Genomic DNA, 115,343 nt, shown 5'->3' with positions numbered 1-115,343 from the left:
AGATTCGTCACCTGCTGCGCGCCGACGACCTGGCTGGACGCTACGGCGGCGACGAGTTCTGTCTGATCCTGCCCGATACCGACCAGCATCAGGCCGGCCTGGCCATGGAGCGTCTGCGCCAGCAAGTCAGTGCCTATCGCAACCCGCAGCTACCGGAACTGCGTATCAGTCTGAGCATCGGCCTCTCGGTCTATCACGAAAGCTTGAAAACGCCGGAGCAGTGGCTGGAGGACGCCGACAAGGCACTTTATGCAGCCAAGCACCAAGGCCGCAATCAGGTGAACTTCGCCCACCGCGAGGTGGTGCCGCTCAGGCTGGCCTGACGCGCCCCTTACTGCGCCAGGCTGCGCTCAGCGACGATTTCCGGTAGGTCGGTGCGACGCAGGTAAACACGCAATGGCTCGCCGATGTTCAATCGATCGTCCACATGCTGCGCCAACAGCAGCGCCAGACGCTCTCGACACAGTGCCATGCGCTGACCCGATGCCGGTTGCCAGACGAATTCGGCGCACGGGACGATACTGTCGTCGGCGACGTCCATCCCAAAGGCATCTTCGCTGAAACGCACGATATACGCCCCTCGCTTGCGGTGAAAGCCGACAAAACCCTTGAGTTGATCAGCAGCGCTGCAAACATCTTGTGAAGTGATGGCCATGACGTTACCTCGCAAAGGAATTGGAAGGAACGCACGCAGGCAGACGGTTGCCTCTGACGGGCAACGCGCAGGTGTTTTCCTGCGCAGCCTACCGCAACCCGCGCTACCCGTGCCAAGGTTTTACATCGCGCCCCCAAAGGCGCGCTAGACTGATGATCGCCAGCTTGCAAGACCACTCCCGAGGACATCAGCAAAGCACTATGACCGACGTGAATTCCGACCTTGCCACTATTGCGCGGATCAATGCTGTGCCCGCGATTCTTCAGGTGATCTGCGAGACCAGTGGGCTGCGATTCGCGGCTGTGGCACGGGTAACGGACGACAGCTGGACGGCCTGCGCCGTCCTCGATAACCTGGGCTTCGGCCTCAAGGTCGGAGGTGAGTTGGACGTCGCCAGCACCCTCTGCCATGAAATCCATAACACCCGGCAGACCATCGTCATCGACAAGGCCAGCGAAGACTCCGTTTACTGCAACCATCCGACCCGACGCAAATACCGTTTTGAAAGCTACATTTCGGTACCGGTCATTCGGGCCGATGGCAGCTTCTTCGGCACCATCTGTGCACTCGACCCCAAGCCGGCACGTCTGAAGGGCACGGCCATAGAACCGATGATGGCGTCTTTCGCACGCCTGTTGTCAATACAGATCGAAAGCGAGGAAAGCGTTCAGCGCACCGAACTTGCCTTGCGTGAGGAGCGCGCCATGGCCGAGGTGCGCGAGCAGTTCATTGCCGTGCTCGGGCATGACCTGCGCAATCCGCTGTTTGCCATCACCGCAGGCGCCGAACTGCTCGCCCAGCGCCTGAACGATGAGAAAAGCCGGGCCATTGCCCGGCACATTCTGACCTGCGGCCGACGGGCCGCGCACTTGGTGCGCGATGTGCTGGACTTCGCCCGCGGACGCCTCGGCGCTGGCATACCCTTGAATCTGCAATCTTGCCCAGACCTTGCTCAAGCCCTGAGTCATGTAGCGTCTGAACTGCAGCGAGTGCATCCGCAGCGCCGGATCCTCCTGGATATCGGACCGATCGAAGGCCTGCGCTGCGACCGCGAACGGGTGACCCAGCTACTCTCCAACCTGATCGCCAATGCCCTGGAGCATGGCGACCCCGACGGGCCGGTGTGGGTCTGCGCCAGCCTTCAGCCCGATGCCTTCGTGCTGAGCGTGCGCAACACTGGAGAGCCCATCGCGCCGCAGGCCATGGGACAACTGTTCCAGCCCTTCACCCGTCAGGTCAGTACGGCCCCTCAGCAAGGACTCGGTCTAGGCCTGTACATCGCCAACCAGATCGCCCTGGCCCATGGGGGTTCCATGGAAGTGTCGTCCAGTGCCGAGCACGGCACGCTATTCAGCTTCCGCCTGCCACTGGCCCCCACGTAAGCCAACCCTTCCTGAAGCACAGACGTCGGCACGCTGCCTAGGCGGTTCAGCGCTGGATCTCGTCCTCACGCACCTGCACGCTTGCGGTCATGCCTGCGCTGAGGGTCACACCTGCCGGCAACTCGTCCAGAACGATGCGTACCGGGATACGCTGGGCCAATCTCACCCAGTTGAACGTAGGTTCCACCTCCGGCAGCAGTTGGCCGTCTGGCGTCGAGTTGCGGTCCGTGATGCCTCGACTGATGCTCTGCACATGGCCGCGCATAGCCTCCCCTGCTCCCATCAGCCAGACCTTCACCGGATCACCGACCTTGATCCGCGGCAGTTTGGTTTCTTCGAAATACGCCTGTATGTAGAACGTCGAGTCGTCGACCAAAGCCATCACCGATTGACCGGCATTGACGTAGTTGCCTTGGGCCAGGCGCAAATTGGTGATATGGCCGCTGCGCGGTGCGCGGACTTCGCTGCGGGCCAGATTGATTCTCGCCACCTGCAGTTGTGCCTGAGCTTCGTGCAACTCGCCGCGGGCGATGGCGGCATTGATCTGGGCATTCTCGCGCAGCTCGGCGCTGATCGCTTCTGGCCCCAGCGCCACGCGCCGCGCTGCCTCACGCTCGCGCAGGCGCAATTGCTGGGCACGGGTGTCGGTGACCGCGCTGGCCTGGTCGAACGCGGCCTGGAAACGTTCGCGGTCGATGGACATCAGCAGCTCACCGGCCTCGACCGGCTGGTTGTCCCTTACCTTCAACTCGCGCACCCAACCGGAGACATCCGGGGCAATCACCACGACGTCGGCTCTGACCCGCGCATCGCGGGTCCAGGGTGTGAGCATGTAGTACTGCCAGAGCCGATAACCGGCGAACACCGCGATGGCCACCACGCACAGGGTGACCAAGGTACGTACCGCTGCACGCATGGATTGACTCCTTACAAAGGTCCTAACAGATGTACCAGCAACGACAGCACGCAGACGAACAGTGCCGCATCGAACAATGCTTCATGCCAGATCCAACGCCCCAGCGAGGTGACCTGAACCAGCAGGCGTAGTGCGCCGGTAAGCGCCAGCGCCAGCAACACGTAGATCAGAAACGGACTGAGCAGCACGCCACCCAACGCCCATTCACGCAAGCCCATGAATCTCCTCCTGCCAGCGGCACCACTGGTGCCAGCTCTTCTGCAATTGCGCCACTGCCCCGATAGCCAGGCGCAAGGGATCACTCGACGGTTGGCCACGCAAGGCTTCGATGAAGACTTCGCTAGGCGCATCCAGGCGCTGCCCACGACCCGGTGCCGGACCACTGGCCAGCACCGCCTCCAACTGCTGCAAATACTGGCGCTCGGCGCCGGCCAAGGGTGCCTGGGCCACCGCCAGGCACATGCGCAGGTGCACCAGCTCATCGCCGATATCCAGCCCCAGCAGGCCATCGTCCCAGCGCTTGCGCTCGACCTCCGGCAGCTCACTGGCATGACGCGCCAGTTGCATCAGACGATCGGCCATGCGTCCGCCGAACCAACTGTCGGCGCCGCGCAGGTCACGGTGGGTCAAGCGCACCAGATCGCTCTGGGTAGCAGAACGCAACCGCCGCCCCAACCACCTCGGATGACGCAACACCACCAGACGAAAGGCCAGCACCGCCGCCGACACACCGACCAGCATGGCCAGGGCACTGTTGAGCAACGTCGCCACGTCGTAGTGCATGACGTTGGCAGGCCCGACCAGCACGATGAAATGCAGGCAGAACGCGGTGGCCGTGGGTCCGGTGCGCGGATGTGCCATACCCAGCGCAGCGAAGAACAGCGGCACGCCCATGGCCAGGGCCAGCAGGGCAAAACTGCTCCATTGCGGCAACAGGATCTGCCCGACGAAAAATGCTGTGGGAATCGCCAGCAGAATGCCGCGCAGGAAACTCAGGCCAATCTGGGCCCCGTTCTCACGACTGGCGAACAAGCTGCAGACCACACAGGTCAGCACCAGACCACCCGGCGCCGAAGGCCAGGCCGTTGCCAGCCAGAAGCTGCTCATCACCAGAAAGGCCAGCGCACTGCGTGAGCCAAAAAGCAGCGCCAGGGTCAGGTCACGGTGAGCGGCGAGCCCCTGGGAGACATCCTTGGGCGTGCGCCCTTGTTCCATATCCAGCAAGGCTTGGGTGGCAGCCATGGCGAAGTCCAGCAGCAGGGCCAGGCGCGCCAGGCAGAAGTGTTCCGCCGAGCTGATCGCCTCGTCCTGGGCCGCATCCCAAATGCGCTGGCGCAACAGCAGCAGACTGGCCAGCTCCGGACTCGCCAGCTGCCTGCGCACCTCCTCTAGCCAGGGCGCCAATCGTGCAGCCTGCGGCGAATCGAGCTGGCGCCACTGGCGGCGGACCGAACGCGAGAGGCGAAGCAACACCATCAGTTTCTGGCTCAAGCCACGGATCGCCCTGGCGCGCTGCCGTCCTCGTGCGCCTTCGAACCATGCATGCTCGCGCTGCGCATCGATGGCCACCACCCGACCAAGGATGTCCAGCAAGCCTTTGCGTGCTTCATCCTCGCCGCCCAACATCACGCTGGCGGTCTGCAGTCCACTGCGCCACGCCTGCCGTGCCTGGTCGCCCAACTGCTGTTCGACACGCAGCGGCCAGACCAGCGCACTGCTGAGTGTGGCGCAGACGATGCCCAGGCAGATCTCGGTGCAGCGCGCCACGGCCTGGTCGAACACCTGGAGGGGATGATCGATCGCTGGGAGGGCAATGATCGCCACGGTGTATCCGGCCAGCACGAATGCATACGCCCAGGCGCTGCGCAGTTGGGTCGAGGCGGCGGTGCACAACGCCAGCCACAGGGCCAAGGCCAACAGGAATAGCCATGGCGTCTGAGCGAACAGCCCTATGAACACCACTGACATGAAGGTACCGACCAGCGTGCCAGCCAGTCGCGCCAGACCCTTCTGCACCACCATGCCCGACAGCGGCTGGGCGACGATGAATGCCGTCATCAACGCCCACGCGGGTTGCTCGAGCCCCCAGCGCAGCGCCAGCCACAGCGCCAGCCCTCCTCCCAGGAGGGTCTTGACGGCAAACTTCAGCGCCAGGCCGGTGGGCGCGAACAGGGCCTGAAAGGTGATGGGCACGAAGCGGACCTTGCACAGACTGTTGAGTGAACGATAGACAACAGCGGCAAGAGTAAAGTGTAACCAAACAATTAGCTAGCTAAGCATCTAAGCAATGGATAAAAAAATGGGCGACCGAAGTCGCCCTAAATGCCTTGCGTGCTCGTAGATCGGGAAGGATCAGCGCTACTTGCGCTTGTTCGCATCCTTCCAGATGAAAATCCCTAGACCGGCAAAGAACACCACCATCAATCCGACCGTCACCACACCGGCGATCACCACGTTGTCGAAAAACATGTCGGCCTCCCTGCCCGTTGCCGTTGTCCGATGTGGCCAAGGTAACCAAAGCGACGGCAGGGAAAATTGATCGGGGTCAATGCTGCCCGGGACCGGGCACAGGAGGGGGTGCAGGGTTGACCTGCATCAGTTTTCAGCGCTTCTTGGGCTTGCCTTTGCTCTTCTTCTTTTTGGCCGGAGCCAGGGGCATGGCCTGCTCGAAGGCCTGGCGCATGTCGTCGAGGCGCTTGTCCTTGATGTCGTGAATGCGTTTGGCGCGCTCGGCGCCGAAGTCGATGAGGTTGTCTTGGCTCATGGGCAGGCTCGGATGACAGCGGATGTGTCCATGATGGGGGCTGGAAGCAGCGGGTTTCAAGACAGACACTGCACGCAGGTGTCTTCAGATCTCGATATCAACCAGCAGGCCTTGCCGGGGGCGCTCACCCAGCGGCGCGACCGGCACGGTATTGTCGGCGTTGAGTTCATCGCCTGGCATGGCACTGTAGAGATCGGTCTGGTCGTCCTGGCGGCGCTGCTCACGACGCTGCTGCTGACGGCGCTGTTCTTCGCGCAGCAGGTAGGCCTGCTCCTCGGGATCGCGCTGATGCCGCAGGTCGATGGTGCCATCACTGGAGGCAGGCTGAGCCGGCACCACCGGAGGAATGTCCGGCGTCGGCTTGACCGGGTCGTGTTGCGAGGTCACGGGGGCAGCACTGAGCGGTACGATAGGCAGCAGCATGGGTCGGTTCTCCTGTAGCCCCTTTATCGGCCAACTGGCAATCGCCTTGAGCGCAGCTACACAGGTTTGTGCGGCCTGTCACAGGTCGCGTGTGGAGTGTAGACCGCGCTTACTCGCTTTCGTCATCGGAATCATCGTCGACCGGGCCGCTAGCGTCGCTCCAGGGACGTTTATAGACCTGCTGCCAGACCGCATCCAGGTGCTCACGCAGCACGGGCGGCGCATCCTTGAGCGAGGCACTGTCTTCGCGCTCGCCGCCGATCGGCTCTTCGCCTGCGGGGCTGATCAGCGACTGACCGTGGATACCGTAGACCGCCTGGCCCTGATGCATCTCGATGGTGATGTCGTGCGGGTCGATGCCACCGCCGCAGAACGCGTGGCTGGCCACGGTGACTTCGGCGACACCGTTATTGTCCAGGTCCGTGACATCGCTGACATCGGTGTAGAAGTCGACGTCCAGGTCGAGCCCCGGACAGGTGGTCTGCTGATCGATCTGCCAACGCGGCTTGAACGCCTCACGGTCGTTGTCACGGCCATACAGCGTGGCCTTGAGCACCACCTTGTCCACTTCTTGCTCGCTGCCCGGCTCGACGGCCTGGCCGTCCAGCCGACTCAGTACCAGCAGCCCCTCGCCCTCACGGTCGCGGAAATGAACGCTCTTGAGTGGCGACTGCACGTCCAGCGCCTGGATCTGGTCGACCGGCAACGGGGCCAGGATTTCGAAACTCTTCTTCTGCTCGCAGGCAGCGACCAGGGCCAGGCTGCCCAAGGCCAGGGAAAGATTCAACCAGCGGTGGGTGACAGGCATGTTGGCGCACGGCCCTCGTCGGCAAGACAGGATTCGTCGATGAAGTGGCTGAACGCTTTGGTCCGCCCGGGCGATCCGTTAAGATGGGCCGTTTTTTTCATCGCGGGAGTTCGGCAGTATGGCGCAGCAGTATCAACCGGGGCAACGCTGGATCAGCGACAGCGAAGCGGAGCTCGGCCTGGGAACCATCCTGGCGCAGGATGGCCGCCTGCTGACCGTGCTTTATCCGGCCACGGGCGATACCCGTCAGTACGCCCTGCGCAACGCACCGCTGACCCGCGTGCGCTTTTCGCCCGGTGACCAGATCACCCATTTCGACGGCTGGAAGCTCACCGTGCAAGAGGTCGATGATGTCGATGGCCTGCTGGTGTATCACGGTCTGGACGGGCAGAACCAGCCCCGTACCTTGCCGGAAACGCAACTGTCGAACTTCATTCAGTTCCGTCTGGCCAGCGACCGCTTGTTCGCCGGCCAGATCGACCCGCTGTCGTGGTTCTCGCTGCGTTACAACACTCTGCAGCACAACAGCAAGCAGTTGCTCTCCCCGCTCTGGGGCCTGGGCGGCTGCCGCGCCCAGCCGATCGCCCACCAATTGCATATCGCCCGCGAAGTGGCCGACCGTATCGCACCGCGTGTGTTGCTGGCCGACGAAGTCGGCCTGGGCAAGACCATCGAAGCCGGCCTGGTGATCCATCGCCAACTGCTGTCCGGCCGAGCCAGCCGCGTGCTGATCCTGGTGCCGGAGAACCTGCAGCACCAGTGGCTGGTGGAAATGCGCCGACGCTTCAACTTGCAGGTGGCGCTGTTCGATGCCGAGCGTTTCATCGAAAGCGATGCCAGCAACCCGTTCGAAGACGCCCAGCTTGCGCTGGTGGCACTGGAGTGGCTGGTCGACGACGAGAAGGCTCAGGATGCGCTGTTCGCGGCGGGCTGGGACCTGATGGTGGTCGACGAAGCCCACCACCTGGTGTGGCATGAGGAGCAGGCCAGCGCCGAGTATGCGCTGGTCGAGCAACTGGCCGAAGTCATTCCCGGCGTATTGTTACTCACCGCCACTCCCGAGCAACTGGGTCAGGACAGCCACTTCGCGCGTCTGCGCCTGCTCGACCCCAACCGCTTCCACGACTTGGCCGCGTTCCGCGCCGAGAGCGAACATTATCGTCCGGTGGCCGAGGCGGTTCAGGAACTGCTCGACGAAGGCCGCCTGTCGCCCAAGGCCCATGCCACCATCCACAATTTCCTCGGCGCCGAAGGCGAAGCCCTGCTGGCAGCCGTGGCCGATGGCGACACCCAGGCCAGCGCGCGGCTGATCCGCGAACTGCTCGACCGTCACGGCACCGGTCGCGTGTTGTTCCGCAACACTCGCGCGGCGATCCAAGGCTTCCCTGAGCGTCAACTGCACCCCTACCCGCTGGCCAATCCCCTACAGTACAGCGAGCTGCCGGCCGGCGAGCGCGCCGAGCTGTACCCGGAAGTGGCGTTCCAGGCCCAGGGCGAGGGGGGTGAGGACGAGCGCTGGTGGCGTTTCGATCCGCGAGTCGACTGGTTGATCGACACCCTGAAAATGCTCAAGCGCACCAAGGTGCTGGTGATCTGCGCCCATGCCGAAACCGCCATGGACCTGGAAGACGCCCTGCGCGTGCGCTCCGGTATTCCGGCCACGGTGTTCCACGAAGGCATGAGCATTCTCGAGCGCGACCGCGCAGCGGCCTATTTCGCCGACGAGGAATTCGGTGCCCAAGTCTTGATCTGCTCGGAAATCGGCAGTGAGGGCCGCAACTTCCAGTTCGCTCACCACCTGGTGATGTTCGACCTGCCAGCCCACCCGGACCTGCTCGAACAACGCATCGGTCGCCTGGACCGGATCGGTCAACTGCATACCATCCAATTGCACATCCCGTACCTGCAGGACAGTCCTCAGGAACGCCTGTTCCAGTGGTACCAGGAAGGCCTGAACGCCTTCCTCAATACCTGTCCGACCGGCAACGCCTTGCAGCACCAGTTCGGCCCGCGCCTGTTGACGTTACTGGCCGCCAATGACAGCAGCGCCTGGAACGCCTTGGTCGCTGAGGCCCGCGCCGAGCGCGAGCGCCTGGAAGCCGAGCTGCACACGGGGCGCGACCGCCTGCTGGAGCTCAACTCCGGTGGCGCCGGCGAAGGCGAGGCACTGGTCGAAGCCATTCTCGAGCAGGACGACCAGTTCGCCCTGCCCATCTACATGGAAACCTTGTTCGACGCTTTCGGCATCGACAGCGAGGACCATTCCGAGAACGCGTTGGTCCTCAAGCCCAGCGAAAAGATGCTCGATGCCAGCTTCCCACTGGGCGACGACGAAGGGGTGACCATCACCTACGACCGCGGCCAGGCACTGTCGCGCGAGGACATGCAGTTCCTCACCTGGGAGCACCCCATGGTGCAGGGCGGCATGGACCTGGTGCTGTCCGGCTCGATGGGCAACACCGCGGTAGCGCTGATCAAGAACAAGGCGCTCAAGCCCGGTACCGTGCTGCTCGAACTGCTGTACGTCAGCGAGGTGGTGGCGCCACGCAGCCTGCAGTTGGGCCGCTACTTGCCTTCGGCGGCGCTGCGCTGTCTGCTCGATGCCAACGGCAATGACCTGGCGGCGCGGGTGGCCTTCGAAACACTCAACGACCAGCTCGAAAGCGTGCCCAGGGCCAGCGCCAACAAGTTCATCCAGGCCCAGCGCGAGGTGCTGGCCAAGCGCATCGCCGCTGGAGAAGCCAAGGTACTGCCGGTGCACGACGAGCGCGTCGCCGAAGCGCAACGCCGCCTGAGTGCCGAGGCCGACGAGGAGCTGGCACGCCTGACCGCGCTCAAGGCGGTCAACCCGAGCGTGCGTGACAGCGAGATCGATGCGCTGCGCCTGCAGCGCGAGCAGGGTCTGGCAATGCTCGACAAGGCCGCTCTGCGCCTGGAAGCGATTCGCGTGCTGGTCGCCGGCTGACATCCGTACCGCGCTCCCCTCGGCCAAGCTGGCGAGGGGACGCCTCGCCGCCCGTCCATCGTGGAATGAAGATGTTCAGGACCTTTGCCAAACTGTTGGTCATTGCAACGCTGCTGGCCATTGGCTGCCTGGTAGCGGGGTACTACGGCCTGTTCCAGGAAGAACGGGTATTGCGCAACTACCAACTGGCTGTGGAAATGGGCGGCAAGCGTTATTCGCCTCTGTGGCTGAGCGCAGGGCGTACGGCTATCAGCGAAAAAACAGGACACTTTTTCTGCCAAGCCGAAGACCTGAAGTATCTGATCGCCCTCGCCAAGGGTGAAGTGACGTTCAACGACAACCGCGACAACCCCTACCTCGACGGCACGGTCGACTACTCCTCGAACAAGGCTTACGTACTCACCTCCAGGCACTACCTCAACGCGGTAGACAGCGTCACGCGCTACGACATTATCGGTCACGACGCTGAAGTGGCTCATCGCTACGTCCCAGATACCGATGACCCTTACGCACGAGTGCTGATCAATGTGGGCATGACGCGCAGTTCCGCCGGTCGTGGCAGTTCCGTGGTCAAGGATGAGTACCTCGACGCCACGCGCCTGCTGCACGACGTGTACGGCGTGAGCGTGCGGTTCGACAAGGATGATGAGGCCAGGTTGGTCACCTTGCATTTTGACCGTTCCTCCACCATCGACCGATAGCCTGGAATCGTCTCCAATCTGCTGCTCAGGCTGACATATAGCGATCGGCTATATGGCAAATGCCCAAATAATTGAAATCAAATCGCCATCAATCAGGAACGCGGTCAGCACCTTTCCTATACTCACGGCTCGATGGTCTTCTCCATGAGCGCAGAGGACCCCTGCGTACTCGACGAAGAGACAGGCAATGGAGTGGCTGGGACTTCAACTATTCGCCGAGCTGCCGGCGCACGGACAGGTTGTCCTCGACTGTCATCACAACCCTTTCCTTGTCGTGCTCGCCTATGTGGTCGCCGGCGCAGCCTGTTTCGCCACCCTGGACATGGCTGATCGACAGATCCACAGCGAGGAGCCACGCGCGCGTCGCCAATGGAAAGGCCTGGGCGCCTGCTGTCTGGCCAGCGGCATATGGGCCATGCACTTCATTAGCCTGCTGGCCTACCAGCCACCGCTGGAAGTGCATTACGACATGACGCTGACGGCGCTTTCCTTGCTTATAGCCTTGATCGCCGCCTGGCTGGCAATGAACCAACTGGATCGGTTGCACATGCAACCGATCCATTACCTCCAGACGGCACTGGCCATTGGTTTGGGTATCGGCATCATGCACTACGTCGGCATGGCGGCCCTGCAGACCAGCGCCCGACAGTACTATCAGACCCCGCTGGTGGTGGCCTCGCTGGGTATTGCCGTGGTCACCAGCCTGGTGGCGGTGTGGGTCACTCGCTACCTGGGCAGCGGCAGTGGTACGCGGCACCTGGCGATGAAGTATGGGGCAGCCCTGATCATGGCGGCAGGCATCGTCTTCACCCACTACACGGGAATGGCCGCACTGTCGCTGGTGATTGCCGAGGGCGACCCTGCCCAACTGCCCTCAGCCGACAACAGCTTGCAACTGGGCCTGAGCATCGGTTTCATCACCCTGCTGATCAGCGCCAGCAGCATCAGCGCAGCACTGGCCGACAAGAAGCTGCAGAGCAAGGAGCACGACCTGCGCAGGGTGAATGTGCTGCTCAGTCAACTCGACCAGGCCCGGGTTTCGCTGCAGCAGGCCGCTCACTACGACGCCTTGACCAATCTGGTCAATCGCAGGGGCTTCAACCAGGTCTTTGCCGAGCGCCTGGCCGAGCACGCGGTCACAGAAAGCCTGCTGGCAGTGATGTTTCTCGACATCGATCACTTCAAGCGCATCAACGACAGCCTCGGCCACGCCGCCGGCGACGAGTTGCTCAAAGTGATCGCCGCCCATATCCGGGCAGCGACCCGCAGTCAGGACTTAGTGGCACGCTTTGGCGGCGACGAGTTCTGCATCGTCACTAGCCTGCACAACCGTGACGAAGCGCGCAAACTCGGCCAGCGGATCATGCAGCGCATGAAGGAGCCCATCGACCTGGGTGGGCGGCGCATGGTCATGACTACCAGCATCGGCATCAGCATTTTCCCGGATGATGGCCGCAGTGCTGAGGAACTGCTGAAAAATGCCGATCTGGCGCTTTATCAATCCAAGGATGGCGGGCGCAACAACCTGAACTTCTTCAACAGCAGCTTGAAGACCCGGGCCACTCTCGAACTGCAGCTTGAGGAAGAACTGCGCGTGGCATTGCTCGAGGAACGCGGGCTGTGCGTGTACTACCAGCCGATCTTCGATCTGCACGATGCCCGCGTGGCCAAGCTCGAAGCACTGGTGCGCTGGCACCATCCGCAACAGGGCCTGATCGGCCCTGACCGTTTCATCGCCATCGCCGAGGCCAACGGACTGATCGCCGAGCTCGACCAGTGGGTGCTGCAGCGCGCCTGCCAGGACCTGGCCGACCTCACCCGTCGTGGCTATGGACACCTGAAGGTCACGGTCAATTGCTCGGCAGTCACCCTTGGCCGCGAGGAACTGGCCAGCGATGTCGAGATGGCCTTGTTGCAGGCCGGACTGGCTGCCCGCCAACTGGAACTGGAGGTCACGGAAAATGCGCTGATGGGCGACATTCACCGTACCATCAATCTGCTCAAGCGCATCCGTGGCCAGGGCGTGGGACTGTCGATCGACGATTTCGGCACCGGCTATTCGTCGCTCGCCTACCTCAAGCGCCTACCGCTGGATGTATTGAAGATCGACCGTTCGTTCATCCAGGACGTACCGGGTAGCCAGCAGGACCGCGAGATCGTCCAGGCGATTCTGATCATGGCGCACACCTTGCACTTGCAGGTGGTGACCGAGGGCGTGGAGACCGATGAGCAACTGGCCTTCCTGGCGACCCAGGGCTGCGACTTCGCTCAGGGCTTCCTGCTCAGTCGCCCCGTGGCACTGAGCGAGTTACCGGCCGTGCTGGAGCGGCTGGATCGCATGGACAGCACGGTCATGGGCGAGTGCGAAACAGCTCGACCAGGGTTGCAGGGTCGTCCTGCAGATGCCCCTGGCCGCCGTGCAGGCGCATCAATTGCGCGGCGAGGCCGGTGATCGGTGTCGCCGAGCCTTGTTCGCGGGACAGCTTCACTGCCGTATCGAGATCCTTGAGCAAGGTGCGTACATGCCATTTGACCGGCGAATACTGGCTCTGCGCCATTTGTGGCGCGAGTATCTGCAAGGGTCGCGAATCGGCAAAACCGCCGGCCAAGGCTTGGGCGATGAGGCTGGCATCGACCCCGGAGCGTTCAGCCAGCGCCACCGCCTCGGCGATCACCAGGGCATTGCAGGCGACGATCATCTGATTACAGGCCTTGGTCACCTGGCCGGCCCCCACGCCGCCCATGTGCGTGACGCGTTGCCCGAGGGTGAGCAGCACTGCGCGCACGCGCGCCAAGTCGGCCGCCTCGCCACCGACCATGATCGCCAAGGTTCCGGCTTGTGCACCCGCAGTGCCGCCGGACACTGGAGCGTCAAGCCAGGCCATGCCACAACGCGCCGCCAGTGCGGCGGCCATTTCACGGGTGGCGCCGGGCTCCAGGCTGGACAAATCGACCAGCAACTGACCTGGCTTTGCACCGCAGGCCACCCCCTGCTCTGCGAACACCACTTCGCGCACAACCGCCGTGTCGGCCAGACACAGCATCACCACATCGCTGTCACGGCACAGCGCTGCCGGACTTTCGGCCAGTCGAGCTCCTGCAGCGACCAACTCCGCGCACTTGTGCGCGCTGCGATTCCATACCGTCAACGAATAGCCTGCGGCGAGTAGCCGATGGCACATCGGCAGTCCCATCAAGCCGATTCCGGCAAATCCGAGGGTTGGCATGGCTGTGCTCATGGACGACTCCAGACATATTCGATATAGACGAAAGGCCGGGCCGGCATTACGCAGGGCGTAAACTGTTACCGCAACGGCGCCTTCGAACCTCTTTTGTTACCGACAGCTACTGTAACGCAACCCGCGCAAGCACCATAAAGGTGCCGATTTACATCCAGCCGCACCAGAATAGATCAGTCGTTTTTCGCTGACTTCACTTGGATGAGGATGAACGGTGAGACCACCACGGCCCAGATCTGCGGATTGCGCGTCTGCATGTCTAGCGCCTGCTCTGCATCGACCGCCGCGACAGCGCCCTGCTCACGCCACGCAGCAACGAGATCACTGCGGTTTTCTGCCATGGCTTGGGCCACGGCGATCAAGTCCAAGGTGGGGTCGACCCAAATCAGGTCACCCTTGGCCCAAAAACGCTCCAAGGCGCTCCATTCGATAATCGCCGTCTCGCCGAGCAATTTGGCATAGAGGGTGCTTGTGTGATCAGTCATGGGGATTCCTGCCAATGGCATGGCCAAGTAAAAAGCCCGCATTTTTGCAGAAAAACCCAAGTTTCAAATAAGTAATTTGCTCGACAGGTATTGGCCTCCTCCAGAAAACCAGAAAATACAGGCATTTTGATGGCGCTTATCTGTATTTTCATGTCGAGCATGCGACAACCCGCAGAACAGGGACTTTTCGCCCGCTTTTCAAGCGCTCGGAGAGCGCTCTACACTGTACCGGTACAGTTCCGGGACATGTTCCGGGGGAAGGTGGGCTCGCGACATGGCACGAGCGTGCCGCGAATCTCGCCCGGTCTGTAGCCCTGGCCGCCAGGACTCTAAGAATTACAACAGAATGAGTGGAGCACTATGATCAAGATTTCCAAGCTGTTCGCCGCAATGGTTCTGGCCGGGGTAGCCAGCCATTCGATGGCCGCCGACACCATCAAGATCGGTATCGCCGGTCCCAAGACGGGCCCTGTGACCCAGTACGGCGACATGCAGTTCATCGGCGCCAACCAGGCTATCAAGGACATCAACGCCAAGGGTGGCGTCGATGGCAAGATGCTCGAGGCCAAGGAATACGACGACGCGTGCGACCCTAAACAGGCCGTGGCCGTCGCCAACAAAGTGGTCAACGACGGCGTCAAGTTCGTCATCGGCCATCTGTGCTCCAGCTCCACTCAGCCCGCGTCGGACATCTACGAAGACGAAGGCGTGATCATGATCACCCCTGCTGCCACGTCTCCGGAGATCACCGCCCGCGGTTACAAGCTGATCTTCCGTACCATCGGTCTGGACAGCGCCCAGGGTCCAGCGGCCGGCAACTACATCGCCGATCACGTCAAGCCCAAGGTCGTTGCAGTGCTGCACGACAAGCAACAGTACGGTGAGGGCATCGCCACCGCGGTCAAACAGACCCTCGAGAAGAAAGGCGTCAAGGTCGCCGTCTTCGAAGGCCTCAACGCGGGCGACAAAGACTTCTCCTCGATCATTCAGAAGCTCAAGCAGAACAACGTCGACTTCGTCTACTACGGTGGCTACCACCCAGAACTGGGTCTGATCCTGCGCCAAGCTCAGGAAAAAGGCCTGAAAGCCAAGTTCATGGGTCCGGAAGGTGTCGGCAACGACTCCATCTCGCAGATCGCCCAAGGCGCTTCCGAAGGCCTGCTGGTGACCCTGCCGAAGTCGTTCGACGCCGATCCAGAGAACAAGGCCATCGTCGACGCCATCAAGGCCGACGGCAAAGACCCGAGCGGTCCGTTCGTGTTCCCGGCCTACTCGGCCGTGGAGCTGATCGCCGAAGGCATCAAGGCTGCCAAGTCCGAAGACACCACCAAGGTGGCTGATGCGCTCCACGCTGGCTCCTTCAAGACCCCAACCGGCACCCTGTCCTTCGATGCCAAGGGCGACCTGAAAGACTTCAAGTTCGTGGTCTACGAATGGCACTTCGGCAAGCCGAAGACCGAAGTCTCCCCTCAGTAATACGCGTGACTAAATAGCTGACCGTAGAAGCCCACTGTGCGAGCAGTGGGCTTTGTTTTACGAGGTTCATGGGCCCGACTCCCGCGATCCGGGGGCGGACTCACCTGAAAATCTTAAAACCGTCACCCGCGGTTTCCTGGCCGTTACCCCGGCCAGCGAAATGCACATCAGGTTTTTAGGAGCGCTGTAATGCCTGAGATCTACCATTTCTTCCAACAACTGGTTAATGGATTGACCATCGGCAGCACCTATGCCTTGATCGCCATCGGTTACACGATGGTGTACGGCATCATCGGGATGATCAACTTCGCCCACGGCGAGGTCTACATGATCGGATCCTACGTGGCCTTCATCGCCCTTGCCGGGCTGGCCATGATGGGCATTCACTCGCTGCCGATCCTGATGACCGTGGCCTTCGTCGCCACCATCTGCGTCACCAGCGCCTATGGCTACAGCATCGAGCGGGTGGCGTACCGTCCGCTGCGCAACAGCAATCGCCTGATCCCGCTGATTTCCGCGATCGGCATGTCCATTTTCCTGCAGAACACCGTGCTCCTGTCGCAGGACTCCAAGGACAAATCCATCCCCAACCTGATTCCGGGAGCCTTCTCCTTCGGTCCGGGCGGCGCGGAAGAAGTGCTGGTGTCCTATATGCAGATCCTGGTGTTCGTGGTCACCTTGGTGGCGATGACCTGCCTGACGCTGTTCATCTCCCGCTCCCGCCTGGGCCGCGCCTGTCGCGCCTGTGCCGAGGACATCAAGATGGCCAACCTGCTGGGCATTAACACCAACAACATCATCGCCCTGACCTTCGTCATCGGCGCCGCACTGGCGGCTGTCGCAGCCGTGCTGCTGAGCATGCAGTACGGGGTGATCAACCCCAACGCCGGCTTCCTCGTGGGGCTGAAGGCGTTCACCGCAGCAGTACTGGGCGGCATCGGCAGCATCCCGGGGGCCATGCTCGGCGGGCTGGTGCTGGGTGTGGCCGAAGCGTTCGGCGCAGACATCTTCGGCGACCAATACAAGGACGTCGTGGCGTTCGGCTTGTTGGTTCTTGTCCTGTTGTTCCGGCCGACCGGCATCCTGGGCCGTCCGGAGGTTGAAAAAGTATGAACAGAAATCTCAAACAGGCGCTGTTCAGCGCCTTGCTGGTCTGGGCCGTGGCCTTCCCGGTGCTGGGCCTGAAACTGAGCATCGACGGCATCAACCTAGTCGTGCACAGCCAGGGCGAATTCACCCTCGCCGTGATCGCCGCGTGTTCGCTGCTGATGTTCCTGCGTGTGCTGTTCGACCGGCAGTGGAGCGCGGTCATGGGTAGCCGCACCGAACGCAAACTGATTCCGCCTTCGGTGAGCAACTTCCTGACCCTGCCCAAGACCCAGCGATGGGTCATCCTTGGGCTGATCGCGGTTGCACTGGTATGGCCGTTCTTCGGCTCACGGGGGGCGGTCGATATCGCCACGTTGATCCTGATCTACGTTCTGCTGGGCTTAGGGCTGAACATCGTGGTGGGCCTGGCCGGTCTGCTCGACCTGGGTTACGTCGGTTTCTATGCCGTCGGCGCCTATAGCTACGCCATGCTCTCGCATTACTTGGGCTGGAGCTTCTGGGTGTGCCTGCCGATCGCCGGCCTGATGGCCGCGACCTTTGGCTTCCTGCTCGGTTTCCCGGTATTGCGCCTGCGCGGCGACTACCTGGCGATCGTCACGCTGGGCTTCGGCGAGATCATTCGCCTGTTCCTGCGCAACCTCACCGACTGGACCGGCGGGCCCAACGGCATCAGCGGCATCGAGAAGCCGACCTTCTTCGGCCTGACCTTCGAGCGCCGCGCCGCCGAGGGGATGCAGACCTTCCACGAGTTCTTCGGTCTGGAATACAACTCGATCAACAAGGTCATCTTCCTCTACCTGGTAGCGCTGGTATTGGCATTGCTCGCATTGTTCGTGATCAACCGCCTGCTGCGCATGCCCATCGGACGAGCATGGGAAGCGCTGCGCGAAGACGAGATCGCCTGCCGTGCGCTGGGCCTGAACCCGACCATCATCAAGCTCTCCGCCTTCACTCTCGGCGCCAGCTTCGCCGGTTTCGCCGGCAGTTTCTTCGCCGCGCGCCAGGGCCTGGTGACACCGGAGTCATTCACCTTCATCGAGTCAGCGATCATCCTCGCCATCGTCGTGCTCGGCGGCATGGGTTCTCAGTTGGGCGTAATTCTCGCGGCCATCGTGATGATCCTGTTGCCTGAGTTGATGCGCGAGTTCAGCGAGTATCGGATGCTGATGTTCGGTGCGCTGATGGTGTTGATGATGATCTGGCGTCCGCAGGGCCTGCTGCCCATGCAACGTCCTCATATGGAGCTGCGTCGATGAGCCGCGAAATTCTGCAAGTCAGCGGCCTGAGCATGCGCTTCGGTGGCTTATTGGCGGTCAATGGCGTGGGCCTGACCGTCAAGGAAAAACAGGTGGTGGCCTTGATCGGTCCGAATGGTGCCGGCAAGACCACCGTGTTCAACTGCCTGACCGGCTTCTACAAGCCCAGCGGCGGCACTATCCTGCTCGATGGCCAGCCCATTCAGGGCCTGGCCGGACATCAGATCGCCCGCAAAGGCGTGGTGCGCACTTTCCAGAACGTTCGCCTGTTCAAGGAAATGACCGCGCTGGAAAACCTGCTGATCGCCCAGCACCGCCACCTGAATACCAACTTCTTCGCCGGGCTGTTCAAGACGCCGGGTTTCCGCCGCAGCGAGAAGGAAGCCATGGAGCGCGCCCAGTACTGGCTGGACAAGGTCAACCTGACCGAGTTCGCCAACCGCACCGCTGGCACCTTGGCCTATGGTCAGCAACGCCGCCTGGAAATCGCCCGCTGCATGATGACCCGGCCGCGTATCATCATGCTCGATGAACCGGCCGCTGGCCTGAACCCCAAGGAAACCGAAGACCTCAAGGCCTTGATCGGGTATCTGCGCGAGTCCCATGACGTGACCGTACTGCTGATCGAGCACGACATGAAACTGGTGATGAGCATTTCCGACCATATCGTGGTGATCAACCAGGGTACGCCCCTGGCCGATGGCACACCGGAGCAGATCCGGGCCAACCCTGATGTGATCAAGGCCTACCTGGGGGAAGCGTAAATGCTGAAGTTCGAGAACGTTTCCACCTTCTACGGCAAGATCCAGGCGCTGCACAGCGTCAATGTGGAGATCAACCAGGGTGAGATCGTCACCCTGATCGGTGCCAACGGCGCGGGCAAGTCGACGTTGCTGATGACCCTGTGCGGCTCGCCGCAGGCGCATAGCGGCAGTATCCGCTACCTGGGCGAAGAACTGGTGGGCCAGCCCTCCTCGCATATCATGCGCAAGAGCATCGCGGTCGTACCCGAAGGCCGTCGCGTGTTCGCCCGTCTGACGGTCGAGGAAAACCTGGCCATGGGCGGTTTCTTCACCGACAAGGGCGACTATCAAGCCCAGATGGACAAGGTCCTGGCCCTGTTCCCGCGCCTGAAGGAGCGCTTCAACCAGCGTGGTGGCACCATGTCCGGCGGCGAGCAGCAGATGCTCGCCATCGGTCGGGCGTTGATGAGCAAGCCCAAGCTGCTGCTGCTCGATGAGCCGTCGCTGGGCCTGGCGCCGATCATCATTCAGCAGATCTTCGACATCATCGAGCAACTGCGCCGCGATGGCGTAACGGTGTTCCTGGTGGAGCAGAATGCCAATCAGGCCCTGAAGATCGCCGACCGCGCCTATGTGCTGGAAAACGGCAAGGTCGTGATGCAAGGCACAGGCGAAGCCTTGTTGACCGATCCGAAAGTGCGCGACGCCTACCTCGGCGGCTGATGCTCGCGCGACAGGAGTGGCGCTTCGTCGCTCCTGCCCCCCTCTTGTGGACCGGACCTACGCTGGGTAACGTGAGCTCCCTCGACCCACGCGACCCCGGAGTCCACCCGATGCGCTTCACCTCCCCTCTTCTGCTCGCTGCCATGCTGCCGCTGTTCGCCGGCTGCCAGATGTTCGCCGAGCAACCGAGCGATCCCAACGTCGGCAGCACACGCTTGCAGGGCGAATTGAGCGCGGCCGACGGTCAACTGCTGTTCAAACCCTGCAGCGAAGCGCGCCACTTCGTGGTCAAGGACGCGGCCGGCACCGGCATTCTTCAGGAGGCGGCCAACCTGGCCGGCGGGCCAAAAGCCACATTGTTCGCCGATGTTCGCGGGCGTCTGGCCGGCAGTCGCGCTGCCAACAGCGATGGGCAGTTGGAGGTGACTCGGCTGTACCGCGTAGAAGCGTCGGCCAACGCCTGCGAAGACCCGAACTTCAAGCAATTGACGCTACGCGCCGGCGGGCATGAGCCCGACTGGGACATCAAGGCCAGCGGCAAAGGTATGGTGATCAACCGCGCAGGCAAGGATCCGCTGCCATTGCCGTTCCTCGAAGAGCAGATGCCCGGTGGTGGTTTGAGTCTGTCCAGCGAAGCCAACGGTCAGCGTGTCGAACTGTGGGTGGCGCCGCAACGCTGCGTCGAACGGGGTACGGGCGCCATGCGTCACCTGCGCGCCGAACTGCGCATCGACGGCCAGACCCTGCAAGGCTGCGCCTACTACGGTGGTGCGCGGGACAAGTGATCGCCGGACACTTTTATCCTGCCAGTCGAGGCGGCGAACAGCTTATACTTGGCGGTTTGTTTAAAGCCGCCGGCCGCCCATGGCCGCGATACTGGACGTGCCATGCTACGAATCACCGAACTGAAGCTGCCCTTGGACCATCCCGACGAGGCCCTGCGCGAGGCCATCGTCCAGCGCCTGGGCATCCGTGACGATCAACTGCTGAGCTTCAACCTGTTCAAGCGCAGCTACGATGCGCGCAAGAAGAACAGTGAGTTGCTGTTCATCTATACCATCGACCTGGAAACCAGCAACGAAGACGAAGTGCTGCGCCGCTTCGTCGACGATCGCAATGTCGGTGTGGCGCCGGATGTCACGTACAAATTCGTCGGCCATGCGCCTGCCGAACTGGCCGAGCGTCCGCTGGTAGTCGGCTTCGGCCCCTGCGGTATCTTCGCCGGCCTGCTGCTGGCGCAGATGGGCTTCAGGCCGATCGTGCTGGAGCGCGGCAAGGAAGTGCGCCAACGCACCAAGGACACCTGGGGCCTGTGGCGCAAAAGCGTGCTCAACCCCGAGTCCAACGTGCAGTTCGGCGAAGGCGGCGCCGGTACGTTCTCCGATGGCAAGCTGTACAGCCAGATCAAGGATCCCCAGCATCACGGCCGCAAGGTGCTCGACGAGTTCGTCAAGGCCGGCGCGCCGGAGGAAATCCTCTACATCAACAAGCCGCACATCGGTACGTTCCGTCTGACCAGCATGGTCGAAAAGATGCGAGAGGAAATCATTGCCCTGGGCGGTGAGATCCGTTTCCAGGAAAAAGTCACTGACCTGCTGACCGAGGGAGAGCAACTCACGGGGGTCGTGCTGGAAAGCGGCGAGCAACTGCACTCGCGACATGTGGTGCTGGCGTTGGGACATAGCGCCCGCGACACCTTCCGCATGCTGCACGCCAAGGGTGTGTTCATGGAAGCCAAGCCGTTCTCGGTAGGCTTTCGCATCGAGCATCCGCAATCGCTGATCGACAAAGCGCGCCTGGGCAAATATGCCGGACACCCGAAACTGGGCGCGGCGGACTACAAACTGGTCTACCACGCCAGCAACGGCCGATCGGTGTACAGCTTCTGCATGTGCCCGGGAGGCACGGTAGTGGCCGCCACCAGCGAGCCAGGCCGGGTGGTCACCAATGGCATGAGCCAGTATTCGCGCAACGAGCGTAATGCCAACTCGGGCATCGTCGTGGGCATTGATCCGGAGCGGGACTACCCAGGGGGTCCACTGGCCGGTATCGAGTTGCAGGAGCGTCTGGAGGCACACGCGTACGTGCTGGGCGGCAGCAACTACCAGGCGCCTGCGCAGCTGGTGGGCGACTTCGTCGCCGGGCGTGCGTCCACCGCCTTGGGTAGCGTGGAGCCCTCCTATAAGCCGGGCATCACCCTCGGCGACCTGGCGCCTAGCCTACCCGCGTTCGCCATCGAAGCGATCCGCGAGGCACTGCCAGCGTTCGACCGGCAGATCAAAGGCTACAACCTGCACGACGCGGTACTCACGGGCATCGAAACGCGCACATCCTCGCCACTGCGCATTACCCGCGGGCAGGACTACCAGAGCCTGAACCTCAAAGGGCTGTTCCCTGCCGGTGAGGGCGCAGGCTATGCCGGCGGTATTCTTTCGGCCGGTGTGGACGGCATTCGCATTGCCGAAGCGGTGGCCAGAAGCATGCTGGGTATCGACGCCTGATCGCGCTGTCCTGGGGGCAACGTCGCCCCCGGGGCTGTAGCCAATTTTCGGAACTTTCGACGCCACGCAGAGACTTTTCGCTCAGCACTCAGCCTTTAAGACCTCTAGCCTTCCCCTACCCGAACGGCAACACGTTATAACAAAAAAGAATATAAATTTTATTCTAAAGCATAACGCTGCACGCTAGGGTGTATCCCCTGTTCGCCCAAGTCGTGGAGCCGTTCATCCGTGCGCAGTCTTATCAATCGCTTCCTTCAGCTGGAATCCGCCAGCGGCCTGCTGCTGATCACTGCAGCGGTCATTGCCCTGATCGTCAACAACTCTTCACTCTCGCCGTGGTACGTCAGTTTTCTCGACCTGCCGGTGGCCGTGCAGATCAGCGACCTGCTTATCGCCAAGCCCCTGCTGCTGTGGATCAACGATGGCCTCATGGCACTGTTCTTCCTGCTGATCGGCCTGGAGGTCAAGCGAGAAGTCTTCCAGGGCCAGCTGTCCAAGCCATCGCAAATCATTCTTCCAGCGACCGCAGCCGTCGGCGGCATGCTGGTGCCCGCCTTGATCTACTGGTTCATCAACCGCGACAACCCTGCCACGTTGGCGGGTTGGGCAATCCCCACGGCGACCGATATCGCCTTCGCCCTCGGCGTGCTGGCACTGCTCGGCAAGCGCGTACCTGTGTCGCTGAAACTGTTCCTGATGACGCTGGCAATCATCGATGACCTGGGCGCGATCATCATCATCGCCCTGTTCTATTCCGGCGCCCTTTCGAGTCTGGCGCTGAGCCTGGCAGGCGCGTGTCTGCTAGTACTGCTGGGGATGAATCGGCTGGGGGTCAAACGCTTGGCACCCTACCTGATCGTCGGCCTGGTGCTGTGGGTCTGCGTGCTGAAAAGCGGCATCCATGCCACGCTTGCGGGCGTCATGTTGGCGATGTTCATCCCGCTACGGGGCCGCGACGACAAAACCGCCTCGCCGCTGATCACGCTGGAACATGCGCTGCACCCTTGGGTGGCCTATGCGATCCTACCCTTGTTCGCCTTCGCCAACGCCGGGGTTTCGCTGGTCGGTGTAACGGCTCAGAGCTTCATCCACTCCGTGCCGCTGGGCGTAGCCATCGGCCTGGTGCTGGGCAAAACGGTCGGTGTGTTCGGCCTTACTTGGGTCGCCATAAAGCTGCGCCTGGCTTCGCTGCCAGCAGGCGCCAATTGGGGCCAGGTTTTCGGTGTAGCCATCTTGTGCGGGATCGGATTCACAATGAGCCTGTTCGTCGGATCCCTGGCCTTCCCTTCAGGGGTGAGCGAATATGCGGGCGAGGATCGAATGGGCATTCTGACCGGCTCGTTCTTCGCGGCGTTGATCGGCTACGCCGTCACGGCGGCAGCCAGTCGCCAGCGCGATCCTGCAACGGCCACGCCCTGATCGCCAAGCGCAAAAAAACCCGACCGGCCGTGCCGAGTCGGGTTTTTCATACTTAGCAATCAGTGGGTAACGCGACTGGTGCCATCGACCGTCATGATGCGCACGCGCTCGCCAACGCGGAAGATCTCGTTCTGCTGCACTTGCTGCACATAGGCTCGCATGCTGCCGTCGTCTTCACGCACGGTGATTTCGACACCTTGAGTGCGGGTCAAGCCCTCTTCGGCGGCAGAACCCGCCAGGCCACCGGCCACTGCACCAATCACCGCAGCGACGATGCTGCCACGACCGCCGCCGACTGCGCTGCCTGCAACACCACCGACGATGGCACCTGCGCCACCACCGATCGGCGTCTTGCTGCCTTCGATCTTCACCGGACGCAGGGATTCGATGGTGCCCATGCGCACGGTTTGCACACGGCGGGCCTCGTCACGGGAATAGCTGTCGCCGGTCAGGCTCGACTGGCAACCGCCGAGCAGCAGCGCCATGGTGGTGAAGCTGGCCATCAGCAGAACGGATTTACGCATGGGAAATCTCCATAAGTCAGGTGTCCATTAGACTCCGCGCATTGATGGGTGTCACGACACCCAGGCTATTAAATTGTTTTCATTCAGTTCAGGTACAGGCGATAGCCCATCGCCGCGCTTGAATACTGAGACCAATGATAGCCATGGATTACTTCATCGTCGCGGTGACCACCGCCGCCGGCCTGTACTTTCACGGCTGGCTGTACCTGCGTATGCGGCGCTGGATGGACCGTGACCTGGCGCTGTCACTGGCGGGCCAGGACGCCGCAAAAGGTGCCTATATGCTGCAACGATTGGCACAGGCGCGAGAACAGAAGATCGCTCGAGGGCAACTGGCGGACTGGTTGAAGCGTGAGGCCGATGCCTACGCGAAGGAAGCTGCGTGAAGACGAGGGCCTGAACGGCCCTCACCGATCAAGGCGCCAGACGCTCTCGCTGCCACACACCGTCGATCCAGCGGTAGTTCAAACGATCGTGCAAACGGCTCGAACGGCCTTGCCAGAATTCGATGCGCTCAGGCAGCAAACGATAGCCGCCCCAGTGTTCCGGACAGTGCGGCTGAGTGTCGGAGAACCGCGCTTCGGTAGCCTTGACCAAGCCTTCGAGCTCGGCACGGTCAGCGATCACCCGGCTTTGCGGCGACGCCCAGGCACCCAGGCGACTACCCAGAGGACGCACCTGATAGTAATCGTCCGACTCCTTCGCCGAGACCTTTTCCACTCGCCCCTCGATGCGCACCTGACGCTCCAGCGCAGGCCAGAAAAAGGTCATGGCCGCAAAAGGATTGACCAGCAGTTGCTGGCCCTTGGCGCTCTCGTAGTTGGTGAAAAAAGTGAACCCGCGCTCATCGAGCCCTTTGAGCAGCAACACCCGGCAATGCGGGCGCCCCTGACCATCGACCGTGGCCAGCGTCATGGCGTTGGCCTCCACTGGCGGCTGCTCGGTCTTCACCGCATCGCCGAACCAGTGGTGGAACAAGGCGAAGGGCTCGGCCGGGGCCTGGTCTTCGGCCAGGCCATCACGGGTGTAGTCGCGCCGCATATCGGCCAGGGATTGGGTCATTGCTGCGTTTCCTTGACGATCAGTTGGTCTTCGCAGGGCTATTGGCGGCGACTTTCTTGTCCGTGGTGGTGGTCGCCTTTTTCGCGGCGGGTTTTGCAGCCGCCTTCTTAGCTGCGGGCTTGGCGGCAGCCTTGCTCGCAGTCTTCTTCGCAGCAGGCTTGGCGGCGGCCTTGGTCGCAGGTTTGGCGGCTGGCTTGGCCGCAGCCGCCTTGACTGGCGCTTTGGCGTCTTGCGCCGCAACCATTGCCGCCGGAGCAGCAATAGGCGCTGGAGCTGCCTGCTGATACTTGGCGAGCAGCGCCAGCATGGTGTTCTGCGGGGTCAGCAGCATCTCGACACGGCGGTTCAGCGCCCGGCCCTCGACACTGTCATTGGCTGCACGCGGCATGACCGCACCCATGCCCTTGAGGTTGAGGCGATCACGCTGCAGGCCGCTCAAACGGAAAATAGCCGATACCGAGGCCGCGCGCTCCAGGCTGAGTTTCTGGTTGGCGACGGCAACACCGATGGTGTCGGCGTGGCCGAGCACCAGCACTGCGGTCTTGGGATCGCCTTCGACAATCTTGGCCACACGCGTGATGGGGCCGAGCGTGACGGGAAGCAGCATATTGGGTCGATCGGGGTTGTACGAACCGTCGACCGGCAGGATCACGACCAGTACATCTTCACGACGCTCCACCTCCAGCTTGCTGTCCTTGGCGGCTTCGCGCAGCTTGGGTTCGTACGCATCCAGCCAGGCCTGGGTGGCCTTCTGGTCGATCTTCGGTACGACTGGCGCTTCAGCCTGCTTCTCGCTCGAGCCAAACGGCCACCACCAATGACTGCCGCCCTCGGACTTGGCGTCAGCTTTCGCAACCTTCTCGGTGACCGCCGCTTTCACTTCCTGGTCAGCGACCTTGTCCGAACCGAACGGCCACCAGCTCAGGGCCGCGCTCTTGGAGCCATCCGGGGTTTGGCTGGCGCAGCCGGTCATGGCCAGGCACAGGGCGAGTGCTAAGGTTTTGTGTGAAGACATCGGCGATACACCATGAATTAGAAGAAGATTTTGCCCACCCGTGGTGGCGTTGGCATTGAGGATAGTCAAAGGAATCGGGCATTACCCGCATTACCCGATCAAAGGCAATTGGACAGTACCCGCACCAGTTTCTGCGCCCGCGGATCCATCAGCACGTAAGGCCCGAGGGTGTTGGTGACAAAGCCGAACGCCACGTCGTACTCCGGGTCGGCAAAACCGACCGAACCACCTGCGCCGGGATGACCGAACGCCCGTGCGCCCAGCCCGAACGTGGCGTTGGCGACCTGGGGCTGGTCGAGCATGCAGCCCAGGCCGAAGCGGGTCTGGGTCAGCAGCGTCCGGTCCTGGCCAAGGCTGTGTTCGCGGGTCAACTCGTCGAGCAGTTCCGATTCCAGCAGACTGCCATCGAGCAGACCGGCGTAGAAACCAGCCAGGCTGCGCGCATTGCCGTGGCCATTGGCAGCCGGTTGCTGCATACGGCGCCATTCGGGCTTGTTGGTGCTGGTGAGAATCGCCGGGGGATTGGTGAAAGCGCGGGTGGACAGCGCCTGCGGCTCACGCATCGTCACCTGCAGCAAGCGCTGGGCAGCGGCGTCCCCGGGGTTGCCCTTGCCGCGAGCGATATGCGCGACACGGTGGAATTCGGCATCGTCCAAGCCCACATGGAAATCCAGACCCAGAGGACGCGCTGTGCGGGCCACGATCGAATCGCCCGGGCCGCGACCGTCGGCGCGCCGGATCAGTTCGCCGATCAGCCAGCCGTAGGTGATGGCGGCATAGCCATGCTCAGTGCCCGGTGTCCACCAAGGCGCCTCGGCCGCCAGGGTATCGACCATGAACGACCAGTCGTAGAGCGCCTCGGCCGGCAGCAGATGACGGATGGCTGGCAGGCCGGCACGGTGACTGAGCAGATGGCGCAGCGTGATGCCTTCCTTGCCAGCCTGGGCAAACTCGGGCCAGTAACGGGCCACAGGGGCATCCAGTGCCAGCTTGCCCTCGCCGACCAACTGCAGCGCGGTTACTGCGGTGAAGGTCTTGGTACAGGAAAACAGGTTAGCAAGGGTGTCACTGTGCCAAGCCTGCTGCCCGTCCTTGTCGGCTGTGCCCGCCCACAGGTCGATGACGGTCTCGCCGCCCACCTGAATGCACAGCGCCGCACCACGCTCCTGGGAATCCTTGAACAAGGCGGCAAAGGCGTCGCGCACTGCCTCGAACTTCAGCTCAAAGTGACCCTGAATGTGCACCCGCCCGCTCTCCGTACCACTTGCCAGTCAAAGGCGGGCATTGTTTCAGTAGTTGGCGGTTTTGCCTACTGAATGTGGCCGGAAGGTTGTGGGAAAAAGCCCAAGTTCCCCAACGATGCTCAGCGCGTCTTGGACTCCAGCATTCGACGCACCTCCTCGAGGGTTTCCCGATTGCTCTTGCGCACCGCTTCGACGAAGCCCGGATAGGCGACATCGGTGATGGCCACCAGCCCGAGATGGCCGTTCTCACCATCGAGCAGCCGACCACTGGCGGGCTGATCCAGGTACTGGAACCAATGCGCCCCGACGATCATTGGCTGGGCCAGCGCGGCCTTGAGGAAATTGCCGTAGGCCGGCCCTCGATCCTCTTCCCGCGCCACTTCCAGCGGCCCAGGCCAGAACGGACCACGGTCGCGCGAGCCGAACTGGAATTCCGAGACCAGTACCGGCTTGTCCAACTCGGCCAGACGCGCGAAGTCATAGCCGTCCTGGGGCTTGAGGGTATAGAAGTTGAAACTGATGACATCGCAGAATTCGGCGCATGCCTCGACCGCTTCCGGTGTGCTGATCGCATAGCGCCCACCCAGCAGCAGGTGATTGGGCGCATGCCACTTCAGGGCATCGGAGATGGTCTTGAAGTAGGTCTGGGCGAACACCTGCTGGAAGTACTGATAGTCACGCTCGATCTCCGAATGCTCGGCATTGGGCAACGGCGCCTCGAAGCCCGGGTCTTCCATCAGTTCCCAGGCCTTGAGCTCGATGCCCCAGGCTTTCGACAGACCCTCCTGGTTGCGGTACTTGTCGCGCAACTGCTTGAGGAACGCGCGCTTGGCGGGCACATCGGTGGTCAGCCGAAGCGTACCGAAGGCCAGGCCATAACGCGCCTTGGGATCGTCGCCAGGCGCGGCCCAGGCCAGCTCGTTGTCGGCGAAATAGCCAATCAGCCAAGGATCGTCGCGGTGGTCGCGGGTCGCGATGGCCACCGCCCGCTCGGTGGCCATGGCAAAGCGCGGGTCGAACGGATCGGGCATGCGGCCCCACCAGTCCATGCCCGTACTAATGCTGGCGTAGTCACCGACAATCGACAGCGGCAGGGTGTAAGGCACCCTCTGCGCCTCACCCAACGCTGGATCGCTCCAGTTACCCAAGGTATTGAAACCCCAGGCCAGCAAACGGTCGAGGCTATGGGTTTGCCAGCGCGTCGCATCGAGGGTCGCAGCCGCACAGTCGGCAGGCCCTTGGCTCTCGGTGACCGGCGTGCAGGGCTTGGCGTAGGTGCGCTGCAGGTTGGCCGCGTAGAAGTCGAACCAGCGGCCTTGCTTGAAGCCGCGCCCCTGGGAAGACGCGTTGCCATCGTCATTGTTGCCTTCACCATAGAATGCCGAGAGTGCCTCGCCCTGCGCCGGCAGGCCCTTGAACATCGTTTCCCGTCCAGCGACGTAGGTGCGCCCACCGTCCGCAGCCACGGCATTGACGCCCAGGGAATAGAACGCATGGCCTAGCGGCGTGACCAGATACCAGCGCCCATCGCGCTTTTCGGTTCTGAAGAAGCCCTGGGCCTCGAAGGCCGGACCGGCGATCACGCCGCCATAAAGGTCGAGCGACTGTTGCTCGCGCTCGCCCAGCCAACGCTTGAGTTGCTGCTGTTCGCGGACGTCGGCTGCCTTGAGTTGCTCGTCGCTGGCGATCTTTTCTGGCCAGCGACTGCGAGTGGACTGACCATAGGCATCGATCAACTCGCTGTAGGCCGCACGCACCACGCGGTCGTCGCTCTCCAGGCCGAGCTTTTCCACCAGCAGGTTCTGCGCGACTTTGGGCTGGGGAATGCTCAAGCTGACCGACGCCACCTGTTTGAGGTCCAGCTCGCCGCTGCTACTGGTCAACAGCAGACGTTGGCCGTCGTAACTCCAGGGCATCGGCGGACCGGCGCGCATGCCCTGGCTGAGCGGCGAACTGGCCTTGAGCGGCACCATCACCGTTTGCGCCGGACCTGCCGGCAGATCGATACGGCTGACCAGGCTGCGGCCGTCACTGCCCGTGACCGTCACATCCACGGTCAGCGCCCAGTCCTGGGCACTCTGCAGGCGCAGCGTCAGGAACTGCCCAGCCGACCAGTCCCACACGCCAGTCTGGGGACTCAGGCGCAGGGTAGGATGTGCCACCGGGTTGAACACCACACGCCGAAGCACCTCGCCCTCGGCCGTCTGTTCCGCATTGTATTGCGGCATGCCGGTATCTTCAGTGGTGACCGTCACCATCGAGGTCGGACGCACGAAGCTGAACAGCGTCTGCTGCTCAGCCAGCACGCCAGTGCTGCACAACAGGGTAAGGACAACGGGCAGGGTGCGGCGGATCATGTGGACGGGGCTCTCCTTCAAGGCCCTCATGGGCCCGTATCGAGTCATGGACAACAGGCCGGAGCATCGTGCTCCAGCCGTTTACTGAATCTCCCGCCGGAAGGGCGGCAGTGCATTGAGGATAGCCTTGCCGTAGCGCTGGGTGACCAGACGCCGGTCGAGCAAGGTGATGACGCCGCGGTCCTGCTCGGTACGCAGCAGGCGACCGCACGCCTGGATCAGACGCAGCGAGGCATCGGGCACGGCAATTTCCATGAACGGATTGCCGCCACGGGCCTCGATCCATTCGGCGAGCGCAGCTTCAACCGGGTCGTCGGGCACCGCAAATGGGATCTTGGCGATGACCACGTGCTCGCAGTAGGCACCTGGCAGGTCGACCCCTTCGGCAAAGCTGGCGAGGCCGAACAGGACACTGTGCTGGCCGTCGTCGACCCGCGCCTTGTGCTTGTTCAGGGTTTCCTGCTTGGACAGGTTGCCCTGGATCAGCACCAGCTTGCGCCAGTCGCGGTCCAGGCCGTCGAACACATCCTGCATCTGCTTGCGCGACGAGAACAGCACCAGCGCACCGCGCGCGTCTTCGACGATCGCCGGCAGTTCGCGGATGATGGCTGCGGTATGCCCGGCGGCATCGCGCGGGTCGGCGCCCAGGTCCGGTACGCGCAGCAGACCGGCATCGCCGTGCACGAAGGGACTGGGCACCACGCAGGTGACGGCATCACGGGGCAGCCCCGAGCGCATGCGGAACCGGTCGAACTTGCCGAGCGCCGTCAACGTCGCCGAGGTGACCAAGGCACCGTAGGCGACATGCCAGAGATTGCGCCGCAGCATCTCGGCGGCCAGGATCGGGCTGGCATTGACTTCGATGTCGAACAGCGCGCCGCTTTCGGCGAGGGTCAACCAGCGCGCCATGGGCGGACTGTCCTGCGGATCTTCGGCAGTGAACGCCGTCCACAGCTCCCAATTACCCTGGGCGCGAGTCACCAGGCTGCCGAACAGCGGGTACCACTCTTCGGCCTGATGACTGGCGATGCCGATGTTGACCTCGCCATCCATGCCTTCCTTGAGCAGGTCGGCCAAGCGGGTGAACAGGTCATTGAGCCGGGCGAAGCCTTTCTTGAGCTCGATGCCCACCTCGCGAATCTGCTCGGGCACCACGCCACCCTCGAAGCGATAGCGCGGGCGGTCACGGCCCTCCATGTCTTCGCCAACGCGGAAATCAGCTACCTGTTCGCACAGGGTGAACATGAACTGCTGCTGCGTGCGGATTTCCCGCGCCAACTCCGGCACCTGCTCGATCAGCCGGCCAAGGTCGCCTGGCAGCGGGTGCTGGGCCAGCAACTTGGCCAAGTTCTTGGCGGTCTGCTCCAGCCAGTCGGCGGTGGAGCGCAGACGCGAATAGTGGGCGAAATGGCCGATGGCCTTGTCCGGCAGGTGGTGGCCTTCGTCGAACACGTACATCGTGTCGCGTGGGTCGGGCAGCACTGCACCGCCACCGAGCGCCAGGTCGGCAAGAACCATGTCATGGTTGGTGACGATGACGTCGACCTTACCCATGCCTTCGCGGGCTTTATAGAAGACACACTGCTGAAAATTCGGGCAATGCCGGCCAGTACACTGGCTGTGGTCGGTGGTCAGGCGCGCCCAGTCCTGGTCCTCGAGGGTTTCGGGCCAACTGTCGCGGTCGCCATCCCAGCGGTTGCCGGCAAGCTTCTCGATCATGCTGTTGAACAGCTTCTGGCTGCGCTCATCCACCTCGATGTGGAAACCTTCCTCTTCGAACAACTGAGCGGTGGCCGACTGCGCGTGGCCTTCCTGCAGCAGCACGTCGAGCTTGGACAGGCACAGGTAGCGGCCTCGCCCTTTGGCCAGCGCGAAGCTGAAATTCAGGCCGCTGTTGCGCATCAGGTCGGGAAGATCCTTGAAGACGATCTGCTCCTGCAAGGCGACGGTGGCGGTGGCAATCACCAGACGCTTGCCCGCAGCCTTGGCAGCGGGAATCGCGGCGAGGCTGTAGGCGACCGTCTTGCCGGTACCGGTGCCGGCCTCGACCGCCACCACGGCGGGTTCACCAGATCGACGACCTTCCTCGTCACAAGCGATATCGCCGAGCACCTTGGCCACTTCGGCGATCATCAGGCGCTGGCCGTAGCGAGGCTTGAGGCTCTTGGCTTCGAGAAAACGCGAGTAGGCGCCCTGGATGGTGGCTTTTAGTTCATTGCTGATCATGGTCTAGGCGCGCCCGACGGGCTGGATATATTTTCAGTGTTTTGCATGGGGCGGCTATCATACCCCGTCATTGCCCTCGATGCCCCATGGAGATCCGGATGCTTGCCTTTGCCCTGCCCTACACACTGCACGTTCTGGCCGCGTTGGTCTGGGTCGGCGGCATGTTCTTCGCCTGGCTGATACTGCGCCCGGCGGCAGTCGTAGCGCTGGAAGGGCCAGCGCGCCTGCGGCTGTGGCTGGAAGTTTTCCGACGTTTCTTCGGATGGGTCTGGCTGGCCGTGGTGGTGCTGGCGATCAGCGGTATCGGCATGTTGCACCTGCGCTTCGGCGGCTTCGACGCCGCGCCACGCCACGTTCAGGTGATGATCGGCGGCGGCATCGCGATGTTCGCGCTGTTCATGCGCGTGCAGGCGCTGCTGCTCCCGGAGTTGCGCGCCGCCGTGCAGGCCGAGGACTGGGCCTCGGGTGCTGCGGTGCTGGGCAGGATCCGACGGATGGTCGGCATCAATCTGTTGCTGGGCGTCTGCGTGGTGGCCGTCGCCAGTTCGCGCCTGCCCCTTTGACAGATCGAACAGGGCTGCAGCGCAGCCCTGAGCACCGAACTAACGGATCGTTTGCAGAATCAACTCCCCCGCTGCTCCGGCCAGCCCGGGCTGTCCTGGCAAGCCCGCTCGCCCCGCGCTGCCCGCTGCGGTGCGATACACCAGACAGCCTTTGCTGGCTCCGCCCTGCCCCGCTTTGCCCGCCGCGCCAGGTTGACCCGGAGCGCCGCCTTCGACACGGACCTGAATGCGCTCCACCGGGAAATCACCGGGGACGGCCAGACGCACCCGTCCGCCCGCCGCGCCATCGTGGCCGTCACCGCCATTGTCGCCATTCGCGCCGCGGCTGGCAGTGCCCCAGGTGCAGCCTCCGGCGCTGCCAGTACCGCCGTCGAGACCGGCAAAGCCAGGCGCTCCGGCCCCACCCCTGGCATCGATCATCAGTTGCTCGGCCTCCAGTGTCTGCAAGCGCAGGTCCAGGTCACGCCCTGGGCGTGCAGGGCGCTGATAGGTTCCGGCAGCGCCGGGCGCGCTGATCTCGCTACCTGGGCCGAGCACCGCGGTACCGGCCTCGATGCTCAACGCGCTCGGCGCCGGCGCGATGGCGATACGTGCCTCGCGGCCCATGACCAAGTGATCGATCTTCAGCGCGGTCAGCGTGGCCGGCAGCAGCAGCGTCGCCGAGTCGGCCACCTCGACACGCTCCAGGTGCACGCTGGACGACTTGTTCGGCAACCGCAGCATGGAATGGGCACCCACCTCAAGGCTTTCGGCCTGCGCCAGCGGAGCGGCCAACGCGGCCAACAACATCAACTTACGCATGGCGCGGAGCCTCCAGCGGACGGGGAATGGACATGACGTGAAAGATGCCGGTCAACAGGATTTGCAGGCGATCGAACCAGCGGTGACTGCGCCCGCGAAGACTGGCATTGAACATCAGCACCTCAAGCAGGTGCAGGGCCAGCAAGAACGCACCGGCTGCATTGATCAACAGATTCAATGGCAATGGCTGCGGCAGGGTCAGATTGACCAGCACCACCCACCAGAACACCACCGTCAGGGCCTTGCCCAGACCCAAGATGAATTTCATACCTCGCCCCCGACTGTCTTGTTGTTGGCTTGCGGCCCGTTCGAGCGGACGCTGCGGCCAACAGTAACGCCGTGCCGGGCCGTGCGCCAGGGGCCGGCGACACGGCTTCGCAGCACAAGCCCACGCCCCGACCGGCGACGTGGACGCGGCCCATCAACGCTGGATCTTGATCTCGGTGCGACGGTTCAGGGCGCGGCCCTCGGCCGTGGCGTTGTCGGCCACCGGCTGACGCTCGCCCGCGCCGACCACCGACACGAAGCGGTCACGCGGTATACCGCTGCCGATCAGGTAGTCGGTCACCGAATGGGCACGACGCTCGGAAAGTTTCTGATTGTAGCCATCGGCGCCGACACTATCGGTGTACCCGGTGACGCTCAGGCGGGCGCTGGGCGCCTCTTGCTTCAAGCGGGTGGCTACGCTGTTCAGGCGCTCTTTGTCGGTGGCGGTCAGCCGCGCCGAGTCGAACTCGAAGTGCACGTCGCGGATGACGATGACCTCTTCCTTCTCGACCACCACCACCTCCTCGACCACCCGCTCCTCGACCACCGGCTGCAGTGGGCAACCGTTGGTGTCGACCTGGACCCCACGCGGCGTACCGGGGCACTTGTCGCGGCTGTCCGGCACGCCATCGCCGTCTTCGTCACCGTCGCCATGGGACCAGCAGTAACCGGCTGCCAGGCCACCGCCGAGCAAAGCGCCCCAGCCGGCCCAGCTCGAACTTTCGATGGCGCCCAGGGCCGCGCCCCCTACACCACCGACCGCTGCGCATTTCGGCCAGTCGGTTTTCTGCAGGCCTGCACACCCGGTCAACACACCGGTGATCAGAACCAGGGGTATCGCAGTGCGTACTATGCTCATTTTTGTCGTCTCTCCTGAGGGAATCGGTGCACGACCGATGCTCAGGGAGTAAAGACCGCCCGTGCCCGCTCTGCCAGCAATGGGCCATGACTGCACCACAACCCGCTTTGCCCGCAAAGCCAGGGCCGCTAGTCTAGAGCGACCTGAACGAGGATTGGCAATGACCGACGGTTTTTCCCAGCGCACTCCGCAACAGGCCCTGGCGGCCCTGCTCGAGCGCTTCGCACCCGCCCGCCTGCTGCTGGTGGGCTCCCGTTTCCCAGCCCTGGACGCCTTTGCCGCCGCACACCCGGCGACCCAGGTGCAGGTAGCCGCGCCGGGGCCGCTGCCCACCGACTTGGCCGCGCAGCGTTTCGACCTGGCCGTGCTGGTGGACTGCCTGGAGCACCTGCCCAAGCGCAGCGGCCTGGAACTGTTGGGCGGCATCCGCAATCTCAACGCCAGCAAGGTGGCCGTGTTGGCCGACCTGGCCGCCTGCGGCTGGCACGACACCGACTTCTTCGCCCTGGCGATGTCGGCGAGTGAAAAGTTTCGCCGCCAGGAGCAGGTGCTGAGCCTGTTCACCTATGATCTGCATGACTACAAGCAGGTGCCGGACTGGCTCAATGCCAAGTTCTGGGCCAATCCGCAAAACTTCGGCAAGTACTGGTGGTGACTTCATGAGCGTTACGGTCTGTCCCTGCGGCAGCGGCAATCTTCTCGACGCCTGCTGTGGGCGCTTCCATGCCGGCACGCCGGCAGCCGATGCCCAGGCTTTGATGCGCTCGCGCTACAGCGCCTATGTACTGGGCCTGGTGGACTACCTGGTGGCAACCACGCTGCCCGCCCAGCAAGCCGATCTGGACCGCGCCGCCATGGCCACCTGGAGCGCCCAGAGCACCTGGCTGGGCCTTGACGTCGAAAGCAGCGAAGTGCTCGGCGGACAGCCTGAGCATGCATTCGTCACCTTCACCGCGCGCTGGCACGATCAACAAGGCGACCACCAGCACCGCGAACGCTCGGCCTTCGTGCAGCATGGCGGGCACTGGTATTTCATCGACCCCACCGTGGCACTGCGCGCCGGGCGCAACGATCCCTGCCCCTGCGCCAGCGGGCAGAAGTTCAAGAAATGCTGCGCCAGCTACGTCGGTCACTGACCATGAACTTCATCGGGCGGCTCTGCCTGCTAACTGTCACCTTCCTCTGGCTGGGCGGTTGCGCGGGCTGGGACGCCAGCGAGCGGGCCCGGCCCGAGGTTCATTTGCTGCGCGTGGAAACGGTCAAGGCGCGCCTGCACCAGCAGCAATTCGTCTTGCATGTGCGCATCGACAACCCGACCGACAGTCGTCTGTTCATCCGCACCATCGCCTATACGGTACGCCTGGGCGACCTGCTGCTGGTGCAGGACGAGGCCAGCCTGTGGCGCAGCGTCGGCGCCCACTCGCGGCGGACCTTCAAGATCGATGTGCGCACCAACCTCTGGCAGCACCTCAAACCGCTGGCCAAGCTGCTCAGAAGTGGCAAACCCTTGAACTACAGTTTGCAGGCCGAACTTGCCACCGGGCTGATCGTGCACAGGGACCTGCACTTGTCGCGCAGTGGTGAGATAATCCGCGGCGATCTCAAACCGGAGTAACCCGCAATGACCCAACAACCCCATGTCCATGGCCCCGACTGCGACCACGGTCACGACCACCACCACGACCACGGCCATGTGCACGGCCCGCACTGCAACCACGGCCATCAGGAGCCGGTGCGCAATGCGCTGAAAGACGTCGGCCGCAACGACCCGTGCCCCTGCGGCAGCGAAAAGAAATTCAAGAAGTGCCACGGCGCTTGAATTAGCCGCGAGCGGCAAGCTTGGAGTGCGGGCATGCCGAGGCGCCGCCCCTCGAAGTCGCTCGCGATGCGTGGGCTCGCGCGCCTTTACTTGCAACTTGCCGCTTGCAACTTACCGCTTGAAACTTACCCGCTTGAAACTAGCCGACTTCCCCTCTTCAGGAGCCTTTGCAATGGCTGCCCCCGTGTTTCCTCCTTTGCGTTTCCGGTTCGGCTCTGGCGCCGTGCTGCTCGGCCTGCTCGGGCTTGCCGGCTGTCAGGTGGGCGGCCATCAGGACAGTGTGCCGCCGAGCACCGGCGTGCAGCCGCTCAAAGGACTGGCGCAGAACGTCTCGGTACGGCGTAACGCCATGGGCGCGCCGCTGATCGAGAGCAGCAGCTTTCACGATGCACTGTTCAGTCTGGGCTATGTGCATGCTGGCGACCGCATCGAACAGATGATCGCCATGCGCTTGCTGGCCCAGGGGCGCCTGTCCGAAATCGCCGGGGCCGAGGCGCTCGATATCGACCGCCTGATGCGCGCGGCCAATCTCAAGCAAAGCGCCGCCCAGCAATATGCCGATGCCTCACCGCGGCTCAAGCGCTTCTTCGAAGTCTACGCCCGAGGCGTCAACGCCTACCTGTTCCGCTACCGCGACAAACTGCCCAGCGACCTCGCCGGCAGCGGCTATCGCCCTGAGTACTGGAAAGCCGAGGACTCGGCGCTGATTTTCAGTCTGTATGCCTTCAGCCAGTCGGTGAACCTGCAGGAAGAGCTGTCCGCGCTCACCCTGGCGCAGAAAGTCGGCAGCGACAAACTCGCCTGGCTGCTGCCCAGCGCCCCTGACGAGGCCTTGGCCAATGGCGAGGCCGACAAGCTCAAGGGCATCGATCTGACGCGCATCCCCGGCCTGGGCGACGTCACTGCGGCCAGCCAGAAGCTCACCGAGCTGGGCCTGCTGGGCAGCGCCGGCTCGTCCAACCTCGCGCTGGGTCCGCTGCGCAGCCGCAGCGGCAAGAGCTTGCTGGCCAGCGACAGCCGCGCCGCCTGGGCCTTGAGCCCGGTGCAGATCCACACCAGCAAGTACCAGGTCGCCGGTCTGTCGCTGCCCGGTTTGCCCATCGTGCTGGCCGGCTACAACGGCAAGTTGGCGTGGAGCGCCAGCGCGGTCATGGCCGATAACCAGGACCTGTTCCTCGAACAACTACGCCGCCAGGGCAACCAGCTCACCTACTTGGCCGACGGCAAGTGGCAGGCTGCGCGTGGGCGCAACGAGACCTTCTTCGTGCGCGGTCAGCGACCCGTGCGCGAAGTGCTGTACGACACCCGCCACGGCACCTTGCTCGGCCAGCCCGGCAACGGCTACGGCCTTGCCCTGCACTTGCCGCAGCTCAAGGACGACCGCAGCCTGGACGCGCTGTTCGACCTGACCCGCGCCAGCACGCTGGAACGCGCCTTCGACAGCACCCGCGAAATCGGCGCCGCGGCCTTGAACTTCGTTTTCGCCGAACCCGAGCATATCGGTTGGCAGGTCAGCGGGCGCTACCCGAACCGTCGTGAAGGCCAGGGCCTGCTGCCCTCCCCTGGCTGGGACGGGCGTTATGACTGGGACGGTTTCGCCGACGCCATGCTTCACCCCTACGACCAGGATCCGCCCAGTGGCTGGATCGGCCACGCCAACCAGCGCAGCCTGCCCAAAGGCTATGGCATGCAGCTGTCGAGTACTTGGTACTACCCCGAACGCGCCGAGCGTCTGGGCCAACTGGCGGGCAGCGGTCGCCACGACAGCCGCAGCCTGATGGCCCTGCAGAACGACCAGGTGACGCTGCTCGCCGACAAGCTCAAGCGCATGTTCGACGCGCCCGGCATGGCCCAGCCGCTCAAGCAGGCCATCGACGCGTTGCCTGCCGCACAGCGCGACAAGGCCCGCGAAACCCTGACTAGGCTGAAAGCTTTCGACGGTCGCCTCAGTCCGGTCTCGGCCGACGCCGCGCTCTATGAACTGTTCCTGCAGACCGTCGTGCGCCAGACCTTCCTCGACGACCTCGGCCCTGAGTCCAGTGCCGCCTGGCAAGCCTTCGTGAGCAATGCCGAGCTGTCTTATTCGGCCCAGGCCGATCACCTGCTCGGCCGTGAAGACAGCCCGTTCTGGGACGACCGCAGCACGCCGCAGAAGGAAGACAAACCGACCATTCTCGCCCGTAGCCTCGCGGCGGCCATGGACGAAGGCATCGCCAAATTCGGCGCCGACCGCAAGGCCTGGCAATGGGGCAGGCTGCACCAATACCACTGGCCTGCGCCGAACGTACATGGCCTGGGCGACGCCCTGAACCAGGCACCGCTGGCAGCCGGTGGCGACTTCAGCACCCTGGCCCTGACGCCCTACGCCTGGGGCCGTGACTTCGACACCAGGCTGCCGGCCTCGGCGCGGATGATCGTCGACTTCGGCCAGGCCGAACCGCTGCAAGTGCTGACCAGCAGCGGCCAGTCCGGCAACGCTGCCAGCGCCCACTACGCCGACGGCCTGGACGCCTGGTTCAAGGGCCGTTTCACTACCCTGCCGCTGCAGCCGCAGAACTTCGCCCGCGCCTACGGCAGCCAGCGCCTGACCCTCACCCCGGGCAAGTAGCCCTATTGCCGAGCGGCCCGCCAGGGTCGCTCGGCGTGCTTCGATCCAGCCGAACTTCCACGCCGACGTCGCGCTCCTAAGCAATAACCCCAGCCAGCGCGAATGCCCATGGATCTCGTGATCGCCCGTCCCGAAGGCCTGTATTGCCCACCCGGAGATTTCTACATCGATCCGTGGCGGCCAGTGGAGCGCGCGGTGATCACCCACGGCCACGGCGACCATGCCCGCACCGGCAACGGACACTACCTGTGCGCAGCCCCCGGCGCCGGCATTCTGCGCAGCCGGCTGGGCCAGGACATCGACCTGCAGACCCTGCCGTACGGCGAGCGTCTGGTGCACCACGGCGTGACCTTGAGCTTCCATCCTGCCGGGCATGTCCTCGGCTCGGCGCAGGTACGGCTGGAGTACGAGGGCGAGGTGTGGGTGGCGTCGGGCGACTACAAGGTCGAGCCCGACGGCACCTGCGCGCCGTTCGAGCCGGTGCGTTGTCACACCTTCATCACCGAATCCACCTTCGGTCTGCCGATCTATCGCTGGCCCTCCCAGGCCGAGGTGTTCGCCGACATCAACGCCTGGTGGCGCAGCAACCGCGACCAGGGCAAGGCCAGCGTGCTGTTCTGCTATGCCTTCGGCAAGGCCCAGCGCATTCTCCATGGGCTGGACGCCAGCCTTGGCCCGATCCTGGTGCATGGCGCCGTGGAGCCACTGAACCGGGTCTACCGCGAAGCCGGTATCGCGCTGCCGGAAACCCGCTATGCCGGTGATATCCCGCGCAATGATCCGCTGATGCGCCAGGCCTTGGTGCTGGCACCGCCATCGGCCGGCGGCAGCAGTTGGATGCGGCGTTTCGGCGACTACAGCGACGCCTTCGCCAGCGGCTGGATGTTGTTGCGCGGAACCCGTCGGCGGCGTGGCGTGGACCGCGGCTTCGTGCTCTCCGACCATGCCGACTGGCCCGGCCTGCTATGGGCCATCGGCCAAACCGGCGCCGAGCGAGTGATGGTCACCCACGGCTCGGTCGGCGTGCTGGTGCGCTACCTGTGCGAACAGGGCCTGGACGCCCGCGCCTTCGTCACCGAATACGGTGATGAGGATGATGCCCCCGCTGCGGAGCCTGCACCATGAAGGATTTCGCCGAGCTCTACCTGCGCCTGGACGCAACCACTTCGAGCAATGCCAAGCTACAGGCCCTGCGCGACTACTTCGCCCAGGCACCGGCCGCCGACGCGGCCTGGGCGGTCTATTTCCTGGCCGGCGGTCGCCCACGGCAACTGGTGCCCACCCGCTTGCTCCGCGAGTTGGCCACGGCCATGGCGGGCTTGCCGGACTGGTTGTTCGAGGAGAGCTACCAGTCGGTCGGCGACCTGGCCGAAACCATTTCCCTGCTACTGCCACAGCACGATCACGACAGCGATGAAGGACTGGCGCAGTGGGTCGAGCTGCACCTGCTGCCCCTGCGTGGGCAACCCGCCGAGGTGGTTGGCGAACGGTTACCGCAACTGTGGCTGCGTCTGGACCGTCCCAGCCTCATGCTGTGCCTGAAGTTGATCACCGGCAGTTTCCGAGTCGGGGTGTCGAAACTGCTGGTCACTCGCGCACTGGCGCAATTGTGCGACCTGGACCCCAAGCGCGTGGCGCAACGGTTGGTCGGCTACACCGACCTCAGCCATCGACCGACGCCCGACAGCTACCTGAAACTGATTGCCCCGGAATCGGACGACGAACACGCCCAACGCGGCGGACAGCCCTACCCATTCTTCCTGGCCCATGCCCTGCAAGCGCCGGTGGAAGACTTCGCCACGTTGATCGGCCCGGTCGAAGACTGGCAAGTGGAATGGAAGTGGGACGGTATCCGTGCCCAGGTGGTCAAGCGCGAGGGCCAATTGTGGATCTGGTCGCGCGGCGAAGAATTGGTCACGGAGCGTTTTCCCGAACTGCACAGCCTGGCCGAAACCCTGCCGGACGGCGTGGTACTCGATGGCGAAATCCTGGTGTGGAAACCTGGCACCACGCAAGACGCGCCCGCGGTGCAGCCTTTTGCCTTGTTGCAGCAGCGCCTGGGTCGCAAGATCCTCGGCAAGAAGCTGCTCGCCGATGCGCCGGTGGTGCTGCAGGCCTACGACCTGCTCGAGTATCAGGGAGAAGACTGGCGCAGCCGCCCGCAACACGAGCGGCGCAGTGGGCTGGAACGTCTGCTGAACGAACACCCGCTGGCGCCGGTACTGCTGTCCCCTCTGCTGCAGGCAGACGACTGGGCGGGCCTGGCCGAACAGCGCGAGCAATCGCGCAGCCTTGGCGTCGAAGGGTTGATGCTCAAGCGGCGCGATGCACTGTATGGCGTCGGTCGCACCAAGGATCTGGGCGTGTGGTGGAAGTGGAAGATCGATCCCTTCAGCGTCGATGCAGTGCTGATCTATGCCCAGCGCGGCCATGGCCGCCGCGCCAGCCTTTACAGCGATTACACCTTTGCCGTCTGGGATGCCCCTGCCGGTGCTCCACAACGCACCCTGGTGCCCTTCGCCAAGGCCTATTCGGGGCTCAGCGACGAAGAAATGCGCAAGGTCGATGCGATCATCCGCAAGACCACCGTGGAGACCTTCGGCCCGGTGCGCAGCGTCAAGCCGACCCTGGTGTTCGAGCTCGGTTTCGAAGGTATCGCCCTGTCCAAACGTCACAAGAGCGGGATCGCCGTGCGCTTTCCACGGATGCTCCGCTGGCGCCTGGACAAGCCCGTGGAAGAGGCCGACGACTTGGCCACCTTGCAGAGTCTGCTCGGTCCGACCTGACGCGTTTGCCGGTGTGCGGTGCTCACGTGCATAGGCACGCAGGCTCAGTTTGTGCTTCTATTTCCAGTCGCCACGATCAACGCCCGCGCAGCCCAGGACTCCCATGCATCACTTGACCCACGACTTGCTCTCTCCGGTTCCCGGTGTCACCCGTCAGTTGCACAGCTTCCACTTCGGCCCGCGAGGCCAAGGCAAAGTCTATATCCAGGCCTCGCTACACGCCGATGAGTTGCCCGGCATGCTGGTCGCCTGGCACCTGAAGCAGCGTTTGCGGGACTTGCACCAGCAGGGCCTGCTACAGCGCGAGGTGGTGCTGGTGCCCGTGGCCAATCCGGTGGGTCTGGAGCAGGTGCTGCTGGATGCGCCGCTGGGACGTTTCGAATTGCACAGTGGCGAGAACTTCAACCGCAAATTCGTCGACCTGTCGGACAGCATCGGCGATCAGATCGAACCACGGCTGAGCGGCGATCCTGAACATAACCTCGCCTTGATCCGCAAATACCTGCGTCGCGGGCTGGAGGCCCACCCGGCGGTGACGCCGCTGCAGGCCCAGCGCCTGACCTTGCAGCGCCTGGCCTGCGACGCTGAGCTGGTGCTCGACCTGCACTGCGACTTCGAGGCCGTCGAACACCTCTACACCACTCCCGAAGCCTGGCCGCAGGTCGAGCCGCTGGCGCGCTATCTCGGCGCCCAGGCCAGCCTGCTGGCCACCGACTCGGGCGGGCAGTCGTTCGACGAATGCTTCAGCCTGGTCTGGTGGCAACTTCAGCAGCGTTTCGCCAAGCGCTTCCCGATTCCCCTGGGCTGCGTGGCGGTCACCGTCGAGCTGCGCGGCCAGGCCGACGTCAACCATGAACTGGCCCGCCAGGATTGCCAGGCGATCCTCGATTTCCTCGTGCACCGGGGCGTGATCACGGGCCAGGCGAGCCCCCAGCCCCCGCTTCGGTATCCTGCCACGCCGCTGGCAGCGGTCGAGCCGCTGGCGGCGCCACGTGGTGGCCTGTTGGTGTTCCACGCCAAGCCAGGACAGTACCTGGAGCCAGGACAGCAGGTCGCTGAGATCATCGACCCGCTCAACGACCAGGTGACCCCGGTGAGCACTGCACACGGCGGCCTGCTCTATGCACGCAGCGTGCGCCGCATGGCGACGACCGGTATGGTCATCGCCCATGTCGCGGGCGAGCAGGTGTGCCGTAGCGGCTATCTACTGGCCAACTGACGCGAATCAAACCAAAGCGCACACTGGCGGGTCTGTAGAAGCACAGCCTTCGACGAGACCGGCCACTGATGCCCACCTCACCCGACCTCGCCAACGCCTGGTTCAGCAGCCGACGCTGGAAGCCCTTCGCCTTCCAGCGCACCGTGTGGGCAGCGATTGAGCGCGGCGAATCGGGCCTGCTGCATGCCAGTACCGGCAGCGGCAAGACCTACGCCGTCTGGTTGGGTGCCCTGCGAGCCTTCGCCCGTCCTGTGAGTGGACGTCATCCGGCGCCGCTGCAGGTGTTATGGATCACGCCCATGCGTGCGCTGGCCAGTGATACCGCCCGCGCCTTGCAGGCACCGGTCGATGAGTTGGCGCTGCCTTGGAGCATCGGCGTGCGCAGCGGTGACACGTCCAGCGCCGAGCGCGCACGGCAGACTCGACGCCTGCCCAGTGCGCTGGTGACCACCCCGGAAAGCCTGACCTTGCTGCTCACCCGTGAACACGCCGAGCGCGACTTTGCCGAGCTGCGCATGATCGTGGTGGATGAGTGGCATGAACTGCTGGGCAATAAGCGTGGCGTGCAGTTGCAACTGGCCCTGGCTCGCCTGCGGCGCTGGCAGCCACAGTTGGTGGTCTGGGGCCTGTCGGCCACTTTGGGCAACCTGCCGCACGCGCTCGAGGTGCTGCTGCCTGGCGGCGGACGTCTGGTGCAAGGGCGCCAGGACAAACGCATCCAGGTCGATACCTTGCTGCCGGACGAAATCGAGCGATTCCCTTGGGCTGGGCACATGGGGTTGAAGATGCTGACCAAGGTCAGCGCCGAGCTCGAGGCCAGCGCCAGCAGCCTGGTGTTCACCAATACCCGCGCCCAGGCCGAATTGTGGTACCAGGCGCTGCTCGATGCCCGCCCCGACTGGGCAGGCCTGATCGCGCTGCACCACGCGTCGCTGGCCCGGCACACCCGCGACTGGGTGGAGCGCAGCCTCAAGCAGGGGACGCTGAAAGCGGTGATCTGCACCTCGAGCCTGGACTTGGGGGTGGATTTCCTGCCAGTCGAACGGGTGCTGCAGATCGGTTCGGCCAAAGGCATCGCGCGCCTGCTGCAGCGTGCCGGGCGGTCGGGACACGCGCCAGGCAGGACGTCCCGCATCACCTTGGTACCGACCCACAGCCTGGAACTGGTGGAGGCCGCCGCGGCTCGACAGGCCTTGGCGGCCGGGCACATCGAGGCGCGTCGCTCGCCGCGGCTGAGCATGGACGTGCTGGTCCAGCACGTGGTCAGCATGGCGCTGGGCAGCGGGTTCCGGCCTGAGCAGTTACTCGAGGAGGTGCGCAGCACCTGGGCCTTTCAGGACTTGCAGGACGCCCAGTGGCAGTGGGCACTGGCCTTCGTGCGCCATGGCGGCAGCTCGCTGACGGCCTACCCGGATTACCAACGCGTCGAAGCTCACCCCGATGGCCTCTGGCGCGTGGCCAGCGAGCGTCTGGCACGCCGCCATCGCTTAGGCATCGGCACCATCGTCAGCGATGCCAGCCTGCAACTGAAATACTGGAGCAAAGGCGGAGGCGGCAAGTCGCTGGGCAGCGTCGAAGAATCGTTCATCGCCCGTCTCAAGCCTGGCGATACCCTGCTGTTCGGCGGGCGCATCCTGGAGCTGGTACGGGTAGAACACATGACCGCCTACGTGCGTCGCAGCACGGCGCGCAAAGCGGCGGTGGCACGCTGGAATGGGGGGCGCATGCCGCTGTCCAGCGAGCTGGCCGATGCCTTGGTCGAGCGCCTGGATGCCGCGGCCCATGGCCATTACGAGGGCCCGGAAATGCGCGCGGTGCGTCCCTTGCTGGCGCTTCAGGCCAGTTGGTCGGCGCTGCCCACGCAACGCACCTTGCTCGCCGAGACGCTGCATACGCGCCAGGGCTGGCACTTGTTCGTCTATCCCTTCGCCGGGCGCATGGCCAACCTGGGACTGGCCAATCTGCTCGCTTGGCGGGTCAGCCGGCAGCAGCCGCTGTCGGTCTCGATCGCCGTCAACGACTATGGCTTCGAATTGCTGGCCGCCAGCGCGGTGGACTGGGCAGCGTATCTGCCCGCCGCGCTGACGGTCGATGATCTGCTCGAGGATGTGCTTGCCAGCTTGAATGCGGGGGAGATGGCGCTGCGGCGTTTTCGAGAAATCGCCCAGATCGCCGGCCTGGTCTTTGGCGGCTACCCGGCAGCGCAGAAAAGTACCCGTCAGATCCAAGCGTCCAGCGGTCTGTTCTACGAAGTGTTCCGCAAGCATGATGCGGATAACCTGCTGCTGGGCCAGGCGCGTGACGAGGTGCTGATGGAAGAACTGGAAATCGAGCGGCTGAGTCACCAATTGCAGAAACTGGCAGGCCTGAGCCTGGACCTGCATGCATTGCAACGGCCCAGCCCACTGGCTTTCGCACTGCTGATCGAAGGGATGCGCGAGACCCTGAGCACCGAAAAGCTCGCCGATCGTATCGCGCGGATGGTGGCCGACCTGGAGAAGGCGGCGAGCCGACCGTGAATCACCCACACCCTGTCGAGGAGGCCTCGCTGGACGTGCAACATCTGGTCATTGAGCACTGCGGCGAAACCCTCTGGCTATTACCGGACAAGGCGCTTTACTGGCCGGCGCAACGGGCGCTGCTGGTGGCCGATGTGCACATCGGCAAGGCGGCCAGCTACCGTGCCCTCCACCAGCCAGTGCCCCGAGGCACCACCAGCGCGACGCTGGAGCGCCTGGACCGGCTACTGGAACATTACGATTGCCAACAATTGATCGTACTGGGCGACTTTCTCCATGCGCGCAGCGCCCGGGCACCGGCCACGCTCGCCAGGCTGGCGCTGTGGCGCGACAGGCATCCGCAATTGAAGATGATTCTGGTGCGGGGTAACCATGATCGCCATGCAGGCGACCCGCCGCACACGCTGGGGATCGAGGTGGTAGAGGAACCTTGGGTGATGGGCGGTATTGCGTTGGCACACGAGCCCAAAGCCCATGCCACACTGCCAGTGATCGCCGGACACGTCCACCCGGCCTGCGTGCTCAAAGGTCGCGGTAGGCAACGGCTGAGGCTGCCGTGTTTCGTCTTTGACAACACTGTCAGCCTGCTACCAGCCTTCGGCGAGTTCACCGGAGGCTGGACTGTGGACCCTTCTCCAGGCACCCGCCTGTTCGTGGCGGGTGGGGATCGTGTATGGGCACTACCCAGGTGATCAGGCCATCGGGGTAGGCGGTGGCTGGTCCGGTATGGTGGGTTCGCCGGGCTCCGTGGGCGCTGGGTCGGGATCGGGCTGGTGTGGTACACCGCCGGCATGCAAGTGCACCGGAGGGTGTGCAAGGAGGCTCCACGCCAGCATGCCGATCTGGTTCGGCTGCAGGCCAGCCAGTTTGGCACTGATTGCAGGGTCGAGTTTCATGGGCTGCTCCAGACAAGGCCGGCGCGCGTTATGCACGCCGGGGAGTTACCTCGTAGGAGTGTCAAAAGGGAAACTAATTCCCCCGGTTCGTCGGTTCACGTGCGCGGCAGGGTCACGCCACGTTGGCCCTGGTACTTGCCGCCACGGTCGCGGTACGACACTTCGCAGGCCTCATCGGACTGCAGGAACAGCATTTGCGCCACGCCTTCGTTGGCGTAGATCTTCGCCGGCAGGGTCGTGGTGTTGGAGAACTCGAGGGTCACGTGACCTTCCCACTCAGGCTCCAGCGGCGTGACGTTGACGATGATCCCGCAGCGGGCGTAAGTGCTCTTGCCCAGACAGATGGTCAGCACGTCACGGGGAATGCGGAAATACTCGACGGTGCGCGCCAGGGCGAAGGAGTTCGGCGGAATGATGCAGACATCGCTCTTGATGTCGACGAAGCTGCCTTCGTCGAAATTCTTCGGATCGACGGTCGCCGAGTTGATGTTGGTGAAGACCTTGAACTCGTCGGCGCAGCGCACATCGTAGCCGTAGCTGGACACCCCGAAGGAAATCACCCGGCTGTCCTGTTCACCGCGCACCTGGCGTTCGACGAAGGGTTCGATCATACCGTGTTCCTGCGCCATGCGGCGAATCCACTTGTCCGATTTGATGCTCATGGCGGGTTGTCCTGAAAGGTCGAGATTGAAAACGAGATGCGCATCTTACCGGTCCTGGCCGACACGATAAAGTTTCCTGCCCTATCCCGCGCCCGGCACGGGCTCGCGCTTCGCCGAGACGAATTTCATCAAAGCCGCTGTTGGCCATTGGCAGGTTGCGGAAAGTGGGGTAAGGTGACGCCACTGTGCTGCACGTGACACCGAGAATCTGTTAGATGCACGATCCTGATCGGCCCATCGCTGAATTTTCCGCTCTCTTTGCACTCAGTCCCGGCCAGGGCGTTTCCTGAGCCGAAATCTACTTTGTCCAAGGAGACAGACACATGTCCAACCGCCAATCCGGTACCGTCAAGTGGTTCAACGATGAGAAGGGCTACGGCTTCATCACCCCTCAGTCGGGTGACGACCTGTTCGTACACTTCAAAGCCATCCAGGCTGACGGCTTCAAAACCCTGAAAGAAGGCCAGGCTGTTACCTTCGTCGCTACCCGCGGCCAGAAAGGTATGCAGGCTGAAGAAGTTCAAATCGCCTAAGTCGATTTAGCTTCCTCGCTTTCAAAAGAACCCGCCTTATGGCGGGTTTTTTTATGGCTGCGAATGGGTCAGCGCTGGATGCATCGCGGGCAAGCCCGCAATGCAATCCTAAGTGCCGGATCAGTCCTCGCTGATGGTAATGCTCGGCATCGCCGGTGCTGCGGCCTCTTGCAGCACGATGCGCGCACCGACCTGACGCGCCAGTTCCTGATAGATCATGGCGATCTGGCTATCCGGCTCGGCGATAGCTGTAGGCTTGCCACTGTCAGCCTGCTCACGAATGACCATGGACAGCGGCAGCGACGCCAGCAACTCGACCCCGTACTGGCTCGCCAGCTTCTCTCCACCGCCCTCGCCGAACAGGTGCTCGGCATGGCCGCAATTCGAGCAAATGTGCACCGCCATGTTCTCCACCACACCCAGCACCGGGATGTTGACCTTGCGGAACATCTCGACGCCCTTCTTGGCATCGAGCAACGCCAAGTCCTGAGGCGTGGTCACTACCACGGAACCGACCACCGGCACTTTCTGCGCCAGGGTCAACTGGATGTCGCCAGTGCCCGGCGGCATGTCGATCACCAGATAGTCGAGATCGTCCCAGGCGGTCTGGGTCACTAGTTGCTGCAAGGCGCCGGAGACCATCGGTCCGCGCCAGACCATCGGCGTGTTGTCGTCAGTGAGGAACGCCATGGACATCACCTCGACACCATGGGCCTTGATCGGCACGAACCACTTCTGATCACGGATCTGCGGGCGCGTACCCTCCGGGATGCCGAACATCACGCCCTGGCTCGGCCCATAGATATCGGCATCGAGGATACCCACCCGCGCCCCCTCGCGCGCCAAGGCCAGGGCGAGGTTGGCGGCAGTGGTCGACTTGCCCACGCCACCCTTGCCCGAGGCCACCGCGATGACGTTCTTCACATTGGCCAGCGCCGGCACCTGGGCTTGAGCCTTGTGCGCAACGATTTGCGTGTCGATGCGCACCTGCGCCGACGTCACGCCGTCGAGGTTCTCGATGGCCGTCTGCAGCACCTGAGCCCAGCCATTGGTGAACAGGCCGGCGGCGTAACCCAATTGCAAGCGCACACTGACCTGACCGTCTTGAACGTCGATGGCGCGCACGCAGCCGGCGCTGACCGGATCCTGGTTCAGGTACGGGTCGGTGTACTGGCGAAGCACGCCTTCGATGGCGGCGGGTGTGACGGCACTCATGGAGACTCCCGTGGCATTTTTCGGAAAAGTGGAACAGGCGCCTATGCTAACCCGCAAGCGCGCACAGATGCGTCTGCGGGGTGAAATATCTGCGCCAGCCCTTTATAGTGGCCGATCATCCTCATTTTTACCCGTCGCCAGATAAGTAGCCGAGCCACCATGTCCGAGCCACGTCAGATTCTCGTCACCAGCGCCCTGCCCTATGCCAATGGATCGATTCACCTTGGCCACATGCTGGAATACATCCAGACGGACATGTGGGTGCGCTTCCAGAAGCTGCGCGGCAATCAGTGCATCTATGTCTGCGCCGACGATGCCCACGGCTCGGCGATCATGCTGCGCGCGGAGAAGGAAGGCATCACCCCCGAGCAGTTGATCGCCAACGTGCAGGCCGAGCACAGCAGCGACTTCGCAGACTTCCTGGTCGACTTCGACAACTTCCACTCGACCCATAGCGAAGAAAACCGTGAACTGTCGAGCCTGATCTACACCCGCCTGCGCGAAGCCGGGCACATCGCCAATCGGTCGGTGACCCAGTATTTCGATCCGGAAAAGGGTATGTTCCTGGCCGATCGCTTCATCAAGGGCACCTGCCCGAAGTGCGCCGCCGAGGACCAGTACGGTGACAACTGCGAAAAATGCGGTGCCACCTACGCGCCAACCGAACTGAAGAACCCCAAGTCGGCCATCTCCGGCGCCACCCCAGTGCTGCGCGACTCCCAGCATTTCTTCTTCAAGCTGCCAGATTTCCAGGCCATGCTGCAGCAGTGGACCCGCAGCGGCACCCTGCAGGAAGCCGTGGCCAACAAGCTGGCCGAGTGGTTGGACGCGGGCCTTCAGGAGTGGGACATCTCCCGTGACGCCCCCTACTTCGGCTTCGAGATTCCAGGCGAGCCCGGCAAGTACTTCTATGTCTGGCTGGACGCTCCGATCGGCTACATGGCCAGTTTCAAGAACCTGTGCGCTCGCCGTCCGGAGCTGGACTTCGACGCGTTCTGGAACGAAGGCTCGCAAGCCGAGCTGTACCACTTCATCGGCAAGGACATCGTCAACTTCCACGCGCTGTTCTGGCCCGCGATGCTCGAAGGCGCTGGCTTGCGCAAGCCGACCGCAGTGAACGTGCACGGCTACCTCACCGTCAACGGCGCGAAGATGTCCAAATCCCGCGGCACCTTCATCAAGGCCCGCACCTACCTGGATCACCTGCAGCCCGAATACCTGCGTTACTACTACGCGGCCAAGCTCGGACGCGGTGTAGACGACCTCGACCTGAACCTCGACGACTTCGTGCAGAAGGTCAACTCGGACCTGGTCGGCAAAGTGGTGAACATCGCCAGCCGCTGCGCAGGCTTCATCCATAAGGGCAACCAGGGCGTGATGGTCGCTGGCGACGCGGCACCGGAGCTCACCGAGGCGTTCCTCGCCGCCGCCCCGTCGATCGCCGACGCCTATGAAGCCCGCGACTTCGGCCGCGCCATGCGCGAGATCATGGCCCTGGCCGATCGTGCCAATGCGTGGATCGCCGATAAAGCCCCTTGGTCCCTGGCCAAGCAGGAAGGCAAGCAGGACGAGGTCCAGGCCATCTGTGCCCAGGGCATCAACCTGTTCAGGCAACTGGTGATCTTCCTCAAACCCGTGCTGCCGCTGCTGGCCGCCGATGCCGAGGCCTTCCTGAACGTCGCACCGCTGACGTGGAACGACCACCTGTCGCGCCTGGAAAGCCATACCCTGAACCCGTTCAAGGCGTTGATGAGCCGCATCGAGCCAGCCAAGGTCGAGGCCATGATCGCCGCCAGCAAGGAAGACTTGCTGAGCGCCGACGCTCAGGCGCCGGCGGGCAATGGCGAATTGGGCAAAGATCCGCTGTCGGCTGAGATCGAGTTCGACACCTTCGCTGCCGTCGATCTGCGTGTCGCGTTGATCGTCAAAGCCGAGGCGGTGGCCGGAGCCGACAAGCTGCTGCAACTGACCCTGGACATTGGCGATGAACGGCGCAACGTGTTCTCCGGCATCAAGTCGGCCTATCCTGACCCTTCCAAGCTCGAAGGCCGATTGACGATGATGGTCGCCAACCTCAAGCCGCGCAAAATGCGCTTCGGCGTCTCCGAAGGCATGGTCATGGCGGCTGGCCCCGGCGGCGAGGAAATCTACCTGCTCAGCCCCGACAGCGGTGCCAAGCCAGGCCAACGCATCAAGTGAACCGGCCCCCGGCCTGAGGCGTCTTCCGACGCCCCAGGCTGCAGCGCTGACTCTCCCCTTTCCGTCGCCGAGGAATGCGTGGCCTCATGAATGCCGCCAAACGCCTGGAGATCTTTCGCAGGCTGCACGAAGACAACCCTGACCCGAAAACCGAACTGGCCTATACCACCCCTTTCGAACTGCTGATCGCGGTGATTCTGTCCGCGCAGGCGACCGATGTGGGTGTGAACAAGGCTACCGCCCGGCTGTATCCGGTGGCCAATACCCCTGAGGCCATTTTCGCTCTGGGCGTGGCGGGGTTGAGCGAGTACATCAAGACCATCGGCCTGTACAACAGCAAGGCCAAGAACGTCATCGAAACGTGCCGCCTGCTCATCGAGCAGCACGGTAGCGAGGTGCCGCAGACGCGCGAAGCGCTGGAGGCCCTGCCCGGTGTGGGCCGCAAGACAGCCAACGTGGTCCTCAATACGGCCTTTCGGCAACTGGCGATGGCAGTGGATACCCACATTTTCAGGGTCAGCAACCGCACAGGGGTTGCGCCAGGCAAGACCGTCCTGGAGGTGGAGAAGAAGCTGCTGAAGTTCGTGCCGAAGGATTACCTGCTCGACGCCCACCACTGGCTGATCCTCCACGGCCGTTACGTCTGCCAGGCACGCAAGCCCCGCTGCGGCAGTTGCCGGATCGAGGACTTGTGCGAGTATCGGCACAAGACCTCGGACGATTGACGCTTTAGCAAAAAATCATGATGTCCGATTGAAAAAATCTTTTTTACCGGTTCTGCGATTCTCGCTATAAGGACGGCCAATGGCCCCTTGGCTTGGAGCGATGCATGAGCACCGATAAAGACGAATTGATCGACGAGGACTTCGTCGCGGAAGACGACGCAGAACCGCAGGTGGAACCTGCCAAAACCAACCTGAGCAAACGCCGCACTATCGACAACTTGCTCGAAGAACGGCGCTTGCAGCGGCAATTGGCCGACTTCGATTACGACCTCTAGCCCGTGGCACGCAGGCCTCTTGCCCTAGAGGCCCCAAGTGTTTCAGGCCAGGCCATGGCGCTGCGCGAGCTCGATCAGGTCCACCAGCGATCGCGCATTGAGCTTGAGCAGCAGCCGGGTCTTGTAGGTGCTCACCGTCTTGTTGCTGAGAAACATGCTATCGGCAATTTCCTTGTTGGTTCGTCCTCTGGCCAACTGCTGCAGCACCATCATTTCGCGCCCTGACAGGCGCTCGACCATCTCGCTCTCGCTGCCGCCACTGACGCCGCTGCGAGTCTTGTGCAGCGCCTGATTGGGGAAGTAGCTATACCCCGAGAGCACGGCCTTGATCGCGCTGAGCAGTTCGGTCAGTTCCTGCTGCTTGCACACGTAACCGGCCGCGCCGGCCTGCATGCAGCGCATGGAAAAGTGCCCTGGGGCCTGTGAGGTCAGCACCAGCACCTTGCTCCCAGGACTCGCCGCCGTCATGCGCGCGATCACCTCCAAACCGTCGAGCTTGGGTATGCCAATGTCGAGTACGACGATATCGGGCAGATAGTCCCGGGTCATCTGCAGCGCATCTACACCGTTATCGGTCTCCGCCACTACTTCATATCCATGACGCTCCATCAACATACGTACGGCCAAGCGAATGACCGGATGATCATCCACGATAAGTACTTTATTCATGGGATATCCATTGATCCGTTCTAAGTTCTGACGCGCCACGATAACCGAGCCATCGCTGTTGTGGCGCGGTGATTCATCAGTAGGACGCAGGCAAAGATGAAACTTACACTGCTAATAGAAACGTCCTACATTTGGGCGACAGATCCGTTCGATATCCATCACCTGAATGGGCAATCAGGTAAAAGTCCAGTGGCCGCAAAAACGCAAAGTGCGGATAGCACGACCAACGAGTGAGATCTTTCAACCTTTTGGGAGCGAATAGTTATACCGGGCCCATGACAACCGGTAATTTTTTCCTTGAGGGGAAACAGCAAGCGTTTTTCTCGGCGAGGCGACAGGGTACAGATGGACAAAGCCCGAAGGAGGCCCTCGCCATGAACAGCACCGAACAGATGAGTCCCTTGACGATCATTGCCATTTTCTCCGGCATCATCGAGGCGTCGGCGCTTGCTTCGTTGCCGTTCCTGAGCGAGAGCAGTCAATCGATCTACACCTGGTTTCTGGTGGGCTTCCCGTTTTTCCTCACCGTGCTGTTCTTTTTGACGCTGAACTTCAACCACGAGTCGCTCTACACCCCGGACAAGCGCGCTGTGGACGATGAGGAGCCGCTCTACGCCGATACCCAGGCGCCCATGACCATCGCCCTGTCAGGGCCCGGTGCACACAAGAACATCGAGACTCACGTGCTCAATGCACTCGATCGCCCCCCCGGCAGGGAGTGCCGGTGGATCTTCTACAACCTGGAGTGCCGATCACGCATCTTGCTGTCGATTCGAGCGTTGGAGAAAGGCGACAAAATAGACTTGTAGGCGGGCCGGAGCACTACCCGCAGATACAAAAAACCCGGTCGTTGCGACCGGGCTTTGTTCACTGCAACAACAATCAGAGCAGCGAGCGACCCTTGTTCGCAGCAATACGCATGCGCAGGGCGTTGAGCTTGATGAAGCCTGCCGCGTCGGCCTGATTGTAGGCGCCGCCATCTTCCTCGAAGGTAGCGATGTTGGCATCGAACAGCGAGTCGTCCGACTTGCGACCGACGACGGTGACGTTGCCCTTGTACAGTTTCAGGCGCACGACACCGTTCACGTTGACCTGGGAAGCGTCGATCATCTGCTGCAGCATCACCCGCTCCGGGCTCCACCAGTAACCGGTGTAGATCAGGCTGGCGTACTTGGGCATCAGCTCATCCTTGAGGTGAGCGACTTCGCGGTCCAGCGTGATCGACTCGATGGCACGGTGCGCCTTGAGCATGATGGTACCGCCAGGCGTCTCGTAGCAGCCGCGCGACTTCATGCCCACGTAGCGGTTTTCGACGATGTCCAGGCGACCGATGCCGTTGGCGCCGCCAATGCGGTTCAGATCGGCCAGCACGGTGGCCGGCGTCTTCTCGACGCCGTCAATGGCCACGATGTCACCGTTGCGGTAGGTCAGCTCGAGATAAGTCGCCTGGTCCGGGGCATTTTCCGGGGAGACGCTCCAGCGCCACATGTCTTCTTCGTGCTCGGTCCAGGTATCTTCCAGAACGCCGCCTTCGTAGGAGATGTGCAACAGGTTGGCGTCCATCGAATACGGCGATTTCTTCTTGCCATGACGCTCGATCGGAATACCGTGTTTCTCGGCGTAATCCATCAGCTTTTCACGGGACAGCAAGTCCCATTCACGCCACGGGGCGATGACCTTGACGCCGGGCTTGAGCGCATAGGCGCCCAGTTCGAAGCGCACCTGGTCGTTGCCTTTGCCGGTGGCGCCGTGGGAGATCGCGTCGGCACCGGTTTCGTTGGCGATTTCGATCAGACGCTTGGCGATCAACGGACGGGCGATGGAGGTACCCAGCAGGTACTCGCCTTCGTAGACGGTATTGGCACGGAACATCGGGAAGACGAAGTCGCGGACGAACTCTTCGCGCAGGTCGTCGATGTAGATTTCCTTGACGCCCATGGCCTGCGCCTTGGCACGGGCCGGTTCGACCTCTTCGCCCTGGCCCAGGTCAGCGGTGAAGGTCACCACTTCGCAGTTGTAGGTGTCTTGCAGCCACTTGAGAATCACCGAAGTATCAAGGCCGCCGGAATACGCCAGTACGACCTTCTTTACGTCCGCCATGCCATCACTCCACGGGGTTGTACGGANAACCCGCGATTCTACCGGTCTCGTTGAGGAATTTACAGTGGCGCGACAGCTTCTGATGCCAAAGCGACAGGAAGTGTCGCGGGCGCGACCTTCCGTCGAAATCAGATTTTCTTGGCCGAGGCTGCCGCAGCGGTGGCCGCTGGCGCAGCGGTCGCGGCAGGCGCCGCAGCGGGCTGGGCGGGCGTGGCAGGCGCCGCGTCGTGGGGCTTCTCGACCGGTTTCTCGACCGGCGTGACACGGTCGAGCTGAATGTTCACACGCCGATTGCGCGCGCGATTGGCGGGGGTGTTGTTCTTGACCAGCGGATAACGCTCACCGTGGAAACGTACGACGATCTGCGCCTCCGGCACACCGTGGGCTTGCAGATACTCGGCCACGGCCATGGCACGACGCCGCGACGCATCGCGGTTGGCCAGGCGATTGCCGCTGTTGTCGGAATGGCCGTCGAGCTCGATATGGTTGACCGTCGGATCGGCCTTCATGTAGTCGAGGATCACGTCCAGACGCGCCCGTGCCGAGCTGTCCAGCTCGAAACCGGTGCCGGGGAACGGTATCTGGGTCTGACGAATCTGATCGTAATTCATCGGCAACAGCTTGGCGGCGCAGACCTGATAGTCGCTGTAGGCCTTGGCGAAGCTGACCGGCAACACATGCACTTCCATGGGCCGGCCGCCCTCGCCGGTATAGTTGCGCACCACGGTACTGCGGCCGTCGAGCAACCCGTTGATCAACCGGCTGGCCTGTCCCTGGGAGGTGCTGAACAGCACGCCGGAGCGGCTTAGACGCACGGCCCCCAGGTTGACGTCGCCACGTCCGGGTTGCCATGGCGCGGCAGCCGCCAACAGGGTGGCCGAGCCCGCGCCCAGCGCGTTGCTGTCAGAACGCAGCTGGAACACCGGCTGCTCTCCGGCACGGCGCACGAACTGACCGCTGCCGAAGCCCTCGATGGGCTGAATCAGCCGACACTCGAACTGATCGCCTTCGACCTTCCACGCGATGTTCTCCATGCGGGTCTGGAAGGTCATTGCACCGGCCGGCAGGCTGGCGCACAGGCTGAGCAGGAGTAGGTAACGCTGGCGCACAGGCGGCTCCACAAATTCTGACGTCTTACCTGCAGGCTATCGGACGCCTGCTGGAAAACTTGATAGCCGTGCCGCTCTCAGGGTTTTCCGGTAGCATTGGCGGCTGAGTTCGAACCGCCTGGAAACCCCAATGTCCGATCGCCTGACCCTCCTGCGTCCCGACGACTGGCACATCCATCTGCGCGATGGAGCTGTGCTGCGACATACCGTCGGCGACGTGGCGCGTACCTTCGCCCGCGCCATCATCATGCCCAATCTGGTTCCGCCGGTACGTACCGCCCATGAAGCCGAAGCCTACCGCGAGCGCATCCTCGCGGCGCGTCCTGCCGGCAGCCGTTTCGAGCCCCTGATGGTGCTGTACCTCACCGACCGCACCCGCCCCGAAGACATCCATGCGGCCAAGGCCAGCGGCATCGTGTTCGCTGCCAAGCTCTATCCGGCCGGCGCCACGACCAACTCCGACTCGGGCGTCACCAGCATCGACAATATCTTCCCGGCGATCGAAGCGCTGGCCGAAACCGGGCTGCCGCTGTTGGTGCATGGTGAAGTGACGCGCGCGGACATCGACGTGTTCGACCGCGAAAAACGCTTCATCGATGAGCATATGCGTCGCCTGGTCGAGCGCTTCCCGACGCTCAAGGTGGTGTTCGAGCACATCACCACCGCCGATGCCGCGCAATTCGTCAGCGAGGCCCCGGCCAACGTCGCGGCGACCATCACCGCGCAGCACCTGCTGTACAACCGCAACCACATGCTGGTCGGCGGCATTCGTCCACACTTCTATTGCCTGCCGATCCTCAAGCGCAATACGCACCAAGTGGCCCTGCTGGATGCGGCCACCAGCGGTAATCCGAAGTTCTTCCTCGGTACCGACTCGGCGCCGCATGCCCAGCATGCCAAGGAAGCGGCCTGCGGTTGCGCCGGTTGCTACACCGCCTACGCGGCCATCGAGCTGTACGCCGAAGCCTTCGAGCAACGCAACGCCTTGGACAAGCTGGAGGGCTTCGCCAGCCTGCACGGTCCAGCGTTCTATGGCCTGCCGGCGAACACCGACCGCATCACGCTCATCCGTGAAGACTGGACCGCACCGACCAGCCTGCCGTTCGGCGATACCCAGGTGGTGCCGCTGCGTGCGGGTGAAACCCTGCGCTGGCGCCTGCTGGAGGACACCGTATGAGCGAAGACCTCTACGAAGACGATCAAGACTTGCCGTCCGGTGGCGGTTCGCGCCATCCCATGGCCGAGCGTTTTCGCGGCTACCTGCCGGTGGTGGTGGATGTCGAGACCGGCGGTTTCAACAGCGCCACCGACGCGCTGCTGGAAATTGCCGCCGTCACCATCGGCATGGACGAAAAGGGCTTCCTGTTCCCGGAACACACCTACTTCTTCCGTGTCGAGCCTTTCGAAGGCGCCAATATCGAGCCTGCTGCGCTGGAGTTCACCGGCATCAAGCTGGATCACCCGCTGCGCATGGCCGTGAGCGAGGAAAGCGCACTCACCGACATCTTCCGTGGTGTGCGCAAAGCGCTGAAGGCCAATGGCTGCAAGCGGGCGATCCTGGTCGGCCACAACAGCAGCTTCGACCTGGGCTTCCTCAACGCTGCGGTGGCGCGCAACGACCTCAAGCGCAACCCCTTCCACCCCTTCTCCAGCTTCGACACCGCCACGCTGGCCGGCTTGGCCTACGGTCAGACGGTACTGGCCAGAGCGTGCCAGAGCGCAGACATCGACTTCGACGGGCGCGAGGCGCACTCGGCGCGCTACGACACGGAGAAAACCGCTGAGCTGTTCTGCGGCATCGTCAACCGTTGGAAGGACATGGGCGGCTGGCGCGGCTGAGCAAGCGGCAAGCGGCAAGCGGCAAGCGGCAAGCGGCAAGCGGCAAGCGGCAAGCGGCAAGCGGCAAGCGTGGACACCGCAGTGCTGGCTTTCTTTGCCGCTTGTCGCTAAAAACTCGACGCAAAAAAAACCGGCCAGGAGGCCGGTTTTTTTTGCGTCACACCGTATTACAGCTTGCCGGCGTTCTCGCTCAGGTAGGCCGCTACGCCTTCCGGCGAAGCGTTCATGCCTTTGTCGCCTTTCTTCCAGTTGGCCGGGCAGACTTCGCCGTGCTCTTCGTGGAATTGCAGGGCGTCGACCAAGCGCAGCAGCTCGTCCATGTTACGGCCCAGCGGCAGGTCGTTGATGATCTGCGAACGGACCACGCCGTTCTTGTCGATCAGGAACGCACCACGGAAGGCCACGCCGCCTTCGGACTCGACGTCGTAGGCCTTGCAGATTTCGTGAGTGATGTCGGCAGCCAGGGTGTACTTCACTTGGCCGATGCCGCCGTTGTTGACCGGGGTGTTACGCCAGGCGTTGTGGGTGAAATGCGAGTCGATCGACACGCCGATCACTTCCACGCCACGGGCTTCGAAATCGGGAATGCGGTGGTCCAGGGCAATCAGCTCGGACGGGCAGACGAAGGTGAAGTCCAGCGGGTAGAAGAACACCAGGCCATACTTGCCTTTGATCGCCGAAGCCAGGTTGAAGCTGTCGACGATCTCGCCGTTGCCCAGCACGGCTGGAACGGTGAAGTCCGGGGCTTGTTTACCAACGAGTACGCTCATTCGTCATCTCCTGATGGGGGTGAAAACCGTTGCACAGGCGAGTCGACTCGCCCGGCATCCTGCAAAGACCAACCATCATACACGGGATAGCATGACAGGCCGAATCGGACCGCCGGTCGTGCGAAGATGAATCATTCTTCAAGTACTTTGACAAGCATTCTCATTACCATTAGTCTCCAACGCATCGACTCACCCAGCGATGGTCAGACCCTATGTACGTATGTCTCTGCGTCGGCGTCACCGATGGACAGATCCGCGATGCGATCTACGAAGGATGCTGCAGCTACAAGGAAGTCCGTACCGCCACCAACGTGGCCAGCCAATGTGGTAAATGCGCCTGCCTGGCCAAGCAGGTGGTTCGTGAGACCCTGACCGAACTTCAGCTCGCCCAGCAGCCTGCACTGCCCTACCCCGTCGAATTCACCGCCGCTTAAAACACCCCCTTTCAAAGAACCGGACCTCGTGTCCGGTTTTTTTATGCCTGTAATTCAATAAGTTAGCCCACCAACGCGGTTCACAAACATTCTTATTCCTATTAATTTTCACTTATTATTCAACAACTTAGGTTTGACATAGAAAGTTGTCGGGCTCAGACTTCGCCTATTGGCTCACTTCTCAGGGCAGGAACCCGGACATGAAAGGCGACGTAAGCGTCATCCAGCATCTCAACAAGATCCTCGGAAACGAGCTGGTCGCGATCAACCAGTACTTCCTGCACGCGCGTATGTATGAAGACTGGGGCCTGAACGCGCTCGGCAAGCACGAGTACAAAGAGTCCATCGACGAGATGAAGCACGCCGATAAATTGATCAAGCGTATTCTCTTCCTCGAAGGCATTCCCAACGTTCAGGACCTGGGCAAACTGCTCATCGGCGAGCACACCCGTGAAATGCTCGAGTGCGATCTTAAGATCGAAAACAAAGGCCTGATTGATCTGAAAGCCGCCATCGCCCACTGCGAAACCGCTGGTGACTTTGGCTCGCGCGACCTGCTCGAAGACATCCTCGAAGCCGAGGAAGAGCACATCGACTGGCTGGAAACCCAGTTGGGCCTGATCGACAAGATCGGCATCGAGAACTACCTGCAGTCGCAGATGGGCGAAGAGTAAGCCTGTACGCGCTTGCGGCCTCGCCAAGCAATCCAGATCAAACCGATGTCAGCCGATGACATCGGTTTTTTTATGCCTGTCGAGTTCTGCAGGCCTTCTGGCCCCTTCACTGACTGTGTCCCACCCAGTCATCAGCACCCTCGGAACTGCGGCACACGGCGAGCCAGAAAAGCACTGACACCCTCACGAAAATCGGCAGTTTTGGTCGCCGCGCAGAACGCTGCGCGCTCGCGCTGCAGATGCGCGCGCAATGCCTGCGCCGGCCCCCGCGTCAACGCTTTGTAGCTGCCGAAGGCCAGACTCGGCCCATTGAGGATCTCGTCGCACAAGGCCTGCAATCGCAGCTCGAGTTCGGCGGGCGCCACGCACCACTCCAGCATCCCCAGCGCGCAGGCATCGCGCGCACTCAACTCACCCTGTCCGACCATCAGTTTCATCGCCGCCCCGGCGCCGATACGCCTGGGTAGGAAGTAGGTGCCGCCGCAATCCGGCGAAGCCGCGACCTTGTTGTAGGCCAACAGTAGCCGAGTGTCTTCGGCGGCCAAGACCAGGTCGCAACCGAGCATCAGGCTCAGGCCGGCACCAGCGACCACGCCCTGCACGCAGGCCAGCACCAGCGCCGGCGTGCTGTGCAAGGCCAGGATCGCCGGATGCAAGTGATCGAGCAGTTGATCGACCATCCTGTCGGCCTGGTCGAAGTCGTCGGCGAAGCGCTGCAGGTTGCCGCCGGCCACGAACGCCCGGCCCGCACCGCGAATCACCACCAGGCGCAGCCCCGGCTCGGCCGTGGCGCGCAGTACCGCTGCGCCGAAAGCCTCGGCCATGCCCACGTCGATGGCGTTCAACACCTCCGGACGATCGAACGTCAGCGTGGCGCAACGGGTGGCGGGATCGAACACATAGTCAACATAGGGACGCATCGGCAGCACCTGAAGGCGGTTGTCTTGCCGCCACCCTAGCCTTGCCCGCCACCGCGTACCCCCGCCTTTAGTCTGGTTGTCCGCCTGCCAGATGCATTCGCCGTTGCATGGCCGCGTTTTAGTCCTTTGTGACGAAGCCCCGTACCGCGCGGCTGCGCCATAGTGGCCTCAAGCACGTCGCCCCTATCTCCACCAGAACAATAAATCGGAGAGCCTGCCAGTGTCAGTCCACGCCCCCACCCGCAGCACGACCGCCCCGCTCGTCAATGCCAGCGGCGCCGATATCCAGCGCGTGTTCGCCGCCCAGCGTGAAACCGCGCTGCACCTGCGCACCTCCACGGTCGAGGCGCGAATCGGCAAACTCAAGCGCCTGCGCGCGGCCATCGAGGCACGCCGCGACGCAATCATCCGCGCCGGCGCCCTGGATTTCGGTAAGCCCGACATCGAAGTGGAAATGACCGAACTGCTCACCGTCATCATGGAGATCAGCCACACCTGCAAGCACCTGCGCACATGGCTCAAGCCCAAGCGGATCGCCAGCACTGCGCTGATGCTCGGCACCCGTGCGTCGGTGCGCTACGAGCCACGCGGACGCTGCCTGATCATTTCGCCGTGGAACTACCCCATCACCCTGACCTTCGGCCCGCTGGTGCCGGCCATCGCCTCGGGCAACACGGTCATCATCAAGACCTCGGAGCTGACGCCGCATTTGTCTGCGGTAATGGTCGAGATCATCCGCAGCACCTTCGACGAGCGCGAAGTGGCCATTTTCGAAGGCGATGCCAGCGTCGCCAGCCAGTTGCTCGAGTTGCCGTTCGACCACAGCTTCTTCACCGGGTCGCCGGCCATCGGCAAGGTGGTCATGCGCGCCGCCGCCGAGCACCTGACCAGCGTCACGCTGGAGTTGGGCGGCAAGTCGCCGACCATCATCGACGCCACTGCCGACCTGGACATGGCGGTGAGAACCATCACCTGGGGCAAGTTTCTCAACGCCGGGCAGACCTGCATCGCCCCCGATCATATTTATGTCGCCAGCAGCGTCAAAGCGCGCTTCGTCAGCCTACTCAAACGCCACTTGAGCCATGTCTATGGCGAGGGTGAGCAGGCCCGTGGCGCGCCCTTCGCACGGATCGTCAACGAGCGCCACGCCAGTCGCATCAGCGGTCTGATCGACGACGCCGTCGCGCGCGGTGCCCAAGCCAGCTATGGCGCGCTGGCCGATCCCCAGGCGCGGTTCATCTCACCGACGCTGCTGGAAAACGTGCCGGACGATGCGCGCATCATGCAGGAAGAGATCTTCGGCCCGGTGCTGCCGATCATCGCGTTCGACACGCTGGACGAGGTCATCGCCCGCATCAATCAAGCGCCCAAACCGCTGGCGCTGTACATCTGGAGCAAGGACCGCCAGGCCATCGAGCACCTGCTGAACAACACCAGCGCTGGCGCGTCGTGCATCAACCACATCGCCGGGCATTTCCTGCACAACAACTTGCCCTTCGGCGGGGTGAACAACTCCGGCATGGGCAGCTATCACGCCGAGTGGGGCATCCGCGCCTTCTCCCACGAGCGCGCGATCCTGGAAAGCCGGGTAATGCTGTCGAGCCTGTTCTTCCCGCCCTACACCCAGACCACACGCCGGATCCTGCGCTGGCTGTTCAAGTTCTTCTGACCCTGACCAAGGAAGCTGCCATGAAGATTGTCGCTGCGGTCATCCGCCCCGCCAGCCCGGCGTTCAGCCTGGAAACCCTCGAACTGGACGACCCCCGAGACGATGAAGTGCTGGTACGGGTCGTCAGTGTCGGCATCTGTCACACCGACCTGGTCGCCGCCGCCGGCGTGCTGCCGATCCAGCCACCGGCCGTGCTGGGCCATGAAGGGGCCGGCGTGGTGCTCAGAACCGGAGCCCAGGTCACTCACGTGCAACCCGGCGACCCGGTCGCCATCAGTTTCAGTGCCTGCGGCCAGTGCCCTCGCTGCCAGCGCCATGATCCGTCGTACTGCCACGCCTTCGGTCTGCTCAATTTCACCGGCATGCGCGAGGGCGGCAGCAACCTGCACGATGCCCAGGGGCATCCGGTGGCAGGCAATTTCTTCGGCCAGTCGTCGTTCGCCAACCACTGCATCGCCAACGCGCGCAACGTGGTCAAGGTGCCCGAGGACATGCCGCTGGCGCTGGTGAGCCCGCTGGGATGCGGTATCCAGACCGGCTTTGGCAGCATCGCCCGCGCGTTGGCCTGCGAAGCCGGCTCCTCACTGCTGGTGCTCGGCGGTGGCGCGGTCGGACTGGCGGCGGTCATGGCGGCGAAGCTGCGCGGCTGCCGCCACATCATCGTCAGCGAACCCCACGCCGCCCGCCGTGCCCTGGCCCTGGAACTGGGCGCGACCTTGACCCTCGACCCGCTGAACGAAGCCCTCGAGGACAGGGTGCGGCGCACACTGCCCAGCGGCGTCGACTACCTCTTCGACACCTCGGGCATCGCTGCTGCCCTGGAAGCCGCCTGCCGCTGCCTGGCACCGCGCGCCAGCGTCGGCCTGGTCGGCGTGCCCCAGGCCTGGGAGCAGAAACTGCCGGGCACGCTCGCCGAGCTGGTACAGAACGGCACGGTTTTCAAAGGCATCATCGAAGGCGACAGCGATCCGCAGACGTCGATTCCGGAACTGATCGCCTTGTACCAGGCCGGGCAACTGCCGATCGACAAGCTGGTCACCACCTTCCCCTTCGCCCAGATCAACGAGGCCATCGCCGCCCAGCATGCCGGCACCTGCGTCAAGCCAGTACTGCTGATGGACTGATCGCCTTTCGTCTGCGTTTTTTCGAGGAACCGCTGCATGGCCACTTCCCTGCTCCGCCACCCCGGCTACCACGCCCAGCTCGCACCCGAGCGCCCGGCAGTGGTGATGGCCGAAACCGGCGTCTCGCTCACCTACCGGGCGCTGGATGCCTTCGCCAATCGTCTCGCCCGCCTGTATCACAGCCTGGGCCTGGGCTACGGCGACCACGTCGCCTATCAGTTGGAAAACCGCGTCGAATGCCCGGCCCTGCAATGGGGCGCGCACTATGCCGGCTTGTACTACACCTTCCTCAGCACCCGTCTGACCCCAGCGGAGACGGTCTACATCGTCGAGAATTGCGACGCCACGGTGCTGGTCCTCAGCGCCCGCTGTGCCACCGCCGCGCTGCTCGCCGCGCTGTCCGAACTGTCCTCACCGCCCCAGGTGTTCATTCTCGAAGCGCCCTGCGAAGGTCGTCCGGCATTGCTTGAGGCCTTGCAGACGCACCTGGCCACGCCGCTGGAGGACGCCCGCGAGGGCAGTGAAATGCTCTATTCCTCGGGCACCACCGGACGTCCCAAGGGCGTCAAGCCGGCCCTCACCGGCAAGCCCCTGGGCAGCACCGAGATCATTGCCCAGCAACTGGAAAAGGCCTTCGCCGTGGACGAGCGCTGCGTCTACCTGTCGCCTGCCCCCTACTACCACGCAGCACCGTTGAAGTGGGTGCGCGGCGTGCATGTGCTGGGCGGCACGGCGGTGCTGATGGAGAAATTCGAGGCGCAGAACGCGCTGGCGGCCATCGAGACCCATCGGGTCAGCCATAGTCAGTGGGTGCCGACCATGTTCCATCGCCTGCTCAACCTGCCAGCGCCGCTTCGCCAGCGTTACGACCTGAGCAGCCAGCGAGTGGTGGTGCACGCCGCCGCGCCCTGCCCCATAGCCACCAAGCAAGCGATGATCGACTGGTGGGGACCGATTCTCTATGAGTACTACGGCAGTACCGAACAGATCGGCATGACCATGTCCAACACCCACGACTGGCTCGCGCACCCCGGCACGGTCGGACGGGCCATCTACGGTCGGCTGCACATCCTCGACGAAAGCGGACGCAGCCTGCCTGCCGGAGAAGACGGTCTGGTGTACTTCTCCGACAGCCTGCCGTTCTCCTACCACAAGGATCCGGCCAAGACCGCCGAAGCCTACAATGACCGGGGCTGGGCGTGCGTCGGCGACATCGGCCACCTCGACGAAGAAGGCTTTCTCTACCTCACCGACCGTCAGAGCAACATGATCATTTCCGGCGGGGTCAACGTGTACCCCCAGGAAACCGAGAATGTGCTGGTCAGCCACCCGCTGGTGCTCGACGCCGCTGTCATCGGCATTCCCGACCCCGACCTGGGCGAGTCGGTGCATGCGTTGATCCAACTGCACGACATAAGCCTGGCCAACGACGCCCTGGCCACCACGCTCCTGCAGTTCTGTCGTGAGCACCTGTCATCGATCAAGTGTCCGCGCAGCCTCGAGTTTCGCCAGGAGTTGCCGCGCGAACCCACCGGTAAGTTGCTCAAGCGTCTGCTGCGGGTCGAGCGGCCCAACGCCAGCGACCAGGAGGTCTGCGCATGAACGCCACCTGCATCATCGTCGGCGCCAGCCACGCCGGCATCCACTTGGCAGTCGGCCTGCGCCAGGAAGGCTGGCCAGGCCGTGTGCTGTTGATCGGTGACGAACCGGGCCTGCCCTACCACCGCCCGCCGTTGTCCAAGGCCTACCTCAAGGGCGACAGCGAGCTGGCGATCATCCATCCGCAGGCGAGCCTGGACAAACACGCCATCGAACTGCTGAGCAACACCCGCGTCACCCACATCGACCGCCAGACCCGCCACGTGGTGCTGTCCGACCACACCCGCCTGGCCTACGACAAGCTGGCGCTGTGCACCGGTGCCCGCCTGCGCCGACTGCCGCTCAAAGGCTCGAACCTGCGTGGCGTGCACTACCTGCGCGACCTGGCCGATGCCGATCGGCTGCGTGCCGAACTGCCCACCGCCCGCAACGCCGTAATCATCGGCGCCGGTTACATCGGTCTGGAAACGGCGGCCAGTCTGCGCCAGGCGGGACTGCACGTGCAGGTGCTGGAGGCGGCGCCGCGCATCCTCGGACGCAGTGTCGACGCGCCGGTCTCAGCCTTCTTCCAGGCCCTGCACGCCGCCCACGGCGTGACCATCGAGACAGGCTGCCACGTGAGCGAACTGCTCGGTCACGACGCCGTCACCGGGGTGCTGTGCAGCGATGGCCGACGTCTGGACGCAGACCTGGTGGTGATCGGCATCGGCGTACAGCCCAACACCGAACTGGCCGAGGCCGCGGGGCTGGAGGTCGAAGACGGCATCCTGGTGGATGCGCACTGCCGCACCCGCGATCCGCACATCGTCGCCGCTGGCGACTGCACCCGCTTTCCCAGCCACCACCTGCAGCGTCACGTGCGCCTGGAATGCCTGGCCAACGCCAGCGACCAAGCCAGGGTCGCAGCAGGAACCCTCTGCGGCGTGCAAAAGTGCCATGATGCGTTGCCCTGGTTCTGGTCCGATCAATACGCCACCCGCCTGCAGATCGCAGGCATGGCAGATGGCTATGATCAAGTGATACAACGGGGCTCCATGGACAGCGGCAGTTTCTGTCGTTTCTACCTCAAGGGCGAACGGATGCTCAGCGCGCTGTGCGTCAACCAGGCGAAGGCGTTCATCGCCTGCAAGCGGCTGATCGCCAGCGGTCTGCCGATCGATACGCAGAAGCTGGCCGATGAAGGGTGCGACATCGCTGCGCTCGGGCCTGGATTACCGGCCTGAGCGCGTTCGCCCAGTGGCGCAGGGACGCGCGTGGACCCACCCAAACCGAGAGCCTTGACCACCCCTCCAACTTCGAAAAGAACAACAACGATGAAGACGTGCTCGCTGCCTCAGGATTACCCGCCTGCGGGCTTCATCCCGCGCCATCTCTACCCGCGATTGCTCGATTCGCTGGTGTCGCAGCGCCTGACCTTGCTGTGCGCCCCTGGCGGCTACGGCAAGAGCGTGGCCATGGCCTACTGCATGCAGCACGTGCGGCAGACGTCGGCCCATGGCCTGTGGGTTTCGCCCGAACACACCGACGCCTCGAGCGCACACGCCTTGCTGCAGGCGCTCTGCGCTCAGTTGCCGGGCGTTCACGCCACGCCCGAGGCCCTGCTGCAGCACTTCACCGAACTCAAGGGCCACTGGGTCGTGTTCCTCGATGGCTACGAACAGCTGCAAAACCCGACCAACGATGCCCTGCTCGAGCGCCTGCTGGCACTCCCCCAGCCTCGCCTGCACATCGCCCTGGCCAGCCGCGAGCACCCAGCGGTGAAACTGTCCTGGCTCGAAGGGCGCGGCCAAGTGCACTGGCTCGGCAGCGCCGAGTTGGCATTCAGCGCCGACGAAAGCGCGCTGCTGCTCGGCCAACTGCCCGCTCGCCAGCGCACCCACCTGCACCAGTTGAGCGAAGGCTGGCCGCTGGCCGTCGGGCTGTGCCGCACGCTGGCCCAGGATGTCCGGCGCTCCGCCGAACTGGCCGGCTTCGGCGCCCGTGACCGCTACCTGCGCGATTTCTTCGAAGAGCAGGTGTTGTCGCGCCTGACCCCGGCGCAGCAGCAATTTCTGGCTGACTTCGCCGTGCTGGGCAGTGCCGGTGTCGCCCTGTGCGATGAGGTGTTGCAACGCCGTGACAGCCAGGCGCAGCTACAAGCGCTGTACCGCATGCGCGCCTTCATCGAGCCCACCGACCGCAACCTCGACGACTACCGACTGCATCCGCTGTTGCGCGCCGTGCTGCTCGAACGCAACGCAGAACCGGGGCACACCCGTCGACTGTTGATCCGCGCCACCCGCGCCGCGCTGCGCCAGCAACTGTATCGGCGCGCGGCGGACTACGCCAGGGCCAGTGCCCAGCCGCGCATCGCTCGCCTGGTGATCAGCCGTACCAGCGAGATTCTGGTGCGCAACCTGGGGGAACTGCCGACCCTGGTGGAGTGGACCCTTGACATGCCGGTGAGCAGCCTGTCCGGCTGGAACGAACTGGTCTACTGGTCCACCTGGTCGCTGGCATTCTCCTATTGCTGGCCGCAAGCGCACGAGCGCGTGCGGCAATTGCGGGCGGCGCTGCAGCAGGACGCCGAGCTGACGCCCCAGGTGCGCCGTGCGCACGAGTCGAAGCTGGACCTGCTCGACACAGTGCTGGCGGTGTTCGAAGACACCACCGACGGCGTCGCCCAGCGGTCGCTCGACTGGCTGACGCGCCACGCCGACGCAGACGCCTTCGACATCGCCGTGATCGCCAGTGCCCGCCTGCTCGCCTGCAAGCTCGAAGCCGACTGCCTTGGCGCTACCGCCGCCAGCCTGCGGGCAGTGTCGGCGATCCAACGCTCAGGCAGCGTCTACGGCAAGATCTGGGTCAACCTGCTCAATGCGCTCTACCAACTGGAGTTCGGTGACCACCAGCATGCCCGGCTGCTACTCGAAGAGCAGTTCTTCAGTGCCGCCGGGCAGATCGGCGAGCATTCGGCGATCCTCTCGACCTGTGCCCTGCTCCTGGCGCGTATCGCCCATGAACGCGACGAACTGGGTGTGGCCAGCGACTACCTGGACATCGGCTACCGGCACATCGGCAGTCACGGCCTGATCGAGACCGCGATTTCGGGCATTGCCGTGCGTGCCCGTCTGGCAGCACGGGCGGGCATTGGCGAAGCGCTGCAGGTGCTCGATGAGGCGCAGAGCATCACGGCGGTCTATCCGCCGCGCCTGGAAACCCTGGTGCAGCAGACGCGCATCGAGTTGCTGCTGGACCACGGCCGTACCCGCGAGGCACTGGTGGCCGCGCAAGCGCTCGAACTGTTGCAGGAGCAGCCCGAGCACCACGACACGCGTCAGGTGCCGTGCGTCAATCAGGGTTACATCGAGCTGCTGCTCAGTTGTGCGCGGGAAGACCTGCACAAGGCTGGCCAGCAGTGCCTCGCGCTATTGAGCATGCCGGCCGTGCAGTGCCAACCACCGCTGCATTGCCGTGTGCTGATCGTGCGCAGCGCACAACTGGAGCGCACACAGGACTGCGGCCAAGCGCTGCAGACGCTATGCCGCGCGCTGTCGCTGGCCAGCGAGCACGGCCTGTACAGGGTCTTTCTGGACCTGCGCCGCTTTTGCGAACCGCTGCTACGCAAGCTGCGCAGCACCGCGGCCTCCGTACCGCTGTCGCCCAGTGCCGAGGCGCTGTTCGAGCGTCTGTGCCAGGCGCTGGCACTGCCCAGTCAGCCGAAAAGCCCCGCCGCCCTTCCCGAGCCCTTGTCGCGACGCGAACTGGAACTGCTGGCGCTGCTCGACTCGGGCATGACCTACCAGCAGATCGCCGACCAGGTGTTCATCTCCCTGGCCACGGTCAAATGGCATGTCTACAACATCTACGGCAAGCTCGGCGTGAAGAACCGCTCCGGTGCGCTGGTCGCCGCCCACCAGTTGCAGTTGCTCAGCCGCCCGCATTGAGCGTCCCCGCCATGCGCACGCACGGCGGCATCCTCTGCCCATCGGCAAACCAGACTTTTTCCTAGTCTCGACAGCCATCGCCAGTGCCACAGTGAAGCCACAACAACAACATCGGCATTCGCCGTGGAGGCAGCATGAGCACCGCGACCCAGACGGATAATCCCTTGCGCAACTTGATGACCGCGCCGCTGCTGGCCTGGCCCACCTTGCTGCTATTCTTCGCCGCACTCGGCGTGCTGGGCCTGGTGGACTACCACGCCGTCAAGGGCAACATGCCCTTGTGGGTCGGTACCGTGATCAACGGCGTGACCATCTACCTGCTGTTCAGCTGCGTGCACGACGCCTCCCATGGCGCCATTTCCCGCATCAAGTGGATCAACGAACTGCCCGGCCACATCGGCATGATCTTCTTCGGGCCCATCGCGCCGTTCAACGTTGCCCGCTTCATCCACATGCAACACCACCGTTTCACCAACGACCTCAGCCAGGACCCGGATCATTTCGGGCACAAGATGGACTGGCTGTTCCCCTTGCGCTGGAGCAACTTCGACTATTTCTACACCCAGTATTTCTTCATGCGCGCCCCGGCGGCCATGCGCAAGAAGCTGCTGCCACGCCTGCTCATCCACTTCGCCGTGATCATCGCCGCACTGGTCGGCCTGACCGTCGCAGGCTACGGCCTGGAAGCGCTGATGCTGTGGATTCTCCCGACGCGCATCAGCTCGTTCCTGTTCGTCATGGCCTTCGTCTACCTGCCCCATGAACCGTTCCAGACCACCGCCAAGCAGAACGAGTACCGCGCCTCGAACATCCGCCCCGGCGCCGAATGGCTGCTGACGCCATTGTTGGCCTACCAGAACTACCACCTGATGCATCACCTGTACCCCACCGCGCCGTTCTACAACATGATCAAACTGTGGGAGCTCAAGCACGCCGAGCACATGGCCAACTCGCCCCTGGTGGTCAAGACCTTCGGCCTGCAGCCAGTCGATGGACAGCCCCACGACCGGGGGGATGCCGCATGAAGCGCTGGCAATGCCGCTACTGCTCGTTCATCTACGACGAGGCCGTTGGACTGCCCGCCGACGGCATCGCGCCCGGTACGCCGCTCAGCGAGGTACCCGATGACTGGATGTGCCCCGACTGCGGCGCGACCAAGGTCGATTTCGACCCAATCTGACAGTTGGCCCGGCCTGCGACGGCATCGCACGCGTGCAGCCCGGTCCAACGCCACCAGCGTCCCTGCGGCCCGGTCGGCTGCGGGGATGAGGAGTCGCTGATGAACCACCCCGCCCCCCTGCCCGGCGCACCCTTGATCTTGTCCAAGCTGCGTGCGCCACCGCGGCCCGACCAGCAGGAGCCACGGCTCGACCTGCTCGAACGCCTCGCCCATCGCGCACCGCGCAAACTGGTACTGGTGCATGCACCGGCCGGATTCGGCAAGACCACCCTGCTGCTGCAATACTTCGAAGCCTGCGCGCGCGACAAGCGGCGTACCCTGTGGCTGAGCCTGGACAGCGCCGACAACGACCTGGAGCGTTTCGTGCGCCACCTGCAAGCCGGGTGGGGTAGCCACCGCCAGAGCGGTACACGCACTGCCGGGCTGATCGAGCAACTGGCGCTGTGCCAGGAGCCGTTCTCGCTGTTTCTCGACGAGCTCGAAGTGCTCGACTCCCCGGATGTACTGGCACTGCTGCAACAGATGCTCGAATACCTGCCCGCCCAAGGCGAGCTGGTGGTCAGCACCCGGCGCATCCCGCCGCTGCGCCTGGCCACCTTGCGCGCCCATGGGCAATTGCTTGAAATCGGCCGCGAACACCTGTGCCTGAGCCTTGAAGAAACCACGCGCCTGCTTCACGCCCGACTGGCCCGAACGCTCAGCGAGCAGGACATCCAACTGCTGCATGCCCGCAGCGAAGGCTGGGTCGCCGCCATCCAACTGCTGACCCTGTCGCTGCCGTGCCACAACGACCCCGCAGCGCTGCTGGCGCATTTCTCCGGCAGCCACTGCGATCTGGCCCACTATCTGACCGAGGACATCCTGCACCGCCTGGAGCCATCGGTGCAGGAATTCCTGCTGGCCAGCAGCGTGTTTGATCGCTTCGACGCCGCCGCCTGCGACTGGCTGCTGCAACGCCATGACAGCCAGGCCATGCTTGACCGGCTGCTGCGCGACAACCTGTTCCTGGTGCCGCTGGACAGCCAGGGCAGCGACTACCGTTACCACAGTCTGTTCGTCAGTTACCTGCGCAACCAGGCGGTGCGGCGTGGCGCTGATCGCTACCAACACCTGCACCGCAGGGCCGCGCAGTGGTATTTGCAGCAAGATCGCCCCATCCGCGCCATCGATCACTGGCTGCTGGCGGACGACACCGCAGCGGCCCTGGCCCTGCTGGAGGTGCATTCGCAGAGCCTGCTCGAGGCGGGTCGGGTACGCCGCCTGCTGCACTGGTTCGACCAGATTGCGCCGCAGTGGCTGGTCCCTCATCCACGCCTGCGCCAAGCCCTGGCCTGGGCCCTGATTCTCAATCGGCGCTACGCGCAGGCATTGCCGCACATCGAGGCGATCAAACGCCAGGGGCCGGACGGCGCCGTGCAGGCGCGCACGTTGGAATGCCTGGTTCTGGCGCTGAGCGATCAGGTCGATGCCTGCTTCCAGGCCTGCAGCGCGCACCTGCCGCACGTGCCCACCGACGCACCGCTGCAACACGGGATCCTGGTGAGCATCCTCTGCCATCACCTGATCGCCGCCAATCGCTACGAGCAGGCGCGCGACCTGACCAACCAGGTCATCAACGAACAACGGCAGATCAGCCAGACCTTCATCCGGGCCATCAACGACTACAACGAGGGCTGTATCGACCTGCTTCAGGGGCGCCTGCTGCAAGCCCAGGTCCGCCTGCAGACCAGCTACCGGGCCTCGTGGCGCGACGGTCGCCAGGGCGCCCCAGGCGGGCGGGCGATGATCGGCGTGCCGCTGGCCGAAGTGCTTTACGAGATGAACCGTCTCGACCCGGCGCGGCGCCTGATTGGCGAGTGCCTGCCCTACGCCCGGCACAACGGTCATGTCGATGCGCTGATCCTGTCTTACCTGCTGCTTTCACGCCTGGCCACCTGCGACGACGACCGGGAAACGGCGCTGCGCCATCTCACCGAACTGGAAAACATCGGCCTGGACTTGAACCTGCCTAGGGTGCGCGCCAGCGCACGTCTGGAACAGGCACGGCTGCATTGCCTGCAAGGCGATCTGTACCTGAGCGAGCGGATCGTGCGCGAGGTCGAGGCCATGCCGCTGTGGCAGGCCCTGGCCGGCTACACCCTGCCAGCCCAGGACATCGAGACGCCGCAACTGATGCGTTGGCGCCTGGCGATCCTCACCGGCCGCGCAGACGAGGCCGAACCGTGCCTGCGCGACGCCTGCCAGCAGGCCCGTCAGCACCTGCGCCTGCGCCGTTGCCTGAAGCTGACCCTGTTGCTGGCCATGGCCCTGCAGGCCCAGGACAAACGCCAAGCGGCGCTGCAGAGGCTCACCGAGGCGCTGAAGATCGCCAGCGACGAGGGTTTCGTGCGCAGTTTTCTCGACGAAGGCGAGCCGCTGTTCGCCGTGCTGCGCCTGTGGCACTGCCGGCATCGACAGGCAGCGCTGCCCGAAGGCGTCAATCGCGGTTTCGTCGAGCACCTGATTCGCCACATCGGTGAAGCGCCGAACTCGCCTGCGGCGTCGCCATCGGCGCCGAGCGAGCGTCTGATCGAGCCGTTGAGCAAGCGCGAACTGCAAGTGCTGCATTACATCGCAGAAGGCCTGCGCAACCGTGAGATCGCCGAGCGCATCTTTCTTTCCGAAACCACCATCAAGGCGCACCTGCGGCGCATCCATGCCAAGCTCGATGCCCACTCCCGTACCCAGGCGGTGGCCATCGCCCGCCGCCAAGGCTGGCTGTAAGCCGCTGCTGAGCGGCTGCGCAAACGACAACCGGCCCCTTGGGGCCGGCGGTCAGTGGCTCAGCGGCGTTAGCGGGGAGCCATGCGCAGCGCGCCATCCAGGCGAATGGTCTCGCCATTGAGCATGACGTTTTCGATGATGTGCCGGGCCAGTTGCGCGAACTCCTCGGGCTGGCCCAGCCGCGCAGGAAACGGCACCTGGTCGCCCAGCGCCTGGCGCGCGGGCTCCGGCAGCATGTCGAGAATGGGCGTGGCGAACAGGCCGGGGGCGATGGTGCAGACACGGATGCCGCTACGCGCCAGTTCACGGGCGACCGGCAGCGTCAGGCTGACCACGCCACCCTTGGATGCAGCGTAGGCCGCTTGGCCGATCTGGCCTTCGAAGGCGGCGATCGAGGCGGTGTTGATCAGTACGCCACGCTCGCCCTCCGGGCTTGGCGGATTGCGGCTCATGTAATCGGCCGCCAGTCGTATCACGTTGAAAGTGCCGATCAGGTTGACCTCCAGCACCTTGCGAAAACTGTCCAAACGATGCGGCCGTTCCTTGCCCAGCACTTTTTCCGGATTGCCGATACCTGCGCAACTGATCGCCCCGTGCAAACCGGCGAAGCGCTCGTCGGCCAGGCGGATCGCTGCCTGCACATCATCTTCGCAGGTCACGTCGACGCGAATGAAAGCGCTACGCTCGCCGAGGCGGTCGGCCAGGGCCGCACCGCGCTCGCTGTTCATGTCCGCCAGCACCACCCGGGCACCGGCACCGATCAAGTGCTCGGCAGTGGCGGCACCGAGTCCGGAGGCGGCGCCGGTCACCAGGAAAACCTTGTCTTGAATGTGCATGTTCGCTCCTTGTCGGCCGCAGCCGATCACGTTCAGAAGAATCGACCGTCCAGCTCGCAGAGACGCTGTAGCCCGGCCGGGATGGCCAGACCGGCGTCGCGTGCCCACTCGGCCACCTGCCGTGGCCCCAGCCAGTCGATGTATTTCAGCGGCCCGCCGAGGTGGCGCGGGAAACCCAGCCCCAGGGTGACGGCGGTATCCAACTGCGCGGGGCTTTCCACCACGCCCTCATCCAGGCATTGCACGGCTTCCAGCAGCAACGGCAACATCAACTGACGCACGATCCGTTCGTCGCTAACCGTGAGGCGGGGCGCTGGCAGGCCCAGCACCTCATACAGGTCGGCGCTCGGCGCGCGCTGGGCGCGGTCACTGGCGTGCGGCGTATGGCAATAAAACCCGACGCCGTTCTTGTGCCCCAACCGGCCAGCGGCGACCAGCGCATCCAGGTGCTCGCTGAGGTGGGCGTCCATGCGCTGGGGATAGGCCGCGCCGATGGTGCGAAACACATGCGCCGCTGTGTCCAGGCCGACCACATCGTTCAGATAAGCCGGCCCCATCGGCCAGCCGAAACGCTCCATGGCCTGGTCGATCTGCACGAAGTCCATCCCTGCCTCCAGCACGCTCAAGAAGGCGAGGATGTAGGGCGTGAGCAGGCGATTGACCAGAAAGCCCGGGCAGTCGCTGACCACGATGGGGGTCTTGCCCAGCGCCAGCACGTACTGCACCGCTGTCGCCAGACTGGTCGCGTCGCTCTGCGTGCCACGCACCACTTCCACCAGCGGCATCTGTGGCACAGGGTTGAAGAAATGCAGGCCGACCAGCCGTTGCGGGTGCTGCAGCACGTCGGCCAGTGCGCTCAGGCATAGGGACGAGGTGTTGCTGGCGATCACCGTGTCTGCGGCCACCTGTTGCTCCAGCGCGGCCAGCACGCTGCGCTTGACGTCCAGGCGCTCGGTGACGGCCTCGATCGCCAACTGCACCTGATCAAAACCTTCATAGGCCAGTAGCGGGGTGATCCGCGCCGTGATCGACGCCGCCCCGGCCGGATCCAACTGCCCCGCGACCACGCGCTTGTCGAGCAACCGACGCACCTCGGCCATGGCCGTCTGCAACGCCGGCAGTTGCACGTCCTTGAGCTTCACCTCGAGGCCGGCCAGCGCCGTACCGTAGGCGATGCCGCCGCCCATGATGCCGGCACCCAGCACCGCGCAGCGCGTCACCGGGCGACCCCCGGCGCGCCATTCGCGGATCTGCTTCTTCAGGGCCTGGCCATTGAGAAAGGCTTGCACCAGGCTTGCCGCCGCTTGCGTCAGGGCCACACGGGCGAAGGTGCGTGTCTCGTGCTTCAACGCCTGCTCGGCGTCCAGCGGCGCGGCCGTCTGCAACAGTTGCAGGGCGAGGATTGCCGCCGGCTGGTGCTCGCTGCCGGCGCGCGCGCGTAGCCTCTCGAGCGTCGCCGAGATGAGCGACGTATCGCCAGCCACCGGGCCTTGCCTGCGCTGGCGCAGCGTACGCCAGTCGAGCGCGCCATCGACGGCGCGACGCAGCAGCTCCAGCCCGGTGTCACGCAGATGCGCAGGCTCGGCCGTGGCATCGACCACACCCGCCTCCCGTGCCGCGTGAGCCCCGACCGAGCACCCGGAGGTGATCCAGTGCACCGTGGTCGCCATGCCCGCAAGCCGTGGCAGGCGCACCGTGCCACCGAAGCCTGGAATCAGACCAAGCTTGACTTCCGGCAAGCCAATGGCAGCGGTGCTCGCCTGCACCCGCAGGTCGGTGCACAGCGCCAACTCCAGGCCGCCGCCGAGGGCATAGCCATTGATCAGCGACAGCGTCGGTAGCGGGAGATTCTGCAGTGCCAGGAACGTCTGGTTGGAATGGCCGACGTCGGCGCAGATCGCTTCGGCGTCGAGGGCGAACAATTGGGCGAACTCGGTGATGTCGGCACCGACCACGAACGCGTCCTTGGCACTGCTGAGCAACAACCCACGCACCTGCTCGGCAGCGGCGATGAGGGCCAAGGCGTCACCCAGCTCGCGCACGGTGAGCTTGTCCAGCTTGTTCACGGCCTCATCCTGGCGGTCGAAGCACAACTCGACCAAGCCGCCGTCCAGTGCGTGCACCGCGAGCGTTTTACCCCGGTACATGGGCGTACTCCTCACTGACCTGATAGCTCGTGGCCAGGCGCAGGCTCTGCCGACATTCCTCGACCATGCGTTGCAGTAATTGCGCACAGGTCGGGATGTCGTCGATCAGCCCGACCACCTGCCCGGCCCACACCAACCCGGCCTGCAGGTCGCCGGTTTCCAGGGCGGTGCGGCCTTTGTGGCCGGCGACCAGGTGCTGGATGTCCTTGAATTCACAGCCGCCAGGACGCCGTTCGATACCGACCACCTCGTCGGAAACCGGCGTCTTGAGCACCCGTCCGCTGTTGTGCAGGGTGCGGAAAATCAGGTTGGTTTCCCGTTCGCTGGCCCCCACCAGGGCCTGCTTGATGGCCGGATGGATGGGCGCCTCGACCGTCGCGCAGAAGCGCGTACCCATGTTGATGCCCTCGGCGCCCAAGGCCAGCGCTGCGGCCAAACCGCGTCCGTCGGCAATGCCGCCCGAGGCGATCACCGGAATGGTCAGCGCCCGCGCTGCCAGCGGAATCAGCACCAGCCCGCCGACATCGTCCTCGCCGGGGTGGCCGGCGCACTCGAAGCCGTCGATGGACACCACGTCCACACCGTTGCGCTCGGCCGACAGGGCGTGGCGCACCGAGGTGCACTTGTGCAGGATGCGCACGCCATGCTGTTTGAAGCGGGCGATGAAGGCCGTCGGGCTGTTGCCGGCGGTCTCCACCACCTTGACCCCGCTGTCGATGATGGCTTCGACGTACTCGGCATAAGGCGGCGGGTTCACCGAAGGCAGGATGGTGAGGTTCACGCCGAAGGGTTTGTCGGTCAGCCTGCGGGTGCGCTGGATTTCCTCGCGCAGCGCCGCCGGCGTCGGCTGGGTAAGCCCGGTGAGCATGCCCAGGCCACCGGCATTGGACACGGCCGCCGCCATCTCGGCCCGGCCGACCCACTGCATGCCACCCTGGACGATCGGCAGTTCGATACCCAGCAGTTCGGTGATTCGCGTCTTCATGGCAGGCTCCTCACAGGCGCTCGACGATGGTGACGTTGGCCATGCCACCGCCCTCGCACATGGTCTGCAACCCATAGCGCTTGCCGCGCAGGTGCAGGGCGTTGATCAACGTGGTCATCAGCTTGGTGCCGGAAGCCCCCAGCGGATGGCCCAGGGCGATGGCGCCGCCATGCACGTTGAGCCGTGCCGGATCGGCATCCAGGGCCTTGAGCCAGGCCAGCGGCACCGGCGCGAAGGCTTCGTTGACCTCGTACAGGTCGATGTCGTCGATGCGCATCCCAGATTTCTCCAGTGCCCGCAGGGTGGCCGGTACCGGCGCCTCGAGCATGATCACCGGGTCATGGCCGAGCACAGTCATGTGATGAATGCGCGCCAGCGGCTCGACGCCGAGCAGCTTCAGTCCGCGCTCGTTGACCACCATGACCCCGGAGGCGCCATCGCAGACCTGACTGGCATTGGCGGCGGAGATCACGCCGTCTTCGTGCAGCAGCTTGACGCTGGCGATGCCCTCGAGCGTAGCGTCGAAACGGATGCCCTCGTCGATGCGATGCAGCGCGTCCTGCGCACCGCCCTCGACAGTACGCACCGGCAATGGCAACACTTCGTTGTCGAACACCCCGGCCGCAACCGCCTGCGCTGCCAGCTGATGACTGCGCAGGGCGAAGCGGTCGAGGTCGTCACGGCTGAAGTGGTACTTGCGGGCCATCTGCTCGGCGCCGCTGAACTGGCTGAAGCGCACGCCCGGATAACGCGCCTGCATCGCCGGTCCGACGTACAGGCCATAGCCGTGCTCGTGCGCCAGGGTGCTGGGCAGGAACATCGGCACCCGGGTCATGCTTTCCACGCCGGCGGCGATGACAATGTCCTGGGTGCCGGACATCACCGCTTGCGCGGCGAAATGCAGCGCCTGCTGGGACGAGCCGCACTGCCGGTCCAGGCTGGTGCCGGGCACGCTTTCGGGCAGCACCGACGACATGACGGCATTGCGGGCGATGTTGTTGGACTGCTCGCCGATCTGGCTGACGCAGCCGACGATGACGTCGTCGATGCGCAACGGATCGACGTCCACGCGGGCCACCAGCTCATTGAGCACCTGGGCGCAGAGGTCTGCAGGATGCCACCCGGACAGGTGGCCTTTGCGCTTGCCTCCTGCGGTACGAACGGCTGCAACGATATAGGCTTGGCTCATGGCTGTTTTCCTCATCCCGAACGGATTACCCGCGTGCTCGGCAGGTGTCTTGATGCGCAGTGGCGCGTTGCATCACAGCCTAGGAGCTCGCCGCGGGCGCCGCGCCGTTCGTTAGGACTAATCTGCGCCCCGCCGCGCGAACGGGCATCGGCCCGGCAAATTAGTCCGTTCGGACCCATCCACCCACTTGGCAAACGCCTAGCATCGCTCCAGCGCCCTGTGTGCAGGGATCAGGGACACCAGAACAACAACAAGAGCGATCACACGATGAACACCACACACGCTGCTTTTCGTTTCTGCGCGCTGGCACTGCCGGTCGTGGCACTGGCCGCCTCGCCGGTCCAGGCCGAGCCAGGCCATTGGTGGCTGCGCACCGGCCCGGCTTTCGTCGACTTCAAGAACGACGTGACGCTCAAGGCGCCCTTGCTCGGGGGCGAGATTCCGGGAGCTGGCGCGCAGGTGAAGGACAACGTCACCGTGGCGGCCGAGATCGGCTACAGCTTCGACGAACACTGGGCGTTGGGACTGACCATCGGCTATCCGCCCACCACAGAACTCAAGGCGCGCGGTTCGCTGCAGGGGCTGGGCAAGCTAGGCAGTATCACCTACGGTCCGGCGGCATTGACCGCGCAATACCGCTTCACCCAGTTCGGCCGCTTTCAGCCCTATGTGGGCGCGGGGTGGTCCTACATGCTGGTGCTCGACTCCAAGGACAAGGCGGTGAGCAACCTGGACGTGGATGACGTCAATGGCGGGGTGTTGCAGGCCGGGTTCGAATACCGCAGCAGCGAGCGCCTGGGCTGGTTCTTCGACGTGAAGCGGTTCTTCCTGGAGGCGCAAGCTACCGGTAATGCGCCCGCTGCGCTGGGGGGCATTCCGGTCAAGGCCGATATCGTGCTCGACCCGACGGTGTACACCACAGGCGTGGTGTTCTACTTCTGAACCGACCGGGACCGGCAGGCTGCCAGGGCTGCAGGGCAACCCTGGCGCAGGCGCATCAGGCCTCGGAGGCCTTGGCCTTGGCGGCCGCGTCCTTGATCAGGGTCTGCAGTTCACCCTTTTCGAACATTTCCAGCACGATGTCGCTGCCGCCGACCAGTTCGCCGCCCACCCACAGTTGCGGGAAGGTCGGCCAGTTGGCGTATTTGGGCAGGTTGGCGCGGATTTCCGGATTCTGCAGGATGTCGACGTAGGCGAACTTCTCGCCGCACCCCATCACCGCCTGCGAAGCACGGGCCGAGAAGCCGCACTGCGGGGCATTCGGCGAGCCTTTCATGTAAAGCAGAATGGTGTTGTTGGCAATCTGCTCTTTGATTGTTTCGATGATATCCATGGAGCACCTCGGCTGAACTTTCCGACACGGTCGTCGGCACGGTCGGGCATTGTATCGGAAAGCCGAGTGCCGTGCTCGGCCATGGCCCTCGGCTCACGATCGAATCAAGCTGCCTCTACCTGCACCGGTACGCCATTGAGCGCGGCGTTGCCCGATAGTGCATCGCGCAGGGTTTCGTCGGTCAGGTCATTGGCACTCACCCCCGGCTGCGCCTGGGCGATCTGCAATTGGACGCCCTGGCGTGCGTGCCCCCACCCATGGGGCAGGCTGACCACGCCCGGCATCACCTCGTCACTGGCCAACACCTGCACTTCCAGGCTGCCGGTGCGCGAACGCACGCGTACCCACTGGCCATCTTCGAGCTGCCGCTGCTGCAGATCCTGCGGATGCATGAGCAGTTGATGGCGCGGCTTGCCTTTGATCAGGCGGTGATAGTTGTGCATCCAGGAATTATTGCTGCGGACATGACGCCGGCCGATGAGCAACAGTTGGTCAGGCGCCATGGGCACCTGGCGTGCCAGACGTTGCAAGTCGTCGAGCAGCACCTGCGGCGCGGCCTGCACCGCCTGCGCGGGAGTGCGCAGACGCGCGGCGAGGTTCGCCTGCAACGGCCCCAGATCCAGGCCATGGGGATGTGCGTCCAGCGCCTGTAACGACAGGTTCCAGGGCGAGGCTTCGCCACGGGGTCCTGTGCGCAAGGCCAGGTCGATCATCTGCGCCGGCGGCAAGGTCGGCTTGAGTTCCAGGTCCGCCCGCTCGGCGAAGGCGCGTGCCAGACCGACGAAGATCTCCCAGTCGTGCAGTGCGCCCTGCGGCTTGGCCAGGATCGCCCGGTTGAAACGGGTGACATTGCGCACCGCCAGCAGGTTGAAGGTGCTGTCGTAATGGTCGTTTTCCAGCGCCGAGGTGGACGGCAGGATCAGGTCGGCGTGGCGCGTGGTCTCGTTGATGTACAGGTCGATGCTGAGCATGAATTCCAGCCCCGCCAGGGCGCCGTCCAGCTGGCGGCCATTGGGGGTGGACAGCACCGGATTGCCGGCCACCGTGACCAAGGCTTTGATTTGGCCTTCGCCAGGCGTCAGCATTTCTTCGGCCAGCGCCGCCACCGGCAGCTCGCCGCCGTACTCCGGCAAGCCGGAAACGCGGCTGCGCCATTGGTCGAAGTGGCCGCCCGAGGTACTGGCGACCAGGTCCACCGCCGGGTCGGTGCACAGCGCGCCGCCCACCCGGTCAAGGTTGCCGGTGACCAGGTTGATCAGTTGCACCAGCCAATGGCACAGGGTGCCGAAGGTCTGGGTCGAGACCCCCATGCGCCCGTAACACACCGCGCGCTCTGCCGCCGCGAAATCGCGGGCCAGCTGGCGGATCTGTTCGGCCTCTATGCCGCACAGCGCACTCATGGCCTGGGCCGTGAACGGCGCAATGGCTTCGCGCACCTGTTGCAGCCCTTGCACCGGCAGGTGCGAGCCGCGCGCGAGGTCTTCACTGAACAGGGTGTTGAGCAGGCCGCAGAGCAACGCCGCGTCACCACCGGGGCGGATGAACAGGTGCTGATCGGCCATCGCCGCCGTTTCGCTGCGACGGGGGTCGATCACCACCAGACGACCACCGCGGGCACGCAGCGCTTTCAGGCGTTTTTCCACATCCGGCACGGTCATGATGCTGCCGTTGGAGGCCAGCGGGTTGCCGCCGAGGATCAGCATGAAGTCGGTGTGGTCGATGTCCGGTATCGGCAGCAGCAGGCCATGGCCGTACATCAGGTGGCTGGTCAGGTGCTGGGGCAACTGGTCGACCGAAGTGGCGGAAAAACGGTTGCGGGTCTTGAGCAGGCCGAGAAAGTAGTTGCTGTGGGTCATCAGCCCATAGTTGTGCACGCTGGGATTGCCCTGGTACACCGCCACGGCGTTGCGCCCATGATGCTGCTGGATCTGCCACAGCCGCTCGGCGGCCAGGGCGAAGGCTTCGTCCCAGCCGATCGGCTGCCAGTGATCGCCGACCCGCCGATGGGGCTGACGCAGGCGATCCGGGTCGTCCTGGATGTCCTGCAGGGCCACGGCCTTGGGGCAGATGTGGCCACGGCTGAACGGGTCTTCGCGGTCGCCCTTGATGGAATCGATCGAAGCCAGCCCGTCCGGTCCGTGGCTGACTTCGATGGCCAGGCCACAGATGGCTTCGCACAGATGACACGCACGGTAATGCAGGGTCTTGGTCATGGCCGCCTCTGCCTTGTTGTTCTGGAGAGCCCAGACTATGCCCGCGCGCCTCCCGCCGCCACGGCGCTAAGCGCTGTGAATCGAGCGTCATCAGGCGCACGATTCGCGACACGGGGTTTGCAAACGCCCCGATGGCCCGTGTACAACCCTGTAGAAAATAAAAAACAGTCGCTTCACAAGGATTCACGACACGCCTTGATACAGGCGACCTGTTTCACCTCTTGGTTTCAGGCGACATTTAATTATAGTATTGCGCCTTTCCCCATTCCGTCCGCCCCGCGCGGCTTACGCCGCAGGTCACCGCCGTTGTCAAAAAAAACCTACGGCCGGCCTGCAAAACGTTGCAGATAAGGTAGTCATCTCATGAGCACCAGGCACTTTCTCTCCCTGCTGGATTTCACCGCTGACGAACTGCTCGGCGTGATCCGTCGAGGCATCGAGCTGAAGGGCCTGCGCAAGCGCGGCGTGCTCCATGAGCCTCTGAAGAACCGCGTACTGGGGATGATCTTCGAGAAGTCCTCGACCCGTACGCGGGTGTCGTTCGAAGCCGGCATGATCCAGCTCGGCGGCCAGGCGATATTCCTGTCCCCGCGCGACACCCAACTGGGCCGTGGCGAACCGATTGGCGACAGCGCCATCGTGCTCTCGAGCATGGTCGATGTGGTGATGATCCGTACCCACGCCCACAGCACCCTCACCGAGTTCGCCGCCCATTCGAAAGTCCCGTTGATCAACGGCTTGTCCGATGAATCGCACCCCTGCCAACTGCTCGCCGACATGCAGACCTTCGTCGAGCACCGCGGCTCGATCCAGGGCAAGACCGTGGCCTGGATCGGTGATGGCTTCAACATGTGCAACTCGTACATCGAAGCCGCCCGCCAGTTCGACTTCCAACTGCGCATCGCCTGCCCCGAAGGCTACGAACCCGATCCGCGCTTCCTGGCGCTGGGCGGCGATCGCGTGCAGATCATCCGCGACCCGCAGCAAGCGGTGCGCGGCGCGCATCTGGTGACCACCGATGTCTGGACTTCCATGGGCCAGGAAGAGGAAACTGCCAGGCGCCTGGCGCACTTCGCGCCTTACCAGGTCACCCGCGAACTGCTCGACCTGGCGGCACCCGATGCCCTGTTCATGCACTGCCTGCCCGCCCACCGTGGCGAGGAAATCAGCCAGGACCTGCTCGACGACCCCCGGTCGGTCGCCTGGGACCAGGCCGAGAACCGCCTGCATGCACAGAAGGCCCTTCTTGAATTCCTTGTAGAACCGGCTTACCACACCGCATGAGTCAACCCCTGCTGCTCAACCTGCGCAACCTCGCCTGTGGCTACGGCGAGCAGCGCATCGTCCAGAACCTCAACCTGCACCTGAACGCCGGCGACATCGGTTGCCTGCTCGGCTCCTCCGGTTGCGGCAAGACCACCACCCTGCGCGCCATCGCCGGCTTCGAGCCGGTGCATGACGGCGAGATCCAGTTGGCCGGCGAGGTCATCTCGCGCGCCGGCTTCACCCTCGCACCGGAAAAGCGCCGCATCGGCATGGTGTTCCAGGATTACGCGCTGTTCCCGCACCTCACGGTGGCGCAGAACATCGCCTTCGGCATCGCCAAGCACCCACGCCAGGCCCAGGTGGTCGAAGATATGCTCGAACTGGTCAAGCTCGGCGGCCTGGGCGGGCGTTACCCGCACGAGCTGTCCGGCGGCCAGCAGCAACGCGTCGCGCTGGCCCGCGCGCTGGCGCCGGAGCCGCAACTGCTGCTGCTCGACGAGCCCTTTTCCAACCTCGACGTCGAGCTGCGCAAGCGCCTGAGCCACGAGGTGCACGACATTCTCAAGAGCCGCGGCACCAGTGCGATTCTGGTCACCCATGACCAGGAAGAAGCCTTCGCCGTCAGCGACCATGTCGGTGTGTTCAAGGAAGGTCGCCTGGAGCAATGGGACACGCCCTACAACCTGTACCACGAACCGCAGACGCCGTTCGTCGCCAGCTTCATCGGCCAGGGCTACTTCATCCGTGGGCAAATGAGCAGCCCCGAGGCCGTCACCACGGAGCTGGGCGAGCTGCGCGGCAACCGTGCCTATGCGATGCCCGCGGGCAGCGCAGTGGACGTGCTGTTGCGACCCGACGACATCGTGCATGCCCCGGACAGCGCATTGCGCGCGCGCATCCACGGCAAGAGCTTCCTCGGCGCCTCAACCCTCTATCGCCTGCAACTGTCGACCGGTAGCCAACTGGAGGCGATCTTCCCCAGTCATGTCGATCATCAGATCGGTCAGGACGTGGGCATTGCCGTAGCGGCCGATCATCTGGTGCTGTTCGCCGTGCCCGGCAGCGTAGCCGCGCACCTCACCACGCAGGACAACGGCGTGCGCCGCCACAGTCCAGCCCATTGATCACTGCGGCCGGGCTGTGACGCTCGTCTCAGCCCCGGCCGATGCTGGCGAACACACCCTTGGTATGCTCGGCCAGCACCGCAGCGGCCAGTTCCACCTCCAGGCCGCGCCGTCCGGCACTGACATGAATACTGTCGAACTGCTGCGCTGATGCATCGATGAAGGTGCGCAAGCGCTTCTTCTGCCCCAGCGGACTGATGCCGCCTACCAAATAGCCGGTGGCACGCTGCGCGGCGGCAGGGTCGGCCATCTCGCACTTTTTCACCCCGGCGGCATGGGCCAACGCCTTCAGATCGAGCGTGCCGACCACCGGCACCACCGCAACCAGCAATTCTCCCTTCTCGCTGCACGCAAGCAGTGTCTTGAACACCTGCTGCGGATCCAGCCCGAGTTTCTCGGCAGCCTCCAGGCCATAGGACGCGGACTTTGGGTCGTGTTCGTAGCTGAGCACGCGATGTTCGGCGCGCGCGTTCTTCAACAGGTCGAGGGCGGGGGTCATGCACAGCTCCAGTCAGGATCGGCTCGGCGGCTACTGTAGGCCAATTGCCCGGGGCCAGCCAGTGGCCTTCTGCCGCCTGCACCAGCAGTGCGCAAACGACTGCGCGGTCGTGAGTCGAAATGTGGCTGATCGTTCACTTTCGACCTTTGACATCAGCGTTTCTTGTCTATATTTTTTCGTTTTTGAAGAAAACACGCACAGAAAAAGTGCACATTCGTACACTCGCTGATGATTCATGGGGATGGATTACCGGCGAGAACCGCTGAGCGCTCAGCGTCTCACAACAACAAGAACCGAGGTTCATCCATGACCACAGCTCTACGACAACCGACGCTTGGCGGCCAATGCATGGCCGAATTCCTGGGTACGGCACTGCTGATCTTTTTCGGCACCGGCTGCGTCGCTGCGCTCAAGGTCGCCGGCGCCAGCTTCGGCCTGTGGGAAATCAGCATCATCTGGGGGGTTGGCGTCAGCATGGCGATCTACCTCAGTGCCGGGGTATCGGGCGCTCACCTGAATCCGGCGGTCAGCATCGCGCTGACGCTGTTCGCCGGTTTCGAGAAGCGCAAACTGCCGTTCTACGTGATCGCTCAGGTAGCCGGTGCGTTCTGTGGCGCTGCGTTGGTGTATTGCCTGTACAGCACGCTGTTCTTCGATTTCGAACAGGCCCACGGCATGCTGCGCGGCAGTCCGGCGAGCCTGGAGCTGGCCTCGGTGTTCTCCACTTACCCGCATCCCTCGCTGTCCACCGCCCAGGCGGCGTTGGTGGAAGTGATCATCACCGCCATCCTCATGGCCGTGATCATGGCCCTGACCGATGACAACAACGGCCTGCCGCGCGGCGCCACCGCGCCGTTGCTGATCGGCCTGCTGATCGCGGTGATCGGCAGCGCCATGGGCCCACTGACCGGCTTCGCCATGAATCCGGCCCGAGATTTCGGTCCCAAACTGATGACCTTCTTTGCCGGCTGGGGCGATATTGCCTTCACCGGCGCACGCGACATCCCGTACTTCCTGGTCCCGTTGCTGGCACCGATTCTCGGTGCTTGCCTGGGGGCCGCAGGCTACCGCGTACTCATCGCCCGCAGCCTGCCGACGGCCGAAGCCGCCCAACCGCAGACAGCGGCCGTCAACCAGGGCGATACTCAGGCCTCCTGAGATCGGCACTGAGCCACCTGGCCCCTTGAAGCCCTGACCCTACCCATTTCGTGCAAGGCAACGACCATGACAGACACCCAGGATAAGCACTACATCATCGCCCTGGACCAGGGCACCACCAGTTCGCGGGCGATCATCTTCGACCGCGACGCCAACGTGGTCGGCACCTCCCAGCGCGAGTTCGTCCAGCACTACCCGCAGGCCGGCTGGGTCGAGCATGACCCCATGGAAATCTTCGCCACCCAGAGCGCAACCATGGTCGAAGCCCTGGCACAGGCCGGCCTGAGCCACGCCCAGGTGGCCGCGATCGGCATCACCAACCAGCGCGAAACCACCGTGGTGTGGGACAAGGAAACCGGGCGCCCGGTGTACAACGCCATCGTCTGGCAGTGCCGACGCAGCACCGAGATCTGCGCCCAGCTCAAGCGTGACGGTCACGAACAGTACATTCGCCAAGCCACGGGACTGGTCACCGACCCCTACTTCTCCGGCACCAAGCTGAAGTGGATCCTGGACAACGTCGAGGGCGTGCGCGAGCGCGCCGAGCGCGGCGAACTGCTGTTCGGCACCGTCGACAGCTGGCTGATCTGGAAATTCTCCGGCGGCAAGGTGCATGTCACCGACTACACCAATGCCTCGCGCACGCTGATGTTCAACATCCATAGCCTGCAGTGGGACGACAAACTGCTGGAGATCCTCGGCATTCCGCGGCAGATGCTGCCCGAGGTGCGCCCCTCGTCCGAAGTCTACGGCCACACCAAGAGCGGCATCGCCATCGCCGGCATCGCGGGCGATCAGCAGTCGGCGTTGTTCGGCCAGATGTGCGTGGAACCTGGCCAGGCCAAGAACACCTATGGCACCGGCTGCTTCCTGCTGATGAACACCGGCGACAAGGCCGTGACCTCGTCCCACGGCTTGCTCACCACCATCGCCTGCGGACCGCGCGGCGAGGTGGCTTACGCCCTGGAGGGCGCCGTGTTCAACGGCGGTTCCACCGTGCAGTGGCTGCGCGACGAACTGAAGATCGTCAACGACGCACTGGACACCGAGTACTTCGCCAGCAAGGTCAAGGACAGTAACGGCGTCTACCTGGTCCCAGCCTTCACCGGCCTGGGCGCGCCCTACTGGGATCCCTACGCACGCGGCGCGCTGTTCGGCCTGACCCGTGGGGTGAAAGTCGATCACATCATCCGCGCGGCGCTGGAGTCGATCGCCTACCAGACCCGCGACGTGCTCGACGCCATGCAGCAGGACTGCGGCCAGCGCCTGTCCGAACTGCGCGTGGACGGCGGTGCGGTAGCCAACAACTTCCTCATGCAGTTCCAGGCCGACATTCTCGGTACCTGTGTCGAGCGGCCGAAGATGCGCGAGACCACCGCCCTGGGCGCTGCCTACCTGGCGGGCTTGGCCTGCGGGTTCTGGGGCAGCCTGGACGAGTTGCGCGACAAGGCGATCATCGAGCGTGAGTTCAGCCCACAACTGGACGACGCGCAGAAAGAAAAGCTGTATGCCGGCTGGAAGAAAGCCGTCGAGCGCACCCGTGACTGGGAAGATCACACCGACTGAAGCCTGCTGCACCCTGTAGGCGCGGTGCTTCGCCGCGCCTACAGGGCCAGGACGCAGCGGTGGGATACGCCACTGGCCGACATCCCCGTCCTACGGCATCATTGCAGCATTTGTCCGGCAGCCCCAAAGGACCGCCCATGAATCTGCCCCCCCGCCAACAACAAATTCTCGAACTGGTGCGCGAACGCGGCTACGTCAGTATCGAGGAAATGGCCCAACTGTTCGTCGTCACCCCCCAGACCATCCGCCGCGACATCAACCAATTGGCCGAAGCCAACCTGCTGCGTCGCTATCACGGTGGCGCCGCCTACGACTCGAGCGTCGAGAACACCGCCTATGCCATGCGCGCCGACCAGATGCGCGACGAAAAGCAGCGCATCGCCGAAGCCGTGGCCCGGCAGATTCCCGATCACGCCTCGCTGTTCATCAACATCGGCACCACCACCGAATCCATCGCCCGCGCCCTGCTCAACCACAACCACCTCAAGGTGATCACCAACAACCTGCACGTGGCCTCGATCCTCGCCGCCAAGGACGACTTCGAGGTACTGGTGGCCGGCGGCACCGTGCGCCGTGACGGCGGCGTGGTCGGCCAGGCCAGCGTCGACTTCATCAGCCAGTTCAAGGTGGATTTCGCCGTGGTCGGTATCAGCGGGATCGACGAAGACGGCAGCCTGCTGGACTTCGACTATCAGGAAGTGCGCGTCTCCCAGGCGATCATCGCCAACGCTCGACAAGTGCTGCTCGCGGCCGACTCCAGTAAATTCGGGCGCAACGCCATGGTGCGACTGGGTTCGATCAACCTGATCGACTGCCTGGTCACCGACCAGACGCCGACCCCGACGCTTTCGCAGTTGCTGAACCAGAACAAGGTTCGCCTCGAGGTCGTCTGAGCCTTCCTGGACGGCGCCCGCCGGGGACGACCCGGCGCGGCCGTCATCTCATGTTCACAAATGTTCATTTAGTCCGTAAGCGATCAGTATTTTCTATTGATCGCGACTGGAAAGGGCCGTTTTGTTGCGCTAGTATTTTCGCAAACGAACATCGATGTTCACATTCGCTGTGAGCCGTGCCCAGGAGGCCTTGCCCGTGTCCCAGTCCCTACAGACCCCATCGACCCCCGCAGATTGCTATGACCTTGCCGTGATCGGCGGCGGCATCAATGGCGTCGGCATCGCGGCGGACGCTGCCGGGCGTGGCCTGAAGGTGTTTCTCTGCGAGCGGGACGACCTGGCTCAGCACACCTCCTCGGCCAGCAGCAAGCTCATTCACGGTGGCCTGCGCTACCTGGAACACTACGAATTCCGTCTGGTCCGCGAAGCCTTGGCCGAGCGCGAAGTGTTGCTGGCCAAGGCGCCGCATATCGTCAAGCCCATGCGCTTCGTCCTGCCACACCGCCCGCACCTGCGCCCGGCCTGGATGATTCGCGCCGGCCTGTTCCTCTACGATCACCTCGGCAAGCGCAAACGCCTGGGCGCCTCGCGCAGCCTGCGCTTCGGTCCGGGCTACCCGCTCAAGCCCGAGATCAGCCGCGGTTTCGAATATGCCGACTGCTGGGTCGACGATGCCCGCCTGGTGGTGCTCAACGCCATGGCCGCCCGTGAGCAAGGAGCGACTATCCAGACCCGCACCCGCTGCCTGCGCGCCGAGCGCGTCGATGGCGTGTGGCAGGTGGAGTTGCAGCATGCCGACGGTCGTCTGCAGAGCATTCGGGCCCGCGCGCTGGTCAATGCCGCCGGTCCTTGGGTGGCCAGCTTCATCAAGGACGATCTGAAACTGGACGCGCCCTACGGCATTCGCCTGATCCAAGGTAGCCACCTGATCGTGCCGCGCTTGTACGAAGGTGAGCAGGCCTACATCCTGCAAAACGAAGATCAGCGTATCGTCTTCTGCATCCCCTATCTGGACCGTTTCACCCTGATCGGCACCACCGACCGCGAATACAGCGGCGATCCGGCGCAAGTTGCGATCACCGAGGCCGAGACCGATTACCTGCTGAACGTGGTCAATGCCCATTTCAACCATCAGCTATCGCGTGTCGACATCCAGCACACCTACTCCGGCGTGCGCCCGCTGTGCAACGACGAGTCCGACAACCCCTCGGCAGTCACCCGTGACTACACCCTGGCACTGTCACGCCACGCCGACCAGGCGCCTCTGCTGTCGGTGTTCGGCGGCAAGCTGACCACCTACCGCAAACTGGCCGAGTCGGCGATGGCCGAACTCAAGCCGTTCTTTCCCCAGATGCGCGGCAGTTGGACCGCCACCTCGGCGCTGCCCGGCGGTGAGGACATGACCAGCGTGCAAGCGTTGGTGCAAGCCCTGTTGGCGGCCCACGGCTGGCTGGCACAGGACATCGCCAAGCGCTGGGCGGTCACCTATGGCAACCGTGTCTGGCGTTTGCTGCAGGATGTGCAGGGGCCGGACGATCTTGGCCAGGCCATCGGCGGCGGCCTGTTCGCCCGCGAGGTGGATTATCTGTGCGAGCAAGAGTGGGCGGTGTCCGCTGACGACATCCTCTGGCGTCGAACCAAGCTGGGTTTGTTCACCACCCCCGCCGAGCAACAGGCTTTGGCCGACTATCTACAACACAGACTTCATCGGGCAGCCGCCTGAATTCCGCGGGCCGGGACTCATGACCCGGCCCCGGCTCGGGCGACATCACTGCAGACGTCGCAGGGCCTCCTCTGCCATCGTGCGCAACAATCTGCTCTCGGCTATCTCGTACTCGTACTTGAGCCCCCTGCTGCGCAGTTCATATGTCCACTCGTCGATCGCGTGACGCTCGACCTGCGCCTCCAACGCTTCCATCCGACCATGGAACTGGTCTGCCAGCGCGTCGAAGCGCTGCGGGTGCAGGACGCGCATCTGCTCGCCCCAGAAAGGTCGTTGAGCAATCGATTCAGCCAGGACCCTGGGCGTTTCTGCAGTCAGCACCTCCTGCTGCGCCGCCGAAAGGTGGCTGGTGGTGACGTTTGCGAAGCTTTCGTAATACATTTCGTCAGCATTGATCGGTAATGCCAGCGGCCTGAGCAACCTCTGCCGGTAATACAAGCGCACCTCGATCTCGTCCACCACCGCCATGGGTTCCTCGCGCATGCGCGCGATATGCCGCGAGGCAATGCGATCGACTTCGTCGAGGCGGAACAGCCCCCGGCCAAGCGCGACCAGACTCGCTTCTGATTCAGTTGCGTTGCCCGCAGCCAGGACACCTTGTGCCATGACGGCGATCTCCATCTGCTCGAGCACCAATGTCAAGCGATCCTCACAGGTGCCAGGCCCTGCCGCCTCCAGAAACAACCGTTGACGCAGTGCCGTGTGCTGTTCGCACGCTTGCAGGATCTGCCATACCCGTTTGCGATAGTACTGGGGGTAGGACTCGACCTCTTCACTCTCGAGCAGGTCGGCGAGAAACCGAAACAGGTCTACCGAGTCCGCCTCCCCCTGTAACACCGCCCAGATAGCACGGCGTCTGTCGCCCAGTGGCGCACTGACATCGCCAACCCACGCATCGCGCAGCGCGATGTCCACGGGCGCATGCCGGAACGACGGGCTGCCGCGAGCCCCAGACGCAATCCCCGACGCCTGGTCGGCCAAAGCCTCGCTGGCCTCATCCAGAGGATTGTCGTGTAGCGCCGTTCGCTCCAATTGGTCACGCAACTGACGCAAATCCTCGCGCAACTGGCGAATCTGGTTGTCACGCACGTCCACCCTACCGCACCAACTGACCTGCTCGGGCAGGGCATTGAGACCGGCATCGCGCAGGCGCACTTCGCGCAGACGTCGCAACTGCGTGAGTGCCGGAGCACGCCCCAGCGGATTGTGGCTCAGGTCAAGCACCTCCAGCTCGTGCAGCATTGACAAGGTGCGTTCGCCAGCAGCCGTCAGGCTGATGAGGTTGTTGGCCAGACGTAGTACGCGAAGTCGGGGCATCTGCTCGATGGCCTGTGGAATGGCCTGCAGCCGATTGGCGCTCAGATCCAGCTCGATCAACCGCTCGAAGCACCCGAGAAATCCGTTGTCGATGTCTTCGAGCGCCATGTTGCGCAGGCGCAGACGGCGTATGTGCGCAAAGCTGACGCCTGAGGGCAAGCTAGGCAGGCTGCCGACCGACTCGCCATCGATGAGCAGTACGAAGTCCTCTGCCTGATCAGTGACCTTGCGTCGCCAGCTACGGCGAATCGACGTGGCCACGCGGCGACGCCTGAGCGCATCGAGCGGATTCGTCCAGTCTCTCTGCCAACTCGCCAGCGCCTGGCGCAGCCGCCCCAACTGGTCTTGCAATTGCGCATAGTGCTCCCAGAGGCCCACCCGCTGCTGACCCAAGGACTCCAGATAGGCATCCAGTTGCAGGTCGTCGAGCGTTGGATAAATCTGATGGATACCGCGGCGTATCGCCTGACGATCCCCCCCGGCACGCCCACTGAGCGGGTAGCCCAGGCGACCGTCGGCGAAACGACTGGGGGGTGCGAAGCCAGCCTGGGCACCCCTCATGCCCAGTATCGATGCAGCACGTTCACGATCAATATCGTGAGTGACCTTGGCCAATAGCGCCGCTTCGCTGGACGCACTTTGGCCCAGAACGCTGCGCTGCTGCGTAGTCAGTCGGCTCAATAATGCACCGATCACGTGATTCGAAGGGGCGTCGGTGCCCTGCACTCGATAGCCATCGGCTGCCCGGACGACCGTGAGCAGCTCCGACGCCTGCAGAGAGCCATGACTGGCCAACAAAGGGCCTTGCGCGGTCGTGTCGCGCACTTCGACACGCACAAAGTCCGGCCAGGGCGCATGCTGATCCAGCAGCCCCAGCGCCAGTTGCTCACTGTCCGCAGAGCTCGCCCATGGCCAGCGCAACCCCGCACAGGCGCGATCCAGTCGGCGCTGGCGCAAGGCCCAGCGCGCGTGCTCGGCGAGCGAGAGAGGCACGCGTCCGGCGCTGGTCAGCCGTTCGATATCCGCGGTGCCCGACCGCTCCAGCAGTTCCTGGATGCAGCGCAGCGTGAGTCCTGGAAAACTGTCCTTGAGCAGACGTTCATGGGTCGAGCTCGGACGTTGGCGCAAGAACTGTTGTTCCTCCAGTGCAGCCATCCCGGCATCCGGCTGAGCTTGGTGCAGACGAAGCAGGTCTACCAGATCGGCCAGCCGGGCCGGCGCCGGCGCGCTCTCCAGATGCAGGCGACGCAATTGATCCTGACTCATACCTGTGATCTGTAGTACATCCTCGGCCACTGTATCGGGAATGTCGGCAAAGCCGTCGCCAAATCGGCTCAGCAACTCACGAGCGCCTTGCCAATGCTGTGGCCGCTCAAGCTCGTGTCGCCAGCCGGACGCGCCATTGCTCGACACGCGCGGAGGGTATGCCTCGGGGCGTGATGGATGAAAGATACGTGCCGAATCTCCACCCTCATCGAACGCAAGCCCGAAGCGGCTTTGCCCCACCGCGATCGCTTGAGCAGCCTCCGGCCGGTAGTAGCCGGCCAGTTGCGGATCCATTAACCGCACCTGGCCATCATCCAGGCGTACCGGTGCCAGGGCGTCGACGAAGTCCAGGCGCGGCAGCCGCTGTGCCACAGCAGCGCCGCCTACCGACACCACAGCGCCAATCACCACTTGCTCGGCAATACTCAATGCATGGTCGATGGCCCCTTTGCGGTCACCGATCTGCCAGTCCTCGTACCCCTCATAAATGTCATTGGCGATCTGCGCCACGCCGACCACCAGTAGCGCCTGACCCAGCAGCGGAACGAAAAACCCTGCCATGCCTACCAAGTCCATGCCCAACGATAAGTAGCGTTGCAGACGTTGCTGCCGGTCTTCCTCGTCCTCGTCACCCGTGGGTACCGCCAGCAATCGCGCGTCGTCGAAGAGGGTATCGATCTGCTGCTGGCGTAAGTGGGAAAACAGCGGTTCTGCCAGCGGCAGGGCGCGACCATCCAGATGATCGGCCTGCGATGCGTCGAGCTTGGCCAGCCGTGCTCTCAGCACGCTGAGGAACTGTGGGCGATCACGCAGGCTGACCAAATGCTGGAAGAAGCGCTGATAACCGACCTGTCGAAGACGTTCGGCCTGGGCGCGGTAGAAGGCGTCCCAGGACCGATGGCAGCTCATCGGACGCTCAGGATCGTTTGCAATCCAGATCAACACCGCGCTGAGCTCAGTTTTTCCGACATCCCGAACCTCGATGCCCACCACGCCTCGCAGGCACTTGCCGAGCAGGTAGGGCTGGCACGTCGTGAGCATCACTGGCAGTGTCGGCACGACGGGGGGGCGCGCGAACAGCGGGAGGAGTTGCAGGTAGCGGGTCTCGTCCAGCTCGTCTTTCAACCTGGCCGTACGCACGGCCAACTCCAGGCTGGCACGCCAGCTCTCCTCGAAGACACGATTCACGACCCTGCGCCCCTCTCCGGGGGGCTGCCCAGGAACATCGGCTGGGCGCAGGCATTGCTCTAGTCGCGCCTGGTAGGCTTTGCCGATGTCCACCTGACGACACAGCCCAGCGAAAGCCTCCAGCCCCAACGGCAGAGGCTTGCCCTGGGGGTCCAGCAATTGCCCGGTGCGCATGAAATGTGGACGGGTCTCCGCCACATGAAAATTGTGCAACGCCGCGCCGAGCAAGCTTTGCTGCGACACCACCGGATATACCGGCCCCGGCAGAGCGGTACCGACCGAAGGCGCCTTGGCCTGCCGGGTGATGCGTACGCAGGAACGACGCAGGTCGGTCTGAGGCACGCCCCTGGCCTTGAGCGCTTGGCCCAGCCGCTGTTCGGCGAAGTCATCGAGCGTTGGGATGCTGTCGAGCAGTGCCGCCAGACGCTCGGCAGACGCCCGGTGGTTGGACAAGGCACGGCGGTAGAGCGTGAACTGATCGAGACCTGCCCGGGTTAACCAAGGCGGCAAACGAGAGGCGATGAAGGTATCGACGGATTCAGGATGCAGAACAGGGGTCATGGTTGCGTCTCGCTGGTGGTGTTCATCAGCACACCCGCTTCTGGGCAGACCCTGGTGGTAATCAGCTAATACCCACTTGGCCACCAACCTTCTCGTTCGGCATTCCGAACGAGCAAGCACATCCTATTCGGAAAACCGCACACGGACTGTTCATCTGGCGATCCAGAAAAGACTTAAGCCAAGTAAATTCAGACGTTATGATCGATATCTGAGTTTGGCACGAGTCATGCTCTACACTTAAAAGCCGAACACCCTCCCCCACGGTGTGTTCGTTGAACGAAGAGTCCGCCAACGGCTCCATAAGAAAAACAAACGTCGAGGAAAATTTGATGCGTATCGTTCGTCAATTGCTGGGCGCTGCAATCGCCGCCGCCGTCATCGCTTCGCCGGTCATGGCTGAAGAGCTGACCGGCACGCTCAAGAAGATCAAGGATTCCGGCACCATCAGCCTGGGTCATCGCGACTCTTCCATTCCCTTCTCGTACCTGACGGGCGGCACCGTTCCTCAGGGTTACTCCCATGATGTCCAACTGGCCGTGGTCGAGGCGCTGAAAAAGCAGCTGGGCACCGATATCAAGGTCGATTACAAGCTCGTCACTTCCCAGAACCGCATCCCGCTGGTGCAGAACGGCACCGTTGACCTGGAGTGCGGCTCCACCACCAACAACGTCGAACGCCAGCAACAAGTTGGCTTTACCGTGGGCATCTTCGAAGTCGGCACTCGCTTGCTGACCAAGGTCAAGGACGGTCAGCCGGCGTACAAAGACTTCCCGGACCTGGCGGGCAAGAACGTCGTCACCACTGCGGGCACCACCTCTGAGCGTCTGCTCAAAGCGATGAACGCCGAGAAAAACATGAAGATGAACGTGATCTCCGCCAAGGACCACGGTGAAGCCTTCAACATGCTCGAAAGCGGTCGTGCAGTCGCCTTCATGATGGACGACGCCCTGCTGGCCGGCGAGATGGCAAAGGCCAAGAAACCGACCGACTGGGTCATTACTGGCACCCCGCAATCCTACGAAATCTATGGTTGCATGGTGCGTAAGGACGATCCCCAGTTCAAAAAAGCAGTCGACGACGCCATCATTGCCTACTACAAGTCGGGCGCTGTCGAGAAGAGCTACAACAAATGGTTCGAGCAGCCGATTCCGCCGAAGGGTCTGAACCTGCAATTCCCAATGAGCGACGAACTGAAAAAGCTGATTGCCGAGCCTACCGACAAGGCTGCGGACGAAAAGAAGTCCTGACCTCCAGTAGCTAGTGGCCTGGTGCTCCAACGCACCGCAATCGATCCGACAGGCCACTCATTAGTGTCTAACCTTTACTTCCAAGGGCGCCTGCGCCCTTGGAAGTTCAAAGGTGCCCGTGAAACAACCGTCTGAGGGGAAATCCCGATGAATTACAACTGGGACTGGGGCGTTTTCTTCAAGTCCACCGGCGTGGGCGACGAAATCTACCTGGACTGGTACATCACCGGTCTGGGCTGGACCATTGCCATCGCCGTTTCAGCCTGGATCATCGCCTTGCTGCTGGGATCGCTGCTGGGCGTGATGCGTACCGTGCCGAATCGCCTCGTATCGGGCATCGCCACCGCTTATGTGGAACTGTTCCGCAACGTACCGCTGCTGGTGCAGTTGTTCATCTGGTACTTCCTGGTACCGGACCTGCTGCCCGAAGGCCTGCAGGAATGGTTCAAGCAGGATCTCAACCCGACCACCTCGGCACTGATCAGCGTAGTCATCTGCCTGGGCCTGTTCACCGCCGCGCGCGTGTGCGAGCAGGTACGCACCGGCATCCAGGCCCTGCCCCGCGGACAGGAATCGGCCGGGCGGGCGATGGGCTTCAGCCTGACGCAGATCTACATGAACGTACTGCTGCCGCAAGCCTATCGGATCATCATCCCGCCGCTCACTTCCGAATTCCTCAACGTGTTCAAGAATTCGTCGGTAGCGTCGCTGATCGGCCTGATGGAGTTGCTGGCACAGACCAAGCAAACCGCCGAGTTCTCCGCCAACCTGTTCGAGGCCTTTACCCTGGCCACGCTGATCTACTTCACCTTGAACATGAGCTTGATGCTGCTCATGCGCTTGATCGAGAGGAAAGTCGCCGTGCCGGGCCTGATTTCCGTGGGAGGTAAATGATGGACCTGGATTTCAGTGAAATCATCCCCGCACTGCCAGCCCTGTGGGATGGCATGCTGATCACCCTGCAACTGATGGTCATGGGCGTGGTCGGCGGTATCGTGCTGGGCACCTTGCTGGCGCTGATGCGCCTGTCCTCGAGCAAGCTGATGGCCAACCTGGCAGGGGCCTATGTCAACTACTTCCGCTCGATCCCACTGCTGCTGGTAATCACCTGGTTCTACCTGGCCGTGCCCTTCGTGTTGCGCTGGATCACCGGTGAAGACACCCCGATCGGCGCCTTCACCTCCTGCGTCGTGGCCTTCATGATGTTCGAGGCTGCCTACTTCTGCGAAATCGTGCGCGCCGGTGTGCAGTCGATCTCCAAAGGCCAGATGGGCGCCGCCCAAGCCCTGGGGATGTCCTACGGACAGTGCATGCGCCTGATCATCCTGCCCCAGGCATTTCGCAAGATGACTCCGTTGCTGCTGCAGCAGAGCATCATCCTGTTCCAGGACACCTCACTGGTATACACCGTGGGTCTGATCGACTTCCTCAACTCGGCACGCGCCAACGGCGACATCATCGGGCGCTCCCACGAGTTCCTGATCTTTGCCGGTGTCGTGTACTTCATCATCAGTTTCTCCGCCTCCTGGTTGGTCAAGCGCCTGCAAAAAAGGATCACCGTATGATTTCCATCAAAAACGTCAACAAGTGGTACGGGGACTTCCAGGTACTGACCGACTGCACCACCGAAGTCAAGAAAGGCGAAGTGGTGGTGGTCTGCGGCCCGTCCGGCTCGGGCAAGTCCACCCTGATCAAGTGCGTCAACGCGCTGGAGCCCTTCCAGAAGGGCGACATCGTGGTCGACGGCACCTCGATCGCCGACCCGAAGACCAACCTGCCGAAGCTGCGCTCGCGGGTCGGCATGGTGTTCCAGCACTTCGAGCTGTTCCCGCACCTGTCGATCACCGAGAACCTGACCATCGCTCAGCGCAAAGTGCTTGGGCGCAGCGAAGCCGAAGCCACCAAGAAAGGCTTGGCCCTGCTCGACCGCGTGGGCCTGGGCGCCCACGCCAAGAAGCACCCCGGTCAGCTTTCCGGCGGTCAGCAACAGCGCGTGGCGATTGCCCGGGCGCTGTCGATGGACCCGATCGTCATGCTGTTCGACGAACCGACCTCGGCGCTGGACCCGGAAATGGTCAACGAGGTGCTGGACGTGATGGTCGAGTTGGCCCATGAGGGCATGACCATGATGTGCGTCACCCATGAAATGGGCTTCGCACGCAAGGTCGCCAACCGGGTCATTTTCATGGACAAGGGCCACATCATCGAGGACTGCCAGAAGGAAGACTTCTTCGGTAAACCCGAAGCGCGTCATGAACGCACCCAGCACTTCCTCAGCAAGATCCTGCAGCACTGATGCGCCAGGCGTGCGCCGTCCGCCAAGGCGGCGCACGCTGGTGGTGACAAGGCCACTGTGATGAAATGCGATCCCTCGCTTCTTCGCCCTGCACAGCCTGCCGTGAAATCCCGCCTGATCCGCCAACTGTTTCTACCGCCTCTGATCATCCTGCTGATGGTCGGCCTGGGGTCGGTCGGCTACATGATCAGCGAGAGCAACGGCATCCGCACCCTCAGCGAGAACGGCGAACGCCAGCTCGAGCTGCATGCGCGCACGGTCGAGAGCGAAATCAGTAAGTACACCTACCTGCCCAGCCTGCTGGAACTCGAAGACAGCGTTTCGCAATTGCTCGCCGATCCCGACGGCGGCCCACGCCAGGCGGTCAACGAATACCTCGAAGGCCTGAACCGGCGCAGCCGCAGCCGGGCCATCTATGTGCTGGACACCAACGGCCGGGTCCAGGCCACCAGCAACTGGCGAGACCCCGACTCCTTCCTGGGTGAGGACCTGGCCTTCCGCGCCTATTTCCAGGATGCCGTGCGCGGCCAACCGGGGCGCTTCTACGGCATCGGCAGCACCACTGGCGAGGCCGGCTATTACCTGGCCCATGGCCTGGAAGAGCACGGTCGGATCATCGGCGTGGCGGTGATCAAGGTGCGCCTGGACACGCTGGAGGAGCGCTGGCAGCGCGCGCGCCTGGAAGCCTTCGTCAGCGACGAGAACGGCATCATCATTCTTTCCAGCGATCCGGCGCGCCGGCTCAAATCGGTCCGCCCGCTGACCCCTCAGGTCAAGGAGGACCTGGCGCGCAGCCTGCAGTACTACTGGTGGCCGCTCAACGAGCTGCACCCTCTGGCGCGCGAAGCCCTGGGCGATGGCGTGGAGAAGCTCACCTTCCCGGCCAGCCGCGACAGCGGCCAGGACGCCAGCCACGAAGTCACCTACCTGGCACAGACCCGACGTCTGGCCGATACACCCTGGCACTTCACCCTGCTCACCCCGTTGCAGGACTTGCACCGCGAGTCGATGATCCAAGGCATCCTGGTAGGCGTCGCCTTCGCCCTGCTGGCGATCCTCGGCATCGCCTGGAACGAGCGGCGCAAGGTGATCGCTACCCGCCTGGCGGCCCGCGAAGCGCTGGAAGAAGCCAACAGCCAGTTGGAACGGCGGATCGCCGAGCGTACCGCCGATCTGCGCGCCAGCAACGAGCGGCTCAAAGGTCAGATCCGCGAACGCCGTCATGCCGAACAAACCTTGCGTCACGCCCAGGACGAGCTGGTCCAGGCCGGCAAGCTGGCCGCCATTGGACAGATGTCCACCAGCATCGCCCACGAGCTCAACCAGCCACTGGCGGCGCTGCGCACGCTCTCGGGTAATACCGTGCGCTTCCTCGAACGCGGCGCCCTGGACACCGCCAGCACCAATCTGCGCACCATGAACGACCTGATAGACCGCATGGGCCGGATCACCGCGAGTCTGCGTTCCTTCGCCCGTCGCGGCGAAGACAGCGGCCTGGCGTCGCTCGATAGCGCGGTGGAGGCCACCTTGCAGGTGCTGGCCAACCGTATTGGTGCCTGCGGCCTGCAATTGCACCGCGATTTCGACGATCAGGCACTGGCCATCGACCAGACCCGGCTGGAACAGATCCTGGTCAACCTGATCGGCAACGCGCTGGACGCCATGACTGCCCAAGCCCACCCGCAACTGTGGCTGGAGGGCGAACTGGCCGGCGACCGGTACCGCCTGCGGGTACGCGACAATGGCCACGGCATCGACCATGAAGCGCGCAAACACCTGTTCGAACCCTTCTTCACCACCAAACCGGGCGAGCACGGCCTGGGCCTGGGCCTGACGCTGTCGGCCAGCCTGGCCGCTGCGGCCAAAGGCGCCCTGAGCGTCGAACACCCTGCCGGCGGCGGCACCGCGTTCGTCCTCAGCCTGCCGCTGGCAACGCCCGCCACCGACTCGGCCGATACACCATGAACGAAGAGTCCCCATGACCCCAGCTCCCCTGACCGTCCTGATCGTCGAAGACGACCCCCACGTGCTGCTCGGCTGCCAGCAAGCGCTGGCGCTGGAGGACATCGCCTGCGAAGGCGTGGGCAGCGCCGAACAGGCGCTGGAACGTATCGGCGACGACTTCGCCGGTATCGTCGTCAGCGACATTCGTCTACCCGGCATCGATGGCCTGGAGCTGCTCAACCGCCTCAAGGCCCGCGACCGCAGCCTGCCGGTGGTGCTGATCACCGGCCACGGCGATATCGACATGGCGGTCGGTGCGATGCGCAACGGTGCCTACGACTTCATGGAAAAGCCGTTCTCGCCGGAGCGGCTGGTGGACGTGGTGCGCCGCGCGCTGGAGCAGCGCGGGCTGTCACGCGAAGTGGTGGCCTTGCGTAAGCAGTTGGCTGGCCAGGGCTCGCTGGAAGCGCGCATCATCGGCCGCTCGCCGGCCATGCAGGCGCTGCGCGAGCTGATCGCCAACGTCGCCGATACCTCGGCCAACGTACTAATCGAGGGCGAGACCGGCACCGGCAAGGAATTGGTCGCGCGTTGCCTGCACGATTTCAGCCGCCGTCAGGGCGCGCCGTTCGTGGCCCTGAACTGCGGCGGTCTGCCGGAGAACCTGTTCGAGAGCGAAATTTTTGGCCACGAAGCCAACGCCTTCACCGGCGCCGGCAAGCGGCGCATCGGCAAGATCGAGCACGCCAATGGCGGCACGCTGTTTCTCGACGAGGTCGAGAGCATGCCCGTCAACCTGCAGATCAAGCTACTGCGCGTACTACAGGAGCGCACGCTCGAACGGCTGGGCTCGAACCAGAGCATCCCGGTGGACTGCCGGATAATTGCCGCCACCAAGTCTGACCTCGACGCGCTGGGCTCCACGGGGCAGTTCCGCAGCGACCTGTACTACCGCCTCAACGTGGTTACGCTCGAGCTGCCGCCACTGCGCGAACGCCGCGAAGACGTCCTCCAGTTGTTCGAACATTTCCTCCAGCAGTCAGCGCTGCGCTTCGATCGTGAAGCGCCGCAATTGGACAGCCAGACCCTGTCGCGGCTAATGGCCCACGACTGGCCAGGCAACGTACGCGAGCTGCGCAACGTCGCCGAGCGTTACGCGCTGGGACTGCCAGCGTTCAAGAAACCCGGCGTCGGCGGCAGCCAGGGCCTGGGCTTTGCCGAGGCAGTCGAAGCCTTCGAGCGCAATTTGCTCAGCGATGCCTTGCAGCGCACCGGGGGTAACCTCAGCCAGGCCAGCCAGGAGCTGGGCATGGCCAAGACCACGTTGTTCGACAAGGTGAAGAAATACGGCCTGGGCTGAGCGCGTCTCACCGACGGCGCGGTTCCAGGCCTGGACGCCAGCCTGCTCAAAGCCCGGCGATGTGCGCCGTTTCCTGGCGATGCGACTTCAGATACGGCAGTACCGCCGCCAGCAGCGGCGCTTTGAACGGCTCCTGGAAACGGTGCGCCAAGCCCGGAATCAAGCGCAGTTGACTGCCCTGGATGTGCGCGGCCAGGTGCACACCGTGCATCACCGGCAGCAACGGATCGGCCGTGCCATGCACCACCAGTGTCGGCACCCGCAGGCGGTTGAGCAGTTGTACCCGGCTCGGCTCGGCCAGAATCGCCATGATCTGGCGCTTGACCCCCTCCGGATTGAACGCCCGGTCGTAAGCCTGCGCGGCCTGCTGCAACAACACCGCGCGGTCATCGTGCACCGCTGGGCTGCCCAGTGCCGCCAACAAGTCGGCCTGCTGCTCCAGCGCGACCTCGCGGCTCGGCGCGCTGCGCCGGGCGAGCAATTGCACCAACGCCGCGCTCGGCGCCGGTAGGCCCTGGGCGCCGGAGCTGGACATGATCAAGGTCAGGCTACGCACCCGTTGCGGCGCCATGGCCGCCAGATGCTGGGCGATCATGCCGCCCATGCTCACGCCCAGCACATGGAACTGCTCGATGCCCAGCGCATCCATCAGCCCGAGGCCGTCACCGGCCATGTCAGTCAGGCTATAAGGGGCAGCTACTGGCAGCCCCAGCTTGTAGCGCAGCAGTTCGACGGTGAGGTTGGCCGAGGCCGGCGGCTGGTTCCAGCGCGACAGACCGACATCGCGGTTGTCGTAGCGAATCACCCGAAAGCCCTGGCGGCACAACGCCTCGACCACGTCGTCCGGCCAGTGGATCAGTTGCCCGCCCAGACCCATCACCAGCAGCAGTGCCGGATCGCCCGGCGTACCGACGCTCTGGTAGACCAGGCTCAATGCCCCCAGCTCGGCGCGCTGCACCGGCACCTGGGCATCGCAACGCCCTGCAGCGAAACCGGCCGGCCCCCCGCACAGCAGCAGAACAATAATCAGAAAGTACCGCATGGACAGAAACACCAGAATGCAAATCCCCAGTAGAGCGCGAGTCTGATGAAATCCGTTAAAGCGCGCTGCCACAGTTGCGTGACAGTTTGATTAAGGTCGCTGAACGGTCATGAATCTTGCAGTCGACACACCGCGCAACATGAGGGAAACTCAACCTCATCTGACTTTCCTCAAAATTTGCTCACGGAGCTGCACGTGCTGGAAATCCGTCACCTGAAAACTCTTCACGCCTTGCGCGAGGCCGACAGCCTTGTGGAGGCTGCCGAGCGCCTGCACCTGACCCAGTCGGCGCTGTCGCATCAGTTCAAAGAACTGGAAGAACGCCTTGGCATGCAACTGTTCGTGCGCAAGACCAAACCGATCCGCTTCACCAGCGCCGGCCTGCGCCTGCTGCAACTGGCCGACGCCACGCTGCCGCTGCTGCGCGGTGCCGAACGCGACATCGCGCGCCTGGCTGGCGGCACCGCCGGTCGCCTGCACATGGCCATCGAGTGCCACAGTTGCTTCCAGTGGCTGATGCCGACCATCGATCAATTCCGCGACGCCTGGCCGGAGGTGGAGCTGGACCTGGCTTCGGGTTTCGCTTTCGCTCCGCTGCCGGCGCTGGCCCGTGGCGACCTCGACCTGGTGGTGACTTCCGACCCGCTGGACCTGGCCGGCATCACCTACGTGCCGCTGTTCACCTACGAGGCCATGCTCGCGGTGGCCAATCAGCACGCGCTGGCGACCAAGCCCTACATCGTGCCGGAGGACTTGGTCGACCAGACGCTCATCACCTACCCGGTGGAACGCGATCGGCTGGACATCTTCACTCGCTTCCTGGAGCCGGCGGACATCGAACCGGCCGCCGTGCGCACTTCGGAACTGACCGTGATGATGATGCAACTGGTGGCCAGCGGCCGTGGCGTGTGCGGCATGCCCCACTGGGCCTTGCACGAGTACAGCTCGCGCGGCTACGTGAAGGGCAAGCGCCTGGGCGACAAGGGCCTGTTCGCCACGCTCTATGCTGCCGTGCGCACCGACATGCTCGATGCGCCGTACATGCGCGACTTTCTGCTGACGGCCAAGGACACCTCGTTCGCCACCCTCGATGGGGTCAGCGCGGTGCGTTGAGGGCATCGCGCCACAGCGGCAGAATCAGGTCGCGGGTCAAGGGCGCAAGGGTCAGGGCGCTGGCCTGGTCGGCGGCCAGCCACTGCACTTCCTCGATTTCCGCCGCAGGCGTCACCGCCTCGGCGCAGTGAACGCGAAACAGCTCGGCCTGGACCTCGAAGCCCGGCTCATTGGCCGCTGGCGCGCTGAAACGGCCCAGGTGCACCGCCTGCTCGGGATCGATGTGCAGGCCCAGTTCTTCGTGCAGTTCGCGCGCCAAGGCCTGCACCGCCGTTTCGCCCGCGTCGATCTTGCCACCGGGTTGCATGAAGGCCTGGGTGCCGCGTTTGCGCACCAGCAAGGTCCGGCCGGCCGGATCGATGAGCAGGGCAGCGGCGATATGGATGATCTGGGACATGGGCAGGGCTTCCTCGACGACGGGGCGGGGAGGATACCCGAAAAGGCCCCGTGCGCTTCAAGCCAGACGAATGGCCCCTTGCCAAGCGGGCATTCAGTCGCCATAAACGGGGCATGAACCTGCCCGCCTTGCACCACCCGGCGCTCGACCTGTTCCACCCTGCGGTGGCCCAATGGTTCGGGCAACGCTTCGCCACGGTCACCGCTGCCCAGGCCCGCGCCTGGCCGTTGATCCACGCCGGGCAGTCGATGCTGCTGGCCGCCCCCACCGGCTCGGGCAAGACCCTCAGCGCCTTTCTCGCCGTGCTCGACGAACTGTTCCGCCAAGGCCTGGCGCTCGGCGGCGAGTTGCCCGCGCACACCCAAGTCGTCTACCTCTCACCGCTCAAGGCGCTGTCCAACGATATCCGCCTGAATCTGCAGGCGCCGCTAGAAGGCATTGCCCAGACGCTCGCCGACCTGGGGTTGCACGCGCCGCAGATCACCACCGCCGTGCGCACCGGCGACACCCCTCAGAAAGACCGCGCCGCCATGCGCCGACGCGCGCCGCACATCCTGGTGACCACGCCCGAGTCGCTCTACGTACTGCTTGGCTCGGCGTCCGGGCGCGCCGGGCTGACCCAGGTGCACACGGTGATCGTCGACGAGATCCATGCCCTGGCCGGCAACAAGCGCGGCTGCCACCTGGCGCTGAGCCTGGAGCGTCTGCAAGCCCTGAGCGGACGGGCGCTGCGGCGAATAGGATTGTCGGCCACGCAACGTCCCATCGAGCGGGTAGCGCAGTTCCTGGTCGGGCACGAACGACCCTGCGCCATCGTCGACGTCGGCCATGCCCGCGCGCGCGACCTGGCCATCGAGGTGCCGCCGGTGCCGCTGGGTGCGGTAATGGCCAACGATGTCTGGGACCTGGTCTACGACCGCCTCGCCACCTTGGCCCGCGAGCACCGCACCACGCTGGTGTTCGTCAACACCCGACGGCTGGCCGAGCGCCTGACCCGCCACCTGAGCGAGCGCCTCGGCCAGGACCAGGTGGCCGCCCACCACGGCAGCCTGGCCAAGGAGCACCGGCTGGCGGCAGAACAGCGATTGAAAGCCGGCGAGTTGCGGCTGTTGGTGGCCACCGCCTCGCTGGAGCTGGGTATCGATATCGGCGAGGTCGACCTGGTGTGTCAAATCGCCTCGCCCGGCGCCATCGCTGCTTTCCTGCAACGCGTGGGCCGCTCGGGGCATCAGGTCGATGGCATTCCCAAAGGCCGATTGTTCGCGACCTCCCGCGACGACCTGATCGAATGTGCGGCCCTGCTCGACTGCGTACAGCGTGGCGAGCTCGATGCTTTGCACCTGCCAGAAGCCCCGCTGGATGTCCTGGCCCAGCAGATCGTCGCCGAAGTCAGCAACCAGCCGTGGCCCGAGCAGGCGCTGCTGGACTGCCTGCGCGCCGCCACGCCGTACGCCGCGCTCAGCGATGAACGCTACCAGGCGGTGCTGCGCATGCTTGCCGAGGGCTACAACGGCCGCCAGGGTGTGCGCAGCGCGTACCTGCACCGCGACGCCGTCAGCGGCACCTTGCGCGGTCGGCGTGGCAGCCAACTGGTCGCCTTGACCAGCGGCGGCACCATTGCGGAGACCGCCGACTACGCCGTGCTGCTCGAGCCCCAGGCGCTGAACATTGGCAGCGTCAACGAGGATTTCGCGGTGGAGAGCCTCGCCGGCGACATCTTCCAGTTGGGCAACGCCTCCTACCGCATTCTGCGGATCGAGCCAGGCCGCGTGCGGGTCGAAGACGCCCAGGGGCTGGCGCCGAACATCCCGTTCTGGATGGGCGAAGCGCCGGGACGCAGCGACGAGCTGTCGGCGGCGGTGGCGCGCCTGCAACAGGGCCTGGATGCGCAGTTGCAACGCCAGGCCGACGACCCCGACGCCGCCCTGAACTGGCTCATGACGCACTACGCATTGGGCGAGGACAGCGCCCGTCAGTTGCTCGACTACCTGGGGCGGACCTGGCACGTGCTCGGCGCCCTGCCCTCGCAGCAGACGCTGGTGATGGAGCGCTTCTTCGACGAATCCGGCGGCACCCAACTGATCATTCACGCCCCCTTCGGCAGCCGCATCAATCGCGCCTGGGGCCTGGCCCTGCGCAAGCGCTTCTGCCGCACCTTCAACTTCGAGCTGCAAGCGGCGGCCAGCGAAGATGCCATCGTGCTGTCGTTGTCCACCAGCCATAGCTTCGAACTGGACGAGGTGTGGCGCTACCTCTCCAGCCGCAGCGCCGAGTCGATCCTGATCCAGGCGCTGCTCGACGCGCCGCTGTTCGGTGTGCGCTGGCGCTGGAACGCCGCCACGGCGATGGCGCTGCCGCGCTACGTCGGCGGGCGCAAAGTGGCCCCGCAGATCCAGCGGATGAAGAGTGAAGACCTGGTGGCGTCGGTCTTTCCCGACCAGATCGCCTGCCTGGAAAACCTGGTCGGCGAACGCCAGGTGCCGGACCATCCTCTGGTGCAGCAGACGCTGGACGACTGCCTGCACGACGCCATGGACAGCGAGGGCTGGCTGGCCTTACTGCGGCGCATGGAGCGCGGCGAAGTGCGCTTGCTCGCCCGTGATCTGCCAGCCCCGTCACCCCTGGCCTCGGCCATCCTCAACGCGCGGCCCTATGCCTTTCTCGACGACGCGCCGCTGGAAGAACGGCGCACCCAGGCGGTGCTCAATCGACGCTGGAGCGACGTGCACAGCGCCGATGACTTGGGCGCCCTGGATGCCGAGGCGATTCACGCCGTCGCAATCGAGGCCTGGCCGCAGCCGCGTGACGCCGATGAACTGCACGAAGCGCTGATGAGCCTGGGCGTGGTCACCGCCGACGAGGTGCAGGCCAACCCAGGCTGGGACGCCCTGCTCGCGGACTTGACCCACGGGGGGCGTGCCTGTCGCCTGGAGACGGCCGACCTAGGCCTGTGGCTGCCCCGTGAGCGTCTCAAGGCGCTGACGACCCTTTACCCCAGCGCCGTCCTGACACCTGCGGTGCAGGCGCTGCCGGGCTTCGACCAGCCTGTCGCTGCCGACGACGCCCTGTGCGAGTTGCTGCGCGCCCGCCTCAGTGGCTTCGGCCCACAGACGCTGGCGCAGATCGCCGAGCCCTTGGGTCTGCGCGAAACCCAAGTGGAACAGGGCCTGGCACGACTGGAAGGCGAAGGCTATCTGTTGCGCGGACACTTCAGCCCTGCGCAGCCGGCCTTGCAGTGGTGCGAACGGCATCTGCTGGCGCGGATTCATCGTTATACGGTCAAGCGTCTGCGTCGGGAGATCGAGCCGGTCAGCCTGCAGGACTTCATGCGTTTTCTGTTCGACTGGCAGCACCTGAGCGTCGACGAACGCTTGCGCGGTCCCCAGGCCGTGACCGTGGTACTGGCGCAACTCGAAGGCTTCCCTTGCGCGGCCGGGGCCTGGGAAGCGGACGTGCTGCCCACCCGTATCGGCGACTACAGCCCACATTGGCTGGATGACGCCTGCCGCAGCGGTCAGTGGGCCTGGACCCGGCTCACCGGTAGCGTGTCGAGCAGCACGCTGTCGAGCACGCCGCTGGTGTTGCTGCCACGCGAACGCCTGGGCCTGTGGCGCAGCCTGACCTGCGGTGCCGATCCCGACACGCTGGGGCCACGGGCGCAGCGCGTGCACCAGGCCTTAAAGGCGCACGGCGCCTTGTTCTTCGACGAACTCGTCGATGAGGCGCGCCTGTTGCCCAGCGAATTGGAGACGGCGCTGCAGGAACTGGTCGGCTCAGGACTGGCCGCAGCCGACGGCTTCAGCGGCTTGCGCAGCCTGATCACGCCCGTGGGCAGGCGCACCGCGCGGCATGGCCGGCGCAGTCCTATGGCCTTTGCCAGCCCCATGCTCCAGGCCGGGCGCTGGTCATTGCTGCGCCGTGGCAGCCTCGAACAGGACAACGACGAGCGCCTTGAGTACATCGCCCGCGTGTTGCTACGCCGCTATGGCGTGATCTGCTGGCGCCTGCTGGAGCGTGAAAGCGAACTGCTGCCGCCCTGGCGCGATCTGCTGCGCTGCTATCACCGACTGGAAGCGCGCGGGGAAATCCGTGGCGGTCGCTTCATCGCCGGGCTCGCTGGCGAACAATTCGCCCTGCCCGAAGCCGTGGCCTCGTTGCGCCAGGTACGCCGGCGCGAGGCGAAGGGTGAAGGGGTGATGGTCAGCGGCAGCGACCCGTTGAATCTGCTCGGCACGTTACTGCCGGGCACCAAGCTGCCAGCGCTGAGCACCAATCGCCTGCTCTACCGCGACGGCGTACCGGTGGCCGTACGGGCAGGCGGTACGTTCCGCTGTCTGGTCGAGGCCACCGGCGAGGAGCAAAACGCATGGCGCCAGCACTTGCTGCGCGGCGCCCCGATACGCAATCCCTGACCGGCTCGACGCGACGGCGGGTGCGCGCTTATTTCGCCTGCCCGGCAAACCCGGCAAAGCGCTTGTTGAACCCGGCCACACGCCCCTCCACCGTGGTCTTGCGCTGCTGGCCGGTGTACACCGGGTGCGATGCGCTGGACACATCCAGCGCCACGTAGGGGTAGGTCTGGCCATCGGTGTGCCGATGCGTGCGGTCGGTCTCGACCGTCGAGCCAATCAGGAAGAATGCGTCCGCTGCCGTGTCGTGGAACAGCACGGGGCGGTAATCGGGATGGATGCCTGCTTTCATGAAAGTACCCTCGGATCAAAAGAGATACTTTATAACATAATATTTTGAGAATGATTTTTGATACCGAAGATTTCATTTGCTCGCGCTATCCCAGACTGGCCAATGCTTGCCGCGGCGGGCTAAGGTCGAGGTTCGACCGAAGCATTCGCAAGGGAATTTCGCATGAGTCTGTCACTTCTGAGCCGTTACGCTGTGTTCGCCGGGTGCGTGCTGTTCACCCTGGCCAGCCTGCCCTTCCTGCACCACGAATGGTTGTGGCCCTTCACCCTGACCACCGCCGTGCTCAGCCTGCTTGGCCTGTTCGACCTGCTGCAGACGCGCCACGCGGTGCGCCGCAATTACCCGATCCTTGGCAACATCCGTTACCTGGTCGAGGGCATCCGCCCCGAGATCCGCCAGTACCTGCTGGAATCGGACAGCGACGCGCTGCCCTTCTCCCGCGCCCAGCGTTCGCTGGTCTACGCCCGGGCCAAGAACGAGGCCTCGGACAAACCCTTCGGCACGCTCATCGATGTCTACGAGTCCGGCTTCGAGTTCATCGGCCACTCGATGCGTCCGGCACCGTTGGCCGATCCGGCGAGCTTTCGCATCGACATCGGCGGGCCGCAGTGCAGCCAGCCCTACTCGGCGTCGATCTTCAACATCTCGGCGATGAGCTTCGGCTCACTGAGCGCCAACGCGATCCGCGCCCTCAACCAAGGCGCGCACCTGGGCAACTTCGCCCATGACACCGGCGAGGGCAGCATCAGCCCTTACCACCGCGAACACGGCGGCGACCTGGTCTGGGAACTGGGTAGCGGCTACTTCGGCTGCCGCAGCGCCGACGGTCAGTTCGATCCGGCGCGCTTCGCCGAACAGGCGGCCAACCCACAGGTGCGCATGATCGAAATCAAGATGAGCCAGGGCGCCAAGCCCGGTCACGGCGGCATCCTGCCCAAGCACAAGGTCACCCAGGAAATTGCCGACACGCGCGGCATCGCCATGGGCGAGGACTGCATCTCGCCCTCGCGCCACAGCGCCTTTTCCACGCCCATCGAGATGATGCAGTTCATCGCCACGCTGCGCGAGCTGTCGGGCGGCAAGCCGGTCGGGTTCAAGTTCTGCCTGGGCCATCCGTGGGAATTCATGGGCATCGCCAAGGCCATGCTGGAGACCGGCATCCTGCCCGACTTCATCGTCGTCGACGGCAAGGAAGGTGGCACCGGTGCAGCGCCGGTGGAATTCACCGATCACATCGGCGTGCCCTTGCGCGAGGGGCTGCTGTTCGTGCACAACACCCTGGTGGGCCTGAACCTGCGCGACAAGATCAAGCTCGGTGCCAGCGGCAAGATCGTCAGCGCCTTCGATATCGCCAGCGTGCTGGCCATTGGCGCCGACTGGGCCAACTCGGCACGCGGCTTCATGTTCGCCATCGGCTGCATCCAGTCGCAGAGCTGCCACACCAACAAATGCCCCACCGGCGTCGCCACCCAGGACACCCTGCGCCAACGCGCGCTAGTGGTGCCGGACAAAGCCCAGCGTGTGCTCAATTTCCACCACAACACCCTGCGCGCGCTGGCCGAAATGCTGGCCGCCGCCGGCCTCGAGCATCCGGCGCAACTGGAGGCCAAGCATTTGGTACGGCGCATCAGCGCAACCGAGATCAAACTGTTCTCGCAGATGCACGTGTTCCTCAAGCCCGGCGAGTTGCTGACCGGCGAAGTGGACGGCCAGTTCTACTCGCGGATGTGGCAGCTCGCCCGTGCCGACAGCTTCGAGCCGCACAGCGAAATCGCCGCCTGAGGCATACCCGTCCCACACCCCATGACAAATTTTTCACCAAACCCGGTCAGCGTCTAAGCTTCAGACAAGCAAGACGAAACTACCTGGCCGGACTGGAACACTATGGGCGTACTGTGGCACTCGGAACAGAGCAGCACCCAAGCGACCGAACCACCTCTGGCCGATGCCCCACAGCCGAAGACGCCTCGTCAACGCCGCCTGTGGTGGCGCCTGATCGTTCTGATCGTGCTGGTGGCCTTGGTGGCAGCGGGCTTGGCCGTGCGTGAAGAGGTGCAGACTTCGCAACTGCAATCGCGCGAGTTCAGCGCGCTGGCCAGTACCCTCACCTATTCGCTCGAGCGCGGCCCGAGCGACGCCATCGTCTATCCAGGCGACGGCCCGTTCGACAAGCGCCTGGGCTACAGTGCCCTGGGCCAGTTCCTGCCAAGGTTGCTCAAGCGCGACTACCTGATCAGCGAACAGGTGCGCTTCTCCCCGGCACTGATGCGCTATGTCGATCACGGCCTGTTCGTCCCCTACGTGGAAAAGGACCAGGCCGGATTGTCGATCACCGACTGCCGTGGCGATGCCCTCTACCAGTACCGTTATCCCCAGTACCTGTACGATCGCTTCGCGGACATACCGCCGGTGATCGTCAACAGCCTGCTGTTCATCGAGAACCGTGACCTGCTCGACCCAAGCAACCCGCGCAGCAACCCGGCGGTGGACTGGCCGCGTTTCGCCAAGGCCGCCTACAGCCAAGTGGCCAAGCACCTGGCCCTGCCGGGGCAGTCGGCCGGTGGCAGCACCTTGGCCACGCAGTTGGAAAAGTACCGCCACTCGCCGGACGGTCTGACGGTCAGCGGGGCGGAAAAAATTCGCCAGATGATTTCCGCCAGCGTGCGCGCCTATCAGGGCGGTACGGACACCACCGTGGCGCGCCAGCGCATCGTGCGCGACTACCTCAACAGCGTGCCGCTGTCGGCAGTGCCTGGGCACGGCGAGGTGCATGGTCTGGCCGAAGGACTGCGGGTCTGGTACGGCGCCGATTTCGCCGAGGTGAACCAGGCGCTGGCCGCCAGCGCCACGGACGCGCAGAGCCTGGCTGCACGCGGCCTGGCCTTGCGCGAGGTGCTGTCGCTGATGATCGCCCAGCGCCGGCCCTCCCATTACCTGTCCAAGGGTCGAGAAGAGTTGGCCGAGCTGACCGATGCACACATCCGTGTGCTCGCCGCCAACGCCATCGTCGACCGCCCACTGGCCGAGGCCGCGCTGGCGAGCAAGGCGGTCTACCGCGACTGGGTGGCGCAGCCGACCATCGTGCCGATCGTCACCAACAAGGGCATCAGTCTGGCCCGTAACCGCCTGGCAGCCATGCTCGATCGGCCGCTGTACGACCTCGACCGCCTCGACCTGTCGGCCACCAGCACCCTGCAGGCCGAGTTGCAGACCCAGGTCAGCCAGTACCTGAAGAACCTCGCCGATCCCGCGTTCGCGGCGCAGATGGGCCTGATCGGCGAGCGCCTGCTGACCAGTCGCACCACCGACCAGGTCAGCTACAGCTTCACCCTGTTCGAGCGCACCGCCGATGGCTCGCGGGTCAGGGTGCAGACCGACAGCACCAACCAGCCGTTCGACATCAACGAGGGCAGCAAGCTGGAACTGGGTTCAACCGCCAAGTTGCGGGTACTGACCACCTATCTGGAAATCATCGCTGAGCTGCACGACCAGTACGCCGGCAAGTCAGTGGCCGATCTGCGCAAAGTGCCGGTGGCCGATCTGGACCGCATCAGCCAGTGGTCGCTGCAGTGGTTGATGCAGAACAGCAAGGATCAGAACCTCGACGCCATGCTCGATGCGGCGCTGGAGCGCACCTATTCGGCCAATACCGGCGAGGCCTTCTTCACCGGCGGCGGTCTTCACCGCTTCAACAACTTTCGCCGCGAGGACAACGGTCGCAACCCCAGCCTCAAGGACGCCTTGCGCGAGTCGATCAACCTGCCCTTCATCCGCCTGATGCGCGACCTGGTGCGTTACGTCACCTACCAGCAGCCCTACAACCGCGAGCCGCTGCTCAAGGATGATGCCGACCCACGTCGCCAGGAATACCTGGCACGTTTCGCCGACCGGGAAGGCACCAACTACCTGATGCGTTTCTGGCGCAAGTACCAGCGCAAGACCTCCCAGCAGCGCCTGGACACCTTCCTCGATGGCATGCGCGTGACCCCGCAGCGCCTGGCCGCGGTGCATCGCTACCTGTTCCCCGACGCCAGCCAGGACACCTTCAACGCCTTCGTGCGCGCCCATGCCACCAAGGACAAGGCCGCCATGGCCAGGCTCAACGACGGACGCCTCGCCGAGATGTACGCGGCCTACGGTCCCGGCAAGTTCGACCTGCCCGACCAGGGTTTCATCGCCAAGGTGCACCCGCTGGACCTGTGGTTGCTGGGCTATCTGCTTCGCAACCCAGGTGCGAGCACCGCCGACATGGTCAAGGCCAGCCGCTTCGAGCGCCAGGAGGTTTACAGCTGGCTGTTCAAGAGTCGCCATCAGGGCGCACGCGACAGCCGCATCCGCACCATGGTCGAGATCGAGGCATTCCTCGACATCCATCAACGCTGGAAACGCGTCGGCTACCCGTTCGATCACTTGGTGCCGTCGCTGGCCACGGCCATCGGCAGCTCGGGCGACCGGCCTGCCGCGCTCTCGGAGTTGGTGGGGATCATCCAGAACGATGGCGTGCGCCTGCCGACCCTGCGTATCGACACCCTGCATTTCGCCGCCGACACCCCCTACGAAACGCAGCTCGTCAGCGATCCGGACAGGGGCCGGCGCATTCTCAAGGTGGAGGTGGCGCGCGCCCTCAAAGGCGCCATGTCGCAAGTGGTCGATGCCGGTACCGCGCGGCGCATCTCCGGCAGCTTCAAGCTGCAAGACGGCACCTCGCTGGTGATGGGCGGCAAGACCGGCACCGGTGACAACCGTCTGCAAAGCTACGGCGCGGGCGGGCGACTGATCGCCTCGCGCTCGCTCAACCGCACCGCCACGTTCGTGTTCTTCCTCGGCGATAACCACTTCGGTACGCTCACGGCCTTCGTTCCCGGCCCCAGCGCCGAAGCCTTCACGTTCACCTCGGCCCTGCCGGTACAGGTGCTCAAGGGCATGGCACCGATCCTCATGCCTTATCTGGAGCCGGGAAACCCCAATGAATGCAAGGCGCCTCGGTTGGCTCTGCGCTGAACGGCGTTACGCATCGAAAAAACAGATGATAATCATCCGCATTTAAGACTTGAGCCTGGATATCGGTGGCGTAAGCTGTCGCGACGTCTCTCTACCCAGGGTCGTTCTCAACGGGCGTGAACCCCACGATCCTTTTCAGCCCCACTGAGCTGGGGGCGCGCCGAGAGCGACCGGAACGCCGAGGTCCCCATGAGCGATACCATCCACCGCGTCAACCACGAAATCCGCCAACGCCACCTGCACGTGCTGCGGGTCACCGACCTGACCCCACGCATGCGCCGCATCACCCTCGGTGGTCCGGAACTGACCGGTTTCACCAGCCTGGGCAGTGACGACCACGTCAAGGTGCTGTTCGGCTGTACCCCCGAGCAACAGCAGGCGATCGACACCCGCAGCCTGGGCCGCGACGGCAGCGTGCGGCCGACCATGCGCGAGTACACCCCGCGGCGCATCGACCTCCAGGCCCTGGAGCTGGACATCGATTTCGTCCTGCACGGCGACGGCCCCGCCTCCACCTGGGCCGCCCAAGCTGCACCCGGCCAGACCCTCGACATCGCCGGGCCGCGCGCGTCGATGGTGGTGCCGGACATCTTCGACAGCTACCTGCTGATCGGCGACGAGACCGCGATTCCCGCCATCGCCAGGCGCCTGGAAACCCTGCCGGCCGGGCGTCGGGTGCTGGCGGTGATAGAAATCGAGAATGAACAGGAGCGCCAGGCGCTGCCGAGCCAGGCCCAGGTGGAGGTGATTTGGCTGCGGCGCCAGGCAGAAAACGTGGCTGATTTCGTCGAGCATCTGGCACTGCCGCAAGGCCGGCTGTATGCCTGGGTGGCACTGGAGAAAACGCTGACCCGTCAGGTCAAGGCGCTGCTGCTGAACAAAGGGGTTGCAGAAGACGCGTTGAAAGCGGCTGCCTACTGGCGAGCGGATGGAGCCGCGGATGATGAATGAGGCGGCTGATCAGGCGTGTCGCCGTGACCACAGGCGGTCCACACCCAGTACCGCCAGCCCGATCGCCCAGAACCCTGCCAGCACGCCCGACGCGTTGAGCATCACCTGGGCGTAACCGAGGCTGGCGACGTCGACGAAGGGATAGGGATAGACCCCGATCTCATGCCCGCGCCACAGGATGAACAGGAAATACAGCAGCGGGTAAAGCGTCCACGCGCCCAAGTGCCAGAGCCGCAAGTGCCCCTTGGGCACCGCCAGGCACCAGTACAGCGCGAACACCATTGGCATCACATCGTGCAGCAACTCGTCGGCCAGGCGCTGCCAGCCTTGCGGGTGCCAGAGGTTACGCAATAGCAGGCTGTAGGCCAACGCCACCAGCACGATACTCACCAGCACACCGGCACTGACGGCCGGGCGCAGGAACCAACGCCGCGCCGCCGACTCGCGGCCAAAGGCGGCATAGCTCAACACCGTCGCCACCAAGGTGTTGCTCAGCACGGTAAAGAAACCGAACAGGTTGATCAGGCCGCCGATCAAGCTGGCCTGCTCCTGCCAGCGCGACCACAGCACCAGATACAACTGCACCGCCAACCCTGTCCAACCCAGCCAGGCCGCCACGCTCAGCCAAGGATGCGGCCACCTCAACTGCGGCGCTGCAGCGTGACGTACAACTGCTCGACCTTTTCCCGCGCCCACGGCGTCTTGCGCAGAAACGTCAGGCTCGACTTGATGCTCGGATCGCTCTTGAAGCAGCGGATATCCACACGCTCGGCCAGGCCCTGCCATTGGTAATGGGCCACCAGTTCGGTGAGGATCTGCTCCAGTGTCTTGCCGTGCAACGCAGTGTGTTGGGCCGTGCTCATGCAGCGCTCCTGTCCAAAGATGCGCACCTTACACCACTGTAGGCGGCCGGTGGCGGTCGATTCGGCACCCAACGCCCGCGCGCCGGCACTTTCATACACGCCTTGACGAAGGCGTGCACAAATTCCTGGCCAGAGACAATACGGTCATGCTGAAATGGCAATGTTATATTGTATCAATTCATATCCTCTGCCAAGGAACGTCACTTCACCATGCTGTCCAAACCTCTGCACCTTTCCCCTCTCGCCATCGCCCTGTGGCTGGCTTCATCGCCTGGCCAGGCGGTGGAACTCGCCCCCCAGGTGATCACCGCCAACCCGCTGGGCAACAGCCAGCTCGCCGCCCCCAGCACCGTGCTCGAAGGCGACGCCTTGCTGCAGCAACAGCAAGGCAGCCTGGGCGAAACCCTGAACAAGCAGCCTGGCGTCGCCTCCACCTGGTTCGGTCCGG

At 63.9% G+C, this 115,343-nt stretch carries 101 protein-coding genes (2 of these 101 running past the window's edge); 61 read left to right on the top strand and 40 right to left on the bottom strand.

What is annotated here, in order from left to right:
- A protein-coding gene (locus tag Q6A47_RS09055; protein ID WP_304484065.1) for a diguanylate cyclase crosses the window boundary here: on the top strand, positions 1-323 show its end. It extends 745 nt beyond the left edge of the window; the window shows 323 of its 1,068 coding nt (coding positions 746-1,068); the start codon falls outside the window, past its left edge; its stop codon occupies positions 321-323.
- A gap of 8 nt (positions 324-331) precedes the next feature.
- Here Q6A47_RS09055 and Q6A47_RS09050 read toward each other — a convergent pair whose 3' ends face one another.
- Complete coding sequence (locus Q6A47_RS09050; RefSeq protein WP_304484063.1) at positions 332-655, bottom strand: DUF2025 family protein; 324 nt, start codon at positions 653-655, stop codon at positions 332-334.
- A 200-nt stretch (positions 656-855) separates the two neighbouring features.
- Here Q6A47_RS09050 and Q6A47_RS09045 point away from each other — a divergent pair, with 200 nt between their 5' ends.
- The gene (locus Q6A47_RS09045; protein ID WP_304484061.1) at positions 856-2,037 is read left to right on the top strand and encodes a GAF domain-containing sensor histidine kinase; all 1,182 of its coding nucleotides are present in this window, start codon (positions 856-858) and stop codon (positions 2,035-2,037) included.
- Between the two features lie 46 nt (positions 2,038-2,083).
- Here Q6A47_RS09045 and Q6A47_RS09040 read toward each other — a convergent pair whose 3' ends face one another.
- From Q6A47_RS09040 to Q6A47_RS09010, 7 genes are all read right to left on the bottom strand, one after another.
- The gene (locus Q6A47_RS09040; RefSeq protein WP_029613196.1) at positions 2,084-2,953 is read right to left on the bottom strand and encodes an efflux RND transporter periplasmic adaptor subunit; all 870 of its coding nucleotides are present in this window, start codon (positions 2,951-2,953) and stop codon (positions 2,084-2,086) included.
- A gap of 11 nt (positions 2,954-2,964) precedes the next feature.
- Positions 2,965-3,171 carry a DUF1656 domain-containing protein gene (locus Q6A47_RS09035; protein WP_029613197.1) on the bottom strand — a complete coding sequence of 69 codons (207 nt, stop codon included), beginning with the start codon at positions 3,169-3,171 and terminating at the stop codon, positions 2,965-2,967.
- Positions 3,158-5,146: an FUSC family protein gene (locus Q6A47_RS09030; protein ID WP_304484059.1), complete on the bottom strand. Its 1,989-nt coding sequence runs from the start codon at positions 5,144-5,146 to the stop codon at positions 3,158-3,160. The genes Q6A47_RS09035 and Q6A47_RS09030 overlap by 14 nt, the downstream gene beginning before the upstream one ends.
- A gap of 165 nt (positions 5,147-5,311) precedes the next feature.
- Positions 5,312-5,422 (bottom strand): cytochrome c oxidase subunit CcoM, encoded by a 111-nt coding sequence (ccoM, locus tag Q6A47_RS09025; protein WP_029613199.1) that lies wholly within the window; start codon positions 5,420-5,422, stop codon positions 5,312-5,314.
- A gap of 133 nt (positions 5,423-5,555) precedes the next feature.
- Positions 5,556-5,717: a hypothetical protein gene (locus Q6A47_RS09020; protein ID WP_162889493.1), complete on the bottom strand. Its 162-nt coding sequence runs from the start codon at positions 5,715-5,717 to the stop codon at positions 5,556-5,558.
- 84 nt (positions 5,718-5,801) lie between these two features.
- Positions 5,802-6,140: a hypothetical protein gene (locus Q6A47_RS09015; protein WP_039576006.1), complete on the bottom strand. Its 339-nt coding sequence runs from the start codon at positions 6,138-6,140 to the stop codon at positions 5,802-5,804.
- A 109-nt stretch (positions 6,141-6,249) separates the two neighbouring features.
- Complete coding sequence (locus Q6A47_RS09010) at positions 6,250-6,948, bottom strand: M949_RS01915 family surface polysaccharide biosynthesis protein (RefSeq protein ID WP_029613200.1); 699 nt, start codon at positions 6,946-6,948, stop codon at positions 6,250-6,252.
- Between the two features lie 118 nt (positions 6,949-7,066).
- On the opposite strand from Q6A47_RS09010, the gene rapA reads away from it, so the two are divergent.
- The 3 genes from rapA to Q6A47_RS08995 all read left to right on the top strand — a co-directional run bounded on the left by rapA (position 7,067) and on the right by Q6A47_RS08995 (position 13,066).
- A complete protein-coding gene (gene rapA, locus Q6A47_RS09005) occupies positions 7,067-9,913 on the top strand; it encodes an RNA polymerase-associated protein RapA (protein ID WP_304484056.1) in 2,847 nt (948 codons plus the stop codon).
- A 71-nt stretch (positions 9,914-9,984) separates the two neighbouring features.
- Complete coding sequence (locus Q6A47_RS09000; protein ID WP_304484055.1) at positions 9,985-10,614, top strand: hypothetical protein; 630 nt, start codon at positions 9,985-9,987, stop codon at positions 10,612-10,614.
- A gap of 187 nt (positions 10,615-10,801) precedes the next feature.
- Positions 10,802-13,066: a putative bifunctional diguanylate cyclase/phosphodiesterase gene (locus tag Q6A47_RS08995; protein WP_304484054.1), complete on the top strand. Its 2,265-nt coding sequence runs from the start codon at positions 10,802-10,804 to the stop codon at positions 13,064-13,066.
- On the opposite strand, the gene Q6A47_RS08990 is transcribed toward Q6A47_RS08995, so the two are convergent.
- Both Q6A47_RS08990 and Q6A47_RS08985 read right to left on the bottom strand, forming a co-directional pair.
- Positions 12,966-13,853, bottom strand: a complete 888-nt coding sequence (locus Q6A47_RS08990; RefSeq protein ID WP_304484052.1) for an NAD(P)-dependent oxidoreductase — start codon at positions 13,851-13,853, stop codon at positions 12,966-12,968. The two genes, Q6A47_RS08995 and Q6A47_RS08990, sit on opposite strands and share 101 nt — an antisense overlap.
- A 173-nt stretch (positions 13,854-14,026) precedes the next feature.
- Positions 14,027-14,338 (bottom strand): DUF2288 domain-containing protein, encoded by a 312-nt coding sequence (locus tag Q6A47_RS08985; protein WP_039575994.1) that lies wholly within the window; start codon positions 14,336-14,338, stop codon positions 14,027-14,029.
- A 360-nt stretch (positions 14,339-14,698) separates the two neighbouring features.
- On the opposite strand from Q6A47_RS08985, the gene Q6A47_RS08980 reads away from it, so the two are divergent.
- The 8 genes from Q6A47_RS08980 to nhaA all read left to right on the top strand — a co-directional run bounded on the left by Q6A47_RS08980 (position 14,699) and on the right by nhaA (position 23,566).
- Positions 14,699-15,814 (top strand): branched-chain amino acid ABC transporter substrate-binding protein, encoded by a 1,116-nt coding sequence (locus Q6A47_RS08980; RefSeq protein WP_295481366.1) that lies wholly within the window; start codon positions 14,699-14,701, stop codon positions 15,812-15,814.
- Between the two features lie 189 nt (positions 15,815-16,003).
- Positions 16,004-16,927 carry a high-affinity branched-chain amino acid ABC transporter permease LivH gene (gene livH, locus Q6A47_RS08975; RefSeq protein WP_039575990.1) on the top strand — a complete coding sequence of 308 codons (924 nt, stop codon included), beginning with the start codon at positions 16,004-16,006 and terminating at the stop codon, positions 16,925-16,927.
- Entirely contained in the window at positions 16,924-18,180 is a 1,257-nt protein-coding gene (locus Q6A47_RS08970; RefSeq protein ID WP_029613206.1) for a high-affinity branched-chain amino acid ABC transporter permease LivM, read from the top strand. Before livH ends, Q6A47_RS08970 begins: the two co-directional genes overlap by 4 nt.
- Positions 18,177-18,944, top strand: a complete 768-nt coding sequence (livG, locus tag Q6A47_RS08965; protein ID WP_029613207.1) for a high-affinity branched-chain amino acid ABC transporter ATP-binding protein LivG — start codon at positions 18,177-18,179, stop codon at positions 18,942-18,944. The genes Q6A47_RS08970 and livG overlap by 4 nt, the downstream gene beginning before the upstream one ends.
- Positions 18,945-19,646 (top strand): ABC transporter ATP-binding protein, encoded by a 702-nt coding sequence (locus Q6A47_RS08960; protein ID WP_029613208.1) that lies wholly within the window; start codon positions 18,945-18,947, stop codon positions 19,644-19,646.
- 110 nt (positions 19,647-19,756) lie between these two features.
- A complete protein-coding gene (locus Q6A47_RS08955; protein ID WP_029613209.1) occupies positions 19,757-20,431 on the top strand; it encodes a COG3650 family protein in 675 nt (224 codons plus the stop codon).
- 102 nt (positions 20,432-20,533) lie between these two features.
- Positions 20,534-22,147, top strand: coding sequence for an NAD(P)/FAD-dependent oxidoreductase (locus Q6A47_RS08950; RefSeq protein WP_304484049.1), 1,614 nt, complete (start codon positions 20,534-20,536; stop codon positions 22,145-22,147).
- A gap of 228 nt (positions 22,148-22,375) precedes the next feature.
- A complete protein-coding gene (gene nhaA / locus Q6A47_RS08945) occupies positions 22,376-23,566 on the top strand; it encodes a Na+/H+ antiporter NhaA (RefSeq protein WP_304484048.1) in 1,191 nt (396 codons plus the stop codon).
- 59 nt (positions 23,567-23,625) lie between these two features.
- Here the strand turns inward: nhaA and Q6A47_RS08940 are convergent, their stop codons facing one another.
- A complete protein-coding gene (locus tag Q6A47_RS08940) occupies positions 23,626-24,090 on the bottom strand; it encodes an outer membrane lipoprotein (protein ID WP_029613212.1) in 465 nt (154 codons plus the stop codon).
- A gap of 143 nt (positions 24,091-24,233) precedes the next feature.
- On the opposite strand from Q6A47_RS08940, the gene Q6A47_RS08935 reads away from it, so the two are divergent.
- Positions 24,234-24,476 (top strand): hypothetical protein, encoded by a 243-nt coding sequence (locus tag Q6A47_RS08935; RefSeq protein WP_304484045.1) that lies wholly within the window; start codon positions 24,234-24,236, stop codon positions 24,474-24,476.
- A 28-nt stretch (positions 24,477-24,504) separates the two neighbouring features.
- On the opposite strand, the gene pdxH is transcribed toward Q6A47_RS08935, so the two are convergent.
- The 5 genes from pdxH to dinG all read right to left on the bottom strand — a co-directional run bounded on the left by pdxH (position 24,505) and on the right by dinG (position 31,994).
- The gene (pdxH, locus tag Q6A47_RS08930) at positions 24,505-25,152 is read right to left on the bottom strand and encodes a pyridoxamine 5'-phosphate oxidase (RefSeq protein ID WP_304484043.1); all 648 of its coding nucleotides are present in this window, start codon (positions 25,150-25,152) and stop codon (positions 24,505-24,507) included.
- A gap of 19 nt (positions 25,153-25,171) precedes the next feature.
- Positions 25,172-26,167: an OmpA family protein gene (locus tag Q6A47_RS08925; RefSeq protein WP_304484042.1), complete on the bottom strand. Its 996-nt coding sequence runs from the start codon at positions 26,165-26,167 to the stop codon at positions 25,172-25,174.
- A gap of 98 nt (positions 26,168-26,265) precedes the next feature.
- On the bottom strand, positions 26,266-27,411 hold the full coding sequence (locus Q6A47_RS08920) for a serine hydrolase domain-containing protein (protein WP_304484040.1): 1,146 nt from the start codon (positions 27,409-27,411) through the stop codon (positions 26,266-26,268).
- A gap of 119 nt (positions 27,412-27,530) precedes the next feature.
- On the bottom strand, positions 27,531-29,768 hold the full coding sequence (locus Q6A47_RS08915) for a beta-galactosidase (protein WP_304484039.1): 2,238 nt from the start codon (positions 29,766-29,768) through the stop codon (positions 27,531-27,533).
- A gap of 81 nt (positions 29,769-29,849) precedes the next feature.
- On the bottom strand, positions 29,850-31,994 hold the full coding sequence (gene dinG, locus Q6A47_RS08910) for an ATP-dependent DNA helicase DinG (RefSeq protein ID WP_116887709.1): 2,145 nt from the start codon (positions 31,992-31,994) through the stop codon (positions 29,850-29,852).
- Between the two features lie 98 nt (positions 31,995-32,092).
- Here dinG and Q6A47_RS08905 point away from each other — a divergent pair, with 98 nt between their 5' ends.
- The gene (locus Q6A47_RS08905) at positions 32,093-32,557 is read left to right on the top strand and encodes a CopD family protein (protein ID WP_304484037.1); all 465 of its coding nucleotides are present in this window, start codon (positions 32,093-32,095) and stop codon (positions 32,555-32,557) included.
- A 39-nt stretch (positions 32,558-32,596) separates the two neighbouring features.
- Here Q6A47_RS08905 and Q6A47_RS08900 read toward each other — a convergent pair whose 3' ends face one another.
- The 3 genes from Q6A47_RS08900 to Q6A47_RS08890 form a co-directional block, all read right to left on the bottom strand.
- Entirely contained in the window at positions 32,597-33,358 is a 762-nt protein-coding gene (locus Q6A47_RS08900) for a collagen-like protein (RefSeq protein ID WP_304484036.1), read from the bottom strand.
- Positions 33,351-33,626 (bottom strand): DUF1145 domain-containing protein, encoded by a 276-nt coding sequence (locus tag Q6A47_RS08895; protein ID WP_029613218.1) that lies wholly within the window; start codon positions 33,624-33,626, stop codon positions 33,351-33,353. The genes Q6A47_RS08900 and Q6A47_RS08895 overlap by 8 nt, the downstream gene beginning before the upstream one ends.
- Before the next feature lie 153 nt (positions 33,627-33,779).
- Positions 33,780-34,484: a PA1041 family peptidoglycan-binding anchor lipoprotein gene (locus Q6A47_RS08890; protein ID WP_295481358.1), complete on the bottom strand. Its 705-nt coding sequence runs from the start codon at positions 34,482-34,484 to the stop codon at positions 33,780-33,782.
- Positions 34,485-34,644: 160 nt separating this feature from the next.
- Here Q6A47_RS08890 and Q6A47_RS08885 point away from each other — a divergent pair, with 160 nt between their 5' ends.
- From Q6A47_RS08885 to pdeM, 10 genes are all read left to right on the top strand, one after another.
- Entirely contained in the window at positions 34,645-35,139 is a 495-nt protein-coding gene (locus Q6A47_RS08885; RefSeq protein ID WP_304484034.1) for a DUF6231 family protein, read from the top strand.
- A gap of 4 nt (positions 35,140-35,143) precedes the next feature.
- Positions 35,144-35,620, top strand: coding sequence for a YchJ family protein (locus tag Q6A47_RS08880; protein WP_029613221.1), 477 nt, complete (start codon positions 35,144-35,146; stop codon positions 35,618-35,620).
- Between the two features lie 2 nt (positions 35,621-35,622).
- Positions 35,623-36,099 carry an LEA/WHy family protein gene (locus Q6A47_RS08875; protein ID WP_029613222.1) on the top strand — a complete coding sequence of 159 codons (477 nt, stop codon included), beginning with the start codon at positions 35,623-35,625 and terminating at the stop codon, positions 36,097-36,099.
- A gap of 6 nt (positions 36,100-36,105) precedes the next feature.
- Positions 36,106-36,303: an SEC-C metal-binding domain-containing protein gene (locus Q6A47_RS08870; protein WP_029613223.1), complete on the top strand. Its 198-nt coding sequence runs from the start codon at positions 36,106-36,108 to the stop codon at positions 36,301-36,303.
- A gap of 172 nt (positions 36,304-36,475) precedes the next feature.
- The gene (locus tag Q6A47_RS08865; RefSeq protein ID WP_304484028.1) at positions 36,476-38,911 is read left to right on the top strand and encodes a penicillin acylase family protein; all 2,436 of its coding nucleotides are present in this window, start codon (positions 36,476-36,478) and stop codon (positions 38,909-38,911) included.
- Between the two features lie 108 nt (positions 38,912-39,019).
- On the top strand, positions 39,020-40,036 hold the full coding sequence (locus Q6A47_RS08860; RefSeq protein WP_039575969.1) for a ligase-associated DNA damage response exonuclease: 1,017 nt from the start codon (positions 39,020-39,022) through the stop codon (positions 40,034-40,036).
- A complete protein-coding gene (locus Q6A47_RS08855; protein WP_304484026.1) occupies positions 40,033-41,697 on the top strand; it encodes an ATP-dependent DNA ligase in 1,665 nt (554 codons plus the stop codon). Before Q6A47_RS08860 ends, Q6A47_RS08855 begins: the two co-directional genes overlap by 4 nt.
- Positions 41,698-41,800: 103 nt before the next feature.
- The gene (locus tag Q6A47_RS08850) at positions 41,801-42,916 is read left to right on the top strand and encodes a succinylglutamate desuccinylase/aspartoacylase family protein (RefSeq protein ID WP_304484024.1); all 1,116 of its coding nucleotides are present in this window, start codon (positions 41,801-41,803) and stop codon (positions 42,914-42,916) included.
- Between the two features lie 68 nt (positions 42,917-42,984).
- Complete coding sequence (locus Q6A47_RS08845) at positions 42,985-45,435, top strand: ligase-associated DNA damage response DEXH box helicase (RefSeq protein ID WP_304484023.1); 2,451 nt, start codon at positions 42,985-42,987, stop codon at positions 45,433-45,435.
- 35 nt (positions 45,436-45,470) lie between these two features.
- Complete coding sequence (gene pdeM / locus Q6A47_RS08840; protein WP_029613225.1) at positions 45,471-46,127, top strand: ligase-associated DNA damage response endonuclease PdeM; 657 nt, start codon at positions 45,471-45,473, stop codon at positions 46,125-46,127.
- Here the strand turns inward: pdeM and Q6A47_RS08835 are convergent, their stop codons facing one another.
- Positions 46,128-46,331: a hypothetical protein gene (locus tag Q6A47_RS08835; protein WP_029613226.1), complete on the bottom strand. Its 204-nt coding sequence runs from the start codon at positions 46,329-46,331 to the stop codon at positions 46,128-46,130. It lies immediately after the preceding gene.
- 95 nt (positions 46,332-46,426) lie between these two features.
- Positions 46,427-46,993, bottom strand: a complete 567-nt coding sequence (gene dcd, locus Q6A47_RS08830; protein ID WP_029613227.1) for a dCTP deaminase — start codon at positions 46,991-46,993, stop codon at positions 46,427-46,429.
- A gap of 323 nt (positions 46,994-47,316) precedes the next feature.
- Here dcd and Q6A47_RS08825 point away from each other — a divergent pair, with 323 nt between their 5' ends.
- A complete protein-coding gene (locus Q6A47_RS08825) occupies positions 47,317-47,526 on the top strand; it encodes a cold-shock protein (RefSeq protein ID WP_016488765.1) in 210 nt (69 codons plus the stop codon).
- Between the two features lie 120 nt (positions 47,527-47,646).
- Here the strand turns inward: Q6A47_RS08825 and apbC are convergent, their stop codons facing one another.
- A complete protein-coding gene (apbC, locus tag Q6A47_RS08820) occupies positions 47,647-48,741 on the bottom strand; it encodes an iron-sulfur cluster carrier protein ApbC (RefSeq protein ID WP_039575957.1) in 1,095 nt (364 codons plus the stop codon).
- Between the two features lie 159 nt (positions 48,742-48,900).
- On the opposite strand from apbC, the gene metG reads away from it, so the two are divergent.
- The 3 genes from metG (at position 48,901) to Q6A47_RS08805 (ending at position 51,940) form a co-directional block, all read left to right on the top strand.
- Complete coding sequence (metG, locus tag Q6A47_RS08815) at positions 48,901-50,940, top strand: methionine--tRNA ligase (protein ID WP_039575955.1); 2,040 nt, start codon at positions 48,901-48,903, stop codon at positions 50,938-50,940.
- Between the two features lie 86 nt (positions 50,941-51,026).
- Positions 51,027-51,665: an endonuclease III gene (gene nth, locus Q6A47_RS08810; RefSeq protein ID WP_039575953.1), complete on the top strand. Its 639-nt coding sequence runs from the start codon at positions 51,027-51,029 to the stop codon at positions 51,663-51,665.
- Positions 51,666-51,769: 104 nt separating this feature from the next.
- On the top strand, positions 51,770-51,940 hold the full coding sequence (locus Q6A47_RS08805; protein WP_029613231.1) for a PA3496 family putative envelope integrity protein: 171 nt from the start codon (positions 51,770-51,772) through the stop codon (positions 51,938-51,940).
- A gap of 42 nt (positions 51,941-51,982) precedes the next feature.
- On the opposite strand, the gene Q6A47_RS08800 is transcribed toward Q6A47_RS08805, so the two are convergent.
- Positions 51,983-52,609, bottom strand: coding sequence for a response regulator transcription factor (locus Q6A47_RS08800; protein WP_029613232.1), 627 nt, complete (start codon positions 52,607-52,609; stop codon positions 51,983-51,985).
- A 374-nt stretch (positions 52,610-52,983) separates the two neighbouring features.
- Here Q6A47_RS08800 and Q6A47_RS08795 point away from each other — a divergent pair, with 374 nt between their 5' ends.
- Positions 52,984-53,418, top strand: coding sequence for a hypothetical protein (locus Q6A47_RS08795; RefSeq protein WP_304484016.1), 435 nt, complete (start codon positions 52,984-52,986; stop codon positions 53,416-53,418).
- A gap of 73 nt (positions 53,419-53,491) precedes the next feature.
- Here Q6A47_RS08795 and Q6A47_RS08790 read toward each other — a convergent pair whose 3' ends face one another.
- Both Q6A47_RS08790 and Q6A47_RS08785 read right to left on the bottom strand, forming a co-directional pair.
- The gene (locus Q6A47_RS08790; protein WP_029613234.1) at positions 53,492-54,709 is read right to left on the bottom strand and encodes an argininosuccinate synthase; all 1,218 of its coding nucleotides are present in this window, start codon (positions 54,707-54,709) and stop codon (positions 53,492-53,494) included.
- Positions 54,710-54,837: 128 nt separating this feature from the next.
- Positions 54,838-55,818 (bottom strand): flagellar protein MotY, encoded by a 981-nt coding sequence (locus Q6A47_RS08785; RefSeq protein ID WP_295481349.1) that lies wholly within the window; start codon positions 55,816-55,818, stop codon positions 54,838-54,840.
- Between the two features lie 130 nt (positions 55,819-55,948).
- On the opposite strand from Q6A47_RS08785, the gene pyrC reads away from it, so the two are divergent.
- Together pyrC and rnt are read left to right on the top strand one after the other, a co-directional pair.
- Complete coding sequence (pyrC, locus tag Q6A47_RS08780) at positions 55,949-56,995, top strand: dihydroorotase (protein ID WP_304484013.1); 1,047 nt, start codon at positions 55,949-55,951, stop codon at positions 56,993-56,995.
- On the top strand, positions 56,992-57,657 hold the full coding sequence (gene rnt, locus Q6A47_RS08775; protein WP_029613236.1) for a ribonuclease T: 666 nt from the start codon (positions 56,992-56,994) through the stop codon (positions 57,655-57,657). Before pyrC ends, rnt begins: the two co-directional genes overlap by 4 nt.
- Positions 57,658-57,824: 167 nt before the next feature.
- On the opposite strand, the gene Q6A47_RS08770 is transcribed toward rnt, so the two are convergent.
- Positions 57,825-58,427 (bottom strand): peroxiredoxin, encoded by a 603-nt coding sequence (locus Q6A47_RS08770; RefSeq protein ID WP_039575942.1) that lies wholly within the window; start codon positions 58,425-58,427, stop codon positions 57,825-57,827.
- A 212-nt stretch (positions 58,428-58,639) separates the two neighbouring features.
- Between Q6A47_RS08770 and Q6A47_RS08765 the strand changes: the two genes are divergently transcribed.
- Both Q6A47_RS08765 and bfr read left to right on the top strand, forming a co-directional pair.
- Positions 58,640-58,861, top strand: coding sequence for a bacterioferritin-associated ferredoxin (locus Q6A47_RS08765; RefSeq protein ID WP_029613237.1), 222 nt, complete (start codon positions 58,640-58,642; stop codon positions 58,859-58,861).
- 200 nt (positions 58,862-59,061) lie between these two features.
- A complete protein-coding gene (gene bfr / locus Q6A47_RS08760) occupies positions 59,062-59,535 on the top strand; it encodes a bacterioferritin (RefSeq protein ID WP_029613238.1) in 474 nt (157 codons plus the stop codon).
- A 131-nt stretch (positions 59,536-59,666) separates the two neighbouring features.
- Here bfr and Q6A47_RS08755 read toward each other — a convergent pair whose 3' ends face one another.
- Entirely contained in the window at positions 59,667-60,455 is a 789-nt protein-coding gene (locus tag Q6A47_RS08755; protein WP_304484009.1) for an enoyl-CoA hydratase/isomerase family protein, read from the bottom strand.
- Positions 60,456-60,675: 220 nt separating this feature from the next.
- Here Q6A47_RS08755 and Q6A47_RS08750 point away from each other — a divergent pair, with 220 nt between their 5' ends.
- The 8 genes from Q6A47_RS08750 (at position 60,676) to Q6A47_RS08715 (ending at position 72,716) form a co-directional block, all read left to right on the top strand.
- A complete protein-coding gene (locus Q6A47_RS08750) occupies positions 60,676-62,124 on the top strand; it encodes an aldehyde dehydrogenase family protein (RefSeq protein ID WP_304484007.1) in 1,449 nt (482 codons plus the stop codon).
- A gap of 20 nt (positions 62,125-62,144) precedes the next feature.
- Positions 62,145-63,248 (top strand): NAD(P)-dependent alcohol dehydrogenase, encoded by a 1,104-nt coding sequence (locus Q6A47_RS08745; RefSeq protein WP_304484006.1) that lies wholly within the window; start codon positions 62,145-62,147, stop codon positions 63,246-63,248.
- Between the two features lie 36 nt (positions 63,249-63,284).
- A complete protein-coding gene (locus Q6A47_RS08740) occupies positions 63,285-64,850 on the top strand; it encodes an acyl-CoA synthetase (RefSeq protein ID WP_304484004.1) in 1,566 nt (521 codons plus the stop codon).
- Complete coding sequence (locus Q6A47_RS08735) at positions 64,847-66,070, top strand: NAD(P)/FAD-dependent oxidoreductase (RefSeq protein ID WP_304484003.1); 1,224 nt, start codon at positions 64,847-64,849, stop codon at positions 66,068-66,070. Before Q6A47_RS08740 ends, Q6A47_RS08735 begins: the two co-directional genes overlap by 4 nt.
- Positions 66,071-66,160: 90 nt before the next feature.
- Positions 66,161-68,773, top strand: a complete 2,613-nt coding sequence (locus Q6A47_RS08730) for a winged helix-turn-helix domain-containing protein (protein ID WP_304484002.1) — start codon at positions 66,161-66,163, stop codon at positions 68,771-68,773.
- Between the two features lie 134 nt (positions 68,774-68,907).
- The gene (locus Q6A47_RS08725; protein WP_304484001.1) at positions 68,908-69,798 is read left to right on the top strand and encodes a fatty acid desaturase; all 891 of its coding nucleotides are present in this window, start codon (positions 68,908-68,910) and stop codon (positions 69,796-69,798) included.
- Entirely contained in the window at positions 69,795-69,953 is a 159-nt protein-coding gene (locus tag Q6A47_RS08720; protein ID WP_304484000.1) for a rubredoxin, read from the top strand. The genes Q6A47_RS08725 and Q6A47_RS08720 overlap by 4 nt, the downstream gene beginning before the upstream one ends.
- A gap of 99 nt (positions 69,954-70,052) precedes the next feature.
- On the top strand, positions 70,053-72,716 hold the full coding sequence (locus Q6A47_RS08715; protein WP_304483999.1) for a winged helix-turn-helix domain-containing protein: 2,664 nt from the start codon (positions 70,053-70,055) through the stop codon (positions 72,714-72,716).
- 68 nt (positions 72,717-72,784) lie between these two features.
- On the opposite strand, the gene Q6A47_RS08710 is transcribed toward Q6A47_RS08715, so the two are convergent.
- Genes Q6A47_RS08710 through Q6A47_RS08695 form a run of 4 tightly spaced genes read right to left on the bottom strand, consistent with a single transcriptional unit; the run spans position 72,785 to position 77,873 of the window.
- On the bottom strand, positions 72,785-73,552 hold the full coding sequence (locus Q6A47_RS08710) for a 3-hydroxyacyl-CoA dehydrogenase (RefSeq protein ID WP_304483998.1): 768 nt from the start codon (positions 73,550-73,552) through the stop codon (positions 72,785-72,787).
- Between the two features lie 32 nt (positions 73,553-73,584).
- Positions 73,585-75,699, bottom strand: a complete 2,115-nt coding sequence (locus tag Q6A47_RS08705; RefSeq protein WP_304483997.1) for a 3-hydroxyacyl-CoA dehydrogenase NAD-binding domain-containing protein — start codon at positions 75,697-75,699, stop codon at positions 73,585-73,587.
- Positions 75,686-76,684, bottom strand: coding sequence for an NAD(P)H-dependent flavin oxidoreductase (locus Q6A47_RS08700; protein ID WP_295481334.1), 999 nt, complete (start codon positions 76,682-76,684; stop codon positions 75,686-75,688). The genes Q6A47_RS08705 and Q6A47_RS08700 overlap by 14 nt, the downstream gene beginning before the upstream one ends.
- Positions 76,685-76,694: 10 nt before the next feature.
- Positions 76,695-77,873: an acetyl-CoA C-acetyltransferase gene (locus Q6A47_RS08695; protein WP_295481333.1), complete on the bottom strand. Its 1,179-nt coding sequence runs from the start codon at positions 77,871-77,873 to the stop codon at positions 76,695-76,697.
- Positions 77,874-78,140: 267 nt separating this feature from the next.
- Between Q6A47_RS08695 and Q6A47_RS08690 the strand changes: the two genes are divergently transcribed.
- Positions 78,141-78,815 (top strand): OmpW/AlkL family protein, encoded by a 675-nt coding sequence (locus tag Q6A47_RS08690; RefSeq protein ID WP_304483994.1) that lies wholly within the window; start codon positions 78,141-78,143, stop codon positions 78,813-78,815.
- A 55-nt stretch (positions 78,816-78,870) separates the two neighbouring features.
- On the opposite strand, the gene grxD is transcribed toward Q6A47_RS08690, so the two are convergent.
- Positions 78,871-79,206 (bottom strand): Grx4 family monothiol glutaredoxin, encoded by a 336-nt coding sequence (grxD, locus tag Q6A47_RS08685; protein ID WP_039575941.1) that lies wholly within the window; start codon positions 79,204-79,206, stop codon positions 78,871-78,873.
- Positions 79,207-79,310: 104 nt separating this feature from the next.
- Entirely contained in the window at positions 79,311-81,419 is a 2,109-nt protein-coding gene (locus tag Q6A47_RS08680) for a molybdopterin oxidoreductase family protein (RefSeq protein WP_304483991.1), read from the bottom strand.
- Between the two features lie 363 nt (positions 81,420-81,782).
- Between Q6A47_RS08680 and argF the strand changes: the two genes are divergently transcribed.
- Both argF and Q6A47_RS08670 read left to right on the top strand, forming a co-directional pair.
- The gene (gene argF / locus Q6A47_RS08675; protein ID WP_029613239.1) at positions 81,783-82,703 is read left to right on the top strand and encodes an ornithine carbamoyltransferase; all 921 of its coding nucleotides are present in this window, start codon (positions 81,783-81,785) and stop codon (positions 82,701-82,703) included.
- Positions 82,700-83,809, top strand: coding sequence for an ABC transporter ATP-binding protein (locus Q6A47_RS08670; protein WP_304483990.1), 1,110 nt, complete (start codon positions 82,700-82,702; stop codon positions 83,807-83,809). The genes argF and Q6A47_RS08670 overlap by 4 nt, the downstream gene beginning before the upstream one ends.
- Before the next feature lie 28 nt (positions 83,810-83,837).
- Here Q6A47_RS08670 and ybaK read toward each other — a convergent pair whose 3' ends face one another.
- Positions 83,838-84,308, bottom strand: coding sequence for a Cys-tRNA(Pro) deacylase (ybaK, locus tag Q6A47_RS08665; protein ID WP_039575937.1), 471 nt, complete (start codon positions 84,306-84,308; stop codon positions 83,838-83,840).
- Positions 84,309-84,614: 306 nt separating this feature from the next.
- Here ybaK and Q6A47_RS08660 point away from each other — a divergent pair, with 306 nt between their 5' ends.
- From Q6A47_RS08660 to glpD, 4 genes are all read left to right on the top strand, one after another.
- Positions 84,615-85,466 carry an MIP/aquaporin family protein gene (locus Q6A47_RS08660; protein ID WP_039575936.1) on the top strand — a complete coding sequence of 284 codons (852 nt, stop codon included), beginning with the start codon at positions 84,615-84,617 and terminating at the stop codon, positions 85,464-85,466.
- A gap of 66 nt (positions 85,467-85,532) precedes the next feature.
- Positions 85,533-87,032: a glycerol kinase GlpK gene (gene glpK / locus Q6A47_RS08655; RefSeq protein WP_304483988.1), complete on the top strand. Its 1,500-nt coding sequence runs from the start codon at positions 85,533-85,535 to the stop codon at positions 87,030-87,032.
- A 137-nt stretch (positions 87,033-87,169) separates the two neighbouring features.
- Positions 87,170-87,925, top strand: a complete 756-nt coding sequence (glpR, locus tag Q6A47_RS08650; RefSeq protein ID WP_304483987.1) for a DNA-binding transcriptional repressor GlpR — start codon at positions 87,170-87,172, stop codon at positions 87,923-87,925.
- Between the two features lie 196 nt (positions 87,926-88,121).
- Positions 88,122-89,648: a glycerol-3-phosphate dehydrogenase gene (gene glpD, locus Q6A47_RS08645; RefSeq protein ID WP_304483985.1), complete on the top strand. Its 1,527-nt coding sequence runs from the start codon at positions 88,122-88,124 to the stop codon at positions 89,646-89,648.
- A 45-nt stretch (positions 89,649-89,693) separates the two neighbouring features.
- Here the strand turns inward: glpD and Q6A47_RS08640 are convergent, their stop codons facing one another.
- A complete protein-coding gene (locus Q6A47_RS08640) occupies positions 89,694-93,980 on the bottom strand; it encodes an NEL-type E3 ubiquitin ligase domain-containing protein (RefSeq protein WP_304483984.1) in 4,287 nt (1,428 codons plus the stop codon).
- Positions 93,981-94,309: 329 nt separating this feature from the next.
- Here Q6A47_RS08640 and Q6A47_RS08635 point away from each other — a divergent pair, with 329 nt between their 5' ends.
- The 6 genes from Q6A47_RS08635 (at position 94,310) to aauR (ending at position 100,827) form a co-directional block, all read left to right on the top strand.
- Complete coding sequence (locus Q6A47_RS08635; RefSeq protein ID WP_029614092.1) at positions 94,310-95,227, top strand: glutamate/aspartate ABC transporter substrate-binding protein; 918 nt, start codon at positions 94,310-94,312, stop codon at positions 95,225-95,227.
- 147 nt (positions 95,228-95,374) lie between these two features.
- The gene (locus tag Q6A47_RS08630) at positions 95,375-96,121 is read left to right on the top strand and encodes an amino acid ABC transporter permease (RefSeq protein WP_039575926.1); all 747 of its coding nucleotides are present in this window, start codon (positions 95,375-95,377) and stop codon (positions 96,119-96,121) included.
- Entirely contained in the window at positions 96,121-96,792 is a 672-nt protein-coding gene (locus Q6A47_RS08625; protein WP_029614093.1) for an amino acid ABC transporter permease, read from the top strand. The genes Q6A47_RS08630 and Q6A47_RS08625 overlap by 1 nt, the downstream gene beginning before the upstream one ends.
- Complete coding sequence (locus Q6A47_RS08620) at positions 96,789-97,523, top strand: amino acid ABC transporter ATP-binding protein (protein WP_039575924.1); 735 nt, start codon at positions 96,789-96,791, stop codon at positions 97,521-97,523. Before Q6A47_RS08625 ends, Q6A47_RS08620 begins: the two co-directional genes overlap by 4 nt.
- Positions 97,524-97,583: 60 nt before the next feature.
- Positions 97,584-99,488: a two-component sensor histidine kinase AauS gene (gene aauS, locus Q6A47_RS08615; RefSeq protein WP_039575921.1), complete on the top strand. Its 1,905-nt coding sequence runs from the start codon at positions 97,584-97,586 to the stop codon at positions 99,486-99,488.
- A gap of 13 nt (positions 99,489-99,501) precedes the next feature.
- Entirely contained in the window at positions 99,502-100,827 is a 1,326-nt protein-coding gene (gene aauR, locus Q6A47_RS08610) for a two-component response regulator AauR (RefSeq protein WP_039575920.1), read from the top strand.
- A 46-nt stretch (positions 100,828-100,873) separates the two neighbouring features.
- On the opposite strand, the gene Q6A47_RS08605 is transcribed toward aauR, so the two are convergent.
- Positions 100,874-101,869, bottom strand: a complete 996-nt coding sequence (locus Q6A47_RS08605) for an alpha/beta fold hydrolase (protein WP_304483981.1) — start codon at positions 101,867-101,869, stop codon at positions 100,874-100,876.
- A 195-nt stretch (positions 101,870-102,064) separates the two neighbouring features.
- Here Q6A47_RS08605 and metR point away from each other — a divergent pair, with 195 nt between their 5' ends.
- Positions 102,065-102,982: a transcriptional regulator MetR gene (metR, locus tag Q6A47_RS08600; protein ID WP_039575916.1), complete on the top strand. Its 918-nt coding sequence runs from the start codon at positions 102,065-102,067 to the stop codon at positions 102,980-102,982.
- Here metR and Q6A47_RS08595 read toward each other — a convergent pair.
- Positions 102,966-103,379: an NUDIX hydrolase gene (locus tag Q6A47_RS08595; protein WP_039575915.1), complete on the bottom strand. Its 414-nt coding sequence runs from the start codon at positions 103,377-103,379 to the stop codon at positions 102,966-102,968. The two genes, metR and Q6A47_RS08595, sit on opposite strands and share 17 nt — an antisense overlap.
- A gap of 113 nt (positions 103,380-103,492) precedes the next feature.
- Here Q6A47_RS08595 and Q6A47_RS08590 point away from each other — a divergent pair, with 113 nt between their 5' ends.
- On the top strand, positions 103,493-107,791 hold the full coding sequence (locus tag Q6A47_RS08590; protein WP_304483979.1) for a DEAD/DEAH box helicase: 4,299 nt from the start codon (positions 103,493-103,495) through the stop codon (positions 107,789-107,791).
- A gap of 28 nt (positions 107,792-107,819) precedes the next feature.
- Here the strand turns inward: Q6A47_RS08590 and Q6A47_RS08585 are convergent, their stop codons facing one another.
- Positions 107,820-108,080: a type B 50S ribosomal protein L31 gene (locus Q6A47_RS08585; protein ID WP_039575910.1), complete on the bottom strand. Its 261-nt coding sequence runs from the start codon at positions 108,078-108,080 to the stop codon at positions 107,820-107,822.
- Between the two features lie 162 nt (positions 108,081-108,242).
- Between Q6A47_RS08585 and Q6A47_RS08580 the strand changes: the two genes are divergently transcribed.
- The 3 genes from Q6A47_RS08580 to Q6A47_RS08570 all read left to right on the top strand — a co-directional run bounded on the left by Q6A47_RS08580 (position 108,243) and on the right by Q6A47_RS08570 (position 114,032).
- Positions 108,243-109,862 carry an FMN-binding glutamate synthase family protein gene (locus tag Q6A47_RS08580; protein WP_039575906.1) on the top strand — a complete coding sequence of 540 codons (1,620 nt, stop codon included), beginning with the start codon at positions 108,243-108,245 and terminating at the stop codon, positions 109,860-109,862.
- A 102-nt stretch (positions 109,863-109,964) separates the two neighbouring features.
- Complete coding sequence (locus Q6A47_RS08575) at positions 109,965-113,081, top strand: transglycosylase domain-containing protein (RefSeq protein WP_304483978.1); 3,117 nt, start codon at positions 109,965-109,967, stop codon at positions 113,079-113,081.
- Positions 113,082-113,270: 189 nt separating this feature from the next.
- Positions 113,271-114,032, top strand: coding sequence for a siderophore-interacting protein (locus Q6A47_RS08570; protein WP_304483976.1), 762 nt, complete (start codon positions 113,271-113,273; stop codon positions 114,030-114,032).
- A 9-nt stretch (positions 114,033-114,041) separates the two neighbouring features.
- Here the strand turns inward: Q6A47_RS08570 and Q6A47_RS08565 are convergent, their stop codons facing one another.
- Both Q6A47_RS08565 and Q6A47_RS08560 read right to left on the bottom strand, forming a co-directional pair.
- The gene (locus Q6A47_RS08565) at positions 114,042-114,677 is read right to left on the bottom strand and encodes a Pr6Pr family membrane protein (protein ID WP_295481316.1); all 636 of its coding nucleotides are present in this window, start codon (positions 114,675-114,677) and stop codon (positions 114,042-114,044) included.
- Positions 114,674-114,895 (bottom strand): VF530 family protein, encoded by a 222-nt coding sequence (locus Q6A47_RS08560; RefSeq protein WP_116887687.1) that lies wholly within the window; start codon positions 114,893-114,895, stop codon positions 114,674-114,676. The genes Q6A47_RS08565 and Q6A47_RS08560 overlap by 4 nt, the downstream gene beginning before the upstream one ends.
- Before the next feature lie 210 nt (positions 114,896-115,105).
- Between Q6A47_RS08560 and Q6A47_RS08555 the strand changes: the two genes are divergently transcribed.
- Positions 115,106-115,343: the 5' end (the start) of a TonB-dependent receptor gene (locus tag Q6A47_RS08555; RefSeq protein WP_304483974.1), read on the top strand. It continues 1,769 nt past the right edge of the window; 238 of the gene's 2,007 nt are visible here — the first part of the coding sequence; its start codon is at positions 115,106-115,108; the stop codon falls past the right edge of the window.

The organism is Pseudomonas boreofloridensis (assembly GCF_030580795.1).
GTDB lineage: Bacteria > Pseudomonadota > Gammaproteobacteria > Pseudomonadales > Pseudomonadaceae > Aquipseudomonas > Aquipseudomonas boreofloridensis.
Note: the sequence above shows the minus strand (reverse complement) of the source record. Positions and strands in the feature narration are given on the sequence as shown.

Coding starts and splice junctions, on each gene's coding strand:
- pdxH (WP_304484043.1), bottom strand. CDS start 25,152: ATGACCCAATCCCTGGCCGATATGCGGCGCGACTACACCCGTGATGGC.
- ccoM (WP_029613199.1), bottom strand. CDS start 5,422: ATGTTTTTCGACAACGTGGTGATCGCCGGTGTGGTGACGGTCGGATTG.
- Q6A47_RS08990 (WP_304484052.1), bottom strand. CDS start 13,853: ATGAGCACAGCCATGCCAACCCTCGGATTTGCCGGAATCGGCTTGATG.
- Q6A47_RS09045 (WP_304484061.1), top strand. CDS start 856: ATGACCGACGTGAATTCCGACCTTGCCACTATTGCGCGGATCAATGCT.
- Q6A47_RS09035 (WP_029613197.1), bottom strand. CDS start 3,171: ATGGGCTTGCGTGAATGGGCGTTGGGTGGCGTGCTGCTCAGTCCGTTT.
- Q6A47_RS08885 (WP_304484034.1), top strand. CDS start 34,645: ATGACCGACGGTTTTTCCCAGCGCACTCCGCAACAGGCCCTGGCGGCC.
- Q6A47_RS08570 (WP_304483976.1), top strand. CDS start 113,271: ATGAGCGATACCATCCACCGCGTCAACCACGAAATCCGCCAACGCCAC.
- Q6A47_RS08585 (WP_039575910.1), bottom strand. CDS start 108,080: ATGAAAGCAGGCATCCATCCCGATTACCGCCCCGTGCTGTTCCACGAC.
- nth (WP_039575953.1), top strand. CDS start 51,027: ATGAATGCCGCCAAACGCCTGGAGATCTTTCGCAGGCTGCACGAAGAC.
- Q6A47_RS08790 (WP_029613234.1), bottom strand. CDS start 54,709: ATGGCGGACGTAAAGAAGGTCGTACTGGCGTATTCCGGCGGCCTTGAT.
- bfr (WP_029613238.1), top strand. CDS start 59,062: ATGAAAGGCGACGTAAGCGTCATCCAGCATCTCAACAAGATCCTCGGA.
- glpK (WP_304483988.1), top strand. CDS start 85,533: ATGACAGACACCCAGGATAAGCACTACATCATCGCCCTGGACCAGGGC.
- Q6A47_RS08895 (WP_029613218.1), bottom strand. CDS start 33,626: ATGAAATTCATCTTGGGTCTGGGCAAGGCCCTGACGGTGGTGTTCTGG.
- Q6A47_RS08980 (WP_295481366.1), top strand. CDS start 14,699: ATGATCAAGATTTCCAAGCTGTTCGCCGCAATGGTTCTGGCCGGGGTA.
- Q6A47_RS08580 (WP_039575906.1), top strand. CDS start 108,243: ATGAGTCTGTCACTTCTGAGCCGTTACGCTGTGTTCGCCGGGTGCGTG.
- Q6A47_RS08620 (WP_039575924.1), top strand. CDS start 96,789: ATGATTTCCATCAAAAACGTCAACAAGTGGTACGGGGACTTCCAGGTA.
- Q6A47_RS08845 (WP_304484023.1), top strand. CDS start 42,985: ATGCCCACCTCACCCGACCTCGCCAACGCCTGGTTCAGCAGCCGACGC.
- Q6A47_RS08575 (WP_304483978.1), top strand. CDS start 109,965: ATGGGCGTACTGTGGCACTCGGAACAGAGCAGCACCCAAGCGACCGAA.
- Q6A47_RS08995 (WP_304484054.1), top strand. CDS start 10,802: ATGGAGTGGCTGGGACTTCAACTATTCGCCGAGCTGCCGGCGCACGGA.
- Q6A47_RS08860 (WP_039575969.1), top strand. CDS start 39,020: ATGGATCTCGTGATCGCCCGTCCCGAAGGCCTGTATTGCCCACCCGGA.
- rnt (WP_029613236.1), top strand. CDS start 56,992: ATGAGCGAAGACCTCTACGAAGACGATCAAGACTTGCCGTCCGGTGGC.
- Q6A47_RS08670 (WP_304483990.1), top strand. CDS start 82,700: ATGAGTCAACCCCTGCTGCTCAACCTGCGCAACCTCGCCTGTGGCTAC.
- Q6A47_RS08725 (WP_304484001.1), top strand. CDS start 68,908: ATGAGCACCGCGACCCAGACGGATAATCCCTTGCGCAACTTGATGACC.
- Q6A47_RS08970 (WP_029613206.1), top strand. CDS start 16,924: ATGAACAGAAATCTCAAACAGGCGCTGTTCAGCGCCTTGCTGGTCTGG.
- Q6A47_RS08745 (WP_304484006.1), top strand. CDS start 62,145: ATGAAGATTGTCGCTGCGGTCATCCGCCCCGCCAGCCCGGCGTTCAGC.
- Q6A47_RS08660 (WP_039575936.1), top strand. CDS start 84,615: ATGACCACAGCTCTACGACAACCGACGCTTGGCGGCCAATGCATGGCC.
- Q6A47_RS08695 (WP_295481333.1), bottom strand. CDS start 77,873: ATGAGCCAAGCCTATATCGTTGCAGCCGTTCGTACCGCAGGAGGCAAG.
- Q6A47_RS08870 (WP_029613223.1), top strand. CDS start 36,106: ATGACCCAACAACCCCATGTCCATGGCCCCGACTGCGACCACGGTCAC.
- Q6A47_RS08730 (WP_304484002.1), top strand. CDS start 66,161: ATGAAGACGTGCTCGCTGCCTCAGGATTACCCGCCTGCGGGCTTCATC.
- Q6A47_RS08825 (WP_016488765.1), top strand. CDS start 47,317: ATGTCCAACCGCCAATCCGGTACCGTCAAGTGGTTCAACGATGAGAAG.
- Q6A47_RS08800 (WP_029613232.1), bottom strand. CDS start 52,609: ATGAATAAAGTACTTATCGTGGATGATCATCCGGTCATTCGCTTGGCC.
- Q6A47_RS08705 (WP_304483997.1), bottom strand. CDS start 75,699: ATGTACCGGGGTAAAACGCTCGCGGTGCACGCACTGGACGGCGGCTTG.
- Q6A47_RS08940 (WP_029613212.1), bottom strand. CDS start 24,090: ATGCGTAAATCCGTTCTGCTGATGGCCAGCTTCACCACCATGGCGCTG.
- livH (WP_039575990.1), top strand. CDS start 16,004: ATGCCTGAGATCTACCATTTCTTCCAACAACTGGTTAATGGATTGACC.
- Q6A47_RS08960 (WP_029613208.1), top strand. CDS start 18,945: ATGCTGAAGTTCGAGAACGTTTCCACCTTCTACGGCAAGATCCAGGCG.
- Q6A47_RS08925 (WP_304484042.1), bottom strand. CDS start 26,167: ATGTCTTCACACAAAACCTTAGCACTCGCCCTGTGCCTGGCCATGACC.
- Q6A47_RS08935 (WP_304484045.1), top strand. CDS start 24,234: ATGGATTACTTCATCGTCGCGGTGACCACCGCCGCCGGCCTGTACTTT.
- Q6A47_RS08680 (WP_304483991.1), bottom strand. CDS start 81,419: ATGACCAAGACCCTGCATTACCGTGCGTGTCATCTGTGCGAAGCCATC.
- Q6A47_RS09050 (WP_304484063.1), bottom strand. CDS start 655: ATGGCCATCACTTCACAAGATGTTTGCAGCGCTGCTGATCAACTCAAG.
- Q6A47_RS08590 (WP_304483979.1), top strand. CDS start 103,493: ATGAACCTGCCCGCCTTGCACCACCCGGCGCTCGACCTGTTCCACCCT.
- Q6A47_RS08985 (WP_039575994.1), bottom strand. CDS start 14,338: ATGACTGATCACACAAGCACCCTCTATGCCAAATTGCTCGGCGAGACG.
- Q6A47_RS08890 (WP_295481358.1), bottom strand. CDS start 34,484: ATGAGCATAGTACGCACTGCGATACCCCTGGTTCTGATCACCGGTGTG.
- Q6A47_RS08625 (WP_029614093.1), top strand. CDS start 96,121: ATGGACCTGGATTTCAGTGAAATCATCCCCGCACTGCCAGCCCTGTGG.
- Q6A47_RS09040 (WP_029613196.1), bottom strand. CDS start 2,953: ATGCGTGCAGCGGTACGTACCTTGGTCACCCTGTGCGTGGTGGCCATC.
- Q6A47_RS08740 (WP_304484004.1), top strand. CDS start 63,285: ATGGCCACTTCCCTGCTCCGCCACCCCGGCTACCACGCCCAGCTCGCA.
- Q6A47_RS08855 (WP_304484026.1), top strand. CDS start 40,033: ATGAAGGATTTCGCCGAGCTCTACCTGCGCCTGGACGCAACCACTTCG.
- apbC (WP_039575957.1), bottom strand. CDS start 48,741: ATGAGTGCCGTCACACCCGCCGCCATCGAAGGCGTGCTTCGCCAGTAC.
- Q6A47_RS08640 (WP_304483984.1), bottom strand. CDS start 93,980: ATGACCCCTGTTCTGCATCCTGAATCCGTCGATACCTTCATCGCCTCT.
- Q6A47_RS08605 (WP_304483981.1), bottom strand. CDS start 101,869: ATGCGGTACTTTCTGATTATTGTTCTGCTGCTGTGCGGGGGGCCGGCC.
- dinG (WP_116887709.1), bottom strand. CDS start 31,994: ATGATCAGCAATGAACTAAAAGCCACCATCCAGGGCGCCTACTCGCGT.
- aauS (WP_039575921.1), top strand. CDS start 97,584: ATGAAATGCGATCCCTCGCTTCTTCGCCCTGCACAGCCTGCCGTGAAA.
- Q6A47_RS08735 (WP_304484003.1), top strand. CDS start 64,847: ATGAACGCCACCTGCATCATCGTCGGCGCCAGCCACGCCGGCATCCAC.
- Q6A47_RS08710 (WP_304483998.1), bottom strand. CDS start 73,552: ATGCACATTCAAGACAAGGTTTTCCTGGTGACCGGCGCCGCCTCCGGA.
- Q6A47_RS09010 (WP_029613200.1), bottom strand. CDS start 6,948: ATGCCTGTCACCCACCGCTGGTTGAATCTTTCCCTGGCCTTGGGCAGC.
- Q6A47_RS08915 (WP_304484039.1), bottom strand. CDS start 29,768: ATGATCCGCCGCACCCTGCCCGTTGTCCTTACCCTGTTGTGCAGCACT.
- Q6A47_RS08865 (WP_304484028.1), top strand. CDS start 36,476: ATGGCTGCCCCCGTGTTTCCTCCTTTGCGTTTCCGGTTCGGCTCTGGC.
- Q6A47_RS08690 (WP_304483994.1), top strand. CDS start 78,141: ATGAACACCACACACGCTGCTTTTCGTTTCTGCGCGCTGGCACTGCCG.
- glpR (WP_304483987.1), top strand. CDS start 87,170: ATGAATCTGCCCCCCCGCCAACAACAAATTCTCGAACTGGTGCGCGAA.
- grxD (WP_039575941.1), bottom strand. CDS start 79,206: ATGGATATCATCGAAACAATCAAAGAGCAGATTGCCAACAACACCATT.
- Q6A47_RS08715 (WP_304483999.1), top strand. CDS start 70,053: ATGAACCACCCCGCCCCCCTGCCCGGCGCACCCTTGATCTTGTCCAAG.
- Q6A47_RS08630 (WP_039575926.1), top strand. CDS start 95,375: ATGAATTACAACTGGGACTGGGGCGTTTTCTTCAAGTCCACCGGCGTG.
- argF (WP_029613239.1), top strand. CDS start 81,783: ATGAGCACCAGGCACTTTCTCTCCCTGCTGGATTTCACCGCTGACGAA.
- Q6A47_RS08755 (WP_304484009.1), bottom strand. CDS start 60,455: ATGCGTCCCTATGTTGACTATGTGTTCGATCCCGCCACCCGTTGCGCC.
- pyrC (WP_304484013.1), top strand. CDS start 55,949: ATGTCCGATCGCCTGACCCTCCTGCGTCCCGACGACTGGCACATCCAT.
- Q6A47_RS08880 (WP_029613221.1), top strand. CDS start 35,144: ATGAGCGTTACGGTCTGTCCCTGCGGCAGCGGCAATCTTCTCGACGCC.
- livG (WP_029613207.1), top strand. CDS start 18,177: ATGAGCCGCGAAATTCTGCAAGTCAGCGGCCTGAGCATGCGCTTCGGT.
- Q6A47_RS08595 (WP_039575915.1), bottom strand. CDS start 103,379: ATGTCCCAGATCATCCATATCGCCGCTGCCCTGCTCATCGATCCGGCC.
- Q6A47_RS09020 (WP_162889493.1), bottom strand. CDS start 5,717: ATGAGCCAAGACAACCTCATCGACTTCGGCGCCGAGCGCGCCAAACGC.
- Q6A47_RS08905 (WP_304484037.1), top strand. CDS start 32,093: ATGCTTGCCTTTGCCCTGCCCTACACACTGCACGTTCTGGCCGCGTTG.
- metG (WP_039575955.1), top strand. CDS start 48,901: ATGTCCGAGCCACGTCAGATTCTCGTCACCAGCGCCCTGCCCTATGCC.
- ybaK (WP_039575937.1), bottom strand. CDS start 84,308: ATGACCCCCGCCCTCGACCTGTTGAAGAACGCGCGCGCCGAACATCGC.
- Q6A47_RS08720 (WP_304484000.1), top strand. CDS start 69,795: ATGAAGCGCTGGCAATGCCGCTACTGCTCGTTCATCTACGACGAGGCC.
- Q6A47_RS08850 (WP_304484024.1), top strand. CDS start 41,801: ATGCATCACTTGACCCACGACTTGCTCTCTCCGGTTCCCGGTGTCACC.
- rapA (WP_304484056.1), top strand. CDS start 7,067: ATGGCGCAGCAGTATCAACCGGGGCAACGCTGGATCAGCGACAGCGAA.
- Q6A47_RS08765 (WP_029613237.1), top strand. CDS start 58,640: ATGTACGTATGTCTCTGCGTCGGCGTCACCGATGGACAGATCCGCGAT.
- Q6A47_RS08950 (WP_304484049.1), top strand. CDS start 20,534: ATGCTACGAATCACCGAACTGAAGCTGCCCTTGGACCATCCCGACGAG.
- Q6A47_RS09000 (WP_304484055.1), top strand. CDS start 9,985: ATGTTCAGGACCTTTGCCAAACTGTTGGTCATTGCAACGCTGCTGGCC.
- Q6A47_RS08795 (WP_304484016.1), top strand. CDS start 52,984: ATGAACAGCACCGAACAGATGAGTCCCTTGACGATCATTGCCATTTTC.
- Q6A47_RS08955 (WP_029613209.1), top strand. CDS start 19,757: ATGCGCTTCACCTCCCCTCTTCTGCTCGCTGCCATGCTGCCGCTGTTC.
- Q6A47_RS08560 (WP_116887687.1), bottom strand. CDS start 114,895: ATGAGCACGGCCCAACACACTGCGTTGCACGGCAAGACACTGGAGCAG.
- Q6A47_RS08900 (WP_304484036.1), bottom strand. CDS start 33,358: ATGCGTAAGTTGATGTTGTTGGCCGCGTTGGCCGCTCCGCTGGCGCAG.
- Q6A47_RS08835 (WP_029613226.1), bottom strand. CDS start 46,331: ATGAAACTCGACCCTGCAATCAGTGCCAAACTGGCTGGCCTGCAGCCG.
- Q6A47_RS08770 (WP_039575942.1), bottom strand. CDS start 58,427: ATGAGCGTACTCGTTGGTAAACAAGCCCCGGACTTCACCGTTCCAGCC.
- Q6A47_RS08635 (WP_029614092.1), top strand. CDS start 94,310: ATGCGTATCGTTCGTCAATTGCTGGGCGCTGCAATCGCCGCCGCCGTC.
- aauR (WP_039575920.1), top strand. CDS start 99,502: ATGACCCCAGCTCCCCTGACCGTCCTGATCGTCGAAGACGACCCCCAC.
- Q6A47_RS08875 (WP_029613222.1), top strand. CDS start 35,623: ATGAACTTCATCGGGCGGCTCTGCCTGCTAACTGTCACCTTCCTCTGG.
- Q6A47_RS08700 (WP_295481334.1), bottom strand. CDS start 76,684: ATGAAGACGCGAATCACCGAACTGCTGGGTATCGAACTGCCGATCGTC.
- dcd (WP_029613227.1), bottom strand. CDS start 46,993: ATGAGCATCAAATCGGACAAGTGGATTCGCCGCATGGCGCAGGAACAC.
- Q6A47_RS09015 (WP_039576006.1), bottom strand. CDS start 6,140: ATGCTGCTGCCTATCGTACCGCTCAGTGCTGCCCCCGTGACCTCGCAA.
- Q6A47_RS08805 (WP_029613231.1), top strand. CDS start 51,770: ATGAGCACCGATAAAGACGAATTGATCGACGAGGACTTCGTCGCGGAA.